The sequence below is a fragment of the Methanolinea mesophila genome (genome assembly GCF_017873855.1).
In the GTDB taxonomy this organism is placed as follows: domain Archaea; phylum Halobacteriota; class Methanomicrobia; order Methanomicrobiales; family Methanospirillaceae; genus Methanolinea_B; species Methanolinea_B mesophila.
In genome coordinates this window covers 170,739-282,103 of the sequence record NZ_JAGGKR010000002.1, presented here as the reverse complement: position 1 = coordinate 282,103, position 111,365 = coordinate 170,739, and the positions used below count along the sequence as shown (strand labels likewise).

Sequence of the window (111,365 nt, the reverse complement as noted above, 5' to 3'; positions counted from 1 at the left end):
GATGGATCAGTGTCGGTATTGTCGGTACATGAATCGGAGTTCCCAAAGGGGTGATCGACCGATGGATCAGTGTCGGTATTGTCGGTACATGAATCGGAGTTCCTACGGGGGTGATCGACGGATGGATCAGTGTCGGTATTGTCGGTACAGGAATCGGAGTTCCTACGGGTGTGATCGACGGATGTGGCAGCGTCGGTCTGGGAACAATTGTCCGGCAGGGGATTGGGTCGGATGAGAGCAGGGTTGCGTTGAGGTTTACGGTATGCCGGTACCGGATATGGACCGCCCGGGTCCAGTCCCGATAACCGTCCATCCTGATTGTGACAAGGTGAATTCCTGCAGGAAGTCCGGGCAGAGTGCAGGGAGTTCTCCCGAGCATTGCCCCGTCCACGTACACGTCTGCGCCGGACGGGATTGACATTACGATGAGCCCCGCTGCAATAACCCCGGATTCACCAGTCGGGGTTGATGGTACAGGTGAAAACGAAAATCCAGGGAGCAGGGTGAGTGGCGGTAGCTCAGGAGGTGATGCGGCACCGGGCATTATGCACGCGCCGCTGATCGAGATGACGAACAGGATGAATAAGAGAAACCTCATATTACCCTCTTTGCTGATGTACTCTCCGACCCGGGCAAAGCCGGTTCCGGCAGCATATCAGGGGAATATTCGATTCTTTCACATTTTAATCCTTGTATCTCCATCAAAATTCCTTCTCGCATGAGTTCCTCCTTCTTTGTTCCGGAGTTGCCCCGGCATTACAGTGTTAATCTCTTATATCGTATCCTCGCCGATACAGTGCTACCAACAATGGACGTCTGCAAAGAGGACAATAAGGAAGAATTTCTCGCCCGGTTCGCCGGTGATATACTCGCCCGGGAACAGGCGTGGGAAGAGCGCCTCGTGCAAACCCGGCCGGGTCCGGTCGATAAGGGAATATTCATCGCGGCGCTTGCGGGTATCCTCTTCTTTGCACTCGTATTCCCCGGTTATCCTTTTCTCTGGATCGCGGCCTCGCTGTTCACCATCATGTTCTATCCTCTCACCATCGTCCTCCCCTCGGCAATCAGGCTCGCGACGGCGGGTTCCGGGACGACGGTCCGCGAGTATGTACGGATGCTGAGGCGGGTCGGGATCATACGCCACCGGGACAATTTCGTCTTCGTCCTCTGGAATGCGTTCTTCATCAACAGCCAGCCTCTCGCAGTCCCCATTATCCTGCTCTGTGTCAGCGACCTTGTCACGGCCTTGCTTTTGCTGGTCTTCGAGATTCACCCCTTCCGCATAATCCTGATCATTGTCGGCCAGTCCGTGGTAATCGTCATATACTACCTTTCGATCCTGTACCTGAAGCCGTACAGCGACGTATTCCTCGAACGCGTGAGATCGATGCGGAAGCACTTCCACCAGCGAGGGTACCGGGTCTTTCTCCTCGTCGCCGCCACCGGTGTCCTGGGCTTTATTCTTACCATGAGCGCCTTCCTGACCTTCCTGTTCCCCGGGATCACCGTCTGGGAGATTATGAATGAAGGAAGACTGGACCTGCTCAAAGATTTCGGCCGTCTTATCCTCGTAATTCTCGTCCAGTACGTCATAGTCCGCTTCATGCACGGAATTTTCAGCCGGGGGCTTATTGTACGGATAAACAGGGGGATCTCCCGTTACATCACCACCGAGGTGCTGCCCGCCCTTGATCACGGCCCTGCCGGCCTGGCCGGCAGGGAGGGTGACCCGTATACGTGTGAGGATTACCGGGAGATCGCTACCCGCCTCATCGAAGCGAAGATGTACAAGACCGGATCCGCCTCGATCTTCGGCTATTTCATCATCTATTTCATCCAGCCCGACCTTTCGCTGATCCTAGAGAAAGAAACGCTGGATTCTCTGCGCGGGCATATGGAGATCCGGACCTGAAGGGGTGTCGTTTCCTTCCTTTCGAAAATGGTGCCGGACTGGTGTCAAGACTGCAGTAAGAATGGGGGGGGATTTTTCCGGCTGCGTCGCCGGCTCGAAAAAATTAGTAAGGTACCGGGCTCATCGTCATCGTGGAGACCGCTGCAATCACGAATGCCGCCACGATAAGCGCGATAATTATGACGATTATTACGATCGGAATTATCACTGCTGCGACGGCCCTGCCGGTCGAGATCTCATGGAGTTCGCGGATACCGATGATCTCGAGGATGAGAGTCCAGATTGAACCGATGATGCTTACAAGCGGGATCCAGGAAAGAAGGAAGCTGGGAGTTGCCGCGTACATCATTGCCTTGACAGTCTGGATATAGCCTTTCCTCCCTCCGAAGAGCCAGACGAAAATGTGCACCCACGCACCGCCGATGAAGGGGCCGATAATATATGCGACTATCAGGAATACGAATATGAACAGGGGAAACAGCCCTGCGAACCCGGGCAGCGATGCGAGGGGGCTCAGGCTCGCCACTGCGGTATAGACGATTGTTACGAGAATCGCGCTGATGATGGCGAGGACGATGTAGTACGCAAACGTCGTTCCCAGGGAATCCTCCCTGGACATCTGGAAGGTCTCCACCGGTTTTAAGAGAAACCCTTTTAATTTCTCCACGAAGTTATCAAGCATAACATTTCACCTGCAGTGATTCGAATTAATGCTTTCTCTTTGATAGTCCGGAACGCTCTTACCCGGAACATGAAGAGCACATATCCGGGTTCCTGGCATAATTCGGCCCTATGTGTCCAGGGTAAACAGGACCTTTCCCGGATGCAGGGGTTCGCCGCGAACAATCCGCCGCCATGATTTATAGTTCCCCGGGGTAAAGAGAGGAGCATGGACTTCCCGGTCATCGTCGAGATCATCAATGCGTTCGCGCTCGCGTTCACCGTCATCGGTTCTGCACTGGTCATCTACGGAGGCGTGCTCGCGATTGTTGAACTCGTCCTCTTCGGGCTCCACCGGAAACAGACCAGTAAAAGCAAGATCAAGAGAAAATTTACGGGGTTCATAATATTCGGGCTGGAATTCTTCATCGCCGGGGACGTTCTTACCACGGTCCTCAACCCCACGGTCGAGGACCTCTCCCTCCTCGGTGCAGTGGTCGTGATCAGGGTCATCCTCGCCTACTTCCTGGAGAAAGAGGCGAAGGAATACGATATCGATTCGTGACCGATTACGGGAATACCAGTACACCCGACCCTCGCGGAAGATCCGGCAACCAGGAAGGAGCGGCACTTCTGACCGGCCCATCCCACCGAAATCATTATTGATTTCTTCGCAGATAGGAGCACCTGCCTCATTTCGGCTGGCCGAGCGTCACTCCACGGAATCCCTCGCGTCGGCCCGGAACAGTATCGAATCGGAAGGTGTCATCATCCGGAAGAGAGAATATTGCAGATTTTTATTCCGCGGCATGTATACGGCAGCCGTGCGGGGATCCTTCCCGGCCGGGACAGGATACCGCACCCGGTCCTCTTCACGGGATGACGATTTGGTCTTTGACCATTCCACGGGGCGTCCATGTCCCGGACATCCGGATATCGTACCTGTACTGCGAACGTCCGGAGCCGGGCCCTCACGGCCCGGGCCGGGGAGGGGATAGCACGGACCCCCGCACGCTACGGCACATCCTTCGGATCGAGGGGCTGCTTCCCTTCACCGGCTGCGCCGTTCTGCTCGGATTCGTGGTGACGTTATGGGAGGCAGGGTTCTCGGAGGCCCGGTGGGGGCTCTTCGTGCTCGCGATAGCGGGGGCGTTCCTGGTCCACATCGATGCCCACATCTGGAACGACATCATGGACCAGGAGATCGACCGTCGGGAGAAGAGCGAGGAGACCGGCCGGGACCGGCCCTTGCTCAACGGGTGGGCAACGGTGAGCGATTATCGGAAGATGTCCGCGGTCATCACCGTCCTGGTGGTGATCATCGCCGCGTACCTCACTACTCAGCGAATCTACATCCCGTTGCTGTTCGTTCTCGGCTTCTTCTTCGACTACGGGTATAACCATCCAAGGATCGCGCTCGGTCATAAGCCGTTCACCGAGTGGTACATCTTTCCCTGGCTGGTGGTGGGAGTGACCGTGACCCTCGTGTATGCGGCGACAGGGATCTTCTCCCTGCTGGCCTTCATCCTGTCCCTGCTCCACGGACTCACCGTGACATGCTTCGGGGTGTCGATGATGCGCAGGGACGCTCCTTCAGACCGCATGGGAGGAAAATGCACCTCCTCGGTGCAGTATCCCGGCCTCCCGCACTCGACCATCTACGGGATCATTACGCTGCTCGTCGCGATCTTCATGCTCTACCCCCTGACCCTGATCCTGGGCAGTGTCGAACTCGCCTACGCCCTTATCCTCGTTACCTCCATCATAGCAGGGGTCAACACGGTGCTCGGGGCACGGATCGACCAGCTCTGCACCCGTGCCATGTATTCCATGTTTCCCGATTTCGAAAAGAAGGCCAACAAACTAATGTTGCAGCAGGTCGGAGCATCGATGGTGCATGCGATCGCAATCAGTATCATCCTGGTCGTGTTCGGGGGGATACTATGAACGGTGACAGACGCATCGCCATCGCGGGGGGCGGAATCGCGGGGGGCTACCTGTCCCAGCTCCTGGCGCAGAAGGGGATCACCCCCGAAGTCTTCGACGGTATGGACCACGCCACCCGGTGCGGGTACCGCTCGTGCGGGTGGGGCGCCCCGGAGCGGATCGGGGCCTATCTCACCGACGTCGGCCTCGACCTTTCGGACTACCTCGTCGAGCCGATGACCTCCATGAACTTCGACGGCCTGGTGGCGACCACGCCGCTCTGGACCATCGACAAACCGGGGCTGATCCGGGACCTCACGGAGGGGAGCAGCCTGCATCGCCAGAACCTGACACGGGAGGCGGCGGATGAGTACGACCTGGTGGTGGATGCGACCGGGATCGCCCGGGCACTCCTCCCCCCCTGCAGGTCCGACCTGACGCTCCCCACCGTCCAGCACCGGGTTATCGTGCAACCGCTCGACGGAGAACGGCTTTTACCCGGGGTCCACGGGAACCAGATCCCCGGTCTCGGGTATCTCTGGATCTTCCCTCTCGCCGGGGACGAATACCACATCGGCATCGGCGGCATCGGGCTGGCCAGCCACGACAGCCTCATGGACCGGTTTTACCGGGACTCCGCGGACCGGTTCTCCTTCACCCGGGTCTGCGGCTGCAGGGGGGTCGTGCGGGTTGCCTCCCCTTACTACGCGATGCCGTTCTATTCCCGGGACCTCCGTGAGGACGGAACCTCCCGCCTGACCATGGGCGTCGGCGAGTCGATCGGAACCGTGTCGCCGTTCACCGGTGAAGGCATCGTCTACTCGCTCGAATGCGCGAGGATCTTTGCAGACTCGATGGAGGACCCCGAGGCATACACACGGACCGTGCTCGCCCGGTTCTCGTGGATGAAGAAGGAGCGGGAGACGCTCGACTACCTGCTCGCCCAGGGGAAGAACGGCGGACCGAGGATGCGGGACCGGTGGAGGTTCTTCCAAAACGCCCACCGCTCTGGCATCGGGCTCCCCGTCCTGGAGGCGTTCAAGCGGATGGGGAGCCTCTCCCGGTGGGTGGAGGGGTCAGACGGGTGAAGGGATCAATATCGCGAAATTATTGCATTCTGCGGAGTATCTTCATTTTCTCCGGGATAAAACGCTGAAATTGCTCCGATGACCGCACTAATTCACCCGAGTCCGCCAAAACCGTGGATTGACACAGCGGCCGGCTTTCCCTGAAATGACCATTTTTTGCCTTGCAGGAGATATCCCTGTAGGTGAGGCTATCCCTGTTGCAGGGTCTTCTCCGTCACCCATGAAAATTAAGAGGCGATCCGGTACCTACAGACCGTCCCCGCATCGTCTTCCATACAAATGTTCTCTGTTGAACACGCGGTAAAAAAGGACGTATGAATAAGAATTTGCTGATGAGCCCGGACCTCCCGCGTAATACATGAACGGGTACTGTAATTCCGCCCCGAAGGGGAAGTCATCGTAGACATCGAATACGAAAGTACCGTAATTATCGTTTCTGCCCACCGGGTCCAGTTCCCATAACTGGATCCAGACGGGACCCGTCACGGTGATGGATTGATCGTTCAAGAAATGAACCCGGCCCTTTTTGAAATTATCGGGCCCCCAGGCCCTCTGCCCGTTCACATTAATGCAGATCTCCTCCTCGATCTCTGCAGATGTCCAGTTACAAATGAGGGAATCAAGCTTGAGGCAGTACCTGTCGAGCTGGTCGTGCGCATCATTCGTAACGTCGTAGAAGATCCGATAGGTCCGGACCCGGTGACCAACAAGGTCCGGGGTCAACGGCAGAGGTTCGGCGAACGAACCCCGCCGGTGACTGCCGGTTATATGGAGCGAACCGATGGCGTCGTCTGCTCTTCCCCTTCCAAGATGGGGGGTATCGGATTCGCGGAGATGAATGTCGACATACTCTGATGGCCCGAGATCAAAGACTTCGTTCAGGCCGAGTGTCTCGCCGTCCCGCATGTGATGCGGCCCCCAGACCCTCTCGGCGCCTCCCGAATCGTTCATGAGGATGTACGGCTCCTCGGTCAATTCACTGCCTGTCCTCTCGCAGGAGATGTATTTCAGGGTTATTCGCATGGATTGTCGTCCCCCCCCGACGCTGTCACCCGTGCTCCGGGAGATATGACGTATCAGGACCGCCTGTTTAATAAATTATCCCGCATCGACATGCACACTAAATACCTTCACGGGATATAACAACGGGAGAGATACCCATGGAATTCTCCGACCTCGTCACCATTACACAGGGATCGCTTCCCCTCATGAACCCGGTATCGCCTGAAAAGGTAATTGCCGTCGGGAGAGCCGCAGGCCTTTCTTCTTCGGACCTGGTGATCGAATGCGGGTGCGGAAACGGCACCCTGCTCTCGCTCTGGGGCGAAAAGTTCGGGATATCAGGGACCGGGATCGAAGTCAGGAGACAGGCCTGCGAACAGGCCGAAAAGACGATCAGGGACAAGGGACTTGCGGACCGGATCACCATCCGGTGCGACGATGCGGCAACGTTCGTCCCGGAATCTCCTGCCGATTGCGCGGTAGCTCTCGGGGCATCCTTTATCTGGGGAGGCTTTGCCGACGCGCTCGATGCGTTGCGGGGTATGGTGCACAAAAAAGGCAAGGTGGTGATTGGTGACCGCTACTGGCGAAGTGACCGTGTCCCTCCCGATTTTGCTCGGGAATGGCCGGATGTCTGCACCGGATACGAACAGATCCGCCTTGCACGGGAGGCCGGGTTTGATTGCACCTATCTCGTCAGGGCATCTGAAGAAGACTGGGACCGGTATGAAACGGGGATCTGGCAGGCCTGTGCCGGATGGATTGAAAAAAACCCGGAGCATCCTGACAGGGAAGAGGTGCTTGAATACCTCCACCATATCCAGGACGAGTACGCGGGATACGGGCAGGAACATATCGGATGGATAATGTACCTTCTCGAACCGGCCATTGAAGTGTAGGGAATAATTCTATTGTCCCCAACTTTTTACCGGGTAACTTTTCCAGAGTATTTATATAGTCAATACTCATATGTTGACGTATGCTTCTGCCCACCGGGGATAAACAATTTGCGTTATGGGTGATGCGGCGCAACGGCACTGCCAATATCACTATCGCACATTTACTGGGCATCTCACGCCAGGCGGTCTCACGCGGACTCCAGCACATGGACGAAAAGGTGGGCACTGCGCTTCGGGATATGGCAATTGCCAACCAGATCCTTATTGAAAAAATCAATGCAGAGCAAGGAATTCTGCTTGGAAGGTCAATCCCTTTCAATACGGCAGCGATAATCTTCGTCTCCTCAAAACATGGAGTCCAGGTATGGTACGAGCATGACGGTGATTGTGGTTCGTGCGAGCGTTATAACGAATGCATCGAGCTCGTGTGGGACTATGCATCTGAGCTGGGCATCAAAATCAAGGAAACCGCCGATCCGACGGCGATGGCTGAAGAACTTTTTGCACGAGTGAAGGAGATCATGAAATGACACGCGTATCCGAACTTATTTACGGATGGCTGGGCTGGTGCCCGAATACACGGATTGTAAAGACCTCACAGCGGGGAATAGAGTCTTCTCCACTCGAGAATCCAATTGTACTACCGGGATCCGGACGAATCAGGAAGGGAAAAGACCTTGCGAGAGAGAGCGTAAACATTCTCGTGCATAACAGACGACTGCTCTGGTTTTCATTCCTGATATTATTGACATTTATCTTTACCATCGTAACAAATTCGTATATCCGGTTTATTTCCGGAACAAACGCGTTTCCCGGCTTCGACGTACCCTATTCCACGACAATCCTGCTTGCAAGAGGATCATTGGAATGGGTTACCCTCACATTTACGACGACGTTTATTGAATATTTCGTGTTTTTTTATCTGTCAGCCGGCTTGATCGTGTGCATCTCACAGATTCCCTCCGGGAATTCAATTTCAATCCGGGGAGGATTGTCCCGGGCATGGTGTTATAAGCGACCCATTGCCGGCTGGACCCTTATCGGAGCGCTTCTTTGGATCACTATTGCCTACTTCACTTACGGATTCTACCTGATTACGGTATTTGCTCTTCCTGCAATGGTTCTTGATAACAAAGATCTGATTGCCGCGATCCGGGAATCGGTTTTCATTTTTCGAAGAATGTGGGTAGAAACCTATGTCCTTTTCGGCCTTATCCTTCTGATTACGATTGGATTCCTGCTTGTCACGCTCTTTTCCATAGGCCAGGTCGGGTTCGCGTATGGTCTCATAATTGGCGACAGTATTGTCGGTATTATAGCGAGTCTGGTGATGTCGGTTCTCATGGCCATTGGTGCGGTCGTCATAGGTATTGCCATATTTATCCTCTATAAGCATGATAGAAACGGGGAGTTCCTCTTAATCCCTAAAACACGTATGAGCAGATAATTCTTTAAAATAATACGGAATTCGGACGAATCAACGCTATGGAAGTGAGCAATTCAAGAAGAAGAGAGAACAATTCATCATTCCGGGAAGATTGTATCGCACTGCCTTGACCATTATCACCGACCTGGAGCGGTATTTTCCGGCTTATACAAATTCCCGTATTTCTTTTCAGGCCTGAGAATACGGTTTCAACCTTGCTCCGTGGATAATATACCTCCTAATTGAATGAATGAGCCGGTTTTTCCGTCGACCTCCTTCCTTCGCGAGGATCTTGGGGATTTCGTTTCGGCCGCATGGGGTGTCCCGGGCGGAATATCTCGCTCTAGGTTTAATCCCGGATGATGAATGATTACGGATTATTCCCGGTATCGGATCGGCCCTTTCGCCGCTTCTCCCTGTTTTCCCTGAACCGCTCCTTCGCCCGCCCGATCCGGTCCCGCAGCCACGACTCGTCGAACTCCGAGTCGTAGATGAAGGAGATCTCGTTCGCCACCTGCCAGTCGGCAGTGGTATCGACGGGTACGACACGGGTGAAGAGCGGGGATCCGGGGAGGGGGAACGGGACGTTGATGGAGATCTCGTCGAGGGGGAGCGTGGCGGCGAGGGCGAGCGTCTGGTCCACCGATTCTTCTGTCTCCCCGGGGTATCCCACGATGAAGAACCCTGCGGTCCCGATACCCGCTTCGCAGAAGAGCCGGACCGCACGGATACCGTCCGCGACCTTTATCCGTTTTCCCATCAGCCCGAGGGTCGCGTCGTTCCCCGACTCGAGCCCCAGGTGGACCCGGACGCACCCTGCATCCTTCATCAGTCCGACGATCTCCTCGTCGAGCCGGTCAACCCGGGAGAGGCAGGTCCAGGTGAACGAAAACCCTCCGGCGATCTTCCTCCTGCAGAACTCCTCCAGGTACGAGGTGTCGAGGGTGAAAGAGTCATCGGCAATCCAGATCCGGTCGTACCCATAGGAGAGGATATCGCGGATCTCCCGGAATACCTGGACAAGGGAGGGCCTGCGGTACTCGTTCCCCCAGACCGGCTTCGAACAGAAATCGCAGGAGTAGGGGCACCCCCGGGTGATCATTATGCTCGTCATCCTGCACCCCGCCGCATCCTGCCAGAACTCCTGGTAGCGGCGGTGGTCAAAGACGCTCCGGTCGGGGAGCGGGAGCCGTTCGATCTCCTCCGCGGGCAGGTGGACGGGCGGGACCCGGACCGGTGCATCGCCCAGCCGGGTGGAGAGCCCCGGATATGTGGAGAGATCGAGACGGGAGAGGTCGTCCGGCCGGCACCCCGACCTGCAGTAGTCGGCACAGAACCGGGCGACCGTGCGATCCCCCTCGCCGCAGAAGACGATGTCGAACGGCTCGCCGAACCGTTCGGGATAGAGCGTGGCCAGGGGCCCCCCGGCGATGAAAAGGGTTCCGGGAAGTAGGGCCCGGAGCTGTCCGAGGAGATTCAGCGCATTCCGGCCCATGGTGATCATCAGGTAGATGCTTACCACGGCCGGCCGCAGTTTTGTAACGTTCCGGACTACCTCGGCGGGAGCAAGGAATGTCCCGTCATGGACCGATACCGAAAGGCCGCGTTCCTTCATCTGGGCCGAGAGGTAGGCCACCGAGAGCGGGGGAAACAGTTTTTCCTCCTCGACGGGGTCCTTCTCACGGAAAAAAGGGTAGATGAGTGCAATGCGGTCAGGCATCAGTCTCTCCCCCTCCGCTTCCGGCGGCCGGCGGGCAGCCGCTGTGAGGCCTGCACCCTGATCGTTCCCCATCGAAACCGCGAAAGTCCGAATATCCGGAATAGAAACTCCCGGTAATGGGCCGCTCCTCCACTTCCACTTCTGCACGGGGTCCGCAACCTGATCCGGACCTCCTCGAACCAGGGTGAAACCAATGCCGCGTTCCGGCCTTTTTGAACCTGCACCGGGCTTTTATTCTCATTGGAATGCGAACGAAAGACACTCGTCTCGCCTCGTTCACCTCACGCCCGGGATTCGACCGTGAAAACAGCGCGAAGTGCTCTCCGGGTGTACACCTCAACGATTCCATGTGGGTATACCCGGGGTAACCCCCGCAGGAACACTCACACCTTCTCATTTTGCGGCACCTCCGTCGCCGGGATCCACTGAGAACGGGATACTGTAGGAGCAGGAGACGGGCTCCTGTGCGTCGCCCGGCGTGCCGAGTTCGATCCCGAACCCTGCCCAACAGAGCTCCTTCGTGTGTTCCCGCCCCCAGAAAACCTTCCCCGGGATCCGTTCTCCGGGAGCGACGGAGGAGATGCCAAACCGTATCCCCCGGACCGGGTCGTAGAGATCGTGTCCCGGTACGTGTTCCTGCCAGCCGGTAGGAGGAGGAGTAGGGTTCCCGTCGTGAAACCCGCGAGTGAACGAATCAGCGGCCAGCTCGTTTAAAAGGAAGATCCGGGTGATGCCGGGCTCACGCGGAGTGATCGTGCAGGACACTTCGATCGTATCCCCTTCTCTCCGGTACATGAACCGAGCTTCCGCTATCGGAGGGACGGGTTCGAACGACGGGGTAATTCCGAGTGCAGTCCTGACCGGGGAACTTACCGCGAGGAGGGGCTGGAGGAACGGCATTTTCATGTAGATATCCGAGACCAGGTCGAGGACCCGGGTGAGCGGGACCGTGGGAATTCCCTTCCGTTCCCAGGACATACGAGAATCGACCTGGAAGATCTTCCTGACGAGATGAGGACTGAATACCATCGTACTACAGTTTTTCGCGAAAAAGAACCCCTCCCGGCATTCCAGGGCAACCGCACCGATCCCCATCCCTTCACCGCTGACGTTCGACCCGCGGATAAGGACGAGCATGCCCCGTGCGAGTCCCCGGGACACTCCCTCGCCGAGATACCCGGGACAGGGTGAAAATTCGAGTACGGGGATGATAATCCTCCTCAGCGGACATCATTGGCGCACGAAAGGTATAGAGTCTCGGGTCCATGGACATGCCCGTGGCGTGGGGTGCCGGAGAGAGCAGGGCATCGAAGAACGGAGCCCCGAACCACACGATTGACCCCTCCGGGTAGTTTAAAGAGTAGCGAATGAAGGATTCGCCCGGCTTCGTGAAAAAAAGGTTAATACCCGCTCCCGCTGCTGCTGCCTGAGTCGCTGGTATCGACGGTCGGCCGGGTGGTAAGAGTGGTAGTCGGAACGGTGATCGGGACGGGCACTGCGCCGGTGATGTTTGCCACGTACCACAGGTCATTGAACCCCTCACCGTTCACCTCTCCCGGGGACTTGTCCCCGGTATAGGTATAGAGGGGGCGGCCCATGTACGCGAGCTGCTGCTTCCCGTCCGCTCTCGTCACGGCGGTAAAGTCGGAGCTCTTCAGGATCGAGGGGATGACGAGCGGGTCGGCATAGAACGGCGGCCACAGCATAATACAGGTGCTCGTGCACACACTCTTCCCCGGCGTGTCGCTCGCAAAGAAGTAGAGCGTGTGCCCGGTATCGTCCGCAAGGAAGAGCCCGAGGTCCCCCTGGCTCGCGATCGTCACCGAGTCGTCCGGTTTCACGACGAACCAGACCTTGCCCACCCCTTCCCCGAAGGTATCTCCAGGGACGGTGTCATTCCGGAAGTAGTAAAGCGGCCATCCCTTGTACGCCGTCTGTTTCGACCCGTCCGCCCGGGTTATTGTCGTGAAATCGGAGGATGAGAGTGGCGGGGAGACCATCACGTCGCCCGCAGAGAAGACCGGCCATATCTCGGCACATCCTCCGGTGCAGGTGCTCGCACCGCTCCCCGGTATATCCTTCGAATAATAGTAGAGGGTCATGCCCCGGGTGTCCGTCAGAATATTCCCGAGCGGATTGTTCACAAGTCGTATTGTGTCCGCCGGCGGCACCGGTGTCGTCGGGACCGCCGTGGTCGGGACGGAAGTCGGCGGAACAGTAGTCGGCGACGGGGTCTCCTGCCCTGCCGGGGGCTGGGTGCAGCCCGCGACAAGCACGAAGGTGACGAGCACTGCCGCAAAGATTACAAGAGCGAATGGACGCATGGATAACTCCTCACGTACGCGTGCATCCCCGTCCGGAATATATAAAGTTATCCGTCCTCCGGTACACAGCCCGAAGCCCTTCGGTATCCTGATCCCCGATTTGGTTCCCGGTACCATCAAGCCCGAACAATAATTTCATAATCCTTTTACCGTGAGGAACACACCGGATTCGTATGAATACGCGGACTCTTCTCTTCGTTCTTGTGCTGTTCCTTGCGGGGGGAATACTTACCGCCGGGTGCATCCAGAACCCCGGGCCGGAATCCCCCGGTCCGTCGACGACACCGTCTTTGACGCCGGCACCTGCGGACGGTTCCGGAGTCACGGTCACGCTCGCTACTCCTGAAAAAATGACCACCTCGGCCGACCTGATCGCCTTCGTCGAACGTGCGGCTGAATACGCCCGGACCAACGGGAGAGAGAATGCTCTCGCGGAGTTCGTCAACCCGAACGGGTCGTTTGCCCTCGGGGATATCGCCGTCTTCGCGTACAGGTACGACGGGACCGTGCTCGCTGATCCGTCATCGCCCGGTCTCGCAGGGACGAACATCCTGGACCGGACGGATTCGTTCGGGATATCGTACGTAAAGAACATGGCGGAGACCGCACGGTTCGGGAAAGGGATTGTCAGTTATACGTCCCCGCGCCCGGGATACGGATCCACGCCGGAGCCGGTACTCGCGGTGGTTGAGGACGTGAACGGGGCGTACTACGTAGGGGCCCGGATGTACGCGTCCGAAGGGAATGTCTACCCCTCGGCGGTGCTGAACGCGAGTGCCGAAAGTCCCGGCGTGGACGGCCTGGTGTCCTATGTAAAGGAAGCGGTCGCTTATGCCCGGGAGAACGGGAGAGACAACGCCCTCGCCGAGTTCAACAACCCGGGGGGCCGTTTCATCCGGGGTGAACTTGTCATAATGGCCCTTGACTTTAACGGCACGAGCCTGGCCAGCCCGCCGTATGCATCCGAATTGGCGGAGAACCGGATCAACCTGATCAATTACCAGGACCCGAACGGGGTCGCGACAATCCGGGGGATGCGCGACCTCTCGCGGGGAGAGGGAGGGTTCCTTTACTCGGTCGCGAAGGTCACCGTGGACAATAGCACGGTCTATTTCCCGAAGATCAATTATGTCGAACCGGTCGACGAGAACTGGTGGCTCTTCTCCGCGATCGTCGACCCCGCCTATTCGGGCGTGGCTGCCGGGGACCTCTCCGGCGTCCAGGTCCGGACCCATTCCAGGATGGAACTTTACGACCTGGTGAACCGGGTCGTCGATTATGCAAAGGCGAACGGGAAGGAAAAGACCCTCGCAGTGATCGACGACCCGAAAGGACAGTTCGTGAACGGGGACCTCTTTCCCTGGGCGGAATCGGCCGACGGGGTCCTCCTCGCCGACCCGTTCCTTAAATCGGATATCGGGCAGAGTATGATCGATTATACCGATGTGTACGGGATGAAGACCACCCGGGTGGGGATCGATGCAATGCAGAACGGGAGCGGATTTTCCCTGGCATTATTCCCGGACACCTCGGTGAACGGGACCGCCCAGATCCCGAAACTGATCTACATGAAGCCGGTCGACGACTCGTGGTGGATCGGGAGCGGGATATACGGCGTGGTCGTTGAATAATCTCTATTTTTTTCTGAGAGCCGGCACGACCATATCCCCTGCGGAATAACGATTAACTCTTCCCACGGGTCGGGTAAACCCAAAGGCTGATATCCAATGGGAATCGAGGAACATCGTTATGGGAGAGCTGAAACGGACCCTCGGGGTCTGGCAGGCGGCTGCGGTCAGTATCGGTGCAATCATCGGGGCGGGGATCTTCGTCCTTATCGGGGTCGCATCGGGGCTTGCCGGCCCGGCGGTTATCCTGTCATTTGTTATCGCGGGGCTTGCCGCCCTTTTTACCGCGCTGAGTGCCGCCGAACTCTCCTCGTTCATCACCGAGTCCGGAGGTTCGTACATCTACACACACCATGCATTCGGAAGGTTCTGGGGTTTTGTTGTCGGGTGGGTGCAGACGGCGGACTACGTGATCGGAGCCAGTGCGGTCTCCATCGGATTTGCCGGGTACTTGATCTACATCCTGGGCATTCCCCCGACAACGGTCGCACTCGTCATCATCGGCTTCCTTTTACCCCTGATCCTGGGTGTAATAAATCTCCGGGGAATGCGCGAGGCGGCGGGGATGAACTCGGTCATGGTGTTTTTAAAGATTATCGCGCTGATAATCTTCGTGGGGATCGGTGCCTGGTTCATCTTCATGAACGGGCCATCGGGGACGTATACACCGTTCTTCCCCAACGGGTTTTCCGGGATGCTCCACGGGGCGGCCATCATATTTTTCGCCTTCGTGGGGTTCAACACCGTCACGGTGATCGCCGAGGAGGTGAAAGACCCGGTTAAGAATGTCCCCCGGGCGCTCCTCATCGCATTTGTGGTCTGTGCCGCGCTCTACATCGGCGTATCCACCGTGGCCATCGGGCTTGTCGACTGGTCCGTGCTCGCCACATCCGATGCACCTCTCGAGACGGCGCTGCGGGTGGCGACACAGAATCCCTTTGTTCTCGCGTACGTCTCGATTGCCGCCCTGTTCGCCACCGCTTCCGTGGTCATGTCGAGCATCTTCGGGGGATCGAGGGCGCTCTTCGCCATGGCCAGACAGAAACTCCTTCCCGACCAGATCACCAGGATCTCGAAGAACGGGGTCCCTTACATCTCCGTTATCATCGTATCGGTGGTCATGGCAGCGATCGTCCTCGTATCCGGGGCAAATCTTGCCACCCTCGCGCAGGTCTTTAATTTCGGGACGCTTCTTACCTTCTTCTTCATCAATCTCTCTCTCGTGAAGCTCAGATGGGACGACCCGGGGGCTGTCCGAGGGTTCAAAGTACCTGCCTACCCGCTGACGCCAGTGCTCGGGATAATTTCGTGTGCCCTCCTCCTCGCCTATCTGAGCCGTTACGCCCTCATCTTCGGGGTGATCTGGATCGGTATCGGGATCCTGATCTTCGAGGGGAACTTGAGGGAATTCAAGAAAAAAGTGGTGGCAGAGTTCAAGAAGGAATTACACTCCGAAAAGCGGCCGGAACGCAAGCCTTGACCTGTCCTATTCCACTATATTCACTCTATGGGGACCCGGCCGGATTGGTTCGTTCGTGGTCCGGCCGGACGTCTGGTAGCACGCGAGTCCGGCTTCGCGAACGTAAGGCACATCTCCCGCTATATCCGGAGAGATGAACACTGGTTTCCACGAACCGTTCCTTCAGACTCCTTTTATCACCATCAGGGTGATATCGTCGAACTGGGGCTCGCCGCGGGAGAACTTCTCCACTGATGCAAGGATCTTTGAAAGAATCTCCGTGGAGCTCAGGCGGGCATTCTCCCGGATGAGATCCTTCAGCCGTCCATCGCCGAACATCTCGAGACCCGGGTTGATCGATTCTGTAATGCCGTCGGTATAGAGCACCACCACATCACCGGTGCCGATCTCGATAGTGCGGGAGGAGTAGTTCTGGTGTTCCGCAGCCCCCATGACGATCCCGGTCGGCATGAGCATTTCCAGCGATCCGTCGCCGTTCCGGTACACCAGCGGGGGATTATGCCCCGCATTGACGTACTCAAGTGTCCGGTCCTTCTCCGAGAGCGTTCCGTAAAAGAGGGTGACAAACATCCCGCCTTTCGAATCCTTCGATATTACGTCGTTTGCATCCCGGATCACCCTGGCAGGGTCGCGGTTCCAGAGGGCGATTACCCGGACGACAATCCTTGAGAGCGCCATGAACAGGGCTGCCGGTACACCCTTTCCGGCAACATCGGCGATCATGATGCCAAGTGTCCCTTTCTCGAGCGGGATGATTTCGAACGGGATGACGTCGAAGAAATCGCCCCCGACTTCCCTGGCCATCACGCTTCGCGCCGCGATGTCGAACCCCTTTACCTGGGGAATGACCTCCGGAAGGAAACTCTGCTGGATCTCCGCAGCAATGCGGAGTTCTGCATTCGATCGTGCGAGACGTTCCTCCATCGCCCTCCGGTCGGTGATGTCCCGGATGGTCTCAATCGCGCCGGTGATGTTCCCCTGCGGGTCGTAGAGCGGGCTTGCTTTCGCCCAGAAGTAAGCTCCCCGGCCCTGGAACGCCGGGATGTGGATGTCGACCACCAGCGTGTCTCCGATCCGCTGGATCGAGTGGTACCGCTTCTCGATCTCGCGGTCCGGGAGGAATACCAGGTTCGCGAGCATCGGTTTTCTCTCACCGTAGAACGGGATCGCGTATTCGAAGTCTCCTTTCCCGAGCACCTCTTCGGCACTGACCCCGGTCATCTCCGCCATCGCACGGTTCCAGGCGATCGCCTTTCCCTCACGGTCGATGACAAACGTCGCGTCAGGCAGGAAATCGATGATCTCCGCGAGGCGCTTCCGGGTCTCCTCCATATCCTGCTCGGCACGTTTCCGGTCGGTGATGTCCCGGATGGTCTCAATCGCGCCGGTGATGTTCCCTTGCGGGTCGTAGAGCGGACTCGCTTTCGCCCAGAAGTAGGCGCCGCGGCCCTGGAACGCCGGGATGTGGATGTCGACCACCAGCGTGTCTCCGATCCGCTGGATCGAATGATACCGCTTCTCGATCTCGCTGTCGGGGAGGAATACCAGGTTCGCGAGCATCGGTTTTCTCTCACCGTAGAACGGGATCGCGTATTCGAAGTCTCCTTTCCCGAGCACCTCTTCGGCACTGACCCCGGTCATCTCCGCCATCGCACGGTTCCAGGCGATCACCTTTCCCTCACGGTCGATGACAAACGTCGCGTCAGGCAGGAAATCGATGATCTCCGCGAGGCGCTTCCGGGTCTCCTCCATATCCTGCTCGGCACGTTTCCGGTCGGTGATGTCCCGGATGGTCTCAATCGCGCCGGTGATGTTCCCTTGCGGGTCGTAGAGCGGGCTTGCTTTCGCCCAGAAGTAGGCGCCGCGGCCCTGGAATGTCGGGATATAGATATCAACCACGAGCGTGTCCCCGGTCCGCTGGACCGTGTGGTACCGGTTCCCGATCTCGCTGTCGGGGAGGAATACCAGGTTCGCAAGCATTGGTTTTCTCTCGCCGTAGAACGGGATCGCGTACTCGAAGTCCCCTTTCCCGAGCACCTCTTCGGCACTGACCCCGGTCATCTCCGCCATCGCACGGTTCCAGGCGATCACCTTTCCCTCACGGTCGATGACAAACGTCGCGTCGGGCAGGAAATCGATGATCATCTCGAGGTATTCTCGTTCTTGTCCGGCCATTCTTCTGCCTGATGAGAGAGTCCACTACGTCCGTTATGAATGTTCTGAAGTGTCAGGAGGGAACATCCGGTCACCGGTCCGGGGTCTCGGGTAACTTATAGGGAGGTGGTGGAGGATCAGGGGCCTCCGGAAATTGATCTCTGTTCAGAGGCTCCGGATCACCATGAGCGTGATGTCGTCCGACTGGGGCTGGCTGCCCGCATGTGCCTTCACTGCGGAGAGGATATCCCGGATGATGTCGGAGGCAGGCAGATCGTGGGATCCAAGGACGACCTCGCGGAGCCTGGGCACCCCGAACATCTCAAGCGTCGGGTTCTCCGCCTCGGTAATCCCGTCCGTGTAAAGGACGAGAAGGTCGCCGGGAGCCAGGTGTACGAAGTCCTGGAAATACTCGGCATCGTCCATGAGCCCGGCCGCAATCCCGGTAGCCCTGAGTTCGGAGAACATGCCGTCCGCGGCGTGATAGTGGAGCGGAGGATTATGGCCGGCATTCACGAAGGTAAAGGTCCGGGTTTCCGAGTCCAGCAATCCGTAGAGCATCGTTACGAACATGCCCGATTTCGAGTCGTTGCAGATGATCGCGTTCGCGTCCCGGACCGCCTCCGCAGGACTATCCGGGTATCGCATCGCATTGACCCGGACCACGATCCTTGAGAGCGCCATGAACAGGGCCGCGGGGATCCCTTTCCCAGAAACATCGGCGATCATGACCCCGAGCCTCCCTGCGCCGAGCGGGATCACCTCGAACGGGATCACGTCGTAGAAATCCCCTCCGACCTCCTTTGCCATTACGCTCTTCGCGGCGATATCGTAACCTTCGATCTGGGTGACGGTCTTTGGAAGGAAACTCTGCTGGATCTCGGCGGCGATGGCGAGTTCGGTGTTCTTCCGCTCCATCTCCCGAAGGAGGACGTCGTGTTCAGCCTGGGTCTTCCGCTCTTTCTGGAGGTTTCCGATGATGAACGCGAACACCGCCATCCCCGCGGCATTCGCGAGGATCATGGGGAGGGCCACGGTCGAGACCACGGCCACTGCCTCGTCGAACGGGCGGGCGATGGCAAGGGTGAGGAGCATGTGCAACCCCTCCATCAGGACGGCGAAGAGCACCGCGATGGTAAACCCGGCAAACTTCCTCCCGACAGCGAGCCAGATGAGCCCCCCGATGAAACCGGCAAGCACGGTTGAGAGCGAACAGGAATACATCGTGAACCCCCCGAGGCTCATCCGGTATGCGGCCCCGATCAGTCCGGCGCCCACCCCTACCACCGGACCCCCGAGCAGGCCGGCGAGCATCGGCCCGAGGTCGCGGACATTGACGATGGCCCCCATGACCTCGACCCCGCTAAGGGTGCCGTAGACGGACAACGCCCCGAAGACGAGGATAAGGATGAGCTGGACCTTTATCGTCAGGCGCCCTTCAAGGACTTCGGGAAAGAATTTGCTCCGGGTGAGCAGATAGGCGACGACGATGATGACGCACATCATCTGGAGGAGGACCAGAAGGGATGACAGGATGGGGAACTCCATGGCTACGCACTCGTATTATAAAAAATGCACCCGGATCGCAGATAAAGGACCGGGTTTTACGCATTTGGGATCTCTTCGCGTATGACGGAATACCCACCGCATCGGGGAGTCCCGCGTCGGACGTGTGATCAGGCCGGTGACATACGCAGGGGGGGGCCCGGGTATCTCTGGTCTCCGATACCTTGCCCGGTCCCCCCGCGAACAACTCGGAATGCATAACATTGACCCTTGCAAAAATATAGAGGAGGTTTATCTCATGAAGAAATTTGTTGCCGTTACCGGCATTCTTGTCATTTGCCTTGCAGCCATGCTCGTGGCCGGGTGTACCCAGGCCCCCACGCAACCTGCCACTCCGACCGCGACTCCGACCGAAACGAGCACACCCGTGGCTACCACCGCGGTTCCCGAAACGACCGCCCCGACGGTCGAGACCCCAATGGTCTACAACGAGTCCGCCGACGGAAGCACTATCACTGTGCCTGTCGACGGGAAGTTCGTGGTCGTGCTCGCAGAGAACCCCACCACCGGGTATTCCTGGAACGTGACGGTCACCAGCGGGCTCGAGATCACGAACGACACGTACATCGCACCCGAGACAGGCCTTGTAGGAGCCGGCGGGAGCCATCAGTGGGATGTGAAGGCCATCGCCTCCGGGCAGCAGGAGTTCTCAGGCGTGTATATGCAGCCGTGGATGAACGCGACCGGGAACGAGACCACTTTTACCCTCATGGTCACCGTACCCTGATCACCCTCTATTTTTTGTTCGTCGAACGGGAATGATCTCTTCGACATTTCATGCCCGGACGCTCTCATATGTCCCGATGTCGAACCGGATCAGGTCCTTTGAGTACATGCGGAATGCCCGAACTCCCGTGGAGCGAGAAATTCCGGCAGTTTACTGCATGTCGCCGGACCCATCATGTCAGGAGGTTGCGGGAACACGAATTCCATTCCGATGCCGTTCTTCACCCGGCTGATGCTCCCAGGTTCACGAAAGATCCCGTCAGGAAAGAGGTATCTTACTCCTATTTCGGACCTTCCGTTCCCGGTATCTTTTAGGGGGGATGAAAAACGTTATACGGACTGAAGATAATTGGCAGGCATGAGACTCACACCGATGTATGTTCTTCTGGCGGTCCTGATGGTTGGACTGCTGTTTGCAGCAGGGTGTACGACAACAACGCCCCCGACAACCCCGACACCTACCGCCACGTCTACCCCTTCCGCAACCTCCACCCCGTCTGAGACCGTCACGGTGGCAACGACCATTCCTCCGACCACCGGGACCGCGACCATGACCATGACAATCCCCCCGACCACCGCGACGGCGGTGCCGACCACGACCGCTGCTCCGACAGGCGGTTCGGTGACCATTGATCTGATCGCCAAGAATATTGCGTTTAATACGTCAACTATCACCGTCCCGGCCTGTTCAGCAGTAACGGTGATCTTTGATAACCAGGATTCAGGTGTTCCCCATAACTTTGCGGTCTACACGAACTCGGAGGCTTTAACCCCTATCTTCAAGGGCGAGATCATCACCGGGCAAAAAACCATCACTTATACCTTCACGGCTCCCTGTACCCCGGGCGACTACTGGTTCCGCTGCGATGTGCACCCAAGCATTATGTTCGGTACCTTTAAAGTGACCTGATCACACCCCTTCTCATTTTAAAAGCCCTTGAACATTCTTTCGATCAGTCAAACAGAGTATAATCCTCTCCCAGATGGAATACCGATCTTCATGGAATTTTTCATTCCGCTCTGCGCCGTCATCATGATCATGTCCCGGCACTGAAGAGGCAGGAAAAGTTTTATCATATCTGATGAGAGGAGGGATGACTGACGATCTTACGTTCTTCAAATAACTTCGCGAAAAAATAAGCTATTTGAGGGTTATTTTCGGGATCGAAGAGGTATATGAATGAAACCCATTTGGAAAATTACCATTCTCATAGCGGTGGTCGCGGCCTGCATCGCAATTGCCGGATGCACGACCACCAATTCACCGGGATCTGGAACCCCGACCGCGACTCCCACGGTGGGATCCGGGGGTCAGGGTGCGGACTGGCCGATGACGAACTATGATCCGACGATGTCGCGGAGCAGCCCCCAGACGATAATCGGAAAGAATAATGTCGCAAACCTGCAGGTGAAATGGATCCTCAACACCAATTACCCGATTGAAGCCCCTGCACTCATCGTCGGTGACACTGCCTATGTCACCAACAACGCCCTCCAGGTCATCGCCGTAGATCTCACGACCGGGCTTTCAAAGTGGAAGTTCGATCCGGAAGTCTATTACACCGGAACACTTCTTCCGCGGGCGTCATCCACTCACGGGATGACCTACGAGAACGGGATCATCTATACTCCGACCGGGCCGAACGGGACCATCGTCGCCCTGAACGCCCAGACCGGGCAGAAATTATGGGAATCCGACCCGATAGGCACCGGGCCCGCATTCCGGGAGCCAGCTCCACCGCTGATATGGAATAACATCATCATGGCAGGCTCGGCTCTCGGCGATGAACCGCCGTTCGGCGTTGCGCAGAAGGGTTCGGTGACCGGGATCGACAAGACTACCGGAAAGACCCTCTGGACCACCCCGCTTGCCGTCGGAGAATGGGTTACCACGTATCCTCAGGCGAGCCAGAACGGAGGAGCGACCTCATGGACCGGCGGGGCCGTAGACACGGAATTGGGCATTGCCTACCTTCCGGTCGGGAACCCTTCGCCTGACTTCTTTACGGTAACCCGATCACCCGGGCCGAACAAGTACTCGAACAGTGTAGTTGCGGTGAGATTCAGCGACGGGAAAGTCCTGTGGGATACTCCGTTCGTCGCGGAAAATTCGGTGCTGAACATCAGCACGTCGGCACTCCCGGACGCACACGACTATGACTGTTCCTGGGGGACCAACCTGGTGACCGTCGACATGGGCAAAGGACCGCAGAAAGTAGTGATCGGGCATTCGAAGAGAGGCGATGTCATGGCTATGGATGCTGCGACCGGAACTCCGCTCTGGTGGACAAACGTCGTCTTTACCCAGAATGTCGATCAGAACCCGACGGCAACCGGAACCGATACCGTCTGGCCGGGGCCGGGTGCCGGATGCGAGGCGTTCACTGCCACCGATGGGAAGTACGTATACGTCGCCGGCAGTAGCACACCGGTCAGGTTCTACAGCCAGCAGCCAGGCTTCCTCAGTGGTACAGGCGCACTCTCCGAGGGTGGCGCCATTCCGGTGTTCGATGCGATCGACAACGGATATGGAAACGGGACTGTCACTGCCCTCGACCTGAAGACCGGGAAGGTGGTCTGGCAGTACCGGTCGCCGAACCCCACATTTGTCTCCCCCCTGGTGTCGAACGGCGTGGTGTATTCCGGGCGGCTGACCGATACCGGCGAGCCCTTCCCCTATAGCGACTTCGGCGGGCCGAGGTCCACGCCGCAGGTGGTCTCCGGCATCCTGATTGCTTTCGACTCCGACACCGGCAAGATCCTCTGGCAGTACAACCTCGGCGCCCAGGCAAGTATCGGAGGGCCTTCAATCGGAAACGGTTACCTTCTGGTCGGGACCGGAGGAATCCAGGCACCGAACAGCGGGGGATACCTCATCGCCTTCGGGCTGCCGTAACCAGAAATCATATTCTTTTTCTTCGGGATCGTAATATTTCCCTTATGAAGAACGCCGGAAACGTTCGGGAAGAATAACGGGGATGTTCCTGTCCAAAACCGCAGACCTTCATTTATTCACAATTCCGCGAGGCTAAACGATATTACCGTTTAAACCAATTTACCCGCGGCATCTTCAGGCGAATTCTTGTCCGGCCCGATGCAAAAGTGTCCCGTGACCACGTGACGGTTCATATCTCGGCCCGGCTCTCCGGGAATGTCCCGCAGGTTGTTCCTGATGAAGAAGTAATGATATGACGACGGCGAAGGAAGGTGAAGTATGGATTTCTTCAACCAGGCATACAAGGGGAGACCGCCCTGGGACATAGGCCGCCCCCAGAAAGAGTTTGTTGATCTGGTCAGGGACGGGGAGATCACGGGGTCTGTCCTGGACATCGGGTGCGGGACCGGGGAACACGCCCTCTTCTTTGCAGCCAAAGGACACGAAGTCTGGGGGGTCGACTCCGCACCCCTGGCCATCGGGAAGGCGAAGGAAAAGGCGGCAGAGCGGGGACTCTCCGTGCATTTTCTGGTCCATAACGCACTTGAGCTCGCCTCACTCGGCAGACGGTTCGATACCGCCACGGACTCGGGGCTCTTTCACACCCTCTCCGACGAGGACCGGCCGGTATTCGCGGAGAACCTCGCCGCCGTCCTTGTCCCGGGCGGGAAGTATTTCATGCTCTGCTTCTCAGACTTCGAACCCCCCGGGTACGGGCCGAGGAGGGTCTCTCAGGGAGAGATACGGGAGACCTTCAGGGACGGATGGACCGTCAATTACATCCGGCCGGCGACCTTCGAGAGCCGCACCCGCGAACAGGGGCCGAAGGCATGGCTGTCGTCGATCACCCGGTTGCGGGGGACGGGAGAGGAATGAGCCGCCCGGGATGAAGAGTACTCGAAAGAACCGGGATAATCACGAGGCCATCGTGAGCGCAATCCGGAAATACCGTGTCTATCCTTCTGCTCCGAAGACTTTTTTTCCCCTCTCCGTATAGTCGACCAGTCCGAGCTGCCGGAGGAACTCCGTAGAGTCGTCGACCTCTCTCCCTTCCGCGAGCCTGCCGTTCTCCAGCCGCCAGATAAACACCATCTCCATGGCAAGTTTCCTTCCGGTCGGGGGGATGGGGACCCCGGAGAGGCTCCACGCTCCCGTGTGGGTCCCGGTGGCAGTGACCCGGACCCATACCGTGTCTCCTTCTGCGATCATCTCTTCGATATGCTCGTGCCAGTCGGGAAAAGCCCCGAATGCGAGGGAGAAGAGTTGCCTGAACGGTTCGCGGCCGACCTGGTTGTGGGTGTGGTCGGCATAGTCCGGTACTACCAGGTCGTCGAACACAGACAGGTCACGGGCATTGTAAGCTTCGATGAACCTGCGGACGACCGCCTTGTTCTCTTCCGGCGACATAGGGCTTCATCCCTCCCTTGCAGTGCGTGCTATATAGCAATTGCCATAGTTCTCCGGGATCGGTCGTTGGAACGGGGTCGCACCAACGTCCCCGGGAGAATCCGGATACCATTATTCCTTACCCACCGGCTCTATCCGAGGGTCCGATATCATTCTTTCATATCCAGGGTTCGATCCGGGAGAGTCCGGATATTACTGTTCCTTCTCCACCAGTTCGATGTGATAGAGCGTCGGCCAGAGCTTGCCGGTCACGAATAGGCGGTCGCCTGCAGAATCGTACGCGATCCCGTTCGGGCAGTCCTCGTTGATGAACCTGACTGAAGTATTTCCGTACAAGGGAACGATCTCGGTCCAGCCGACCTGCTTCTTCTCATCGGGGGTGAGGATCCCGGAAAGATCGATCCATCCCGAAACCTGGCCGGTCTCGGGCGAGATTATGGCGATCGCATACGAGGGCCAGACGTTTGCATAGACTTCTCCCCTGACATATTCCAGCTCGTTGAGGTTTTTCACCGGGACCCCGTGATCTGTCACGGTGACGTTCCTGACGGGTTCGAACGTCATCGGGTCGAGGAAGTAGATGGTTGACGAACCGTCACTCATGATCAGGCGGGTGCCGTCGAAGGTGATCCCCCAACCTTTCGTGGAATACGGAAAAGTCCCGAGCGGGGTGAGGGTGGAGGCTTCATAGAGAATGCCGAACCCGGAAGTCTCGGTCTCCTGGGCGATGCGGTCCCCGTACACAGTGGCCCCTTCGCCGAACCAGGCGTCCTGCAGGCGAAGTGCCTTTATGACCCCGCCCGTGGTCAGGTTGACCAGCCGTATCGTCGAATTCCCCTGGAGGCCCGTGCTCTCCACGAGCATCCCCTCATAATAGGCCAGTCCCTCGGTAAACGCGAACCGGTCGTGGGGATAGGTGGCGAGCACGCGATAGGAATACACATGGGGAGCCTGCACAGGAACGCCGGAGTCCTGTGACGGAGGGTCCAGATGCCCGGGGTGGAGGAGGACCGTAATAACAAGCAGGAAAAGAAGCAGAATCACGACCGCTGGAAGGGCATATCGCATTTCACTACGGTACTCCTGCCGAGGCTTTACACATTGCGGATTAATCCGAAAAGGACCCCCCCCGGCCCCGGGGTCCTGCTGCCAGGGGGAGATACTAGAGGGGAGGGAAGGTGATTTTAGTCGTTCCCTGACGAGGGAGAAGATCCCCTACAGGGACGGGTAACGAATGACCCTGGAGGGATGAGGAACCGATCCCATTAACATTCACCCGCGTAACGTATTCGACATGACGCTCGCGGACCGGGTCGACGAAGGGATCACCGAACGCCAGTGGCAGCTCGCGATCGTCCTATCGAGTGCCGTGGTCCTCGTCCTCACGCTGTATTTCCTGATCGAGGGGATCAGCACCGTGTTCATGCACCTCTACTACTTCCCCATCATCCTCCTCGCGTATCACTACCGGGAGAAGGGAGTGCTGTACTCGGCCGGGCTCAGCGCCCTCTACCTGCTCATGGTCTTTTACTTCGATTACGCGGACAGCATCGAGATCATCAGCGCATTTTTACGGGTCATCGCGTTCATCGGGGTCGCGGTGGTGGTCGCCTTCCTCTCGACCGGCCTCCAGAAGAAACAGCTCGAATACCAGAGCGTAAGCGAGTTCAACTCCTACATCATCTCGAACGCGAACGTCTGGCTCACCGTCCTCGATGGCACCGGAAAAATATTCGTGTGGAACAAGGCCGCCGAGGAGATCAGCGGCTACTCCGCATCCGAGGTGGTGGGGAAGAACACCATCTGGAGGATGCTCTATCCTGACCGGGACTACCGCAGGACCGTCACCGCCACGATAACCCGCATAATCGGAGAGGAAAAGGTATTCCAGAACTTTGATACGACGATCAGGACCAGGGATGGTGAGAAAAAATCGATATCCTGGAACACCAGGGCTTTTCCAGACGACCACGGGGTTCTTGACCGGTACGTTGCCATTGGAATCGACATTACCGAGAGGAAACTCGCCGAGGAGCGGAACACCGCGGAGCAGGAGCTCGCCACCTCGGTGGCCGAGGGGAAGCCGCTCGACAGGATCCTCTCCCTTGGCCTCGACCTGGCGCTCACCCTCGCGGATATGGACTCGGGCGGGGTCTATATCGCAGATCCCGGGACGCACGAGCTCGAACTCGTATGTTCGACCGGCATATCGGAGGAATTTGCCCGCAGGGTGGGTTCCATCGGGTTGGATACGGAGAAGGGGAACGTCGTACTCAGGGGCGAACCGGTCTACTCTCAGTTCGGAACCGGCGACCTTGCACGGGGGGAAGCCGAGGAACGAGAAAGACTCCGGGCGATCGCCATAATCCCCATATCCCGTAACAGGGAGGTGATCGCCTGCCTCATCCTCGGGTCCCATACGCGGGACGCGGTCCCGGAACGGAGGAGAGGGCCGGTGGAGATCATCGCGTCCTACTTGGGAAACCTCATCATCAGGGTGAGAGCAGAGGAAGCCCTTCGTGAAAGTGAGAAGAGGTACCGCACGCTCTTCGAACGGGCGGCTGACTGCATCTATATCTTTGAGGCGGAAGGGAAGGACCGTGGGAGGATCGTCGATGCCAACATGGCCGCCGCGAAGATGCACGGGTATACCCGGGAAGAACTCCTCCGGATGAAGATCACCGACCTCGACGTTGAGGAGTCCCAGGCCTCCGCACCCGAACGGTTCGCACGGGCGTTGAAAGGGGAATGGCTCACCGGTGAAGTGATGCACCGGCGAAAAGACGGATCCGTCTTCCCCATGGAGATCAATGGCGGACTCCTCGACCTGGGCACGAAACGGTACATCGTTGCGATCGACAGGGACATCACGGAGAGGAAACAGGCGGAGAAGGTCCTCGCCGAGAGCGAAGAGCGGTTCAGGGGCGTGGCGGAGCGGAGTTCGGACGTTATCATCCTCGCAGACATGACCCGGAACGCGACCTACGTGTCCCCGTCCGTGACCAGGATCCTCGGTTACCGCCCGGAAGAAGTAGTCGACCGGCCACCGGAAGATTTTGTCCTCCCCGAAGACCTTGCCCGGGTCATGGAGATCCACCGGAAGATCGCCAGGGGCCTCCAGGGAGAGACTGAAGTCAGGTTCAGGAAAAAGGACGGGAGCTACGCCTTCCTCGGGATTACTGCATCTCCCATCATAAAGGATGGCGAGGTCGCGGGGGTACAGTTGATCGGGAGGGACGTCACGGAGACAAAACAGGTCGATCTTGAGAGAAAGGAGGCCATCGACCGGATAACCCGGAATATGGAGCAGTTTGCGGTTCTTAACGACCAGATCAGGAACCCTCTTTCCGCGATACTCGGATACGCATCCCTCGAAGAGGGCCCGGTCTTCGAGAAGATCGTCAGTCTTTGCTATGAAATAAACAACATTATCACCCGGCTGGACCAGGGATATATCGAGTCCGAGAAAGTACGCGATTTCTTACGGAAACACTACGAGATCGCGGTAAACGGAGATTGAACACACCCTTCGGCACCGGTTCCTTCGATGGACATCTGTGTCAGATTCATCGATAAAGGCGGATCACGCACTTCTCTGAATACTTCCTTGGCGTATCTAATGCGGGAATCAAAGGATTTTAATCGGTCAGGGGTGAATGAGGAGGTTCACGCGAGAACATCCGGATATCTGCGACTCATGATACCGAAATCCTTGCCGCACCAAAATCCCCTATAGAGAAGATATCCATACAAATAACCCGTCCGAATGGGGTTTTATAAATGAGAACAAGGCGAATTCCCTCCGCCTCTTGTATTAACCGGGACAATTATAATAATTTAAATATTATTTAATTCTTAGTCCCACCGTGGAATTCCCATGAAATTTTCGCCGTTAATTGTATCCATATTCATTCTTGCTATCGTAATCACACCTGTTCTCGCCGTCAGTGCGAGCGATCTTATCGCGAAACATCAGACCGGTTCGTCTTTTGCGATCACCATCCCGACCCGGTTCTTCACTGTGAGCCCTACGGAGGTCCCGACACCGCTCGTTACAGGTACCCTGACTGCAGTTCCCTCACCCCGGATCACTCTAACCCCTTATCCGACCCGGAATGTTTCGTCTCTCTTCGACCTCTTCCAGGGCAGGAGTATATTTACCATTCCCACCATTGGTCCCAGGCCGACACCGTCTCCAGGCATTCCCCATGACAGGACACTCACGTGTCCACCTGATAAACCGGTGGGTGAACTGCATCATTGCCTCTGTACATGCGTGTGTTTTGTAGGAGAGGACTGCAGCTGGTGTGTCGATCCCGAAACCGGGTATACCTATCCGTTCGGGGTAGACGATGCGGGAAGAGAGTTTATCATCAAACCGGGCTGTAACGCAAAATGGGCCGATGAATGAAACTCCTCGGCATCATTCACATTTTTTTCAATCTCGGAACACACGGAATCACCTGTCATCTTTGCTGAAAAATCTGATATGAGACGTGCGTGAGGTCGTCCGTCGAGGTACGATTCGAATATGTCTATCGTGCGTCACATTTCGGGGGATCAGGACGCATCACCTCAAGGACTGCACGATCTCTTCGGGAACGATAAGGTCGAAGAGCCCGTGAATCCCGGCCCGGGCGGCGTCAAACCAGTTCACCACACTCTCGCCGGAAACAAACCCGGACGGTCTCTCAATGCTCATGGTGAATATCAGGGTCCACCCCGGGGTTCCGGGTCTGTTATCCATGGAAAACACCGACCCTTCCGTGTCCGGGATCTTCGTACCGATGAGCATGATTTCACTCTTTGCAGTATCGACGAAACAGTTGAATCTCCCGGAGAGGACACGTCCGATGTCTTCGATTCCGGGGAGTTCCATCCCGTCGACCACTGGTATCAGGTCGGTATACTGAAGCGTGCACCCGGTGATCCGGGAAATCTCTCCTGCCCCGTCGATCATATCCGTGATCCGGCCCCTGATGTGCGGCCAGCCCGGATAGGGCCGCGGGACTGTCAGGGTCAGAGGTTCGGCATCGGATCCGCGGGTACAGAGACAGAAGACTTCCTGGACCGGTGACCGGGAAAAGGAATGTGCCGGCGGATTATCCATGAAAAGAACTCTTTCAGATGAGGTATTATTCTATTGTTCTGCCTCTTCCTTGGATCGACGATGCGGCAGATCCGGTGAAGAGGTAAAGGAAGGACGATTTAGCCGGCGGATGGCGCCGGAAGTGCGGGATTCCATGCCGTAATCGGAAATCCTGTCCTTGTTTTTTTTGCATATACCGGTGGTCTCATCTTTGCCTGGTTCCTCGATCGTGCCTTTGTTTTCACGATGCCGGAGGCCGCATCCTTAGCCGGCCCTGTTTCTTTTTTCCCTTTGGCGGGGGTCATTTCATTTACTAGTCCCCGGGTCGCGTTTTTTCATATGCGGGAGATCACATCTTCGACTGGTCCCTGGGTCGTGCCGTGCCTCGGACCGAGGGTCCCTTTGCCCCGAGACCGAGCATCGGGTCATGCTTCTTCTTTTTCCTGACATCGCCGGGTTCGACGTCCGGCTTCTTTGCGAGAAAACATTCGACCGGGTCCTTTCCTCCAGGGCAGGTCCTCTCCCGGAATTCGGTGCACTCTTCGCACACCGGGACCTGTGTGGGAAGCAGCGCCGGGAAGTGGTCTTTCCAGAGCTCCGGGTCGATTTTTCCCTGCTCCAGGAAACGCTGGATATGGCGTGCCGTGTAGTGCATACATACTACATTGGGGGTTTTTCCGTTATGAGATTTAGTGACGGATCCGTGAATGACAGGAACGTCTCACTGCCGGCGGGTAAGGAGTTACACGGAAGGCGGCGCGTATCCTTCTCGAAAAAAGGATATTGCCAAACCCGAAAGCTCGAGGAATGGATCTGAAAAATGCAATAGAATACTGAATCCGTGGATACAAAAGATGAAGCAAAACAAATCCGGTTCTCGTTATCAAAAAGGAATGGAATCGTTACCATTCCATGGATACGCCCCGGCCGGGATTCGAACCCGGGTCAAAAGCTCCGGAGGCTTCTAGGATATCCACTACCCTACCGGGACAAGGCGTGCCTGCATCGCAGGTACCACATAGATAACGCCGGGATTGCTAAAAAAAGTTTGGAAGGATCCCGTTCAAATCGCGAATTTACGGAGGAATTCCGTGAACGCCGCACTTCCTCCGCAGGGGAATTCGTGTGAAATCCACTTCTTCAGGTCAATAAAACCGGGTCTTCCGGTTCATGATCAGCATGGGGAGCAGGCTCCCGAAGACGATCGCCACGGAGATGAAGAGCGTGAGCAGCCCGTTGGATATCATGGAGGCGACGGTGAAGAACGGTACGGAGGTCCCCAGGCGTATGATCGAGGCCATGTCCTGCAGGGTGAGGATGTAGTAATATCCCGGGATGAACTGGACCGATGCCGCGACGAGCGGGATGACCACGGGCAGTTTGATCCGTGTGCAGATGAGGATTGCCAGGATCGTGAGGACCAGCGTGCCGAAGAAGACCCCCGCATACCCGGACCCTCCCTGTTCCACCAAGACGGTGCGGGTCAATCGTCCGACACCTCCGCAGAGCAGGCAGATCAGGAACGCCTGCCGGGGTGCTCTCATGAGCACGCAGAAACTGAGCGCGGCGAGCGCTCCGAGCAGCGTGTATATTATCAGGTCGAGTTCCGGCCGGAAGTGGAAACCCGGACTACCCGCCGGCGGGGAATAGAGCAGGAGCACGACGAGCAGGCCGACCGACATGATGGCGAGCACGGCGAAGAACACCATCAGCCGGGGGATCCCGATGTGCATGTGGTTTCGCATGATCTCCCAGCCGGCGTTGATCAGCTGGAAACCCGGGATAAGGAAGATGCAGGGGATAATGAGCGATACGAGCGGCGTTCCCGTGGGGATGACCTGCGAGAGCAGTGCCGCGGAGATCGTCGCGACGAGGGTGGCGGTGAGGACCCCGATATAGTAGTTGAACTCGTATCTCACCACCAGTTCGCGGGTCAGCCCGGCGAGGAGTGCCGCGATGCTGATGATCACCAGCGCCCAGGCATCGGCCCGGTTGAAATAGCCGAAAATCGCGGTGAAGACGACGAGGGCGATCATCGGGAGAAGGAAGGAACGGACCTCCCGTTGCCCGAGGTCCCGGAGATCCCCTGTAACCCGGTCCGGGTCCACCCTGGAAGGAAGGGAATGCAGGTATTCGCTTATTCCGAAAAGGGCCTGGCCGTTCATTCGCGTCGGGAGCGGGAACTGCCGCATGCCGACCCGCTGCTCCCCTTCCCGTTCGAGAGAGATCACCAGGGCCTCGAACCCAAGGAGGACGTGCATCCGGCCACCCCGGAGCTTCTCGTTCAGGACGGTGAGCGAATCGAGGATCCTCTGTCCCGGCGACCCGGCGGAGAAGAGCGTGGTGCCCAGGTCCAGTTCAGCGGTGAGTATCTCTTCCAGAGATGCACGGTTATCCGATGCGGTTCCCGTCACTTCTCTCACCGGGCCAGCCCGGTCCGTTTCATCCATGCGTTCTCACATCCTTGTCCGGTGCGGCAGCAATACACCGGGACCTTCTCTGGATCAGGAGTTCCTTCTTATTGCATTTTCGGAGGGAACTTGTCCGATGATAAAGTCCTTTTACATCGGTTCGTGCGCTGCAGTATAATATTGTTGCAAAACTGATGTTCGCGAGGGGATCGGACAGGGATCTCCCGCACACTTACGGGGAAAACCCGATCAGGACGATCCCCGTTTCAGCGGGTTTCATCGCCGCCGACGAGGCAAACGATCGGGAATGAGAAAAAAATTGACCCGGCTTCACGCCTTTTTCAGCTGGTAGGTGTGCCAGATCTTGCAGGCGCCCTCGTGGCTCACCATGCAGGGCCCGACCGGCGTCCTGGGGGTGCAGACCTTCCCGAAGAGCTTGCAGTCGTCGGGCTGGGCGATGCCCCTGAGCACCTTGTCGCAGATGCATGCGGTATGCTTGTCGACGTGTTTAAACTCGATACCGAACTTGATCTGGGCGTCGTACATTGAAAACTCGGGCCGGAGTTTCAACCCTGATCCTGGTATGACCGGGAAGCCCCGCCACTCAACGTCGCTCGGTTCGAAGACCTGGTACATAAGGTCCATCGCTTTCCGGTTTCCTTCCCGGCAGACCGCCCGGGGATAGGCGTTATCGATCCGGTGGGCGCCTTCCCGGACCTGCTGCACCAGCATCAGGAGCCCAAGGAGGATATCGTCCGGTTCGAAACCGGCAACCACCTGGGGGACCGGGAACTGCTCGTAGTCCGCGTACCCGGTCACGGTGCAGACGTGTCCGGGGAGCATGAACCCGTGCAGGGAGGCCTCGCCCTGTTCGAGGAGCCACTTCATCGCCGGGGGGACCAGCCGGTGGCAGGAGAGAATGGAAAAGTTGTCCGGCGGCCTGGTGAGGAGGGTCGCCGCGACGGTGGGAGCGGTGGTTTCAAACCCCACCGAGACGAAGACTACCTCTTTCTCCGTGGAACGGGCGATGTCCACCGCCTTGTGCACGCCCTGGACGACCCGGACGTCCCCGCCGCTCGACTCGAGGGAACCCCTGCTTCCCGGAACCCTGAGCAGGTCGCCGTAGGTCGCGACGATGCAGTCACGGTCTACCAGTTCGAGGGCGGCATCGATCTCCCCCTGGGGGGTGATGCAGACCGGGCATCCGGGACCCATCACGATCTTCAGCTGTTCGGGGAGCACGCTGCGGATCCCGTGCCGGGCGATGGCGGCCTCGTGGGTCCCGCAGATATGCATGAAGGTCATGTCCCTGTCAACGAGATCATGAATCTTTCGGGCGATCTCCTTTCCTACTGCCATTTATGAAGTTATTATTAACCCGGTTCAATGATAATTATAGTGATATGGCAACCACTACGGTATTCGGCCTTTCCGGGGACCTGGCCGCCCTGGTGGTCTTCATCGTCGGCCTCGTGACCGCGTTCATCGTGTACGGCATCGTCCGATGGCTGAGGAAAAAAGCCGAAGAGACCGAGAATGTCCTGGACGACATCATAGTGGCGGCGTTCGGGACCCCGGTAGTAATCGCGATAATCGTGGTCACGGTATACTTTGCCCTCCAGGTGGCGGACCTGCCACCGTCATGGCAGTTCGTGCTCGACAGCAAGTACCTGAATGTCGTCTGGATCATACTCGGCGGATGGATCGTGGCCACATTTCTCCACAATGCCCTCGTGGCCTACGGGCACCGCCTCACCTCCCTGACCGAGAGCGATATCGACGACCGGATGGTGGCATTCGCGGAGATTGCCGCGAAATACATCGTCTGGTTCATCGTGTTCCTGCTGATCCTGAGCGTGCTCGAGATCGACATCACCCCCCTGCTCGCCGGTGCCGGGATCATCACCCTCGCGATCGCGTTCGCCGCCCAGGATATCTTCGCCAACTTCATGGGTGGTGCGGTCATCGCGATGGATAAGCCGTTCAAGGTGAACGACCGGGTCAAGATCGACGAGTATTTCGGGGACGTGACCTGTGTCGGGACCCGGAGCACCCGGATCAAGACCCTCGACAACCAGATCGTCATCGTCCCCAACAAGAAGATGCTGGACAGTTACGTGGTCAACTATGCCCAGCCCGACTCGAAGATGAAGGTCCGCATCCCCATCGGGGTCGCATACGGGACCGATGTGATCCGGGTAAAGGAGATCCTGCTTGAGATCGCACGCGAGCAGGCGGAGAAGATCCCGTATATTCTCACCGACCCGGCACCGCTGGTATATTTCCTGGAGTTCGGGGCTTCCAGCCTTAACTTCCAGCTCGTGCTCTGGTCCAATGATTTCTCCCTCACCTGGGAGGTACAGGACGCGATCAATGTTCGAATCGCGCAACGGTTCGCTGAGGAAGGAATCGAGGTCCCGTTCCCCCAGATGGACGTGCACCTGAAGAGAGAATAATCCATTTTTCGGGTTATTCTGTCACTATCGTTTCACATACGCCGTCACTTCAGGGAGAAGACCGGTACTCGAACGGACGGTCACTCCGGACCCGCAGGATTTCTCACGGCGAAAGAGAAAAATCCGATTATGCATTGGATGTTCCGGACCCTGAGGCAGGCTCCCGGCAGTCGCTTTATTTCCCGATCGGATCATCCCGGATCACAATATTTTTCCCTGCACGTCCCCACGATCGCTTATGTTCGGGGTCTCCACCTTCTGTCTCCATAACCAGCCCCTCTCCGCCGCCCTCCATGAACTGGGAAAGATAACCCGGTACGTGGAGATCATGGACGAGGGGCTCCACTTCCTCGAGGACTCCTCTCCCCTGGCCTCCCATTCCCTCCATTATACCCTCCATGCCCCTTCACGGGGTGTGAACATCGCGAGCCTGCTCGAACCGATCCGGAGGGCGAGCGTCGAGGTGACCGGGCAGTGCTTCGAGGTCGCAGCCGACGTGGGTGCGTCGGTCATCGTCCATCCCGGTTATTTCGCCTGGGAAGAGGAGCGGCCGCGGGCCGAACTTCAGCTGAAGAGGTCCATCCACGACCTCACCCGGATGGCCGACGACCTCGGGATACAGTTCTTCCTTGAAAACATGGGGAACTGGAACTATTTCTTCCTAAAGACTCCCGATGAGATGCCCCTGCTCGACGGCACCGGGTTTGCCCTCGATGTCGGCCACGCACACCTCAACCACTGCCTCCCGGCATTCCTGGAGTACCCTATCCGCCATATCCACCTCCACGACAACGACGGGAAGGAAGACACCCATATGCCCGTCGGGGCGGGGACGATCGATTTCCTTCCGGTCATGAAGGCCGTGGAACGGGAAAAGATCATCCCGGTGATCGAGGTCGATACCCTGGAGGGGGTCCGGATGAGCATCAGTGCGCTCGACCGGCTCTCCCGCGTCTGAGCGCGGGACCGCCCGCGGGCTTATAAGGCTATCCCCTGTTTCGCTCAGGGAGGACAAAATTTCCCGGGCTGTTTCCGTAATCTTTTAAACCGAATACCTCTAACTGTAGTGGTGCACTTGTGCCTATGTGACACAGCCCGGCAGTGTGCCTCCTTGGTAAGGAGGAAGCCGCGAGTTCAAATCTCGCCATAGGCTCTTTTCACATTTTCTTACATTCTCCAGACACTTTTCCTCGCGCTGGTTTCAGGACTGACGATTCGAGTAACGATGCTCATTACCCTGAATAATTTATCACCAAACAGGATTTGGACATGCCCTGTCTTCTTCCAGGAGAAATTTCACGTTTATCGCTTCCGATACGCGATATCGCGGGAGAATGGAAGAAGCGGCATTGCAAAAAATGGGATCCTCTGGAAGTGGCAGCAGTCAATCCCCGGGAAACATCACCGGGAAATGATATCATCGAAAAATGCCTTTCCGCTTAATTCGGAATATCGTAAGCGGACACCCGGCAGATGACCCCCGTTCTTTTCTCAGTTCCTGTCGGGGATCGTGAAGAAGAAGGTGCTCCCGTCTCCGGGTTCTGATTCCACCCAGATACTGCCGCCGTGTCGTTCTCTGATCCGCTTGCAGATGGCAAGTCCGATACCGGTACCGGGATATTCACTCCCCGGATGCAACCGCTGGAAGATCTCGAAGATCCTCCCTTGGTATTCCGGGTCGATCCCGATCCCGTTGTCGCGGACCGAAAAGATCCATTCCCCCTCTCCGCGGGTGCCGTCGATGGTCACGACCGGCACTGCGTCCTCCCGGAATTTGATGGCGTTGGAGATAAGGTTCTGGAACACGAGCGCGAGCTGTCCGCGGTCTACGGGGATTATGGGAAGGTGACCTGCCTCGATAACGGCATTATTTCACGACTGTCGCGGTTCCACCTTCGAATGCCTCCCCGGGATCCCAGACGTTATCCGGCAGTTTCACCCGCGACAGCATGACTCCGGTGTCAGGCGCAGGTATTCAGGTTACTCTGCAGAAATCCGGTAGTTTCAGGTTGAAATCCACTCGCGATAAGCGTTGTGTTTACGATTTGCTGGTTGAATGCACAGGTTCTTCCCAAAAACCCGGATGGCGTAAAACCAGGTCTTGGGATCGCCTGATTGCTCAGGCAGGGATCCCGGAGAACTACAAGCTGGTTATTCCTGGCAGGATGTCGGACAGGATTCTCCTGACTCAGGGAACCAGCGTTTCTTAAGGTAGAGCGCGACGTCGACCAGGCTGATCAGTACCGGGACTTCGATAAGGGGGCCGATGACCGTAGCAAACGCCACCATTGAACCGATCCCGAAGACCGCGATCGCAACGGCGATGGCGAGCTCGAAATTATTCGATGCCGCAGTGAACGAGAGGGTCGCCGACCGCGGATAATCGATCTTCATCTTCCACGCGAGCCAGAAACTTGCAAAGAACATGATCAGGAAGTAGAATGCGAGAGGTATCGCCACCCGTACCACATCGAACGGCAGCGCGATGATGTACTCTCCCTTGAGGGAGAACATCACAATGATGGTGAAGAGCAGGGCAATCAGGGTGATAGGCGAGATTTTCGGGATGAACGTCTGCTCGTACCATTGTTTCGACCTCCTCCGGATGAGCACGAAGCGGGTGACCACCCCCGCGATAAAGGGGATCCCGAGGTAAATGAAGACGCTCACCGCAATCTCTGCGATACCGACCGGGACCGCCGCACCCGATGCGATCCCGAGAACTACCGGGAGATAGGTGATGAAGAACCATGCGTAGACCGCGTAGAAGAAGACCTGGAAGATCGAGTTGAGCCCCACGATCGCCGCACAATATTCGCAGTGCCCGCCGGCGAGGTCGTTCCAGACGATGACCATCGCGATGCAGCGGGCGATTCCGACCAGGATCAGGCCGTACATGAGCATGGGCTGGTCCCGGAGGAAGAGCACCGCGAGAAGAAACATCAGGACCGGCCCGACGACCCAGTTCAGGAACAGGGAAAGCCCGAGGACCTTCCTGTCCCGGAAAACATTGCCGAGTTCCTCGTACCGGACCTTCGCGAGCGGGGGATACATCATGAGGATGAGCCCGAGTGCGATCGGGATCGAGGTCGTTCCTATCGAGAGCCCGGTGATGACCCCGGTCACCGCCGGGGCGAAGTAGCCGATGGCCACCCCGACGGCCATTGCGAGGAATATCCACAGAGTGAGGTACCGGTCCAGGAGCGAGAGCCGCCGGGTCGCCTCCACGAAGGTCAACCCCCCCGGAAGCGCCGTTCGGGACCCGTTCCTGACTGTTGCACAGCGTTCATTTCTTACGGCCGCCCCCGGCCCATAGTCTCCAGCAGACCGCTCACCACGACCTCGATCTCAGCATAGCTGACCTCTGCCATGCCGTTTTTCTCAATCCCCAGATCGGTGATGATAACCTCCGTGCCTTCCGAGACACCTGCCGCACGGAGTTTCTTCGTAGCGCAGCAATCACCGCACCCGTTGAGGATGATCAGATGTTCCGCTTCGGTGGCCTCCGCCGCGAGCTCCTCGGGAGGCCGTGCCGCCCGGACCCAGGTAACCCGCCCCGGCCTTCTCATGAGCAGCGCCTGCGCCGCCTGGGAACTGAGTTTCCCCGTGTTGGAGACCCCCGAACAGGTAAGGAGGGTGACGTGCGGGTTCCCGTCGCTCATTTCATCTTTCCTGCGTCGCCGAAGTACCCGTCTATCCAGGAGGTGATCCGGTCCCTGACCTCGCGGAATGCCGCGACGCGCTCCTCCGGGGTGCCTTTCGTTCCTGTGGGGTCGGGAAACTCCGCGTGGATGTTCTCGTTCGCCCAGGGGAAGAACGGGCACGCGGCACGGGCGGAATCACAGACTGCCACGGCGACGTCCATCTCCACGCCGTTGAACTCGCTCAAATTTTTCGACTTCTGTCCCGAAATGTCTATACCGATCTCCTTCATCACCTCGACCGCCATCGGGTCCAGCGGGCCGGGCTCGGTCCCCCCGGAGAACGGTTCGTACCGGTCTCCGTACCGGGCCCTGAGGTACCCTTCGGCCATCTGGGAGCGGGCCTTGTTGTGGGTGCAGATAAAAAGGATCTTCTTCTTCATGACGTACACCGTGTCGTGATTATCCTTTGAGTTTCTGGTAGAGTCCCGGAAGACGCTTCCGGTACATCCCGGTGATCGCCGGCTCGTCCTCCGCGAGAGGCCGGACAGGGACAAGGTCCATGACCTCCTCCGGAGAGAGGCCGGGGGAGGTCATCGCCGCGATCGCACCGGCAGCCATCTTTTCCACCGCCTCGGCGGCCTTCTCCGGGGCGAGCCCGAAGGAGCCGGCGACCTTCTCCAGTTCGTAGAGCTGGAACCAGAGATAGGTCGGTCCCATTGCGGTGATCACCGCGTACGCTTCCAGATCTTGTTCCGGTACTTCGGGAAACCCGCCGAGCGGGGCGAAGAGCGCCCGGAGCCGGGCCCTGCCCTCGTCCGGGAGTCCCGGGGAGAAGCTGACCGGGTTGTACCCCGTTCCGATTATCGAGGGGGCATTGGGGATGACCCTCGCGATACGGGAAAACCCTCCGAGGGTCCCGGAAATGTGCCTCGTGGTGATCTTCGGGACGAGCGAGACCACGATCGCGTCTTCCCTGAGATGCGTCCCCAGCGAAGCGAGCACTTCTCCCACGGCGGGCGGATGCACCGCGAGCACAACAATATCCGCCCGTGCGACGGACGAGCCGCCTGGCGGTAACGGGCTGATTTGCGGGTACTTCGCAACGAGCGTGCGAAGCGTCTCCTCCGAGGTGTCACAGACGGCTACATCCATTTGAGAGAGAAGTCCTGTCTTGTCCCATCCCCCGAGGATGATGCGGACGACCCTGCCGCCGCCGATAAACACGATGCGCAATCTTTTCATGCAATCCATACCCCTGATTTCTGTTTCAATTTTTATTGAAACGTGGTGGCGGTAACTATATCAGTCTTTCTATTTCATATTATTTTGAAACAAATGCCTGCACGCAAATCTGCACCGAAGGGCTGTGAATCCTGTGCGATCCGGGTAGACATTCCCGAAGAAGTCCGGGCAGAGCTGGACCAGATCGGCGGGGTGGAAGGATTATGTTCCCAGGTCCTCCCGGAGGACCGGTTGAAATTCCTGACCGGGATGTTCCATGCCCTCTCCGACCCCGTGCGCCTGAAGATCCTCCTCCTTCTCCGGGTCCAGCCCCTCTGCGTGTGTGTCATCAAGCAGTGTGTCGGAATTGCAGACTCAAAACTGTCATATCACCTGAATATCCTGAAAGAAACCGGTCTCATCGAGGGGAGACCGGAGAAGAACTGGATTATCTACCGGCTTACCGATACCGGTGCACGATACCTGGAGAGTCTCATGAAATGAACAAAATGAATCCGGAAAGAAAACGACCCGGGGTGTTTGCGACACTCTCCGGGAAGACCCTCCCGGTCCTCTGCGTCATGGTTGCCCTGGTGGTCGCGACACTCTTCATCGCAGGGTGCGTATCGGATGCCCCCGGCAGTGATATCGGCCCGAATCCGGGCTTGAATGTTTCCTCTATCGAATCTTCCGGAGGGTCAGGCTCCGACCTTCCCGTTCGGGCGGACCGGGTAGAAGTCTATCACTTCCACCGGACCCAGCAGTGTTATAGCTGCACCACCGTGGGGGCCTATGCCGAAGAGACCGTAAAGACCAGGTTTGCAGGAGAACTGGAATCCGGGAAGATCGTGTTCGGGCACATCAATATCGAATTGCCCGGGAACCGGGACCTGGTCGAGCGATACGGCCCCACCGGTCCGTCGCTCTGGATCGGCGTCTACGATGAAAACGGATTTCATAAAGAAGAGGATACCCGGGTCTGGTACAAAATCGGGAATAAAGACGATTATATCGGCTATCTAAGCGGGATTATCGCCAAGAGACAACACGGGGACTTCTCCTGAAATGGACTTCATGAATTTCATGGAGACCATGGGAACGAGTGGCATTCCCCTCGTTGCGGCGTTCTTCATAGGGCTGATGATGGCAATCAGTCCCTGTCCGCTGGGAACCAACATAGTGGCGATCGCCTACGTGTCGAAGAACATCGGCGACCCCCGGCGCACCATTCTCGCAGGGCTCCTCTATAGCCTCGGGAGGGTTGCCGGTTACGTGGCCATCGCCGCGGTCATCGTGCTGTTCGGGCTGAATATCCAGGGCATCGCCCTTTTCCTGCAGAAGTACGGGGAACTTCTCCTGGGACCGCTGCTCATCGTCATCGGGATCCTCATGCTGGACATCATTCCCTTCCCGGTCATTGTACGGAAGCGTTCGGGAGAGGGCATGATGAGCAGGGTCGCCGCCCGGTTCTCATCGCGGGGGATCCCCGGGGCGTTTCTTCTCGGGCTGCTGTTTTCACTGAGTTTCTGCCCGTTCAGCGCGGTGCTGTTCTTTGGCATGCTCATCCCGCTCGCACTGAGCACCGGTGACGCCCTCCTGGTCCCGACTGCATTCGCGATCGCGACCGCCCTGCCTGTTATCGCGTTCTCGGTGCTGCTCGCTACGAGCGCGTCCCGTGTGGGGACGGTCATGAAGAAACTCACGAATGTCGAGTTCTGGATCCAGCGGGGGGTGGCCCTCGCATTCATAATCGCGGGAATATACTCTACCTTTCTTACGTACTATTATGCTTAAAACCGGAAGGTCTGACCCGGTCTTCTCACCCCTTGTCGACTGCGGGGTCCTCTTCGGCGCGAAGGTGGCGTTTGTCCTCGCGGCCCGTTACGATACAGATGAGAAACCTGGTGAAAGGCTTAAAAAAGGAATAAACGCGGTGAAAAAATCAGTGAACGGTCACACCGGTCCGGCCGGGCTCGACCCGTCCGCCGGGACTGCTACGAGCGTGTCGATCTTCATCCGGTCGGCCCGTTTGAGTACCATGTTGATCGCCGCTTTCTCGTCCGGGGCCTCGAAGAGTACCACGGTATCGTATTTCCCAAGCGTCCAGTAAATCCCCCGGTAGGTGATCTGACCCTTCGTATCCTCCTCGATGTCCTTCAGGTTCTGCTCGACGACGTCCTTCGTAAGTTTTTTCGAGAATTTTACCAGTGCGATAAACAGCATCGTTCACCTCGTCCTGTTCCACAAACAGGATTCTGTTCACCAGTTGTCTACTCTCGCATATATTGAGTTCCTATTGTGCCTCGAAACCCCCAAATATGTAAAAATACTAAAACTAATAGTAAAGTATATTTAACATAATGTTAAATCATATCGGCATATGCACGCCGTCGCAGTGAAGAGACCACCCGGGAATCAACGGGGGCCGTTTTGTATTCCGGCATCCCCCGCCCTTATCCCTCCCGTTCCTGCTCTCTGCCGCGGGGATACCGCTGTGAACTGCAGGGATGGCGAGAGGGAAACAATCCGGGTGAATCATGTGATTGTACCTGGTTTGTCACAAAGAGTCCCGGCCCGAGCATGGTCCGGTTCACTCAGGTATGGATTCATGAAGACGACCCCTTCGCCAGGGAGAACACGGGGATCCAAGTCTTCCCCCGGACATCCCATGGACTGCCGCCCAGTCTCCTGGCCGGCAGGGTTACCCGCGGAAGGGTCCGGGCAGGCGACCAGTGAGGTCACAGGAGGTCGGATACCTTGCAGGAAGTAGTCGCACACACCGGTAACCGGCCCGTCAATGAACGACTGGTCTCTGACCCCGGATTCACACCGGCTCTGCAGATCCAGGACTGCCTCGGGGAATTCGAACGCATCTCCCTCGGGGAGCTCGACGCGACCAGAGCGCTCCTCCTGACCAGGATGGAACGCAAGCACCTGATGTCCGTTTCACAATGCGGTGCGCTGCTTCGCAGGATACGAGGATCCTACAGGGTCCTGGAGGTCCAGGACACGAGGGTCAGCAGATATGAGACCCTGTATTTCGATAACGCATCGTTTGTCACGTATATCCAGCACCACAACGGGAAAGGAAACCGGTACAAGCTCCGGTTCCGCCATTACGAATCGTCCGGGGACACTTATCTGGAAGTGAAGAAGAAGAGCAACAGGGGCTCCACAGAAAAGACCCGTATCAGGACCGGCTGGCCGGTATCAGGATTCCTGCCCGAACACCTGGATTTCCTGAAATCTGCGTTTCCCTATGACTGCAGGGAATTCCGCCCGGTTCTCCTCACCGAGTACGACCGGTTCACCCTGGTTTCGAAGACCTCGCCCGAACGCATCACGTTCGATACCGGCGTGTCCTTCTGGGACGGCCGGAGAACAATCTCGTATCCTGACCTTGTCATATGCGAGGTAAAATTTGAGAAGGGAACGAGGAACTCCCCGGCACTCTCGGAACTGCACGACATGGGTATCAGGAAACAGGGGTTTTCGAAGTACTGTATCGGAGCATCGCTCCTCTATGACCGCCTGAAGCATAACCGGTTCAAACCGACACTGCTCTCCCTTTCAAGGTTCGCCCCGGCAGGAGGGGTGTCATGTTAAGCGACCCGATGTCACTGTTCCTGGCAGGGTTCGGATTCGCATTCAACTTCGTATCTGCCTTCATCATCGTCCGGCTCGTGTACTACACCCGCGGCCGGAGCAATAACTACGTCTTTACCTTTCTCGCCTTCAACACGGTCATCTATTTCATAATGGGGCTGTTTACCAGCATCGAACTTTCCATCGGGACGGGATTCGGCCTTTTCGCGCTGTTCTCCATCCTCCGCTACCGGACAGAAACAGTCCCGATCCGGGAGATGACGTATCTCTTCGTGATGGCGGCATTGCCCATCCTGAACTCGGTGCTCTGGGGGTTGGGAGAATACGACCGGCTGCTGATAGTCGACGTCATCATCATCCTGACCATCTGGATACTCGACCGGGCCTGGGGATTCAACCGTGAACACTTCCAGATGAATGTGAAGTACGAGAAGATCGACCTGATAAAGCGGGAGAACCGCGAGGAGATGCTCCGGGACCTCACCGAGAGGACAGGTCTCATCGTCCACGATTACGAGGTCCTGAAGATCAACTTCCTGCGGGACGTCGCCGAGATTAGGATCACCTATTCCAATCCAAAATAATATTTTTCACGTCACGCATCACGGCCGGATATCTTCAAAGACTATGAAGGCCCCGGGAATTTTTCCACATACTCCTCCCTGGCGTAGATTTATCCCGCATCCTGTCGAGACTGCATCGGGGAAGATCCATGACGGCGAGAATCCTGGTCGCATACGCGACGAAAAAGGGCTCAACGGCGGAGATTGCCGGGGCGATCGGAAAAGAACTTCAATCCCTTGGTCACGAAGTCACCGTGAAGGAGATGAAAGAGGTGATGGCGCTCGAGAAATACGACGGGATTGTGCTTGGGGCGCCGGTCTACATGGGTAAGATGATCGGGATCGGGAAGTTCGTAAAGAGGTTTCGCGAGAGACTTGCGGCAAAACCGGTGGCAGTTTTCGCGGTCGGGACCGCCCCGGTCTCTCACGATCAGAAACAGATCGACGACGAGACGAGGCTGCCCTCGGCGTCGGTCGCACCACAACAGCCCGCATCAACAGCCCTCTTCGCCGGCGTTGTCGATCCCGAGAAGTTCGGGTTTTTCATGAGGAAGATGGTCGGGGCGGAGAAATCCATGGTCGGCGATTTCCGCGACTGGGAAGCCATCGCGGCATGGGCCAGGGACCTGCCGGGAAAAATGGGGTTGTAAGGTCAGGGAACGTCCCGGGAGACGGGTCCTCCTGCACCTTTCACATCGAGGTACAGCCATACCATCCGGTCCAGGAACCACATCTTCCCGAGGTACACTACCGCTGCACCAAAGAGTGTCGGCCATATCTCGAGTGCGCAGATACCCCAGATAACGAACACAAACCCAATCCCCGAGACCGCGGAGAGTATATTCGGCACTCTTCGGTGATATTCCGGTACGGGGTCCGTATCCCTCTTTGCCCAGACCCTTTCGCCGAGCACCGCTCGCGACGCCCAGTTTTCGGTCGATTCCGGTTTTGAGAAGAGTCTCGGGTTGATCCAGGTCCAGAGCAGCGCCCCGGCGACCGGGATAAGTGCCCACCACCCCAGCCAGACCCGGCTCCAGATCGCGAGTATCAGGAGCGGCAACACCGTGTTCCGGGTCCATACACTCCACGGGTTCGTATGCCTTGCCCATGCCTCTTCGTCCATCCGGAATAATGAGGAAATGTTCTGCTCCAGAGTCACGTGCATGAAAATGGGAGGAAGTGACATTTACCTGTTGCGGGCATTTTCCCGGCAGCGGAGCAGCACTTCAGTGTATCCCTGAAAGGGAGGCGACTTCATCCACTCCTGCCGGTTACGACGTAAAATAGATCTACGTTAACCCCAGTGCAGCCGATATCTCTGAAAGGGCCTCCTTTTCAGGGTCGCTGACCGCCACACCGTGCTCCTTCGAAGCCTCGGCAACCTTTTGGCCGACGGCGATGACCCATTTTTTATAGGCCACGGCTTCTTCGGCAGGGACCTTTGAGAGGGCATTGGCGACAGATTTACATTCGGCAACGACTTTCGTCCTGTACCCGGCCATGTCCTTCCTCCAGATATGCTGCTCCTCCTGGATCAACTCCTTCTGTTTCGGCTGGGCATCGGCATTGACCAGCCCCGCAAGGACGCTGCCGGACGCGGGCGCAAGAGCCTGCGGGGCCTCTATCGTTGCTTTCACCTCGCTCCAGACCCCCATGACGTTCGGGGCTGATGCAATGATCGCGGTCGAAACCGCATAGGGGAGCGCAACCAGCAGGTGCCATTCATCGGCGGTAAAGTCTGCCTTCGTAACCATGTGGTCAATGGTAGAAGAGAACAGATTAATAGTTTTTGGGTCTCAGGGTGCCGGAACCTTTTCCCCCCGGATCACGAGCGTGTACCCGAGGCCCGGACGGTTCGTGTGCATCCGGGATCACCACCTGTATTTTTTGAATTCGCGGCCGGAACGAGGGATCGACGGTTTGTTCATCCGGGAAAAGGGAGGCACAGGTCTTCAGATATCATTACCAAATCTGGCGGCATAGCATAACCTTGAAGGGAGATGACCGAAAAGATCCGCGAGATAAAACAACAGGAACTTGGAGAACTCCTGTCGCTCTACCGGTACCTGAACCCCGATGATCCCGAATTACACCCCGATACACGTATTACCGGGATATGGGACCGGATCATGGCAGACCCGGGTCAGCACTACCTCGTGGCCGAGGTCGACGGAACCATCGTCGCGTCCTGCGTGCTGGTGATCGTTTTGAACCTGACCCGGGATGCGACTCCGTATGCCCTGATAGAGAACGTCGTCACCCGCCCGGAGTACCGGAGGAGGGGGATTGGGACCAGGTTGTTGCAGAGGGGCCTGGACATCGCCCGGCAACAGGGGTGCTATAAAGTCATGCTGCTCTCCGGCAGGAAGGATGCGATCCCCTTCTACGAACATGCAGGATTCGAGCGGGAATCAAAGACCGGGTTCATCGCACGGTTCGACGGAAGGTAACCTTTTTCGGCGTCCTTCCCGGAATTTCATGGACTGAAACGATTGCCGAAAAATTATAAAAAGCAAGGTTTTTATTACACCCCATAAAATTCAAGCTATGGAAACGGGGGGAGAAACGTCTGCAGCCATACTGAAAGCCCTCAAGTTCAGCCCAAGGGGGCTTTCCATCACAGATATCGCGAAGAAGACCGGAAAGGACCGGAACTCGGTGGCGAAACTTCTCGAAGTGCTCAGGGCCGAGGGCAAGATCGAGGTCAGGACGATCGGGTCGGCCAGGGTATACTCGCTCTCCCAGCGCGTCCCGCTTTCTGCGTTTCTCTGTTTTACGAGGAATAACATCCTGATCGTCGACCGCGGCCTGAACATCGTCCAGGCAAACGACAAGTATCTCGCCATGGCGGGCTTTACCAAGGACGAATTGATCGGGAGGAACATCCTCGACCTGAACCTGCCCGTCGTGTCTACACCGGAGGCGTTGAAGATCATCGGGGCGACGGGGAAAGAACAGGTCACCGGGGATATCCGTTCCCTTGTCGGGTCGGACGAGTCGTTCTTCAGGATGGAGGTGATCCCCACCACCTTCGAGGCCGGTGAGACCGGGTTCACGCTCGTGTTTGAGGACATCACCGAACAAAAATCGAGCCAGAAGAACATGGAGTTCCTGGCCCGGACCGCGATGGAACTGGTCGATATGTCACCGGAGGCGGATATTTACCAGTATATCGCGGACCGTATCTCCGAACTCCTGCCCGGCGCGAATGGTTTCGTGGACTCCTATGATCAGGAGAACCGGATGTTCGTAATGAGAGCGATTTTTTGTCCGGCCTTCCGCGAAGGGCTGTACCGGATGATCGGGCGGGACGTGGTGGGAATGTCCTTCCGGGTCGACGATCTCTCCGGCGCCCCCCATCATGACACGGTCAGCACGGTATTCCTGATGCAGGAGCATAATTTCGGCCAGGGGAGAAGCCCGGAGGACTGGTCCTTCTACGACCTTTGCTTCAGGCAGATCCCGAAAGAGGTATGCCATGAGATCGTCGGACGGTTCAACATCGGGAAAGTGATCGGGATCAGTATTACCTGGAAGGACCACCTCTTCGGGGTGGCGGGAATCTTTCTCCCTCCCGGACATGAGCTCAACGATCCCATGGCAGTCGAATCTTTCGTGCGCCAGGCTTCTATCGCCATCTCAAGAAGGATGACCGAGGAACGGCTCTCGCAGAGCGAGGAGAACTTCAGGGAACTGATCCTCCAGGCAGATCGCCCGACGGCGATCATCGGGCCCGAAGGCAGGATCTCACTGATCAACCCGGCATTCACCGAGTTTTCCGGATACACTCTCGTGGATCTTCCGACCCTGGAAGATCTATGCCGGAAGGTGTTCACCGACCCGGGGGTCGGTGGAGCAGCGATCTCCTTCTTACACCATCCCGGGAATGAACCGCCGCCTCCCGGGATCTACCCTTTCCGATCTCGCCAGGGGGCCGAGCTCCACGTTGTCCTGAAACCGGTTATCCTCGCCGACGGAACGACGGTTCTTTCGTGCGATGTAATCCCCTAGGGTATTAACCGGACTGCGTTCTTCCATCCGGTGTACCTGCGTAGAGAGGATTATTTCGCCCTGCATTCGGGAGAAAACGGAAACGTCCTGTTTTCACGGAATAAGTCGTATAACTCACCTGATCATGAACCCTGACTGCGATGAACCTCGTGAATAAAGGCAAACACTATAGTCCGTAATATAATATAATCCATATATGGATCCGGGGGAAGAGACATCTGCGGCCTTGCTGAAAGCCCTCAAGTTCAGCCCCCGGGGGCTTTCCATCACGGATATCGCGAAGAAGACCGGGAGAGACCGGAACTCGGTTGCGAAATATCTCGATGTGCTCCGGGCCGAGGGGAAGGTCGAGGTCCGAACGATCGGGTCGGCCCGTGTCTACTCGCTCGCCCACCGGGTTCCGCTCTCTGCATTTCTCTGTTTTACGAGGAATGACATCCTGATCGTCGACCGCGAGCTCAACATCGTCCAGGCAAACGACAAGTACCTCTCCCTCGCGGGATATGCCAAGGAGGAACTGATCGGGAGAAACCTCCTCGACCTGAACCTGCCCGTCGTGTCGACACCCGAGGCTGTCGCAATCCTCGGGTCGGTCGGGAAAGAACAAATTGTCACCGAGATTCACTCCACGACGGGCAGGCAGGAATTATTCTACAGGATGGAAGTAATCCCGACGACTTTTGAAGCGGGTGAAACCGGACTTACCATAATTCTTGAAGATATCACCGAGAAAAACCGGCACCTGAAAAATATGGAGTTTCTCGCAAGAACCGCGATGGAACTGGTCGATATCTCCCCCGACACCGATATATTCGAATATATCGAGGAACGGATAACCGAACTCCTGCCGGAACATCCCAGGTGTTTTATCGAATCGTTCGACGAAACGCGGGGAGTATTTGTAATGCGCGCAATAGTCAGTCAGGAATTCCGTCAGGACGCAACTACCATAAACGAAGGAAAAGACCTCATCGGGATTACGATTGACCTGCATAATTTTTTCTCCCGGGCGCCCTTCTTCGAAAGCCCGTCGACGATGAAAGAGTTTCGCGAGTTGCGGTTCCGTCCTTTTTTCGAAGACGAAACGGTCTCTTTCTACGATGCCTGTGCCCATATCTTCCCAAAGGATGTCTGTGACAGGTTTCTTCGCCGGTATGGGATAGGGAAGATGGCGCTGATAGGGCTGACCTGGCAGAATCAGCTCTTCGGAGTGGTCGGGATCTGCCTCTCTCCCGATGAAGTCCTGGAAAACAGGCAGGCGATCGAGTCCTTCCTGCGACAGGTCTCGATTGCCTTTTCACGGCGAATGACCGAAGAACGGCTTTCACGAAGCGAGAAGAGATTCGAGGATTTGATCACGCTCTCCGATCATGCGTTGTTCATGACCGACCAGGCAGGAAAGATCAGGCTGGTGAACCGCCGCTTCACGGAGATACTCGGGTATTCCCGGGAGGATATCCCGAACCTGGGTGCATGGTGCGAAAAAGCCTTCCGGGATCCTGTATCCCGCGAGGAATTTATGTCTATGGTGACAGGACACCCGAGACCCGGAGACGTCCGGAACGGTCCACTCACCGTCAGGTGCGGGAATGGTACCGGAAAAAATATCCTGTTCCATACCACCGTCCTCCCGGATGGTTCGCGGGTGATCCGTTGTGACGAATGTCCTCCGGACGCCCCCCAATCCCCCCGGGACCCGGGCCCATGATGAATTAGGCCCTGATAGTTGATGAGAGGGTCTCGCTGGAATACGGGCCCCTGAATCGTCTAAAAGGAGGCAGCAGGACCGGGGTTATCGCGTATCTCATCTCTTCATTCTTCGCCCGAAAGGGCATACAAAGAGGCACATCCCGCACACCGCCGACCCGGTCCGGATCTCCTCTTCCTTGAAATACCGTTCGCAGGCCCTGGCATCGTACCTGGATTCCCTGGGTTCGCGTTCATCGAACGGTATCCCGGTGAATGCCCGGGCGGGGCAGGCGTTGACGCATTCCCGGCACTCCCCGCACCGGCCCTCAATCGCCCTGCCGGTCGGCGCGAGGGGCGCATCGGTAAGCACCGACACCCATCGCACTCTGGGGCCGTGTTCGGGTGTAATCAGGAGACAACTCCTTCCGATCCAACCGAGGCCGGCAAGGCGGGCAGCGAGCTTGTGAGAGACCGGCCCGCAGATCTTCGCATCGTCGGTCCTCTTGGACGCTCCTACCGGCAGTGCACGGTATCCCGATCGCTGGAGAGTATTCGCAACCTGCAATGCTATCAGGTCGAGGGCTGTATTCACCACGTCGTACGCGTGGTGCCGGTAGAGGACTCCTCCCCCGTCCTTCTCCCGGGTGGGAAGGAGATCGACGAGCGTATCGAGAAGGACGATCCCGATGGAGATCGCTACAGGGTAGTCCGCAATTTCCTGCCCGCCCTGTGCCAGGACGAATTCACGGGCGGATCCGAGGTCGGCGACACCGAAGTAGTCAGCTCCGAGCGATTCTGCAAGGTGTTTCAGCGTGGCAGCGGTCTCCATGAAGTATCCCTGTACTCCTCCGTATGATGCCGAAGCAATTAAGGTGGAGTGAATGTATCCGGCACCGCATGTACCTCATTCGGCCGCGATTCCACGTTGCTTTTTCACGGATCGACACTCCGGACGCATTCGGGCCAAGAGCCTGCCTGTACTCAAGGTCCGATAGAAAAGCCGGGGGTGCCCCTACTTCCTGCAGATCGTGTGATATTCTCTTCAGTCTGTTCCGGTTTCATCCTCGAACCGGTAGTAATAGCAGACGCCCCATTCCTTCTTCTCTCCGGGTTTCAACCCGGCGAGCATCTGCTCCGCATGCTCTGCGCAGACCGTGCTCGCACAGCAGCCCAGGCATTGTATTCCGATCGCCTCTTTCCCGCACACATCGCATGTTCGTTTCATCGCAGGTTCCCGGAGTGTCTGTACACTTCCTTCTTTCCCGTAGGGCCCCCCACGTTATCACCTTTGGTCTTCAGGCGTATACTCCTGTTCCGGATGCCCGGGAGTACGGCAATTTCCCGTTGCAGATCGTAAAGAACAACATACCGGACTGTGACGGAGTTGTATGAATATCCGGGCGGCCTTTCTGTTCATGACACTGCTTGTCGTTCTCGCCGGTGCGGGCTGCCTGCAGGAGTCAAAGGTTCCGGAGGCGCCCCCGACGACGCCTGGAGCGAACAGCCCGGTGGCAACGACTCACCAGGTGGCGATGGTCCTGCTTCTCGACAACGTGACCGGGGAGACCATGCAGGCCCTGTCCGGGATCGACCTGGCGACCTCCCGTGCCGCGACAGCCCTGGGGAAGACCGGTCTTTCCGGCCCTGGTGCAGAGGCCGTGCTTGCTGCGGCGGCAATGTCGGATCCGGCAGTGCTGACCGTAATTACGATAACCCCGGACGGGACCGTTGCGGCAGCAGAACCCTGGGACGCAAAGGTGCTCGTCGGGCAGAATATCGGAGACCAGGATGTCGTGCGAAAGGTGCTCGGGACCCAAAAACCCCTGATGAGCGATCTCTTCCCCCTCGCCCAGGGCGGAGAGGCGGTGGCGATCGAGTACCCGGTATTTTCCGCCGATGGACGGTGTATCGGAGCGGTCAGTACCACGTTCTCACCCTACGAACTTTTCGCGCCGATTGCTGAGCATGCGACTGCAGGGACCCCGTATTCCTTCATGGTAGCACAGCCCGGCGGCCGGATCCTCTATGATCCCGACCCGCAGGAGGTCGGAAAAGAGACATTCAACGAGACCCTCTACGCGGAATACCCCGGCGTACTAACATTCGCCAGGGAATATGCAGCGAACCGATCAGGATACGCCACCTACTCTTTTTATGCTACCGGCTTTGGGGCGGTGGTGGAAAAGGAGGCGTTCTGGACGACCGCCGGGTTGCACGGCGCCGAATGGAGAATTATCGTTATCGGCGAGGTATAATCCCGCGCACGAAACACGAACAGAGTAATTCCCGCGGCACATTGATGAAGGGACCGCCGGGAATACATCGCAATTGTCCGTGCTATATGATAAATTCGATATAATAATTTATATTATATATAATAGATATATTTTTAAGGGCGAGGATCCCGGATCCCCCGGAGATGCGACATGTTTGACGTAAGGGCAGGAATCACCTGGATCGCGGTATTCATTGTCCTCGGGATAGTTGCATTACTCCTCGGAGGGGCCACGGGCCTGGTTGGCGCTTTGGTCGCGTTCGGACTCGCATTCTTCACCGGATTTTCCTGTATCCTTATAGTTCTGGGAGAGATCCGGGATGTTCTCGCCGGGACCTCCCCGCGTTCCGATCCCGGGGATACTGAAATGCACTGAGAGAAAGGATTCATTCGTCGCCCGGTTTCCGGTACATTCCTGCAGGCACCTCGATCTCGAACCGGGCACCCTTTCCCGGGACACCGGTCTCCCGGATCGACATCCCGGCGATGTTCAGGATCTCCCGGGAGAGGAAAAGCCCGAGACCGTTGTGCCTGCCAAAACCCTTCTCGAAAATATGTTTTTTCTCTTTTTCAGGTATACCCTCGCCGTCGTCTTCGCACACGAGTACGAGATCCCCGTTCAACGGATGTGAGGAGACAAGGATCTTCGTCAGACCCGCCCCCCCGTGCTTCACGGAATTGTCAAACAGGTTGAAGATCACTTTTTCGAAGAGTGGATCGGCATAGATCTCGTAGTCGTCGCCGGTCATCGCGATGGGGATGCCCATGGACGCGACCTTCGACCGGGCCTCCTCCACCGCCCCGGACACGCGAAGCCATCCCGGCGTGTTTCTCCCCAGGTTCTGGAATTCCCTGGTGAGGGCGATCTGGCTCTCGATCGTTATCGCGGTCTTCTTGCCGGCGTCAAGATATTCCGCGAGGTCTGCGGGGTCGTCGAACGATGCGCCCGCGAGTTCGAGATATGCTTTCAGGACCTGGACCTGGTTGAGGATGTCGTGCCGGGTGATATCTGAGAGAAGGGATAATTTATGGCCGATGGCCCCGATCCTCTCCTCTTCCCTCTTCCTCTCGGTAATATCGCGGATCGACTCAATAGCGCCGATCACCTGCCCGTCGTTATTCAACAGGGGGGATGCCTTACCCCAGAGGATCGCGGTCTTTCCCTGGGGCCTGGCGAAGATCGTCTCGGCCATGTACGTCTGCCCTTCCCGGAGGATCTGCTGGTACTTCCCCAGGATTTCCTCATCTTCGTGTAGGACGAGATCGATGAGGATCGGACGACGTTCACCATAGAATGGGACGGAATGGGCATGGTTTCCCCTCCCGATGAGGTCCTCCGCCCGGGTGCCGGTCAGGATTTCGAGCGCCCGGTTCCAGGCGATCACCACCCCGTCCCGGTCGATCACCAGGGTCGGGTCAGGCAGGTGACTGATAATCTCCCGCTGGATCATCTCGGAATTTCGAAGCGCCTCTTCGACCTGTTTCTGGGCCGTGATGTCCCGTCCTACCGACTGGTACTCCACGACCTTCCCGTCCCCGTCGAAGATGGCCCGGTCCGACCATCGCTGCCACTGCACCGTCCCGTCGGGTAAAATAACCCGGTGCGATATCGCCGCAACCGGATTTTCCGGTGTGAGCGACCGGAGGTGCTCCCGGATCGGCATACCTTCCCCGGCGGGTATCCCGGGGATGAACCGGTGACCTATCACCTCCTCACGACTCTTGCCGAAACACCTGCAATACGCCTCGTTGACGAAGACGTGCGTCCCGTCGGGCAGGAACCGGCAGATGAACTCCGTCTGGTCCTCCACCACGTTCCGGTACCGCTGCTCGCTCTCACGCAACGCTTCTTCGACCTGTTTCTGCGCCGTGATGTCCCGTCCTACCGACTGGTACTCCACGACCCTCCCGTCCCCGTCGAAGATGGCCCGGTCCGACCACCGCTGCCACTGCACCGTCCCATCGGGTAAAATAACCCGGTGCGATATCGTCCCGACCGGATTTTCAGGCGTGAGCGACCGGAGGTGCTCCCGGATCGGCATACCTTCCCCGGCGGGTATCCCGGGGATGAACCGGTGACCTATCACCTCCTCACGACTCTTGCCGAAACACCTGCAATACGCCTCGTTGACGAAGACGTGCGTCCCGTCGGGCAGGAACCGGCAGATGAACTCCGTCTGGTCCTCCACCACGTTCCGGTACCGCTGCTCGCTCTCACGCAGCGCCTCCTCTGCGATGATACGAACAATCGAGTTTCCCACCTGGGACACGATCATCTCGAGGACCTTCCGGGTCTCGGGGAGGACGGACTCCGCCGTGTGCGACGATACATTGAAACAGCCGATCGTCCTTCGTTCGTGCAGGATCGGGATTATCGCCATACACTTCAGCCCCTCGGACTCCTGTGCACTCCCGGGGTCCGGATCGAGCATGGAGAAATCAAGGTATACGGGTTTTTTCCGGAACACAACCCGTGTGGGACGGGAGAATGCCGGGATGTGGGAGGAATCGGCGAGGAGCCGTTCAGACAAACCCCTCGAGGCGACCAGGTCGAGATCTCCGGTGTGTCCGTCGACAAGGTATATCGCCCCGCTGTCGAGTCCCGAGAGGTCAATCACGGCCTCCAGGCAGAGGGAGAGCGCCTCCTTGCGTGTGGCGGTCGACGCAATTATCAGGGTAAGATCCTGGATTGCGGCGACCAGGGCCTCTGCCCTCCTTTTCCCGACAGCCTGCTGGATCTTGTGCCCAAGCTCGGCATAGAGGGCGTTCGCATGAGCTCCCTTCTGGAGATAGAAATCCGCACCGTTATTTATTGCCTCGATCACCACCTCTTCGCGACCCTTCCCGGTAAAGAGGATGAACGGGATAGAGCCAAATTCAGACCGCACCCTTTTCAGGAGATCTATCCCCGAGCATTCCGGCATCTGGTAATCCGAAACGATCGCGTCGTACGACGCGGAACGCATCTTTTTTATCGCGGACCGTGCGGATTCTGCCGTATAAACCCTGAAATTCTCATTTTTTTCAAGGTAAAGTTTCCCAAGGTCGCAGAGCGCCGGGTCGTCGTCAACGAACAGGACTGAAATCATCGTTTATCCGCACCGGAACGGGATTTTTTTGGTTAGAATCTAAATATAATACGTGAAGGATAAATGCACCGGTTTGATTTCATGCAGGCGATCTCACTGGAATGAAGAACCTATGGCCGGGAGAGGGCCGGTTTGATCATGACTATATACTCCCGGACCGATGTTCCTGTTCTGAACCAGCAGGAATGAAGGATATGATAACGCAGGATATTGTCAGGAAACTCTGGGACGAGGCCGGAAACGGCAACATCGCGATATGGGCGGACGACACGATGACCGTGGTGCCGATGAATTACACCGGTGAGACCGGCGGTACGAAGCCCCTGGTCATCCTCAAACCCATCGCCCTGGTGAACAAGTATGATTTCCTGGACTTCGCACTAAAGGACGAGGTCCTGCTCGGAACGATCGAGGAATCAATCCGGTCGGCAGGCGGTACGGTGACCCGGGGATCGTAGAGGCAGGAAATTTCAGGCTGTCCGCGGGGAAATTCCGGGTCGGGAAACCCTCCCCCGCGGGAGAGAACTACCCACTATACGCAAGTCCGGACTATTCAATGAAGGATATGCCAGCAGATCGGATCACCATCGGGAGATTCTCCCGCCTGACGTACCTCTCTCAAAAAGCGCTCCGACTCTACGATACGAAGGGGATCCTCGTCCCGAAGGTAAAAGACCGGATCACCGGTTATCGCTACTATTCAATCGGCCAGATCGATTGCGCATTAAAGATCAGAACGCTGTGCAGCCTTGGATTCGGGCTCTCGGATATTTCGGCAGTCCTGTCTGCACTCGAGTCCGGTGATGAAGAGACCGTTCTGAGAATGCTCAATCTGCGTCATCGGGAGACCCTGGCGGAGATCCGGCGGCTGGAAAAGATCCAGTCCCTCCTGCTTGAAAAGAGGGATTTTTCGGAGTTGTTTGCCATGAATGTTTCAGAGCCAGTCATAAAAGATGTTCCTGCATTGCGGGTGATATCGGGGCGGAAGACCGGGACCTACGAAGGGGTGTGCTCCGAGGTCGGTTCGGCACTGTTCGCCATCATATTCAGCCCGCTCAATCAGAGGAACGGGGTAACCATCACCGGGCCCTGCATATCCCTGTGTTACGACGGGGAGTACAGAGAGACCGATGCCGACATCGAGATGGCGGTCCCCGTCCAGGGACCGGTTGTCTCGGATAAGCCCACCTATACCGTGAGGACGCTCCCGGCCGAAAAAGTTGTCTCGGTCGTGTATAAGGGACCCTACGAGCACGACGGGTTCTCGGTCGCATTTGAGAACGCGTTCCGTTTCGCGAACGAACACGGACTGGAGATCAAAGGTCCGGACCGGCAGGTCTACCTTAACGATCCCGATGCGACGCCCGCAGAAGAACTTTTAACGGAGATCCAGATCCCGATTGTGGAGTAGGACCTCCTTTTTTCCGGTAATCCGGATTTTCCGGGAGAAGGCCGGTCTCTTCCGCCCGGCGAAGGGTTCCCCGTCGTTCATGCGACATTGTGTACGGCAGGCTTTAACCGGGTACGATGCGATACCTGCCTTTTGGCACGAAGATCTCAAAGTTCACCCCTTCTCCCGGTTCCCCGGTCTCCCGGATGGTCATATCGGTGATAGAGAGGATCTCCCGGGATAAAAAGAGGCCCAGGCCGGTATGTTTCCCAAACCCTCTCTGGAAGAGCTTTTTCTTATCTTCCGCGGAGATACCGGTCCCGTTGTCCCGGTAAGAAAGTACCAGCCCCCCGGGATTCTCCGTAAAGGAGAACCGGATATTCGTCACGTGACCTCCGTGACGGAGGGAGTTTTCGACCAGGTTATAGAACACCTTTTCAATGAGCGGGTCCGCGAAGATTTCAAGCCCCGGCAGGTCGTTCTCAAGGACTATTCCCCCAATCTCGATCTGGGACTCGACCTTCTTTACTAACGTACCCGCGTCCTGCCACAAAGGCTCTTCCACCCCGATGTCCTGGTAGAACCGGGTGAACTCGATCTGACGCTGGATCGCGTCGACCGCCTCGTTCATTTTTACCTGGTACCCGCGGAGCTCGGGACTCTCCACCAGGTCTTCGGACAGTTCGAGGTACCCGCGGATCGCCATGATCAGGTTCAGGATATCGTGACGGGTGATGGATGAGAGCATGTTGAGTTTTTTGTTCACCTGGTGCAAGGCCTGTTCGGCATTTTTGCGCTGGGTAATGTCGAGCACCGAGACGAGCACCCTGGAGAGGGTCTCCTCGTGGCCCGGAACGACCGTCACCCTCATGATACCGACTTTTGCCTCTCCCCGGAGGGTCCGGAGGGGAACTTCACCTTCGAACTCGCGTTTGCCCATCCAGAGCGCTGAGATTTCTTCGCGGAAGGCGTCGTGAGATTCCCGGGGGAAGATCGCGGGGAGGTTCTCCCCGAACTCATCGAAGGATGCCGTCCCGAAGAGTGTCATTGCCGCCCGGTTGATACGGAGCACGTTCACCTTTCCCGCACATTTCGCGACCTCTTCCGGGTGGTCCTTCAGGTACGCTGAAATATCCGGAGTCCCACCCTGCACTTTCCCTTTCAGCCATGCCTTTACCGGCGAGAAATCATCCTCCCAGAGCGGGATCGGGGATTCCTCGAAAAGGGTCCGGTATCTGTTCTCACTCTCCCGCAATGCGTCCTCGGCCACCTTCCTGTCGGTAACATCGTCGTAAATTGCGATTATCTCACCGGAGGGGAGTCTGTACACGTAATTTTCACGCCACCCGGTAATCCTCTTGTCCTGATAATGGGACTGGGGGAAATGTTCCGGCTCCCCGCTGCGCCAGACCTTTCGAAGGACCTCCAGAAGTCCGAATTCCATTACGCCGGGGAATGTCTCGGTGATACGCTTTCCAATCACCTCCTGTTTCGAAATCTTCTCGATGATCTCGGCACCGTGGTTGAAATCCACGATCTCGAAATCGGCCCCGTCATCCACCGCGCGATAGACCACGACACCGCTGCTCATGGAATTGAACAATTCCCTGAACCGGTCCTCGCTTTCGCGAAGCGCTTCCTCTGCCTCCTTGCGATCGGTAATGTCGAGATAGGTCCCCAGCACGCCGATGATCTCCCCCCGGGCGTCCCTCAACGGGACCTTGCTCGACAGGAGATAGATAACCGCTCCCGAAGGGGTCGTCTGCGGCTCTTCGAAGAGCAGTTTTGACTTACCGCTTTCGATCACCGCACGGTCGTCGGCCCGGTAGAGTTCTGCCTGTTCGCTCCAGCCCATCTCGAAATCGGTCTTCCCGATGAGGTCATCCGGTTTTTCGAACCCGGCGTCGCGGGCGAAAGGTTCATTGCAGCCCAGATACACGAGATTTCTATCCTTCCAGAAGACCCGGGCGGGGATGGTATTGAGGACGGCCTCGAGGATCTGGCGCGACTCGCGAAGTGCCTTTTCCATCGATTTGCGCTCGCTGATATCGAGAAAAGTCCCGATAAGACCGCCGAGCGAGCCGTCGGCATTGAAGAACGGCGCCTTGTAGAAGACGACGTCATGCCGGGTCCCGTCGGCAAACATTACCCGGGCCTCGTAGACCTGCCGGGTGCGGCTCGCGAACAACCGCTGATCCGATTCGTTGTAAGTATCCGCAAGATCTTTCGGCTGGATGTCGTATGCGGTCTTTCCCTTCAGTTGGCTGCATTGTATCCCGATATATTCCTCGAACGGCGGGTTGCACCCGAGGTATCTCCCGTTCATATCCTTATAAAAGAGCGGGACCGGGAGGGTATCCATAAGCGTGGCAAGGAACCGGGTATGCTCCTCCATCTCCCGGGCCGCAACCTTTCTCTCGGTGATATCGCGGGCGATGGCGACGATGAACGACTGCTCCCGGATCGTCACGACTCGGGCGCTGATCTCGACCGGGAGAAGCGACCCGTCTTTCCTGGCCAGTTCACTCTCGAAGGTGATGTATCCGGTCGCGAGTAATTCGGATATTGCGTGAGGCAGTTTTTCCTGTAACCGGGAAGACACAATCCTCGCAACAGGGCCCGGCACGAATTCATCTTTCGTGTAGCCGAGCTCACGGAGTGCCACTTCATTCGCATCGATGATATTGCCGAGCACTCCCTTCACGGGAACTTCGGCAAAAAGGATTGCGTCGTTGGAATGCTCGAAGATCATCCTGAATTTTTCCTCGCGTTCCCTGATCTCCTCTTCTGCAAGCCTTCGTTCGGTGATATCCCTTACGATGCCGAGGGCCTCGTTCCCGGAAAGTGCCACAATCCGTGCTTCGAAATTACGGGTACCCCACGGGAGGACCAGCGGGTACTCGAACCGCTGGAGCTCTTTCGTGTCGAGTGCAAGTCCGATATAGCGAAGGATAATACGCGTTGTCTCTTCCCCGAACCCCGAGTCGCGGACATTCGTCCCGATGATCCGGTCCGGGGGGACCGCAAGTTCGGAGACATCGGGGGTATTGAAATCGAGGTACGTGCCGTTGCGGGTGACGACAAACATCATGTCCGGGAGGGCTTCGAGCAGTTTCGCACTCCGGTATTCACTCGCCTTCAGTGCGTCTTCCGCACGCTTTCGTTCGGTAATATCGGTCGCGATCTCCATTCGCACCAGGCGGCCGTCCATCCACTGGATCGCCGAGTCCCTGCACTCGTACCAGCGCCCGTTCACCGTATTCTGGAATTCCCATACCAGGGTGCCGGCCGGTTTCCCCCGGGCGTCAAGAAGCTGGTCATTTGTGCAGAACGGGCAGGGCCCGTTCTGGCCCGCCTGGATCGTCCGCCAGCAGACTTTTCCCTCGATATCGCCCCACACATCCCTGCCGTATTTGTTGAGAAAGAGGACTTCGTACGTCTCCATATCCGCGACGTACACGAGTGCATCGATACTGTCCATAACCGTCTTGAACCGTCCGATAGAGCGTCTCATCTCCTCCTCGGCCCGTTTCCGTCGGGTGATATCTTCAAAGACCGCGACGAAATGGTCCTTCCCCGGACTGTACACCGAGATGTGCAGCCATTTATCGAAGGGGGTGAAATATGTCTCGAACTGTTCGGGTGATCCCGTTCTCACAACCCTGCCGTAGATTTCGAACAGCTCGGGAGACGACTCCCGGATACCGGGGATCGCATCTGTGACCTTCTTTCCGGTGATCTCCTTCAACCCGGTGATCTCCTCGAATGCAGGGTTTACATCGAGGTAGATCCAGTCTTCGGGCAGGCCCTGCGCATCAAAAAGCATCCTGCAGTAGGCAAATCCTTCAAGCATCGAATTGAAGAGCGTACGGTACCGTTCTTCACTTTCCCGGAGAGCTTCTCCTGCCGGGGTCGTCCGGGGGGTATCCTTCACAATGTAACCTTCCCGGAAGCGGACTTCCTTTGTAGAAATTCCTTATAGGGTATATTAATACATCGTCGCTATCGTGTTCGGATGACGAAGTGAGTGCGGAGGAATACCTTCCGGCCACCCAAGCCCGGAAAAGTATGTCTCCAGGCCTCACGGATACCTGGAAGAGGCCATATCCGTTCCGGTTTCCCCGCCATCACGTAAAGGGCCAGAAAGGACATAGCCGACTGAAACCCCGGGATCCGAATCGTTTGAAGCCGGTATCGAAATCGGGACACTATAGGAGGAGTCTTTCGGACTCTCCCATCGCTTGCGGGGGGCTCTTCCTGCCATCCGTCCCGCACTCCTCCGCCGGGATTTCTCCCCGGCGGAGACTTTGTACCTGCATCTACAAAACCAGGGATTCTGCCGGGATCTCCGGCCTGCATCTTACAAGGCTGCGGGGCTACGGCGATCCGGCCTGACCTGAACGGCTCATTGCAGAAAGAATACGCTCTTTCAGGAATCGTGCACTCTCGTTCTCCGGGTCGAGAAGGATCGCCCTGTCCACACATGCGGAAGCTTCCGTATAGTATCCCAGGTTGAAGAGTGCGACGCTCTTTGCCATCCAGGCTTCGGAAAAGTCCGGATCGAGCGCAATTGCCCGGTCGTAATACGGGATGGCCTCGGCGAACCGGTTGTCCCGGGAGGCGGTCGTCAGCCCCTGGATAAGCAGCTCCCGTGCCTCCGGCGAGTCCGTCGAGATCTCATCGCTCGGGACGGCCATCGCGATGACCTGGTTTCCGCTGTTCCATGCCGGTGAATCCGGTGGCGGGGGGAGGGGGGCCACTGCCGCTTCGCTGACGAGCACTATCCCGACCACCAGGACCGCGAGCAGGAATCCTGCTGCGAGAGGCGGGGCGAGCGCCGCACCGCGAAAGTCCTCCCTGAGGAATATCGCGATACACGCGATGGTGAAGAGGATCTCGGCTATCAGGAGGAGGGTGATCAGTCCGGCAGGATGCCCGGACGTAACGCCGGTGACCGCCCAGGTCGTGACAATGAGAAATATCCCGGCCCCGATGCCCGCGGCAAGAATCTTCTCCTTCGTGCGAACTTCCACTCTCTCACCTCTGATAACAGCATGAGCTATGCAGGATTAAACTTTTCTTTCGGGAAGGATGGCCTCTCCCTCGACTGAAATTTCTTCCGGGGGAAAACCCCTTTATTTTACTTTTCGACGAGATCCGTACAATCCCGGAATCACCAAATCGGATAATATGTTGGGAGGGAAGAGCGCACTATGGCGGGCTCCGGAGGTCCCCGGACAAGGGGGTTCACGAAGGGAAACACTTATGCCGCCTTTTTACATAAATCGCACAGGAATGGATTCAGCAAAACCGGACGGGTGTTTCAGGTGTCCTCACTGCGGAAATAAGAGCCCGGCGTTCCATCCGCTCTGCCCCGAGTGCGGCCGGCCATTTATGCGGGACTATGTCGATGTCCGGGTCCACCCCAGGGACCCGGACCCGACGGGCGTAGTGACCAGTAGGTTCTGGGCAAGGGTGTTCGTAGTGATCGTCGCGGTCTGGGCACTCGTAATGCTGTGCATGTGGATCTACGCAGTGTTTTGAAGATCCCGGAGATAGATTTAGGAAACCTCCGTGACCGCGGTGGCCATCGCCCCGGGTCGGCGGGCGAACGGATTCCGCTCCGTTCATTCCCCAAAATGAGATTGGAAACAGGGATCACAGGCATTGTCAGTTTATCCGGGGAATACCAACGTCCTTTTCCGGCCCGTGATCCCGGGGTGTCTCCTGCCCGTTCACGCGACCTCATATTCATCATCCGCCGGTTTAAAATAATCACGATGAAACTTACTCCGATACAGGTCATCGCGATGCTGGCGGTCATTGCCGGGGTTTGCGTCTGTGGCTGTACGACCCGGGACACCGTGGTGCCCGATGAGGAACGGGCCTCCGTGCTTGTGTATGCGGACCCTGTTGCAGACGGCCTGCTGCAGGGGTTCAACGAAGACAATTATACGAAGTACTCCGCTGATTTCGGTCCGGAAATGAAAGCAGCCCTGGATGAGGCGGCATTTAAGCAGAACCGCGATTTCGTCGTATCCAGGATCGGGCTCTACGTGTCCAGGGGAAGTCCGGTTGTTACCGAGAGTGGCGGGTACATCGCGGTGAACTATCCGGCGAAGTTCGAGCGCGAGGACGGAGTGAATGTCCGGCTGGTCTTTCGGAAGGACGATGAGTCCCACCGGCTGAGTGGCCTCTGGTTCCAGTCGCAGAAACTGAGCGGTTGACGTTTCTCATCGTTGGGGAAACCGGCCAGGTCTCGGGACGACGGAACCTGCGGGAGACCTCACCGCACAATCATTTATTTCTGTTCCGTTTCAATTAGCGGCTGAGGTTCACGCATGTCCGCCCGGATACTTGTCGCATATGTGTCGCCGAAAGGTTCGACCGCCGAGATCGCAGAGGCTATTGGAAAAGAACTGAAATCGGCCGGATACAGTATCGATATAGCAGAAATGAAGGCCGTCTCCTCCGTGGAAGGATACAATGCGGTCGTCATGGGGGCTCCGCTCTACATGGGAAAAGTCGTGGGAGATATGGCGAAATTCATCAGGAAACACCTCGATGACCTGGAGAAGATACCGGTCGCCGCATTTACCGTGGGAATGTCCCCGGTGGATAAGAATCCCGCATCGATGGAGAAGGCGACGGAGATCTTCCATCGCGCCCTGGACCCGTTGAAGCCGGCGGCAGAGACCATCTTTGCCGGAAAAGTCGACCCGGAGAAACTTTCCTTCATGCAGAGGTGGATGATCGGAAAGGCACAGGCTCCGGTCGGCGACTTCCGTGACTGGGACGCGATCGCGACCTGGGCAAAGGAACTGCCCGGGAAGCTGGGAATATAAATCGGGGCATAGTGCCGGAAACCCGATGGATCGCCCGCGAGGATGAAGGCTGTCCTCCATTATTTTTCTTCTGACCACCTTTTAGACGTTTGTGGTCTCGTCCCGTACTACCCGTTTTATGAACATCTCCTGCCGTGAAGTGAAAGGGCCTGGCGTATCTCCCGAAAGAGTCCGTGATAGTGTTCTCGGACGGTGGAACGTGCCGAAATTATTGTCCGGTCCCTGGAAGGTGATGGGGAACAGTCGTTTCAAACCCGGATGTTTTTTTACTCACGCACCAAGACAGGATTGCATGCACGAGCTCGCCGGGGTCTGGACCGACCGGAGGGGAATTGCATTCATTGCAGTGACTGCCGTCCTTTACGCGATGCTCCTGATCCCGTTCAACCAGGCGTCCCTGGTCGTCGCGGGGATCTCCATCCGGCCGGCAGCGGCACTCCCGGTGGTCTTCGGAATTCTCTGGGGTCCTGCGGCCGCGTGGGGCATCGGGATCGGGAACGTCGCCGGGGATCTCTTCGGTTCCTGGTCCCCGCTCTCTATCTTCGGCTTTCTCATCAACTTCATCTATCCGTACCTCTCTTACCTCCTCTGGCACCGGCTGATGCAACGTCGCACGATACGGATGAGCCCGTATGCCCTCGGGATGTACTGGATCGTCGCCTTCGTGGCCACCCTTATCTGCATGGCACTCCTCGCCACCGCAGGGACACTCTTCTTCGGCCGGCCATTCGTGAGCAAGTTCGTCAGTTACTTCGGGAACAATATCTTCTGGACGATGACCGCCGGTGCGGTAATCTTCGGGCTGGCGCTCGGACCCGCGATAAGAAAAGGATTCGTATACGGCAGGGAATGGACGAAGAATCACGTCATTCCCCGGTAAATGAGAGGTCTCGGGGAGCGATCCTCCCGAGTCCTCTTTAAAAGAGTTTTTTTACCAGGAGCCCAGGATGGCGAGGGTCCAAAATCCTCTTTTATTTTCCGGGATGACAGATTGCACGGCACTTCACCGACCACGGGTACGCGGTTCATCCCGAGCGATACTCGGTTCCGCAGAGAGCCTGGCGAAGTGGAGGTCCGGGGTGCAATCCAGTGCGGGATACTGACACGGGCGCCGGTTGATGACCCGGGAATGTTCATGGGGCAGCGGGGACACGATTTATCCCTGCGGAAACCCTTCTGACGTATGATCCATCCATGCGGACCATATATACTGAACTACAGGTCATCGCATCCCCGGAACATGTCTGGAAGGCAGTTGTGGCCTCCCCGGCCATTCCCGTCGAGATCCGGGACGCCATACATGACCGGAGGACAGGGGTGAGTATGCGTGTACCCATGAGTGCCGGTGGCAGAGGTGCTACCCTCACGGTAACGCTCCTTGCGGTCGTTCCATTCCGGGAAATCCGGTGGAAAGGGTATCTCTGGATCCCCGGGCTTTTTGACGGCGAGCATAGTTTCGAAATCAGGGAGGATTCAGAGGGAAAAACGCTGCTCGTCCAGAGCGAGAGATTCACCGGGCTTCTTCTCCCCTTCCTTTCCGGGACAATTAAAGCCACGAAGCAGGAATTTGAAACGATGAATTCCGGGATCAGGGACCAGGCAGAGCGAGTCACTGGTTGAAACAACTTTTTTTGAAGATGCAGGCCGGGTTGTTCCCGCCGCTATCATGAATAACCGCACGTGTATTCCGGGTTCCCGGCAGCCTTATGATGACTGCCAATCCGTTCGCAGTCAAGGCAACCTTAAACCGGGCTGAAGTGAAATCTTGTCCTGAACGAACATGAACGCCAGATTATCGATTCTCATCGCTGCCGCGGTGCTCCTCGTCGTCCTCGCGGCGACCGGGGCCGTATCGGCGGCCGATACCAGCATCGAGCATACCATCACCGCTTCCGGAACCGGCTCCGTAATGGGGACCCCCGACCGGGCCCAGATCTCGCTCGCCGTCGAGACAGAGAACCCCGACGTGCGGGTGGCCCAGGCCGCGAATGCCGCACGGATGTCGACGGTAATGGATGCCCTTATTGCAGCCGGTATCCCGAAGGACGCACTCAAGACAACCGGATATAACATCTACCCGGTATACGATGACTCCAAGCTCCTCTACGGGCAGAAGATCACGGCATACCGCGTGACCAACACCCTGACCGTCACGCTCCACGATGTGAGCCGGACGGGAGAGGTGATCGATATCGGGATCGCGAACGGGATCAACCAGGCGAATTCCATCCGGTTCTTCCTCTCCGACGAACAGAACCAGGTGCTGCGGACAGAGGCGCTGAAAGAAGCCACGGACAGGGCGGCAGCCGATGCCCGGACGGTCGCGTCCGCGCTGGGGGTCAGCATCTCCTCGGTGAAGTCCGTCGATATCGGCGGAGGGTACTCCCCCGTGATATACCAGAACTATGCGGTGAGCGAGAAATCGGCCGGTGGGTCGTCGACACCGATCGAAGCCGGAGACGTTACCGTGACGGCGACGGTCACCGTGACCTACCTTATCGGCTGATTCAGGAGATATCTTATTTTTCTCGAGGTTTGTATCACCTGACCTCCACCAGCCCCCTCTCTTCGTTACGACGAAGACCGGCATCCACTCATTCCGGGAAATTGCCATTGGCGAAAAGGGAATTCCCCGGAGAAGTATGGTGTAGCTGACCGGGCTTCCTCACGCGGTTAGCACATGGATCTGCCGGACGCTGGCGCATACCGAAAGGGTGCCCCATATCTGTTCTCATTCCTCCTGTCGCCTATTAAATCCATAAAAAAATTTGTGCCAGATATACTGGCATTTTCTGCCGGGAAAAGGGGTGTACCCCGGCAGTCCCGGGTCTTTTTGTTGCAGGTGAACTTCAGCAGTTCTGCACGGGGATCACGCTGTTCCCTTTGTGCAGGAACACGGTCCGGGGAAGCTCGATCCCGAGCGCCTCCCGGAGGACCTCGTCGACGTTCTCCACCGTGACGAACATGAGTTCCTCGCGGACATCTTCGGGGACGTCCTGCAGGTCGCGCTCGTTCTCCTTCGGCAGGATGACCTTCCTGATCCCCGCCCGGTGGGCGGCGAGGACCTTCTCCTTGATCCCGCCTACCGGGAGCACCGCTCCGGAGAGGGTGATCTCTCCGGTCATGGCAAGGAGCGGGTCGACGGTCTTCCCGGTGATCAGCGAGGCCAGCGCCGAGAAGAGGGTCACTCCCGCGGAGGGCCCGTCCTTCGGGGTCGCTCCCGAAGGGACGTGGATGTGGATGTCGCTCTTGATGAAGTCGAACCCGTTCTCGGTGTTGGCGAGCCGGGACCGGAGGAGGGAGAGCGATATCGTCGCCGACTCCTTCATCACGTCCCCGAGCTGCCCGGTGAGGGTGAGCTTCCCGGTGCCTGGCATGAACGTACCCTCGATGAAGAGGATCTCCCCGCCGACCGGGGTCCAGGCGAGACCGGTCACGACCCCCGGCACTGGTTCCTTTCGCGCCATCTCCTTCCGGACAGGCTCTTTTCCGAGGATTTCGGGCAGCATTTCCACCGTCACCACGAACGGGAGCTCCGCCTTACCGGAGACGATCTTCTCGGAGAGGTACCGGGCGGTCTTGGCGAGCTGCTTCTTGAGCCACCTGACCCCTGCCTCACGGGTGTAGCTGTCGATGATTACCTTCAGTGCCTCGTCCTCTATCACCAGCTGACCAGGCTCAAGGCCGTGCTCCTTGAGCGTCTCGGGCAGGAGGTGGTCCTTCGCGATGGCGAACTTCTCGTTCTTGGTGTAGCCCGAGATCTCGATCAGCTCCATCCGGTCGAGGAGCGGTGCGGGGATCGTGGCGAGCGTGTTCGCCGTGGCGATGAACAACACGTCGGAGAGATCGTAGGCGACTTCCAGGTAGTGGTCCGAGAAGGTGCTGTTCTGCTCGGGGTCGAGTACCTCGAGGAGCGCCGCCGCCGGGTCTCCCGCGTAGGACACCGCGAGTTTGTCCACCTCGTCGAGAATGAAGACCGGGTTCTTCGTGCCCGCTTTCTTCATCCCCTGGATAATCCTCCCGGGCAGGGCCCCGACGTAGGTCCTCCGGTGGCCCCGGATCTCGGCCTCGTCCCTGACTCCGCCGAGGCTGATCCGGACGTACTCCCGGCCCAGCGCCTCCGCGATGCTCCGGCCGAGGCTCGTCTTCCCGGTTCCGGGCGGGCCGGCGAAGAGGAGGATTGAGCCCTGCTTCTCCTGCTTGAGTTTCATGACCGCGAGGTGCTGGATGATCCGTTCCTTGACCTTTTCCAGGCCGTTGTGGTGCCGGTCCAGCACCTGTCGGGCCTCGTCGATGTCGATACTCTTCTTCTCTCCGGTCACCCAGGGAAGTTCGAGCATGAGGTCCAGGTAGTTCCTGATAACGGCGCTCTCGTGGTTGTGGCTCCCCCCGGTCTCGAGCTTGCGCACCTCGGCGAGTGCTTTTTTACGCACCTCTTCGGGCATATCCGATTCCTCGACGCGCTTCCTGTACCCGCCGTCTGCGGAGGATCCGTCGCCTTCGTTGAGCTCTTCCTGGATCACCCTGAGCTGCTCGCGAAGCATCGCCTCCCGGTTCGACCTGCTCACCCGCTCGTTGACCTTCTGCGCCATCTCGAGCCTGAGGTTGATATCCTCCCGGGCCGTGACGAGCATCTCCAGGAACCGGATGTACCGCTGCCGGACCGAGACCGTCTCGAGGAGCGCCTGCTTTTCGGCGACCTCGACCGGCAGGAAGGGCATCACGAACGCCATGATCTGGTCGACGGACTCCATCCGCTCGAGCGGCCGGACGAACTGCTCGGACCCCGGGAACCGTTTCCCGATCTCCAGCACGGTCGCCCTGACATCCCCGAGGATCTGTGCCCGCATCTCTTCTCCGAGGTCATGGGTATCGGGAAGCGCCTTCAACTCCGCATAGAGATGCCCGGCTTTTTCATGCATGAACACGGCCTTCACCCGCTGCACCGCCTGGGCGCAGACGAGGTACCCGTCGTCGGAGGGCTGTACCCGGGTGACGTGGAGAAGGCTCCCGATAGTGTAGAGCGACGCGGCGGTCACTTCGGAAGGGGAGGTCTCCTCCTTCACCGCGAGCCCGACCGCGGTCGCTGCCCCGGCAACCTTCATCCGGGCGAGCAGGAGTTCTCCTGTGGACTGGTCGACGTGGAATTTCGTCCGGCTCTCCGGAAATACGACGATCTCGAAGAGCGGTACGACCAGGGTGTCCTGTGTGGTTTCGTTGTGTGCTGATAGCATCTGTTGCCTCTGAATTTAGTTCGAATTTACCTAACCAAAGTGCCCGGGAAAAAAATTACCCGACCTTTTCGAGCAGCCTTGCGAGGAGTACCTTCTCCCGTTCGTCGAGAGACTCCATCATCTGCTCGATCACCATCCGGAGCGCATACCGTTCCGCCTGGGCGATCCTCCGCCCTTTCTCGGTCAGGCTGATGTAAAGCACCCGCCCGTCGTCGGGAGAGGGTTCCCGGTACACGCAGTCCATCCGGACGAACTTGTTGATCATCTCGCTTACGGTCGGTTTCGAGTTCCTGGTGATCTCTGCGAGCCTGCTGAAGGTGACTCTCCCTTGTTCATCGATCGTCTTCAGGTAGGAGATCTGGGTGACCGTCATATCAGACAGCCCGCATTCGGAGAAGATTTTGCAGGAGCATTCGTTCCTGGCCCGAAGAAGGCGTTCAAATATCTCGAACAGCTGCTCGTCCTGTGGTCTCATACTCCGATCTCTAGTTAGTTAGGTATTACCTAATGATAAAGGTACGGGTGGTGCATCACCCAAAAACGACATCCTCATCTCCCGGTCCGCCAGATATGAAAAGATATGGATGCCGGCCGGGTGAAAAAACCAGAAAAGGGCTACACGCTCCTCATCATCTCTATCTCGCTCGCAACGTTCATGTCGGCCCTCGACGGGACCGTCGTCAATATCGCACTGCCTACGATATCTGAAGCATTCAACGTCTCCACGAGCACCGTCAGCTGGGTATCGACCGTCTACCTGCTGGTGATGGCCGGGTGCGTCCTGATCTTCGGCAAGGTCTCGGATAACATCGGGTTCAAGAAAGTATTCCTTTCGGGATTCCTTATCTTCACCATCGGGTCGTTCTCCTGCGGGTTCCTCCCGGATTTCATCGCATCTTTTCCTGCACTCATCGGTTCGCGGGCGTTCCAGGCGCTGGGTGGCGCCATGATCACCGCCATCGGACCCGCCATGGTTACCGCATTCATACCCATGGAACAGAAAGGCAAGGCGATGGGCGTAGTGCTGACCTTCGCCGCCCTCGGCACGGCGATAGGGCCGACCATCGGAGGTATGCTCACCCAGTACCTCTCCTGGAACTGGATCTTCTTCATCAACGTCCCCGTCGGGATCGTTGCGATACTTCTCGGTGCGAAGGTAATCCCGCACCAGGATAGACGGGAAGGGACCGCCAGGCTGGATCGGGCGGGAGCGGCCCTTATCTTCGTCGGTCTTGCCTCTCTCCTCTTCGCCCTTTCCGAAGGGCAGACCCTCGGATGGACTTCGCCGACCGTAATCGGGACTCTTATCCTCGCAGTGCTCACCCTCGGCGGGTTCGTGTGGTGCGAACTCCGGTCCCCGGACCCGCTGCTCGAGCTCCGCCTGTTCAGGAGCAGGAATTTCCTGATGACCAACCTGATGGTAATCCTGCTGTTCTTCAGCTTCGCCGGCATCAGCTACCTGCTCCCGTTCTACCTCGAATACGTGCAGGGATACAACCCCTCGAGCGCCGGGCTTATCCTGACCTCCCTCTCGGGGGCGATGATGGTCGGCGGGCTCCTCGCCGGGGTCCTCTATAACCGGGCGGGGGGCAGGCCGCTCTGCATCGCGGCCGGAATTGCGGTCGTCGCCGGGTACTTCCTGCTGACCCTGATCAGGATGGGCACCCCGACCGGGTTCGTGGTCCTCTGCCTTGTCCTCATCGGCTTCGGGCTCGGCCTCATGCTCACCCCGGCATCCAACATGATCATGAACTCGGTCGGAAAGAGGTACCAGGGAATGGTCTCCAGCCTGACCAGTCTCGAGCGGTTCGCACCGATGACGATGGGTATCGCCATAATCAACCTGGTGTTTATTCACGGGATCATCGCGGTCGCCAGCCACAGCCGGATCACGACTGACTCCCCGGCATACGTGAGGACCGAGGTGCTCGTCGCGGGGTTCGACCTTGCGTTCCTCTTCGCGTTCCTGGTCGGGATCGTGATCCTTGTCCTCGCGATACTCGCCAGGCAGGAGACGCATCCCGATTACCAGGCGGGTGTCGAAGAAACGGCAGCAGCGCTTATTCCCTGACCAGGGTCAGGCCGGGAAATATGCCGGGGGAGTGCGGAAGAGGAGGAAGAGGAGGAAGAGCGTGGATGTGGCAGGGAATTCTCCCTGAAATTCGATGTCCGGGGCCGGATATCGCGGAAAAGAGAAACGATCCGATCCCGCAGGATCCGGACCCTGTATTGGGGATGGAGCCGCAGATCACCCCTGCTCCGGTTTCCAGAGGCCGATCGCGTTGCCCTCGGTGTCCTGGATGACCGCGACGAGGCCCACGTTCCTGATCCCGCTCTTCGGCATCATGATCTTCCCGCCGAGTTTCTCCACCTTCGCGAGGAGCGGGTCTATATCCCCGACCTTCACGAAGTTCATGATCGGGGAGGGCCCCATCCGCTTGTAGATCCCGCCCATGTTCATGGTCCCTTCCTCGGGCTCGCCGGTGACGACATTCTGCCACTCGAGCGACGTATCTTCGAGTGTGGTATCCGGCTCGATCGCCCAGCCGAGGAGCGTCCTGTAGAACTTCCTGGCCCTGGCCACGTCGTCGGCCGGGATCTGGAAATACGCGATGTTTGGCATGGTCCCGTAAACGCATTCTCTCCTGATATACCTTTCCGGAAATCCGGGAAACCAGATCCACACCATGAACGGGCAGAAAAGAGTATTTCTGGAAGCAGACCAATGAAGAAATATATGGTGTGGAGGGAAGTGAGGGAACGGGTTCCGGTTCGGGAGGAATCCGGACCTGTTTCCGGTGAACGGTGATTGGTATGGAAAGGAAAGGCATTTTTATGTTCATATTGATGATCATCGGTCTTGCGGCCGTGATCTATGGGGTCGTCACCTTTCAGTGGCTCCTTATGCTGATAGTCGTTGCAATTATCGTCATCATCCTGATTGTTACGGACGTGATGAGCAGGGGGTCTGCGGGGAAGGTCCGACCGCGGAGTCCCGAAGAGATCCGTATGCACCAGTACGAGGAGTCTATTAATTCGATCAGCAGGGAGATCCGGAAGATCTAAATCCCGTTTCCTTCCCCGGTGCCTGCAAACGGGGGCCGGGGCCACTTCGCCCTACTTCATTTCAACCAGTTTCGCGAGCCGGTCGAGGGTCTCGACTCCCCCCTCCCTCATCCCGGACTCGAGCATCCCGTCCCGGTCCGCGACCGACTCGAAGACCGACCTCGAGGTCAGCTTCGTCCTCCCGCCGTCCAGCTCCTCGAGGGTCTCGATCCCCAGCAGGACGTGGCCGGGCATCCCCTCGTACTCGAACGTCTCCACGATCCTCCCCGGGGTGACGTCATGGTATACTCCGTGGAACCAGGACTCGTTCCCCTCCGCGTCCCGGTTCAGGTACCTCCACATACCGCCAGGCTTCACCTCCATTTTTTCCACCTCGATAGTGTACCGCGCCGGCGCCCACCACTGCGTGATGAGGTCCGGGTCCGTTATCGCCCTGAATACCCGCTCCCGGGGGGCATCGAAGACCCGGGTCATATAGGCGTCCTGCCTTCCCGGTATCGCCACGAGCAGGGTCTTTCCGGTCCGGGACACGGCCTCGTCGAGCAGCCGGTCCAGCTTGTCGAAGGACCCGTTCCATCCCGCCCGGGCGGATTCGACGGAATCTCCGGGAGGGATCCCGGTGTGGACCAGGGTGAACTTCGTCTTCCCCCCGTCATGCTCCTCGAGGGTGACCGTCACCAGCAGTTCCTTCGGCCAGATCCCGGTCATCCCGTAGTGCGCCGCGGGGAGGATGTTGCCCATCTCGTCGGAGAAACTGTCGGTGGCAACAATCCGTTCGAGCGGGACGATCTCGCGGTACTCCCCCGTGCTCCAGAAGTCCTCGCACTCCGGTGACCGCATGCAATAGAGGTACTTCCCGCCGACCCGGAAGTCGATCCGGGCGACCGGGGAGGTGAACCCCTCGGGCCCCCACCACCTCATGACGAACTCGGGCTCGGTCCAGACCATCCAGACCAGATCGCGGGGCGCATTGAAGATACGCGTGATGGTAAGGTCTTTATCGCGGGATTTTTCTTTGGCCGGAGGCGATTGTGCCATGTGAGCATGGGTGACGCTGATTGGTAATAGAGGTTTTGGGAATGGGCCGGGCACCCGAAAGAGGTGCAGTATTCACGACTTGATCGTGTACACGATCTTCCCGTCCCGGAAGAGAGTGATGAGCCCCCCGCTCTGGGAGACGACCACCCCTATCGACCTGGTGACCCGCGTGATCCCCGCGACCGACGAATGACGCGATCCCAGCCCGCCGGGAAGGTTCACCTGGCTCACGTCCACGGTGATATACCGGCCGGCGGCCTCCACCACTCCGGAACCGGTGACGATGAACGCACCGTCGAGCTGGGCGAACTCCTTGATATGTCCCCTGATGCCCACGTCGGTGATCCGGCGCTCGGCCTCGTTGTGGCCGTGGAACGGGTTCAAGACAAACTGTCGTGAATGGTCCAGCACGTTCCCGGTGTCGCCGACCACGAACGAGGTCCCCACCGCCTTGCCCTCCCGTCCTTCCCGGGAGATCTCCACCGCCGTCCGGACGACTGCGTCGAGGACCTCGGGCGATACGTCGGTCCCGGTGCACAGGGTCTCCAGCACCTCGAGAGAGGGGATGTTCTTGGGGAGAGGCCCAGTCCGCGGGGTGAACCCCCCGTGGTTCTCCGGCATTGCGGGCGGTCCCCTTCTCCTGTGCAGGATCTGCTGGAAGATCGCCCCGACCACGACGACCACGATGGCGGTGACCAGGATTATCACGAATATCGGCTGGTCCGTCGGCGGCGGGGACCCGGGGGTCGGCCCGGGCGACCCGGTCGTCTGGTTCCGGATCTCGAGGGTGATCCTCTTGGTGGTCGAGAGCCCGTCCGACTGGGTCCCGGTGATGGCGATGGTGTAGGTCCCCGGGGTGGAGTACCGGTAGGTCACCGGGAGGTCGGGAGAGGTCGTCGTATTCCCGTCATTCCAGTCGACGTTCACTATCGTGATGACCGTCCCCGGGGAACCCGGGTTAAGGTTCCCGTTCACGGTGACGTTCATCCCGTCGACCACCGGCTCGAGGAGGGTCAGGACCGGCGGGCTCACCGGGATCCCGGGACCAGGTCCCTCCGTAGTCTGTGTCGGGGTGACCGTCGCCGTACCTGAGACCGTGGCGACGGGGGTGGTTGCCGGGACGACAGGCTGCGCTATGGTGACCGTGACATTCCTCGCGGTCTCCTGCCCGTCGGACTGGAGCGCGGTGATCGTGAGGGTATATACCCCGGCACCGGAGTAAAAGTGCGAGTACGGGAACCCGTGGTATTCCGGCGTCTGGCTGTCGCCCCAGTCCCACCGGATATTCTCGATGGTCACGTTTCCGGAGCCCGGGGCCGCGACCCCGTACATCGTGCAGGTAAGGTTGTCCACGACTGGAACACCGAGCACGAGGTAGGGCGGCGGGTCGGGATATACCGCGGGAGTCTCGGTCGGGGGAGGTATGGCCGTTGTCGCAACGGTTGTCACTTCACCGGTTGGCGTAGTGTTCGTAACGTTCTCTGCGAGCACGATACCCGGCAGTACGAGAAGGATGACGCATAGTGCGGTGAGCAGCAGCCGTAACCCGGATGCTGGCGTTCTTTCCCGGCTCATGGATGACCAGATCGTTTGAATGAACAGAATATCGTGATGATCGTTCATAAATATGGACGTTCCCGCTTTCTGGACCGGGAGGTGATGCCAGGTCGGATCGGTCTTACCGGAGACCACGGGTGGCCGGACGAGGGCCTGGGGGTACAGTCTCGGGGATTGTCGTTCCTCGCCCCGATCCGTGTAAATCCGGAATCTGCATATGGTGAAATGATAACCATGGACCGGGGGCCAGGAATCCGGTGACGGAGGAAAACAATCATTTCGCCACCTCCGCAAATCTCGTCGTCCGGCTCTTTGACTCCCTGCAAGCGTGACGGCGATGTCGCTATCTGGCGGAAGAACATATCTTCTGAACAGATAGTCCCATGCCGGATTGCACCATAGAACGACTGACGGAACGCACCTTTCCGGATTTCCTGTTCCTGCTCGAACGGCTCGCCGAGTACGAACACCTCGACCCGCCCGACGAGGAGGGGCGAGTCAGACTTGCAGCGGACGCATTCGGTGATTCTCCGCGATTCGAAGGCTACTTGTGCAGGTTTAATGGACAACCCGTCGGGTATGTCACGTTCTACTTCACGTACTCCACGTTCCTCGCCCGCCCCACCCTGTTCCTCGAGGACCTCTTCGTTCTCGAACATTACAGAGGTAGGGGTCTCGGGGGACGGCTCTTCGAGTTCTGCCGGAGCGAGGCGCGAAATCGTGGGTGCGGGAGGATGGACTGGATGGTGCTCACCTGGAACGAGCCGTCCATCCGTTTTTACGAGAAGATCGGCGCATCAAGGCTGGACTGGTATACTTACCGGCTCGATCGCGAAAAATTATGAGAGGGGAGGACCTCGGGTCAGATTCTTTTTTCAGGATTAGGAAGTCGTTGAAGCACGCCGGGTCTCGAGGAATCATTGGGCGGGAGATCCCAAATCGTCCGCCTGGATCCTAAAAAATAGAGATTACCCGGATTTCAGCCCCTTTTCAGCGTGTCGATGGCGGCATTGTAGTTCTCGCCGCTCAGGAGATAAATCAGTTCGATCTGGTCAGGTGCGGTAATGGTACCATAGGTATAGCCGTTATTCTCTTCGGCAATGTACACTGTTTTCCCGTCGGGACCGATCGCCCCTGCAAACGTCTCGCTCTCGGTGGCGCCTTCAGGATCGGTGAAATAGAACGATCCCCAGAAAATCCGGTCCTTCTGACCCGTAACGCTCATAACCATGCTATACCCGGCCCCATCGGAATATCCCGCGCTTTTTGTATAGTCCACCCAGGTCCCGGACCAGTTCCCCAGGAGATCGGGTGTAACCGCGGGAGTCGTAGCGGCGTTACCCTGCGGGACCGTAGTGCACCCGCAGATAAGCACTGCTGCAAAGAGGATAAGAATTCCTGCATACACAATCGCTTTCATACCGTTCAGAATCGCGAGCAACCGGATAAATAGGTATCGTTTATTACCCGAATGGCCGAGCCTGGCGGATCCGGGGAATAATCTCTCCATTACGGAGGAGATATCAGAAATAATGGAGAGTATTCAGTTTTTCTGCATTCGATCCTCAAATCCGATACGAAAAAAATATCCGCTCCCGTAAACATGACACTACAATGGCGGGGGGGGCACACGTACTGTGGGTAGAGGACGAGCCCGGCCTTCTGGAGACTGGAAAGACCTTTCTCGAACAGGAGGGCGGGTTCCGGGTCGACGCCGTGCGTTCGGCTCATGAGGCCCTGGAACTCCTGGCGGGCTCAAGGTACGATGTCATCGTCTCTGACTACCGGATGCCGCAGTTGGATGGCATCGAGTTCCTCAGGACCGTCAGGGGTGAGGGAAATACCATCCCGTTCATCCTCTCCTGCGAACCGGGACACGAGGACGTGGTCATCGAGGCGCTGAACAACGGGGCAACCTTTTTTCTCCGTAAAACCCGTGATCCGCAGGTTTTCTATGATGAACTCTCGCACGCCATCCGGCAGGTCGTCCTGAAAAGACAACCCATGATGACACTCGCCGGGCAGGAACAGCGGCACCAGGACCTGCGAAACACCCGCGACCTCATTCTGGGCATTGCACCCGACGGTCGAATCCTTTTCGCGAACAGCAAATGGCTCGATACGCTCGGGTACCGCGAGTCCGGGATCGCAGGACTCACCTTGTCCGGAGTCGCTCATGAAGAAGGACCCGCGAGACTGGAAGACATACTCCGGAGAGTATTGTCCGGCGAGAACGCAGGGATCATCGACGTGGTGTTCATGAGCCGCGGAGGGGCGAGGGTCTACACCGAAGGGATGCTGGACCTGAGAGTGGAGGGTGGAGCGCAGTACGTCAGGGGTATCTTCAGGGACGTGACCGGACGAAAGACCGCCGAAGCCGAATTGCGGGAATCCGAGAACAAATTCGCCACGGTGTTCCGGAACAGCCCGGTCGCGCTCACGATCGTGTCCGCGGTAGACGGCACGTTCATCGATATCAACGATACCTTCGTCCGGAACACCGGATATTCCCGTGAAGAGGTGATAGGAAACACCGCGGACCACCTGGGAATCTTCGCAATCCGGAACCAGCGGAAACAGATGCTCGCCACACTCCGTGAAGAGAGGGGGGTGCAGGGGATGGAGGTCTCGTTCCGGACGAAATCGGGAGAGATCCGGAGATGCCTGTTCTCGTCGAGGTACATAAGGATGGGGGCCCGGCCTCACATCCTTTCCATGATCGAGGACATTACCGAGCGAAAGGCCGCCGAAGAAGCTCTGAAAGAGCGGGAAGAAAAATTCCGGACTATTTTCGAATACAGCCCGTATCCCATCGCGATCAACAGCCTCCCGGATGGAAAATTTATCGCGGTAAACGCGGCGTTCGAGAAAAGCAGTGGGTATTCCGAGTCCGAAGTGATCGGCAGGGGGCCCGTGGAATTGAAACTGCTCTCGTTTAAGGATTTCGGCAGGCTCGCATCACACCTGCTGGTCTCCGGGAAACTCCGGAACATTCCCCTGACCCTTACCGGGAAAAACGGTGATCAGGTGTTCGTATCGTTCTTCACCATTCCCGTCGCGATCAACAACCGGCCGGCTATCATGACGATGGCGGCGGAGACCACCAGCCTTAAAAAAGCCGAGAAAGAGCTGCTGCGTATCAACGAGGAGCTTCGCGGGAGCGAGGAAAAATTCCGGGCCATCTTCGAGAACAGCGCACCGGGCATGTCCCTCGTGCAGCCCGATCTCCGGTTCGTGGCCGTCAACCCTTCATGGGCATCCATGTTCGGCTACACCCAGGAGGAATTCGGTGAAATGACCGTCGGCGATATCATGTATCCCACTGATATCGCCCCGGACACCGAGGGGATCCGGCTGCTCGGGGCCGGTGAACACCCATACTTCAAAGCGGAAAAACGGTACGTCAGGAAGGACGGGGGCATGATTTGGGGCGCCCTTACCGTCACTGCGATACGAGGTCAGGACGGGACCCTTCGTCACTATTTCGCCCAGATCGAAGATATTACCCGGAAAAAGCTCGTCCAGGACTCGCTCAAAGAGAACGAAGAGCGGTACCGATCGTTTATGGAGAAGTTCCGGGGGATCGCCTACCTTACCCGTCCGGACTGGCGTCCGGTGTTCATCCACGGTGCCGTAGAGGAGATCACAGGATATTCGCCGGAGGATTTCGAACGCGGAGCACTGCGCTGGGATCATCTTATCCATCCCGAGGATATTGCCGGATTACGGAAACGCGGCGATACGGAACTGTTCACGACCCCCGGACATTTCGTCAGGGCGGAATACCGCATCTTCAGAAAAGACGGGGAGATCCGATGGGTCTCGGATCTCATCCAGAACATGGAAGACGAAAGAGGAGATCTCCTCCTCTCGGGCGTCCTTACGGATATCACGGAACAGAAAAGGATGGAAGAGGCGCTCCGGGAGAGCGAAGCGCGGTACCGCGGGCTTCTCGAGGGGTCTCCCGATCTCATCTTCATAATCGACCGGGACGACCGGGTCGCATTCGTGAACGAAGCCGCTGCGAAATTCCTGGGGCTGCCCGCAGAGGAGATTACCGGGCGGAGCAGAGACAGCCTGTTTCCCCCGGAGATCGCAGAACGCCAGAAAGAGGCGGTAGCGAAGGTCTTCGAGACCGGGGAACACTTCAGAAGCACCGGGATGTTCGATTACGGAGAGCACCGCCGCTGGTTCGATCACTATCTCGTCCCTCTCTGCGACCATTCAGGCAACGTGACCCAGGTATTCGGGATCTCCCGCGATATGACCAGCCAGAAGGAGGTGGAAGAGGAACTCCGGCAGGCGAACAGGAAGTCAAACCTCCTCTCCCGCATCACCAGGCACGATATCACCAACCAGCTCCAAATCCTCGACGGATACGCCGTTCTCCTTCAGGAGATGATCTCCGATCCCACGCGTGCGGCGTATCTCACCCACCTGATGAAAGCAAGCGGCCAGATCGGGGACATGATCGCAATCGCCAGGGAATACGAACTGATAGGCGTTCATGCACCGGTCTGGCACAATGTCAGGGAAGTGGTGAGCACCGCCTGGCAGGGGGTCATCCGTGAGTTGGTCGAACTCAAAAACGACATTCCCGGGGACCTCGAGGTATATGCCGATCCGCTTCTCGGAAGGGTGCTCGGAAACCTGATGGACAATGCCCTTCGTCATGGAGGAACGATCACCGCCATCATATTCTCTTTCGAGGATGGCGGAGACCACGGAATAATCGTCTGCCAGGACGATGGCACCGGTGTGCCCGGCTCCGAGAAAGAACGGATATTCGAGGCAGGAGTCGGCGCACATTCCGGATTCGGGCTGACCATATCACGGGAGATCCTCGGGATCACCGATATCACCATCCGGGAGACGGGAAATGCGGGGTCGGGGGCCCGGTTCGAACTTACCGTCCCGGTCGGAGGGTACCGGCGTAGATCAGGATAACCGTCTGAAGTGCGTTCCGGTAATTGAAGAGATGCACCGCCCATGAATTCGGGCGGTCAGCGTCCGATCCGACTCTTTTTGCCTGATTCGAAAGGACTTATCCCGGCTGACCGTATCCACGGATATTCCGGATACTTCTGAAAAAAGCGTTTTCCTGTCTCTCCGCGGACAATCGTCAGAGGGCCAGCATGATCACCAGCATGACCCCGGTGATCGCAGTGAGGATGATCGCTACAACTGCAGATTTCTTGATAACTTCACCGATGATCCCCGGCTGGTCGATCACCGCAGCGGCGTTCATGATCTTCGCCGGAGCGATGGAGGACGCGATCCCGCCTGCAACCGCATGGGCCGCGTAGACCTTGATGAAGTCGAGGGAAAGGACGTCTGACGAGCTCTTCAGAATCCCGTAGAACATCACGTTCGAAGAGGTCTCGCTCCCTGAAACGAACGATCCGAAGAGGCCCAGCAGGGGACTCACCAGGGGGAACGCGGCACCGAGGATCCCCGCCAGGGTGAGCCCGATCACCACGTTCATGTTGGTGGTCATCGCCCCGGGGGCGAACCCTACGGCCCCCTGGATCACCGACTGCCCGGACCAGTCCATCACGTAGGCGATGGCAAAGAAGATGGCGGCCGCGAGGGTGGGGCTCCAGGCCCGTTTCAGCCAGAGCGTCACTATCTTCTTCCCGTCCTCTTTCCGTTTGATCAGGAACGGAGCGGCAACGAGGGTGCTGATCAATACCCAGAAATAGGCCTGGTTGAGGAGCTTGATGTCCACCGACTTGTTCGCGACGATAGGGATCTTCTGCAGGTCACCGAGGATGTTGTAGAGCCCGGTCTGCACCGCGGGGATGCTGATGATCACGATGAAGACGACCAGAAGGATCCAGGGCAGCGCAGCCTTCCAGAGCGGCAGCGAACCGGCCGGGATCTCCCGTTTTACCAGCAGGGGCTTGCCCTGGAGTTTCCGGTGCGCGAGCAGGACGAGGATGGTGACCAGGCCTGAGAAGACTCCCACAAGGCCGATAGCCGATGCAGGCAGGATGTTGACAAAGAAGATACAGGAGAGGCCGAGCGAGAGACCAGCAAGTATTGCAGGGAACAGGCCTTTCTTCAGTCCGTTAATCCCGTCCGCGAGCCAGAGCATCCCAAGGGCGAATCCTGTGCTGACCACCGGGAGGAAAAGGGCGATGGTGCTCCCGAGGATGGTCACGTCGAGCCCGAATATCGCCGCCGGGAGGGTGATGGGGACCGCGAGCAGGGAGAACGATGTAAGCGGGTCGTAGCCCAGGCAGGGGAGGGCGACCGAGGCAAGGGGGGAGAACCCGAGTGCGAGCATGATGGGCGGAAGCATGGTTACCGGCGTGGCCCCGATGGAGACCAGGAACGAGCCGAGCCCCACGTTGAGGAGCATGATCTGGTCGTACCGCTCGGCGGCGATCTCCTTGATGTACTCGGTGATGCTCCGGATGGCGCCCCCGATATCCATCATGGTCACCTGGAGAATGGTGAACAGCACCATCAGCGAGATCCCGAACGAGGCGATGATCCCGTCAAGCGATGCATAGAGTGCGATGGAAAGTGATGTATTGAAGAACGTTACCGCGATCAGCACGGTGAGAGCCCACCCGATGAACGCCATCAGGGTGCCCGACCTGCGGAAGAACACCAGGCCGACGAAGATCACCATGATCGGGAGGATCGCGAGGATAAAGAGGATAGTCTGGTCCATTGATGATTCCGCCCTGCAGGCAAAAAGGTTGGGTCCGGAAGCTCTTAACGGGATGCGTTTTGATCCCCGGTCGGGGCCGGATCAGGGAAAGGAGTCTCTGGCAGAGCGCTGCAGGGACCGACGGACTGCCCGGGATTCCGGGGGCCCTGATGCCCGCCCCGTGACGACAACTATTTTCCCCTTTCAGCGATACGACTGACTGCAGAGTATGGACCATCCGAAACGGCGCGATTACCGGCGGTCGCTGAAGATCGCCCTGGCAGTGACCTTCGTCTTCCTTCTCGTGGAGATCGCGGGGGGGTTCGTCTCCGGCTCTCTTGCCCTCCTCTCCGACGCCGGGCATATGTTCTCGGACGTGCTCTCCCTCCTCCTCTCGCTCGCGGCGGTCACCATCGCCACGCAGCTCCCCACCACGTCAAGGACTTACGGGTATCACCGGGTAGAGATATTCGTGGCGTTCATCAACTCGCTGGTCCTGATCGGGGTCTCCGCCGGGATCGTGTGGGAGGCGTACCTCCGGTTCCAGAACCCGGTACCGATCGAGGGAGGGCTGATGTTCGCCATCGCGTTCGTCGGGCTGGTGGCGAACGGCGCCATCGTGTGGCTCCTCCACGGGAGCAGGGACCTGAATATCCGGAGCGCCTTCCTCCACGTGATCGGGGACACCGTCTCGTCGGTCGCCGTGATGGTCGCCGCGGCATGGATCGCCCTGACCGGGCAGGTGATCGTGGACCCGCTCCTATCGGGGATAATCGCGGTGATCATCGTAATCTCCGCGGTGAGAATACTCCGTGAGACCGTTGTCATCCTCCTCCAGTTCACCCCCCGGGACGTGGACTTCGATGCCGTGGTCCGGGACATGACCTCTGTAGAAGGGGTGGAGAACGTGCACCACGTGCACCTTTGGAGCCTCTGCTCCGGCATCAACGTGCTCGACTCGCATATCTACTCATGTGAGCGTGATGTAGCGAAGATCGAGGGGATGAAGCAGGAGATCAAGGCGCGACTGAAGAAGTACAATATCCTCCACTCCACACTCGAATTCGAGTGTGAACAGTGCAGGGAGTGCGCCCTCGTCGAGGGGGTTCTGGAACATCCGGAATAGAAGACCCGGGATCAGGGGAACTATCCGGAATTTTCGGACCTGGATTTCGAAAGGTACGAGGTCGGGGACGCTATCGCTTCAGCCCGGCCCCCTTCATTTTTTCCGAACCCACACTCCTCTACCTGATACCGGTGTCAATGGAGATGTCCAGGGTCTCCCGCGCTCCGGGGTGGATCGTCACAGTCGCTGGGACATCGGCACTCCGATCAATACCCGGCCGGTTTATGTCCACCCGGTAGGTCCCCGCAGGAAGCACCACCTCGTAGTGACCGGTAGGACCTATCTGCACGGTCCGGCTCCCTCCGGGCTGGTCCAGGGGCGTGACCACGACCTTCCTGGCTTCGTATGCCCGGGCGAGCACGTCGGGAGAGACATTGCAGGGTTCAACAGGACAGAGCGGGCCGATGCTGACATTTCCCTCGAGAATTCCGGTTCCTCCGGCAGGGTACATCCCTGGGACAAGCATGAACACCAGTACGACCAGCGCAAATATCACAATGACCAGGAACAGGAGGCTCTTCTTCCACCGCCCGGCCGGCTCCTGCGATCGCTCTTCCGTCATCATCACCCGGTTCCGGATCACGGTTCAGCGTTACGGGTATATTAATCCCCATACACGACGTCCCCGATATTGTGGATGGATTCGAGGTGTTTCCTTCGGACTGCACGGAAGGAACGGAACCCGTGGCCGAATTTTTATCATAAAACAATACTCCGCCCCTCTCCCGGAATATTCACTCCTCGTCACTTCTTCCCCCGAGTCCGGGTCGGTTTTTAGGCATCCTTCAAGGGTGAGGCACCGTCCCCACGGTGGAATCAGCGAGCCTCCAGGGATGGTGTTTCGAAGGTCGCCGGCCGAAAAATCTCTATAGGAGTACGGGGCATCCTCTCCCAGAGGAGGATACGAAGCGATGAAGACCACCATCGGAATTGTAGGGAGTCCCCGTAAAGGGGGGAATACGGACATCCTGGTCAGGCAGGTCCTTGCCGGAGCTGCGGCAGAGGGGGACGAGACCAAGATCTTCTACCTTGAAGACCTGGAATACCAGGGGTGCCAGGGGTGCAGGTATTGCAAGATGAACGAGGGGTGCAGGGTCGATGACGATATGACACTGCTCTACCAGGAACTTATCGCCGCGAACGGCATCGTTCTCGGAACCCCGGTCTACTTTGGTCAGATGAGCGGGCAGACCAAGCTCTTCCTCGACCGGTGGTACGCACTGATGAACCCGGACTTTTCGTCCCGCCTGCCCGCGGGAAAGAAGATGGTCCTTGTCGTGGCCCAGGGCGATGCGAACCCGAAGATGTACGAGTCCATGATCAACCACCTGGAAGACACCATGGGGTTCTTCGGGATCGCCATGGTCGAGACCATCGTCGCCGCAGGGGTGATGAGCCTCGGCGATGCAGCCAAAGACCCCGCAATGATTAAAAAGGCAGAAAAAGCCGGCAAGAAACTTGGAAAAGCGCTCACGGCAAAATGAAATCGCATGGCCCCGCGGAGGGCTATCGGCCCTCCCGGGAGAGAATGCGGGGTAAGATACGCAGATCTCCTGAATCCTCCGGGGTGTAAATTCCAGGAACGCCGTACCTTATTGTCCTCCCGCCACCATACTTCCCCGGAGTGAGTGCCATGGACAACGCAGCGCTGCTGATCATCGATATGCAGAACGACTTCATCAGGGACGGTGCCCCCCTGCAGGTGCCCGGAGCAGGAGCAATCATCCCCAATATCCGGATACTCCTGGAGCTGTTCCGCCGCCACCGGCTCCCGGTCTTCCACGTGCTACGGGTCCACCGTGCGGACGGGAGCGACGTGGAGATCTCCCGCAGGGAGCTATTTGCGCGGCGGCCGTTTGCCGTCGACGGAACCCGCGGTGCGCGGGTGATCGACGAGCTTGCCCCCGAAGCGGGGGAATATATCATAAAGAAAGTCCGGATGAGCGCATTCTTCGATACCGACCTGGACCTCCTGCTCCGTTCGATGGGGGTCGGGCGCGTGGTGGTCGCCGGCATCCAGACGCCGAACTGCATCCGGACTACGGTATTCGATGCCTTCGCATACAATTACCGGACATATCTGGTTGAGGATGCGGTAGGAGCCGCGAACGAGGATGTCCACAGGTCGAACTGCAGGGACATGGCAAATATAGGGACGGTTATGGTACACACTGCGGATGTAGAGAAGATCCTGCAGTCCTGACCGTCGGATCCTTTCCTCCCGGCCGGGCCGGACCCGCCCTAACGGTTCGTTTCCCGGCGAAGACGGAACCGGATGATTCGCGGACGACCCGCCTGCGAGGTCTGGCGAGAGGTCCCCTAAACCCCATAAAAAAGCCATCCTACGACGGTATTTCCGGGGACTTAAAAAAAAGCGGAGTCACCGTTTCCCCGGCATCATCTTCCTTGACTTCGAGGAGAGATAGTCCAGGGTCTGGGGACTCAGGGCAAAGACAACGGGGATCAGCGCGAAGACTGCCACCCCGGGAAATATGCCGAACGCAGCAAGTATCGTTCCGAGGAAGGCGATCCCGGTCACCATCTCGCCCCGCTTCATCTCGAATCCTACAAGGGTCTTATCGACCGACGGGTCCATCATCCGGGGATTCCTGGTCACGTGATGCCATTCTGCGAGCACGATGAACGCGATCACCAGCACGTTCGCCCCGAAGATCACCTCGGCCAACCACTCGCTGAAATAGGTGTCGGCAAGGTTGGATGTAAACGGCATCAGGCCCACGAAGAGGAGCCAGATCACGTTGAGCCAGAGCATGAACGAGTCCACGGACCTGATAAAGTGGAACATCTGGTGATGGAGCACCCAGAACACCGCGAGTGCCAGGAACGCGAGCACATAGAGGATAATGTCAGGGTAGAGCGAGGCGAGAAGGTCCCGGAGCGGCGGGGGGCTTCCTGCCTGGGGGACTTCGATGCTTAATACAAGCAGGGTCATCGCAATGGCGAATATCCCGTCGGTCAGGGTTTCGACCCGGGCCTTGGAAAGCCCCGAGGGGTGGATCTCTCCGTGAGGAGTCTCTTCCTCCATGGAATAGGATGGAAAGACCTTGCTCATTAAGGCATTGGAGACAGGCGGATCGCAGAACCCTGCCCAATCCCGTGGGTCGGACCCGGAGGAAAAGGCGAAAAGATTCTTAGCTGTCCGCAGTCTTCCCTTTACTATCTGCCACCTTCCTGGCAGTCACTTGCCTGCTTGATCTTCTTGATTCGAAACAGCCGGGTATACTCTTCCCGTTCGAGTTCGTCCCGGAACAGCTCCCCCCGGTGCCGGGCGTCATAGAGACTGGGTATCAGGCGGTATTCCAGGCTGTTCACGACCAGCCGGGTGCGGTCGATCTCCCGGAGGAGGAGCTTGACCCGGCTCTCGGTTCCGGCGGTCCTGATCACCTCATCGAGGAGTTGTTCGAACGCTCCCGAGGTCTGGTCTACAAGAGACGTGGTGCCGAGAATCCCGTATCCTCTCCGGACCGCATTTTTATGCACGTCTTTTCCGGCAATCCAGGGGAGGTGCACCCCGAGCAGGTTCTCGGTGGTGACCGAGAACTGCGGTTCACCCTCCACCGCGTAGGCGGCAAGGGAGAGCTCGTGTTCACCCTCGATCATTATCGCTTCGACCAGGATATCCTGGCTTTCAAGATAGCGGAGTGCGAGCGCCTTCCGCTCCCCGGCAAGGACCCTGACCTGCTTCTGGGCCTCGATGATAAGCCCTTCCAGTTTCAGCTTCAGGATATGGTGGACACGCTCGAAGAGGAGGATCTTCTGTTTGATCCTGATGAGTTCCATCCGTGTCGGGGGAGGGGTATAGCTCGTCATACGATCAGGTACTTCGCGATTCGTTCCGGGGCAAGGGCGAGTTTTTTTCCCCTCCCGATCGCCCTCAGGTTTGCCACTTCGGCCTGGGTGCGCTCAAGGTAGGTGAGGACGGGGAGCACCGAGAAGGGGTGCCTGCGGGCGAGCCCGTCGATCTTTTTCAGGCGGGAACGGGTGATGGAGAGTGCGACCGCGGGGACCTGGACCTGGTGGTGCTCCCACCTTTTCCAGATGAAATCCAGCGCATCCTGCCGGGTTTCCACACTCTCGGGAGCGCTCTGCTTCAATGCCTCGAAAATGATGTGGAATACTCCCAGTTTCCCGAAGAGCGCCTCGAAATGTTCGCGGTCATCGGTGAACGAGAGCACCCGCAAATGCCCGGGAGGGATCGCCCCTCCGGGGATAATGTAGGAGAGGACGTCGCATTCCTCCTCGCAACTGTGGATCCGGAAGAGGTTCCGGATATTGAGGATGTCGATCTCCAGGCGTACATACTGCCTGAAGATGTCTCCTCCCGGCAGACCGGAGCCCGCAACCTCGAGGAGCCCGGTGTAGAACCCTTTGTACAGTTCGTTCTCCAGGTGCGCGAACATCCCCTTCTCCCGTTCCGGGTCGTAGAGCCTCGCAAGCAGGGGGTAGAGGTCCCACCCTTTCAGGGCGGAGACCACTTCGTCTGGGGTCCGGAGCACCGCGAGCGAGTCGAGGTATCTCGCTTCCATCTCCCCGGCGGGGATAAGAATCCGCTCAATCCTCGCAGGGTCCATCCCCTGCGCCTTTCCCCGGAGGATCATCATCACGTTCACGATATCGTACTTCTTCAGATAGTGGAGGGTGAAGTGACGAAGGTTCCCGCTCGTGAGGTCGAGGACGTCCTGGAAGCTCCGGGAGAGGTGCAGGTCCAGTGCCGCCTCGAGCCGGTCATCCGGGGGGAGACGTGCGGGTATTGCGGAGAACTCGGCCTTGTACCGGTCTTCCCCCAGGTAACGGACAAATTCGAAGATGTCCATGTGCAGCATCCGGTGGTAGTCGGGTAATTTGTAGCGTGATGATTTTCTTATCTGGAGGCGGGTGCATGCATAGACATAAGCGGAAGGGCCGACAGAAAGGGAGGGATACGATCGCGGCATGCAGTTCGGTCCGTTTTTAGGGGATGTGGTCACGGAACAGAATATACTTGTGGGTTTGGGGCCCGGGGCAACAGCAGGGAGAAGGCAGAGACCGGGGCATGGTAAAACCTTGCCTGCATCTCCCGGGAACGAAACCGGCACCCGCGTTTCGCTGCATTTTTCTCTCTCCGGGGCGATGAACTCCATGGTGGAACATGGATACGTTAACCGGGTTCTTCGACCAGGATCTCTATGCCAGGTTCAACGGGATCACGCTGGTTGAGACCGGGCAGGGAACCGCAAAAGTCAGCATGCAGATCCGGGACCAGCACAGGAACAGCCACGGTACGGTGCACGGCGGGGCCATCTTCACCCTCGCGGATACCGCCTTTGCCCTCGCTTCCAACTCGGAGGGAATACCCGCGGCGGCGATCAATGCGTCGATCACCTATATGAAAGCGGCCCGGGAGGGTCATCTCCATGCCACGGCGGAGGAGTTTGCCCAGAACCCGAAACTCGCCACCTACACGGTGACCGTCACCGACGATGCCGGGGACCGGATCGCCCTCTTCCAGGGCATGGTCTACCGGAAAAGAGCTGCCAGGTGATCTCCACACCCTCACTCCCGACATTGAATCCTCGCAAATTCGGGAAACACGAAAGATCCGGCGGTGTGGCCGGGACCGGTTTGATCACGGCCGCCAACGAGTGGCAAACCGATTTCCTCTCCACCCCATCCCGCCCCGACCGGTCACCGGGGTATGAACGGGGGCGGATTCCTGTGCCGGATCTACGATACAAGGTCACAGAGGCGGGAGAGATCCATGGAAGAAGGCTATCGGATCAAAATGCGGAGACATACCGATGATGAACCTTGAAATTTTCGATGCAATGGATGCGGACGACAAGAGGAATTACCTTGAATTCCTCCTCTGGCACTACCGGGTGGTGGACGCCTTCTGGTTCATCTACGTTGCCGAGGAGTACGGGCAACCGGTTGCAGAGGTTATCAACGAGCAGGTCTGGGGGAGGGTCGCCGGGATGGCGGCGAAGGATATCATCCGGAGGTTCGATATCCGGGAGAAAGGCCTCACCGGGCTGGTCCGGGCCCTTCGCCATTTTCCATGGGCGATAATCGTCGACTATCTTATCGAGGAGCGCGAGGATGAGGTGGTGATCTCGGTCCCCTCCTGCCCCACCCAGGAGGCAAGGCGAAAGAGGGGACTGGAAGAGTACGTATGCCGCGAGATGCACAGGGCGGAGTTCACCGCCTTCGCCCGCGAGGTGGACGAGAGGATCCGGGTGGAATGCCTCTTTGCCCCGCCGGACCCCCACCCTCCTGATATGTTCTGCAAGTGGCGGTTTTACCTTGAAGAGCCCTGACGGCCGGGTGCTTCCCTCGAATGGATACCGGGTGGTGAGGGAAAAACCCGATACCTGTTTCGGGTTCTCCACAACACCACCCTCCTGAACTTCGATTATTCTTTTTTTCACACGTCTCGTGACGAAACCGGACTCTATGACCGTGCGACCGGATGTCCATAGCAATTGTTCCCCGGAAAAGACCCGGCTCCGGGGGTCGTAGAGAGTCACCCCGGGGTATCGAACCCATAAGATACCTCATTCCCGCAGGGCCGTTATTCAGGCAGGCCTCGTGTTACGTATCTCGTTATAGAGCAGGACAAGGGAGAGGCTGATCAGGTTTAGTGTCGTGGCACCGTACCAGAAATACGATTCCACCGGGGTGAGGAGCCCTATCCACCCCGACCAGAGCATGAAACTGATAATGGAAAACGACACCAGGGTATCAACCGCGAGGAACACCAGAGGCATTCCCGCAGCCCGGCCCGCCTGTGCAATGGTGCAGTACTCGAAATTCGCGGGCCGGTGCGCGAGGTCGAGCACGACCCGTCCCAGGTTCATGAGGAGGTCGATCCCGGCCCAGACGATCACAACGCCCCCGAGGACAAGCAGCGAGGGGTATGCCGCCTGGGTGACCCTGAGCAGGCTCACTCCGAAGAGCAGTTTGTAGACACAGAAAGGGATTCCGATGGTGAGGGAGAGGAAGAACGGCCTCCGGAAGAACCGCTGGATACTGTCCGATTCACGTTCGTACCTGCATACCAGGGTCATATCGTCTGTCGTCATGGAGACACCTGCCCCTGCCTCCCGGAGAGCGCTGCCGCAGCGAGCGCAGCGGTCGAGAAGGCGGCCTGGAGATTGTACCCGCCCGTATCCCCGTCGATGTCAAGCGCCTCCCCGATGATGGAGAGTCCGGGTACAGGCCGCGACCCCATGGTCCGGGGGTCGATCGCCTCCAGCGCAGCACCTCCGCGGGTGACCATCGCCTGGTCGAAACCCGCGAGATCGCGGACGGAGAACGGGAAGCCCGTGATCATGTCCATAAGGTCGTTCCGCTCCTTCCTGGTAACGTGGGCACAGGTCCGGTCGGGCGGGATCCCGGCCAGATCCGGAAGCCTCCGGGCAAACCGTTCCGGGAGGTTCATCTCACGGAGAACGTTCCTTACCTGTCGGGATCCGTCTTTCCCCAATACTCCGATGAGAAACTCCTCCACGGCCTCCCGGGATCGTCCGGGCAGGAAGGAGACCCGCAGCTGGTCCCCCGGCCGGAGGTACCGGGAGAGGTCGAGGATCCCCGGCCCCGACAGCCCCTCGTGGGTGAAGAGGAGGTCCCCGGTCCGGTCCGTGAGTTTCCGGCCGGAACGAAAAACCGCGATACCCACTCCGCCGAAGGAGATACCCGCCAGGTCTGCAAACGGGTACCTTTCGACCACCACCGGAACAAGCGCGGGACCGATCTCTGTCACCGGATGCCCGAGAGCCCTCATCATATCGTACCCGTCGCCCGTCGACCCGGTCGACGGATACGAGGCCCCGCCGGTCGCGAGTACCAGGTGATCAGCGGAGTACACCCTGGGATCGTCTCCTCCCTTTTCCGGAGAGACGGAAGCGGCTCCATCCCGGAGGAACCCCGCCGTGCTCCCTGGTGTCCCGGGGGTTCTTCCCTGCTCTGCGACGTTATTCCGCCAGTCTCCCTGCAAACCTGTTCGTCCCGACCTGCGACCCGGATCTTCACAAATTGTAGTGCTATTCCTGCCTCCGCGGCCGGGTTGCTGCGTGGAGACGAGGAATTTCCCTTCTTTGCGGGTCACCCCGCACACGCGTTCTCCACACCGGAGATCTACTCCCGCCCGGCCGCACTCCGCAAGCAACGTCGCGAGCACGTCGGATGCCTTCATTGACCGGGGAAAGATCTTCCCACCCGGAAGCGTGACCATGGGAAGCCCCCGGGACTCGAAAAATGTGACAAGGTCGCGGTTGGTAAAATTTTTCAGGGCGGGCCTGATAAATTTCCCGTGGTCCCCGTAACGGATGAAAAAATCGGAGATGTCCCCTTCGTGCGTAAGGTTGCACTGGCCCGAACCGGTGATCAGGAGCTTTCGCCCGCAGGAGGGCATCTTCTCCAGGAGAACGACCGATCTTCCGCCGAGACCACACGAGATCGCACAAAAAAGGCCTGCGGGGCCTCCCCCGATCACCAGGACTCCGGTCTCCCGAACGTGCTCCATGCTCACTACCAATGGCCCTTCTGACGTTTTATCTGTTCCGAGCCCCAGAACCCGTAAATACCTGGGTCAGGGACCGGTCTCTCTGAAAGAACTCTGCCGTATCGTTCCTTTTATATCCCACACTCCCTGCTCTCCCGTTTGCCGGGATTCATGGGAGAACGCCTGGAAATATGCACCTCTTTAAATTTTGATTCCAGGCCGTTGCATCCACCAAAGGCTATATCGAACCCTGGTGCAAACAGAGCTTCGATGACTGAATCGCCCGATCTCTGCCGGGACTGTGGCGGGAACTGCTGCCGCCACCCGAATATGACCAAAGAGGAGTACCAGCGGATGGTCGACAAACTCGGGTTCGAAAAGGTACGGGCGGCCAAACCGAAACGGGTCGGGGCATGGCTGATGTTCGTGGAGAACTGCCCCGGAAAACTTTCCGACGGCTGTGTACTCCCCTATGCGGAACGCCCCCTCGGCTGCCGGATCTACCCGTTCGTCGCGATTCCTGCTTTGGGAGGGAGCGTGCTCGGCCACGAGCTTCTCCTCGACCTCCGACATTGCCCCCACTGGAAGGTGTTCGGCGAAAAGTACGAGGAGGCGAAGGCAGAGTTCATGCAGGAGAAGAAGAAGGAGACCCTTCCCGAGATCAAGTCGCAGCAGGGGTTCTTCAAGGGTTCGCGACGGAAGAAATGAGCCGGATCCAGGAGGTCACACCCTTGAACGGAGAACCGGACGACGAGCCCTGCGAACTCTGCGGGCTGTGCTGCAAGATCCTCGGGGACGGCATCGCCCCCACGGATACGAACCTCCTTCGCTGGATGGAGGACGGCAGGACCGACATTCTCCGCCATTTCACCGCGTTCCTGGAGGACGGCAGGCGTGTCCGGTGCAGTGAACTTATCCCTTCGGACCTGGGCGGGATGATCTTCGCCGAACTTCGTGACCCCGGGACCGGGGAGCTGGTGACTTCGTGCCCGTTCCTGCGCCGCACGGGAAGGAGGAGATACATCTGCTCCATCCACACCACAAAACCGGAGATGTGCATCAATTACCAGCCATGGATCTTCGGGGAGACCTATTTTAACCGGTGCAAAGCACTCGACAAGTCGCGACCCGGGAGCTGGGCGGGACACTCCCGGAAAAACCCGGAATAAACCGGGGTCCCGGACCATAATCCGTACCCCGGCTTCATTCCCGGGGGGTGACGTCCGGGAGCACACCGATGGCCGGAACTTCTATCAGGGTGCATCGCGACCCTAGTCGCAGGGATCGCACATGAAATTACCCGGTTGGCTCCTTACAATCCTCGGGGAAAAAACTCCTTCCCGGAAAGAAGTGCCTCTTCATAAGTCCGAAAAGGAGATCGAGGAGGAGGAGGAGGAAGACGAGATCGAGGAGCTCGTTGCACTGGATATCATCTGAAGACGCGGATTACCTCCACCGGTGCCGTTCCGGCATAGCCCATCCGGTCACCCCGGTGACGTTCCTCTCTTACGACATTGACGGTATCGGGGCCTCCCCCAGGCATTGCGGCACCGGTGGAATTCCGGAAAGATACGCATACTTAGTTGCGGGTTTCCGGGGCAGGTGCCGGTCCGGGGACCTCCCGCTCCCGGGCTGATCTTCACGATCGACAGTTATCCCAGTATCGCGTGATATTCCCGGATCTTCTTTTTGTGGTACCTGATTCGTTCCTCGATACCGGTAATCTCGTCAATTACCGGGGTATCCGGTTCTGCCGGGAGGAAAGAGGGGAGATTCATGACGTTCAGTGCATTCATCACGTGGGTCATCGACACGCAGGTCCTCATGGACACCGCGTAATCCCTGGCCTTTTCAGGGGGGATGCCGAGGTTCCTGAACTTTTCCATGTTCGTCCTTATAAGAGTGCAGCGGTTCCAGAGGGAATCGAGCTCCCTTTCGAGGTTCGATTTTGTCACGGGCTTCATGATATAGCCGTCGAAGAGATCACCGCACTGCAGGATTTCCCGGGGCTGGGGCGACCTGGCGGTGAGCATGAGCACCGGCGTAAGGAGACACTCTTTTTTCTTCCTGATCTGTCTAAGGGTCTCCCATCCGTCCACCGGGACCATCATGACGTCGAGGAGGATCGCATCGGGAACCTTCTCGTCGATCCGCTCCAGGCATTCACGGCTCCCGTTGGCTGCGAGGGGCATGTATCCCAGCATGGAGAGCATGCGGCAGTAAAGGGAGACGAGTTCGGCACCGTCGTCTACCAGGAGCACGGTCTTCATCAGGTGCACCATGTGTTCCATTCATGAAAAGACTATCGGTAACTGAACGAGCTTCACAAAAATGACCCCGGCGGATGCGTCAAAACCGGAAATATCGGCATCGCCCGGGGTGAAAAACATCGTCCAATCTATTATTCTACTCGAGGGTGCCTTTCGTGCGGGCTCGTATGCCGGACACGACATGCCGCTCGTTCCTTATAGGGCGGAGGATCACTGTGTGTGTGGAGAACCCGAGGAAAAAAGGGTTACAATGAAGGTAAAACCCCCGGCCCTCCGGTCAGCTTCGAGTTGTACCCCACCAGCTTCCGGAAGAGGGTGATCTCGCCTGATGCGGTGGAATCTTCCGAATATGTCAGATCTTCCGCTTTAGGGTCGAATGAGATACGGTCTTCCTGATTAAGCGGTGCTGCCCCGTCCACACCGAATAAGCCACGTCCTTCCTGGATATGGACATTGATAAAGGCATCTGCTGATCCCATTGCCGGAACGTCACCGAAGCCCGTAAGCGTGACCCGGTAGTTCGACTCGACACCGTTGTCAGAGACCGGACGATCCCAGCCGGGCGCCTGGTTCCCCACCGGTGCAAGGGCCGTGACAAACCGGGTGTCCGCAGCGGTCGAGAGTGATCCAAGGGTGAGGTCGACCGAACTTCCCTCCTGCACGATGTTGCAGAAGGCAGGGAGTAACAGGGTCTGTTCCGCTGCAAAGGGACAGATAAAGGTCTCGAGACTGAAGAACGGCGTTCCGGCACCATCGAGCACCTGCTCCTCCGCAGAGGTCATCCGCCCGGTATCGAGCCCCACGAACTCGACCACTTTCTCCATGTTCACATTCGACTGTTCCGGGACCTTCCCCTGGGTATCGACGGATCCCTGCTTCGCATAGGTTACAAGTCCCTGGTCAGCGATAGTGTCTTCGTTATAGGCCATGGAATATACTGCGACCACTTCAGGAAAGAGCGGCGGAATATCAGTCAGTCCGCCGATGAAACCGTTATTGGTGATCTGCCATGCCAGGCTGTCCCTCTCGGTCGCGGTCCCCACGGCCTGCATGATCGTGGAGGTGATAAAACCCTGGGTCTCTTCCGTCTGGGGCACTGCACTGTCCGCGAGGGCGAGGCCTGTAAGGAGAGATAATGCCGCAATGATAAGAATATAGTGAAACTTCATAGTTCCCTCTCATTTTTTCCGGTGCCGGGCCGGTAAAGGGACTTTGGCGATCTAATAGATAAATATACTTGCATAAATCCTGGATATCCTCACGGATTCCAATTCTTTTAGCTGAATGCTATCGTAATACAGGTGCGAAACCAGAGACAGGGAATATGCTGGAGCTTAGGTTCCCGAAATGAATGAGGTTCTCACAGCCGGTATCAATTCAGGGAAACAGCAGGAACCCGGTTCCGGATATGTCCAATCGCAGGGGAAAACCGGGACAGTTGCGCTATTTTCGCTTCCAAAAAAATGTTTAAAAAGGCCCCCTCAGCGGGATTGCAATGAGCCCTTCCGATCCCGCTCCTCCTGTAAGTTTCGAGTTGTAACTCATCGACTTCTGGAAGAGGGTGATCTCCCCTGACGCGGTGGAATCTTCCGAATAGGTCAGATCTTCAGCCTTGGGATCAAAGAAGTGGAAGCCATTTTGTTCAAGTTCGTTTCCTAAACCGGCACCATCGAAAACGAAGCCGAGGCCCCTTCCTTCCTGGACGTGAACATTGATGTACGCGTCAGCGGATCCCATCGCAGGGATGTCACCGAAACCGGTAAGTTTCACCTGGTAGTCGGATTCCACGCCGTTATCCGAGACGGGGAGATCCCAGCCCGGCAGCTCGATAAGATCGAGTCCGGCATGGCTTGCCAGGGGCGTAACGAACCGCGTATCTGCGAGAGTCGAGAGTGAGCCTATCGTAAGGTCCACCGAACTTCCCTCCTGCACGATGTTGCAAAATGCTGGGAGTAACAGGGTCTGTTCCGCCGCAAAGGGACAGATAAAGGTCTCGGGAGTGAAGAAGGGCGTTCCTGCCCCGTCGAGCGTCTGCTCCTCAGCGGAGATCATCCGGCCGGTATCGAGCCCTACGAACTCGACCACCTTCTCCATGTCGAGGTTCCACTGCCCCAGAGCCTGCCCCTGGGTGTCCACCGACCCTTCCTTGGCGTAGGTGACCAGACCCTGGTCCGCGATGGTGTCCTCGCTATAGGCCAGGGAATAAATCGCCGCATCGTATGCGAACAGCGGCGGGTTGAGTCCGCCGAAGAAGTCATTCACCCCGTCATTGGTGATCTGCCATGACAGGCTGTCGGTCTCGGTCGCGGTCCCCACGGCCTGCATGATCGTGGACGTGAGGAAGCCCTGGGTCTCTTCCGTTTGGGGAACGGCGCTGTCTGCCAATGCCATTCCGGTAAAAATGCTTAATGAGAGTACAATGATGAGAAGTGATACTTTCATGAATTCCCCCTATATTAGCTTTTGCCGGCAAAATGCCGGTAAAGGGACTTGAAAAAAGTAGTATTTATAGTTAACCCGGGGTGGCGGTTACGGTTCTGTGGGAGATGAAACGCAAGCACATGCGCATCGTGCAGGGGGTCATGGGAAAAAAGCCCTGACCCGCCCGTCCACTCATGAGGACCCGGGACGATTTTTCAGGGTGTCACCACTCATCCCTCCCGCCATTCTTCTCGATCCTGATCTTCTTGTATGACGGGGGGTAGAAGATGATCCCTTCGTCCCGGAGAGGGTCACGGATCACAATGGCATCACCTTCCCGCTCTGCCGTCGTGAAATACGAATAATAGCGGAGTCTTTTAACCTCGGGGTCCCCGGAGGACAGGGCGACATCGCGGGAGGGCACGTCCCGGGATTTTACAAATTCCTTTTCCCCGCAGGTTCCTCGGAGGAGTGAAATGCACCGGAATATGAAGGCTTCATCAGTCTCCCGGATCTCGTACCACACGAGGGGATTGAACGTAGGGATACTTTCTCCCTCCAGGTGAAACGCCATGGCGATTTTAAGCACCGAAAAAAACGCTACCACGAGGATGAAGAGCGCAGACCAGACCGGGAGAGCGGAGAGGGGGGCCACCCCGAGTATGAGGAGGATAAGGTAGACCCAGCTCACTACCATCATCACCGGGCTTGGGCCGGCAAACACTCCCAGGGTATATTTCCGGTCGGTCACCGGATAGAAGACCGGGATTCCCGGGTATGCCAGAAGATCGAGTGCCACGTGAGTGAAACTCCCCAGGAATACCGCCGCGAAAGCAGCAGGCGGGATTTCGGACAGGATCAGTGCAGGGATCATCCCGGTTGACGCGGTGAGGCAAATCCCCGCGGAGGTCGCCCCGCCGGTTACCAGTGCCCCGGCGAGAGAGTGGGTGAACCCTCCGTGGGTGAATACGTAGAGGGAGGGGAAATGGTCCGATATCCTGGAATAGAGGATGTCCGAATCCATCAGCACTGCCCCCATCACTCCGAAGAGGATAAGTTCCGGGTGCCCGAGATACGCGAGGACCGCAGCAACAAAGAATGCATGGGTTACGCTGTCCACAGGCAGGATTCATCCTTCTTCGCATAAAATCCTGCGGATGTGTGACGCCCGAAAGGCGTACCAGCTCATCGGGGGTGTTGAGATGGCCGCCACCTGCCAAGAGGATACGAATAACAGGATCCGGGATCTTCGCTGAGATTATCCTGATATACCCCCCGTTCACTTGATCGTCGCGATTGTCATCCCTCAATGCTGTTGCTGAGGCCGGTGGAGAATATCGCGGGCTACCGGAAACAGGAATGCCGGATCCTCCTGCCTGTCCGGTCTTTACGCGACCACGTGGCCGTCCGGGGATAGAATTCCTCCCGGTAGTATCGCTATCCCGCATTGGTCGACGGTATCAGCGGTAAACCCGGGAAAGAGTAAAAGTAATCTGCTGCATTCACTGTAATTTCGCTGCACCGGAGCGATAAAGCCCGGGAGGAACCCTGATCTCGAAACGTGCCCCTTTTCCAAAGGTTCCGGTCTCCTTGATGGTAATCCCCGTGATGGCGAGGATCTCCTGGGTAAGGAAAAGCCCAAACCCCGTGTTCTTCCCAAAACCCCTGGAAAATATCTTCTCCTTTTCGTCCCGGGGGATCCCGGTCCCGTTGTCCTCGAACACCAGCTTCAGTCCCCGCTCGTCCTGCATGGCGGTCAGCCATACGCCGGTGACTTTTCCCCCGTGGCGAACCGAATTGTCGAGGAGGTTGTGGAATACATTTTCAAGGAGAGGGTCTGCATAGATCTCAAAGTCCCCGGCATCCACATGAGCCTCCACTCCGGCGATCCCGGCTCCCTCCAGCGCCGTGAGGGCAGTCCGGCTCACCGGCTGCCAGACCGGAGAATGAATGCCGATATCCTGGTACGTCCTCGCAAAATCGATCTGCCGGCGGATGATGCCCGCGACCTGGGTAGCCTTGTCAACAGTTTTCTTCAGCTCCGGCTCCTTTTCGTCTTCGGCAAGGAGTTCGAGGTACATCGTGAGGGCGGTCAGCGTGTTCAGGATGTCGTGGCGGGTCACGCTGTTCAGGAGGTGGAGTTTCTCGTTCACCCTGCGGAGGGCCTCTTCTGCATGTTTTCGTTCCGTGATATCCCTCGCGATACCAAGGATCAGTTCACGCCCCCGGAACATTACCGGGTAGGTGTGCATCTCCACCACCACCCGGCTCCCGTCCCTCCGTACCAGGGTGAGTTCGCCGGGCCCCTGGGACTGCCCTCCGGTATTCGGGGTGAACAGGCTGATGGCCCGGGTGATCTCTTCCGGGGTGATCACCCCTACCGTCAGGAAATTCTTCCCGATCAATTCCTCCCTCCGATAGCCCATGATCTGCTCGGCGGCCCGGTTTACGTCGACGAAGACCCCGGCGGGGTCGTTGAGGAAGAACCCGTCCGGGGCATATTCGAAGATGATTTTCAGTCGCTCCTCGGAACTCCGCATCTCCTCCGTGGCCCGCTCGCGCTCGGTCACGTCCTCGCCCACAAAGGTGACCCCTTCTATCTCGCCTTCCCGGGAACGGTTTGCGATTGAGGAGAGCAGAACATGGCGGACCTCTCCGTCCCGGGTGATCACCGGGGTGAAATGCCGGTCGGACGCGACCCCTTCACGTATCCCTTTCTGGTAGCCCCTTTTCATCCGGGTCCGGTCCCGCACGGGGATGAACAGGTCGAACCAGTTCTCCCCGGTCATCTCTTCGCGGGTCCACCCGGTCAGCTCGAGGAAATGTTCATTGCAGAAAGTGATCTTCCCCTCCCGGTCGAGCTGGTAGGAGATAAGCGGGATCTGTTCGAGAGACTCCCGGAAACGCCGTTCGCTCTCCTCGAGTTCCATCCGGGAGCGGTTACGGGAGGCCGCCTCGCGGATCATGTAGAGCAGCTCGAGGAAGCTCATCCTCGGGTCCCCCCCCTTCTGGAGGTAGAAATCGGCACCCGCATTCAGGGCTTCGATCACCACGCCCTCCCTCCCTTTTCCGGTGAACACGATCACCGGGGTCATGTCCCCCCGGCCCTTCACCTCCCGCAGGAACTGGATACCGTCCATTCCCGGGAGCTCATAATCGAGGACGATCACATCATACACGTTCTCGGCCATCTTTGCCATAGCATCGATAGCGGTGAAACACGAGTCGATCCGGAGGTCTTCCCTGCTCCGCAGGAACCGGCACGCGAGATCGAGCAGTGCGGGGTCATCGTCCACCATGAGCACGGAAATTATAGCGGAGGTGGTGAATTTGGACATTGACGGGCGGGGGGATGACTTTTGGGGGGTGGTGTCCTCGATCACATTCCCCTATGTACCCCGGTATCTTATCTACCTCACCCTTCAGGGGAAGCCCTCGCGGACAGGGCTTGGGCCCCCATCTACAAGGGGAGATACTCTGCCGGACCATTGCCGGATCAAATCCCTCCCCCTGAAACTGCACCTTTTTTTCTTCAGCCGCCTCGCGGAGTTATTTCAGCCCTTGGACCGGCCCGTGCTCCGCCTCATACGCAGCAAGCGCTTTCGGGGAACCCCTGAGAAGCCGACGGGTAGTGTTATACACGCTCGGGGTATGTCCCGGGTCGGTAGAGGCCAGGAGGTCCGCGAGGATCTTTGCCACCGGGGCCAGGTACCCGGGGTCCATCCCGTCAATGGTTGAGAGCGCCTGAAGCGCCATCACCGTGCTGTACTCGTTCACCTTCGCGAGGCGGAGGAGCGATCCGGCCAGGTATTCCCTCCCCTCCGGTGTCTCGAGGGATACCTTCCGGTTCATTGCGAACCTGCCGAACAGCGCCCTCTGGTGATCCGCCTGTTCGAGCCGGAACTCGGGGAGCGCTTCAGCGGCCTTCACGATCTTCACCGCATCGGGGCTCGAGTTCCCTGCAGCCGTCGCAAGGAACACCTCGAACGAGACCGGGCTCGCGGCGGCTTCTTCGCCCGCCCTCTGTAAAAACTCCATCCGGTCCGGGGCCGAACTGTCCAGGTAGAGCCCCATTGCCATGCTCCGGTCGGTCGCACCCGCCGGGTGGTCGTACTGGTCCATGATGATCCGGCGGACCTCCGGGGTGTCAAGGGTGGCGAGCACGGCAAGAGCGACATTCTTTACCTGCCGGTCACGTATACCCCGGATCTGGCGGGAAAGATAGCGATCCCCCGGCGCGGGACGGGAGTATTCCCGGTAGATCTTTTTCATGGGGCCTTCGTACGTCTGCGCAACGGCCCGGATAATCGCCCTCCTCGCATGCCAGAGATCCCGGTAGCGGTGCGACCACCGGGGGTCCTCCACCGAGTCGAAGATTGTGAGGAACAACCCTCCCGCTTTACGCATCAGTTCGTCATCGCTGATCAGTTCGAAGAAGAGGTCGGTGAACCGCCTGTCCGGTAACGCCCCGGGTTCAGACAACATGCGGATCATCTCCTGCTCGGTGATCCGGGAAAATGCGACATACCGGTTCACGAGATCAGGATCCTTCCGTACCTGGAGGTACAGCGCGTCAATCCCGGGATCGTAATCCACGAGGCCGTAGTATGAATACCCCCGGTTCAGCGAGAGGAAGGCTGCCCGGTCGACATCTGGTATCGTCACCCGCGTCGCCCGTCCTTCGATCCGGACCGTGCGTTCCGCGATATCCTTTCCCTCCCTGTCGACGAGAGCGAAACGGAAGGGGAACGAAAATACCGTATCGTCTCCCTGGGAGGACTCCTGGGTGATCTCCATGGAAAATGTGCGGGAGTCCTCGTCATATCCCGGAATGACCGACACCCTCGGAAACCCCGTCTTCTTGAGCCAGGCTTCTGCCATCCCGGCAAACTCCTGCCCCGAAATCTCCTCCATCGCCTCCACCCACTGGGTGCGGGACGCGTTACTGTGCCGGTATCGCCGGTGATACAGGGCGAGTCCCCGGGCAAACTCCTCTTTTCCCATAAGGGTCTCGATCATGCGCACGAACTCAGGCGCCTTGACATAGGTCACACCGGTGATCAGTTCGTTCGGGTCGTTGAACCCGTCCGGCTCGATGGGCATCGCCGCCGCACCCTGGTCCAGGGCGAAGGTTCCGCCTGTCGGTGAGAGAAGGGTCAACACCGTCTGGAGCCGGACGTAGTCTTCTCCGAAGAGGAACGCGTGGTTCTTGAGCTCCATCACTACGGTAACCGCTTCGTTGAGCCATATCTCAAAGGGGCTTTTCCCCGTGACTTCGGAGCCGTTGAGGTTATGGTAGAACTCGTGCACCTTCACCGTGACCATATACTCGAACGACGAATCGGTCATCTGGGGATAGGGCATGATCCTGTTCATGGCGATAGTGGTGTTCCCCACGTTCTCCATGCCCCCGAAATCGGAGTTCTGCATACCTATCTCCCGGTAGACCGCCCCGGTATAGGCATACCCGGGGGTGATGCCTGCCGCCAGGTCCGCGAGTTCCTTCCGGATCCCCGGGAGGTCCCCGGCCTTCCCCGTCCCGTCCTTGCTCCGGTCCCGTTCAGCGCAGAGGTCCCACATCCTCATCCGTGCGGAAAGGTCCCGGTACATCTCCGGCCCGGTGAAGAGGTACACCCATATGATGGCGTCGTTCATCACGTCAAGCGCGTGTCGGGCGACAACCGGATCTGACCCGGGGGGGACGAGAAGTTCGAGGCTGAAGGTGTGCCCGTCAGGGTACTCGCACTCCCGGGAGAAGGTGGCATAGGTCCCCGCACCGACGAAGAACAGGTAGGGGGCCATGGGGGTCAGCATGTTCTCGTAGGTGACCGAATCCCTCCCGTCCCCGCCGCTCTTCCGTGGTCCCGCCTGGTCACCGTTCGAAATAAGAGTGGTATACCGGCGGTCCGCCTCGAGCGTAGTGCGATAGGTGCACTTCGCGGTCATGTCGTCGATGCAGGGCAACAGGCGCTGGAATCCCCACTGCTGGCACTGGGTGATCTGCGTGGGCGGGGCCCCGGGGGGCGTGCGGTCGTAGTAGAGACCTTCAAGTACGTTCCTGCTCGGCCGGCAGGTCGTGACCGTGTGGAGTTCGCATTCCGTGCCGGGTGGAAGAGGCCGGGCGAATTTCAGCCTGAGGATGGCCGAATCGCGGTCGTAGTTATAGGTTACCTCCCCGGAAGACGCCGCCACCTCCTCTATCTCAAGGCCCCTTGCGTTCAGGTCCAGGCTCGCAATCGGCCGGTCCAGGACACGGATCTTCATCCTGGAACCGACCCGGGTGAAGTCATCGTGGATATTGAACACCAGGTCCATGTGAAGGACCTTCACGGTCAGTTCTCCGAAATCGCCGGGATAATATTTGTAGATCCTCTCCATCACATCACGTCGCTCGCAGGAGATGGTCGTGCGGGAAAATAAGTGTTCGGAACCGGGGCAGGGAATGCCCGGACTGGAGTGCGTGACGCCTATGAGTGCATCAGGGGCATCGTTTCTTCATCCCCCGGGGAGGAAGCGTCGCCGGGGAGCACGTCCCAGCCAAGGATATGCCTCAGCCGGGGTGTGACGTCCAGGGGCTTCTTCCCCCGTCCTCTCGGCTGCACCACCAGCGTGAACGCATCTGCGAGCCTGACCCGTTCCCCTCCCTCCTCGCGGCAGATCAGGAACCCCGGGTTGAACCGCTGCAGACCACGGGCACAGGCGGTGAGGATCGCGTCCATGCTCCGAAGGTCGGTCCGTTTCAGGCTCATCATCTGCTCGAAAACCGAGACGTCCACCATGGTACTGGTCATCCAGTCTATCTCGCAGGTATATCCGAACATCCAGGCGATGTGCGAGCTCTTGATGGTCTTTACGAAGTCCTCGACGTTTGACCCGATGTTGCAGGATCCGAACACCACCCCTTCGATCTGGGAATAGTTCGCGGCGCGTTTTACCGCCCGCATAAGGGTCCCGATCTGCATACCCCGGGTGGATTTCATTCCGCCGAACATATGCGGGTACCCGTGCGCCGCCACGTAGAGGAACAGGCGGTCCTCCCTTGTATGGAGGAGGTCGTCCTCGAGTGCCCTCCGGAACCCCGTCTTTTCATAGAAGTTCGAGTAGTAGATGTTGAAGTCTCCCCGGTAATTTTCCATGCCCTCGAAAAAGGAGAGGACCGAGGGGCGCTTTGGTTTTTGTTCGGGAGTCCACCACGGCCCTTCCAGGATGAGGAGGGCCATCGGAGACCTGCTGCTCGGCATCGCGAATCACCTGGCGGGAGGGTGAAACTCCATCACCTGGGCCCGCCTTATGCTCCCGGATATGATCCGCTGGAGGTCGCGGATTGTCAGCACGTAGAGGTTTTCCCTGATCAGGGCGGTAAGGTCCTGTTTCCTGACCGAAGCGAGGGGGGAGAGCCATGCCGTGCCTTCCTTCTCGCCCAGATGGTTCACGACCTCCGCGGGGCGGTCACCGAGCAGCACCGGGAGCTCCTCGGGGGTGATGAAGAATGACGCCCCCCCGATCTCCATCGCCAGGCCTCTTCCGGAGCGCCGTGCGGTCCCTGCACGGGTATAATGAACGGATACCGACTGCCTCATGGTTCCACCTAAAACCTTGCACGATCAATAGATCCTCCCCCCTTGTATAGCTGGCGTCTGACATCATATTTCAGAGATTTTTGAGATCCGAGCGAAATTCTTCGACATAATTTCCATGCCGATCCTCCCTTGGAACCGGATTCGGGACCCCCCTTACAAGGTTTTTTCCCATCGGAATCCCTGCGGCACCCCAATCGGCCGGGGCCGGGCGGGGCGGCGGAATGTCAGCGCTCCCCCTTTTCTGCGCGCCGGATCTTAAAAATACGAATGAATTCGTGAACTTTTTAGGAAAGATTTATAAGGAGTACAGTGCAACAAGAAGATTGAAACCATCATGGTCCAGTGCCGGTATTTGCATAAATGATGCTGATACTCGAATTAATCGAAGGCTGATACTCTCAGCATCACTGATATGCCCTGCCTGGATCATGCTGGTCCTTCTTCAGTTCACGATCCTTTACTCAGGGGTATCGACTCCTCGTTCATCCTGTCGCACCCAACCGAATCCTGCAATGTTCCCATATCCTTCGTATTTCCCACGTGTTACCCCGGGTTCCGGTTACTCATCACCGTGATGCATCATCCGCCCCACATGCAGTATTCCCTTGGTCCTCCCTGTACCCCTCCTGTATATATGACCAGTAAAGGCGACGAGATCCCTCTTACCTCTGTAACGTAGAAAAACGACCTCTCTTCCGCCTTCATGATGCCGATGGCCTGCGAACTCACCCGATCGGTAACGGTTTCAGCCTATGGCAAGGTAGGCAATGAAGGAGAGGAGGAATGCGAGCAGGAGGATCGCCGCGCTGAGTGCGGGAATAAAGACCAGCATCGTGCTTACCGTGCTTGCGAGCTGGGAGATCCTCTGGGACCCGAAGACCACCACCCGTTCTCCCCACGCGGTGCTCCCCCCCGCCTCGGCAGGGGTGAGGTCTGCCAGGGCTTCCCGTACGGCCTGGTCCACGAAGGGGATGATCTTCTCCGCCGGCACGTGCAGGCCGACCGGGTTCTTCCCGGTCACCGTGTTGACCACGTGGGAATCCGTGGTCATCAGCTCGGCTTCGTCGACGAACGTGAGCACCCTGTCCCGGATTACTTCCCGGACGCCCTCGTGCATGTTGTTCCCGTCGAACAGAACGTACGCGGTGGTCTGGTCGTCTACCCGGACGACCAGCGCCTGGATCCCCAGGTCACCGAACCCCTCATCCCGGGTGAACGGAACGGCGACATGTGATATCCCCACCCGGAGAGGATACCGGGGAAGGTGAGGGGTCTCGTCGAAGGCAAGGTTGCAGGCCCGGAAGTATTCGTTCGCCACCAGGCTCGCCGGTGTGACATAGGAGATATCCCCCGTGAGGCAGTTATGGGCGTCGACAAACCCTACGTTGGGGAATGCCCTGTGCCCCTCGGACATGATCGCCATCCCGATGTTGAAGTCGAGGTCCTCGGTCCGCTCGGGAGACCGCGTGCCGACCAGGAGGAGGGTATCCCCGAACACCTGGGCCAGGACCTTCACGGACCCCACCTGGTAGCGTGTCGACAGGCTGCCGGTTCCCGAATAGGTCACGTTACGGGCTGACTCGCGGACGGGTGTGATGAGTTTGATGATCTCGTCTTCGGAGACCAGGTTGAAGTCGTGGGTGGCCGCCCCGTGGCTCACCATCACCATGTCGTCAAAGGCATTCTGGAAAAAGCGGGGCAGGTTCCCCCCGCCGATCTCTCCGATGGGGCCCGGGTGGACATTGGGGACGGTGAAAAGCAGCCCCCGTTTATCCTTTCTCCGGAAAAAGATACTGACCTCCGGTACGAAGACTTCCTCCCCCATTTCGCGGAAGAAGTCTTCCATGGTCTTTGAGCCGTCCGTCAGGTGGGCGATGAAGGTGTTCACGAAGTTCAGCATCCTGATGTTGAACGCCTTCCGGAACGGCCGTTCCATCAGCCAGATGAGGATGATGAAACCTCCCCCGAACACGACGTGGAGTACCAGTGCGAGGAGCACGAACGACGGGGCGAACAGGAACCAGCCCATCGCCACCCCTGCAAGGCTCTGGGTTGCCGCAGGGATGATCATCCGGTGGACCCTGTAGTCGGAGATGGCGACCAGCACGAAGATCCGTATGCCGAATACAAACCCCAGGCCTGCCGCGTAAAAAAGGGGAAGCATCGAGACCGAGAAGACCAGCCCGGAGATGGTGATGATCACCCCGAATACTGTACACGCCGTCGCAAGCAGGGCTGACCGGTTCCATGTCATCTGCTTTCCAAGGAGGTCGATCAGGGGCTTTGTAAGGAGGAAGCCTGCAACTGCGGGCACCGTGAACCCCAGTGTGCCGAGAAACTGGACCTGCTGCCCGAGCCTCAGGCTGGCGCCGTCGATGACAAGCCCGAGAACTACCACGATGAACAGGGACATTGGCCAGGACGGAGCTGAGAAGAGGTATTTTGTCAGCCGCTCGATCCTCTCGTCGCTTGCTTTTACCGCCATGCGATCCCTCCCCGGCCATGAAAGGATCCGGCCTGAAATACTGCCGCCGGGAAGCCCCCGTGCATTTCCGGAGGTAACGAAGCGTTCGTGGGGACTGCCCGGCTCATATGACTACCTATGGATAACGTCAGTAATCAAATCTCCCAAAATAGTTCTCGTATCGTACCTTCATGTCCTCCCAGCGGGGGAGATTGGTCTGGCAGCCGATCTTCTCGACCACGAACGAGGCCGTCACCGTTCCTACCCGGGCGCACTCGACGGGGGGGAGCCCCCTCTGGTATGCCGAGAGGAATCCCGCCCGGTAGGAGTCGCCCGCACCGGTGGGGTCTGCGCAGGTGACCGGGATCGCAGGGACGAAATGCGACTCCCCCTCGTGATGGAGCGTGCTCCCCCGGGAACTCATGGTAAAGAGCGCCATAGGGACCATCCCGATAAGGGCGTCCCGTGAGAGGTCCATGGTCCTGCACATTCCTTCCACCTCGTGCTCGTTCGCAAACAGGAGTGAAGTATGGCGAATGATGGAATACAGGTCGGACGCGGTATAACGGTGCAGGTCCTGTCCCGGGTCGAACGAAGTAAACCCGCTCTTTTCCGCAACCCGCACGTTGAACCCCGGGTCGGCGGTGGCGAGATGGACGAAGGGGAAGGAGGGGGCAGGAGACCCTGCGAACTGCCGTGAGGCGCCCCATTCGAAGAACGTGATCTGGTCCCCTGAGGGGTCGGTGAACATGAACGCGGTCGGGGTGTTCGCACCAGGATCCACGAAGAACTGCTGGCCGATGCCGAGATCTTTCATCCAGCGGTCATACTCGCTCCCCTCGAAATCGGGACCGACCGCGCTCACCAGGGTGCAGGACTCACCCAGGGTCGCGATACCGGCAGCAATATTCGCCGCACCCCCCCCGAAGTACACTTTCCGGTCAAGGATGGTGGTGGAACCGTTGGGCGGCGGAAAAGAGACCACCCGGGAGATATGATCGATCGCGGTATGCCCCACGACCGCGATCATAACTCCTGCACATCCTTGACTTCGAGGGGTACGTCCCGCAACGCCTTCCCGATCACCGATTTTGCAATCCGGGCGGCGTGCTCCTTCGAATCGGCGCGGAAGACCTTCATCTCGAGCGAGAGCCCGATGAGCGCAGTCTTCGCCACGATTATGGCACTGTTCAGTTCACCCTCGCAGAAGGGGCAGGCCAGCATCCCGGCCTCCACCTCCACGTATTTTGCCGAGGGGTTCAGGCGTTTTCCGGCCTCGGAGATGGCGATGCTGATCGCATCCTCCAGGGACTTCGCGTCCTTTATAATCCAGGCCGATTCGAGAGTAACGAGGTAGTCCGGCATCTGCTTCTCCTAACGTTTCACCAGCGGTCCTCATGAATGTGCTCCGCGGGAGACATTCTCCCGGTATGCACCGTGGGCGGGATCCCCTTCCCGACGCAGAGTATCGCGACCGGGCGGACATGCACGGGGAGGCGGAGCAGCTGTTTGACCTCTTCTTCTTCGAACGCTCCCACCCAGCAGGTCACAAGGCCCGCCGCATGAGCGGCGAGCATCATGTAGGTGCAGGCGATAGTGGCGTCCTGTATCGCGTAGAGGATCCCGCGTTCCCCGTACCGGGACATGGAACGGACGTAATTTGCGGTCACCACCAGAAGCGCGGCCGCAGCCCTGACATGCGGCTGTTCCAGGGCCGCGGCGGATAACCGCTCTTTTTGCTGCTCGTCGGTGACCAGCACCACGTCCCAGGCCTGCATGTTCCCCGCGCTCGGTGCGGTGGATGCGCAGTCCATGAGGTACTCGACCTCTTCGGGGGTGAGTTCCTGCCCCGTATAGCTGCGCACCGACGACCTGGTGGAGACGAACCCGAAGAAATCAGAGGAGTTAATGCTGCTCGAGGACGGTCCACGCTTCCTGGGCCGCGGTGGTGACTGCGCTTATCGCTTCTCCCAGCTTGAGGGCGGCATTTCCCAGGTTCATGCTCTCTACATTGCTGATGGCCTCGCTGGTAAGGTCGGCCGCCTTCCGGAACTCACCCCTCCCGGTGCTCTTCTGGGCGAATTCCGTCTCGCTGCGGACGATCTCCATCAGCATCACGAGCATTCGTTTTCCCCCTTCGCGTTCCGGTTCGGGGAACCCTGCGAGTGCCGTCGCAAGCTGGGAGCAGATGATGAGCTCGCTCTTCGCACGCTCTCCGAACTGGTAGCTGGTGATTGCGGTCTTTTTATCCATACTCACACTGGCAACCTGACGGTTAAAAAATACTTCGCGTTGAAGCGGGAAAAAGAGATATTACGGTATTTACCGGTTTAACGGCCGGATTTAGCCTTCGCACCCATCATGGACGCCTTCGAGCGCCGCATGGCACGCCGGACCATGGGGTTTGCGGAGGGGCCGGGTTCTCCTCTGCCCCGTCCGCCGCGGCCTCCGCGTGCACCGCCACGGCCGCCGCGTGAACCGCCTCTGCCGCCACGGCCGCCCTGGTCTCCCATCGACTGCTCGAGTTTACGGAGCGAGGCTCCCGCTTTGAAACGCTGGTTCGGGCCCGGCTTTTTTGTCTCGCCTTCTGCTTTGGGGACCAGTCGGATCTGTCCTTTCACACCCTTGACCTGGGTCCACTGTACTGTTCCTGTTTTACCCATATCGATAACTCCTGAATAAATTGGGGAGGGAGTCTCATAAATGTTCGTATAATTCCCGATTTCTATGGAAAAAAGGCTCTTCCCGGTTCCAGGGCGGGGCTCTATCCGGCACGGTAAAAGACAGCGCCTGGAGGATGTCCCGTGCAGATCCCACGGCATGCCCGGAACTACCGACACGTCACTCATCGGGTGCGAATAACCCTCTGTTCAGGACGGTCCGTAAGGATGAAACGGAAAGGTGACGCCCCGGACATACCCCTGCACCAGCGATCGGAATTGCATATTGTACGCTCCGTGATATAGCACTCGTCTGTCCGGCCGGGAGGGAATTACTCAAGTTTTGTGCCTGGTCCGAAAGCTTTTCTGCTGATTAAATTAATTCCTGCCCCAAAATTTGAATTCCTGCATATTCTCAACGGTAATATTCAGGTGAGGAGGTGAAGGAAATCGTTATTCTTCCTTTAATGCCGCCTGGATCTCCTTCTTTAATACCCCGGCGATCACCTTGCCGTCAGCCGCCCCCCGGAGTTCCTCCATCACCACACCCATGAGGGGTCCGAGCGACGCCATGCCCTTGCTCTTCACGAAATCCTTTCTCTCGTTCACGATTTTCGAAACGATCTCCTCGATATCCGAGGTCGAGACCGAGGGCTTCGACCGGGCTATCGCCTCGTTCACCGGGACCCCCTCAAGTTCGAGCATGAAGACCTGGGGAATTGCTTCCTTGGCGATAGTCCCGTTCTGGGTAGCTTCGAGGACCGGTATGAGAACGGCGGGGTCGAGCAGCCCGGAGGTGTCTTTTCCGGTCTCCTTGCCGACCTCCTTCGCGGTGGCGAAGATAGTGCGGTGGGCGAGGCTGGGCGGGATGCCATGGTCCAGGGCCGCCTGGAAGAGGGGGAGGTACTCCGAATACGCCACCTGCCGGGCGATGCCGGGATCCATCCCGAATTCCGTGACGAACCGTTCGGCCCGGATGGTGAGGAGTTCGGGGACCGTTACCGCATCCCAGTCTTCCGTTCCTATCCTGACGGGAAGCACGTCGGTTTCAGGGTACATGCGGGCCGCTCCCGGAAGCGGGCGCATGTACGCCGTGGAGCCCCCTTCCAGCATCTTCCGGGTCTCCTCCGGAACACCTTCCAGCGCAAGGTTCGCGCGGTATATCACCTGGTCTGCGGCACACACCGCCCGGTCTGCGCCCGCAGCCACGAGGATGATGCATTCATCGCTCGCAGCCCCGAGGTTCCGCCGGAGCGCCTCCACCTCTTCCGCGGTCACCCCATACGCGGGAAGCTCATCGGTGTGGAAGATCCCCCCCACCCCACATTTTTTTGCATAGTCCGAGATCTCGCTGCCGAGCCTTCTTCCCGGCTGGATCTCCCTCCCCACCAGGCCCCCGAACCCGGGAAGCCTGACGGCAAGGATCTTTTTGGCCTTCTTCAGGATGGACGAAGCCGTGCCGGCGAAGACCGTGGTGACGTCGACCGGGACCGGGTCGACCCGGGCCCGACGGGACCGGAGCTCCTCCCTGATCCAGACCAGGTTCTGCTGCCGGTCCACCTCCCTCCTCACCACCTCGGCGATCAGGTCCAGTTCCTGCACCCCCTTGATCTCCACCCTGGCGCCTTCCCGGATGGAGATGTTGACGTCCTGGCGGATCGTGCCCAGGCCGCGCTTGACCCTCCCGGTCGAGCGGAGGACCATGCCCAGGTATTCCGCCACCTGGTAGACTTCCTCGGGGGTGTGCATGCAGGGCGAGGTAGTGATCTCCACCAGGGGGATTCCCAGCCGGTCGAGGGAGAAGATGTCCCCCTCCACCCGCTGGGCCGCTTCCTCCTCGAGACAGATGGTATCGATCGCCCCGCCGTTGGGAAGCGTCCCGTTCATGGCAACCAGCGCGGTGCGCTGGAACCCGCTGGTGTTTGACCCGTCGATGACCAGCTTCCTCATGGTGTGCACCTGCTCGATGGGGGTCATCCCCAGGGTCTTCGCGATAGAGAGGCAGATCCCCAGCGCCTCACGGTTCAGGGGGCCGGGAGGCTCCTCATCGTATTCGACCAGGCAGCAGGTGTCGTAGGCGTAATAGCAGAACCTGCGGAGGACCATCATCTCTTCCTTCGCGGCCCGGTCGATCTCCCCCATCTCGCTCTCAGTCGCCCGGAGGTACCGGGCGAATTCACCCGAGCGCTCGTCGAACTTCCGGAGTACGGTGGGGCACCCGCAGAACAATTTCTCCCGGGAATTCAGCTGCTGGTGGATCTCGATCCCGGCCTTCAGGCCGACGGACTCATAGTCGGTCACGATACCGACCTCCCGGACAGTTCTCCCCGCAAATCCTTCTGCATCAGGGCCCCGGCGCGCTCCCGGTCGCGCTCGTTCGCAAGCACCCACATCATCTTGACCAGGGCCGTTTCGGGGAGCATATCCTCTCCCTCGATGACCCCGGCCTTCAGCAGGTCCCGCCCGGTATCGTAGACCCGGTCGCAGACCCGCCCGAAGAGGCACTGGGTGGTCATGACCACCGTCGTCCCCCCGTCGATCAGATCGCGGAGTCCCTGGATCAGCCCGGTGCTCGTGTGTCCGAGACCGGTGCCGGCGATCACCAGTCCCTCCATCCCGGAAAATGCTTCCAGGACTCCGGCGGGCATCCCGGGATAGAAATACAGCAGCCCGCAGCGCGGTTCCAGCGCATCGAGGAGGACAGGCTCCGTATCACAGCGGCGGACCGCGTCCTCTGCGAGGGTGATCCCGAGCGAGGGATACTCCACCCGGCCGATCGGGGGGAGCCCCAGGCTCCTGAACGCGTCCCTCCGGGAGGAGTGCATCTTCCTGACCCTCGTGCCCCGGTGTATGACACAGAAGTCGTCGCTGGAACTCTCGTGCATCACTACCGCGACCTCTCCGAGCGGGCTCACCGCGGCGCTCGCGCTGCACAGGGCGTTCATCACGTTATCGCTGCTCGGCCGGTCCGCCGACCGCTGCGACCCTACGAAGATCACGGGGACAGGGGTGTCCAGCATGAACGACAGGGCTGCGGCGCTATATGCCATGGTATCGGTCCCGTGGGTGACGATCACGCCTTTCGCTCCGCCACGGATCTCCTCGTACACCGAGCGGGCGAGCTCCTGCCAGATCTGCGGGGTCATGTTCTCCGAAAGGATGGTATAGAGTACGCGGGTGGAGAAGTTCCCGATCTTCTCCAGACCGGGAATCGCCCTGAGGATATCGTCGGCATCGAACTGGCTGGTCACGGCACCGGTACGGTAGTCGATCCTGCTCGCGATCGTCCCCCCGGTGGAAACGATGGAGAGCGGGGGAAGCGACGGGTCCTGGGCCACTGCAGGCCCCTTTACAGGGGCGGCCGGAAGGTGTTCCACCAGGGTACAGGCCGGGAACGGGACGCCCATGTTGTACCCGCTGTCGAGTTTTATCACCGCCATACCATCCCGTTCGGTGATGTAGGTCCCTGCGAGTGACTTTCCCGCGAACATGCACCGCACCCGGTCGCCGGAGGAGAACTCCCCGGTCACTGGACCAGCCCCCTGGCGTCCCGGATTAGCCGGGACAGGGCGCCGGATACGGCCGCCATCCGCTCATCGAGGGAGTCCTGGTCCTTTTGCAGGTGCTCCTTCCGCTCCTGGCA

General features: G+C 58.3%; 106 protein-coding genes and 2 tRNA genes (1 of these 108 only partly in view). 50 read left to right on the top strand and 58 right to left on the bottom strand.

Features of this window, described 5'->3' with window-relative positions; genetic code table 11:
* A partial coding sequence (locus J2741_RS12825) for a PEGA domain-containing protein (protein WP_209676354.1) occupies nucleotides 1–421 on the bottom strand: 421 nt, incomplete at its 3' end.
* A gap of 4 nt (nucleotides 422–425) precedes the next feature.
* Between J2741_RS12825 and J2741_RS12820 the strand changes: the two genes are divergently transcribed.
* Together J2741_RS12820 and J2741_RS12815 are read left to right on the top strand one after the other, a co-directional pair.
* Nucleotides 426–722, top strand: coding sequence for a hypothetical protein (locus J2741_RS12820; protein ID WP_209676350.1), 297 nt, complete (start codon nucleotides 426–428; stop codon nucleotides 720–722).
* Between the two features lie 86 nt (nucleotides 723–808).
* The gene (locus tag J2741_RS12815) at nucleotides 809–1,912 is read left to right on the top strand and encodes a hypothetical protein (RefSeq protein ID WP_209676347.1); all 1,104 of its coding nucleotides are present in this window, start codon (nucleotides 809–811) and stop codon (nucleotides 1,910–1,912) included.
* Nucleotides 1,913–2,015: 103 nt separating this feature from the next.
* Here the strand turns inward: J2741_RS12815 and J2741_RS12810 are convergent, their stop codons facing one another.
* Nucleotides 2,016–2,594 carry a YIP1 family protein gene (locus J2741_RS12810; protein WP_209676344.1) on the bottom strand — a complete coding sequence of 193 codons (579 nt, stop codon included), beginning with the start codon at nucleotides 2,592–2,594 and terminating at the stop codon, nucleotides 2,016–2,018.
* A gap of 207 nt (nucleotides 2,595–2,801) precedes the next feature.
* On the opposite strand from J2741_RS12810, the gene J2741_RS12805 reads away from it, so the two are divergent.
* The 3 genes from J2741_RS12805 (at nucleotide 2,802) to J2741_RS12795 (ending at nucleotide 5,586) form a co-directional block, all read left to right on the top strand.
* Complete coding sequence (locus J2741_RS12805; RefSeq protein WP_209676341.1) at nucleotides 2,802–3,137, top strand: DUF1622 domain-containing protein; 336 nt, start codon at nucleotides 2,802–2,804, stop codon at nucleotides 3,135–3,137.
* A 329-nt stretch (nucleotides 3,138–3,466) separates the two neighbouring features.
* On the top strand, nucleotides 3,467–4,519 hold the full coding sequence (locus J2741_RS12800; protein WP_209676338.1) for a prenyltransferase: 1,053 nt from the start codon (nucleotides 3,467–3,469) through the stop codon (nucleotides 4,517–4,519).
* Nucleotides 4,516–5,586 (top strand): NAD(P)/FAD-dependent oxidoreductase, encoded by a 1,071-nt coding sequence (locus J2741_RS12795; protein ID WP_209676336.1) that lies wholly within the window; start codon nucleotides 4,516–4,518, stop codon nucleotides 5,584–5,586. Before J2741_RS12800 ends, J2741_RS12795 begins: the two co-directional genes overlap by 4 nt.
* A 246-nt stretch (nucleotides 5,587–5,832) precedes the next feature.
* On the opposite strand, the gene J2741_RS12790 is transcribed toward J2741_RS12795, so the two are convergent.
* Nucleotides 5,833–6,609, bottom strand: a complete 777-nt coding sequence (locus tag J2741_RS12790) for a hypothetical protein (RefSeq protein ID WP_209676333.1) — start codon at nucleotides 6,607–6,609, stop codon at nucleotides 5,833–5,835.
* Between the two features lie 137 nt (nucleotides 6,610–6,746).
* Between J2741_RS12790 and J2741_RS12785 the strand changes: the two genes are divergently transcribed.
* The 3 genes from J2741_RS12785 (at nucleotide 6,747) to J2741_RS12775 (ending at nucleotide 8,934) form a co-directional block, all read left to right on the top strand.
* Entirely contained in the window at nucleotides 6,747–7,487 is a 741-nt protein-coding gene (locus tag J2741_RS12785; RefSeq protein ID WP_209676330.1) for an SAM-dependent methyltransferase, read from the top strand.
* Between the two features lie 80 nt (nucleotides 7,488–7,567).
* Nucleotides 7,568–8,017, top strand: a complete 450-nt coding sequence (locus J2741_RS12780; RefSeq protein WP_209676326.1) for a hypothetical protein — start codon at nucleotides 7,568–7,570, stop codon at nucleotides 8,015–8,017.
* Nucleotides 8,014–8,934 carry a hypothetical protein gene (locus J2741_RS12775; RefSeq protein WP_209676322.1) on the top strand — a complete coding sequence of 307 codons (921 nt, stop codon included), beginning with the start codon at nucleotides 8,014–8,016 and terminating at the stop codon, nucleotides 8,932–8,934. The genes J2741_RS12780 and J2741_RS12775 overlap by 4 nt, the downstream gene beginning before the upstream one ends.
* A 349-nt stretch (nucleotides 8,935–9,283) precedes the next feature.
* On the opposite strand, the gene J2741_RS12770 is transcribed toward J2741_RS12775, so the two are convergent.
* The 3 genes from J2741_RS12770 to J2741_RS12760 all read right to left on the bottom strand — a co-directional run bounded on the left by J2741_RS12770 (nucleotide 9,284) and on the right by J2741_RS12760 (nucleotide 12,957).
* A complete protein-coding gene (locus tag J2741_RS12770; protein ID WP_209676319.1) occupies nucleotides 9,284–10,633 on the bottom strand; it encodes a B12-binding domain-containing radical SAM protein in 1,350 nt (449 codons plus the stop codon).
* 393 nt (nucleotides 10,634–11,026) lie between these two features.
* Complete coding sequence (locus tag J2741_RS12765) at nucleotides 11,027–11,770, bottom strand: hypothetical protein (protein ID WP_209676316.1); 744 nt, start codon at nucleotides 11,768–11,770, stop codon at nucleotides 11,027–11,029.
* A gap of 263 nt (nucleotides 11,771–12,033) precedes the next feature.
* Nucleotides 12,034–12,957 carry a hypothetical protein gene (locus J2741_RS12760; protein ID WP_209676313.1) on the bottom strand — a complete coding sequence of 308 codons (924 nt, stop codon included), beginning with the start codon at nucleotides 12,955–12,957 and terminating at the stop codon, nucleotides 12,034–12,036.
* A gap of 173 nt (nucleotides 12,958–13,130) precedes the next feature.
* Here J2741_RS12760 and J2741_RS12755 point away from each other — a divergent pair, with 173 nt between their 5' ends.
* Nucleotides 13,131–14,588, top strand: coding sequence for a cache domain-containing protein (locus J2741_RS12755; protein WP_209676311.1), 1,458 nt, complete (start codon nucleotides 13,131–13,133; stop codon nucleotides 14,586–14,588).
* A 118-nt stretch (nucleotides 14,589–14,706) separates the two neighbouring features.
* Entirely contained in the window at nucleotides 14,707–16,065 is a 1,359-nt protein-coding gene (locus J2741_RS12750) for an APC family permease (protein ID WP_209676308.1), read from the top strand.
* Nucleotides 16,066–16,227: 162 nt separating this feature from the next.
* On the opposite strand, the gene J2741_RS12745 is transcribed toward J2741_RS12750, so the two are convergent.
* Both J2741_RS12745 and J2741_RS12740 read right to left on the bottom strand, forming a co-directional pair.
* Nucleotides 16,228–18,240: a SpoIIE family protein phosphatase gene (locus J2741_RS12745; RefSeq protein ID WP_209676305.1), complete on the bottom strand. Its 2,013-nt coding sequence runs from the start codon at nucleotides 18,238–18,240 to the stop codon at nucleotides 16,228–16,230.
* Between the two features lie 144 nt (nucleotides 18,241–18,384).
* Nucleotides 18,385–19,767: a PP2C family protein-serine/threonine phosphatase gene (locus J2741_RS12740; RefSeq protein ID WP_209676302.1), complete on the bottom strand. Its 1,383-nt coding sequence runs from the start codon at nucleotides 19,765–19,767 to the stop codon at nucleotides 18,385–18,387.
* 256 nt (nucleotides 19,768–20,023) lie between these two features.
* On the opposite strand from J2741_RS12740, the gene J2741_RS12735 reads away from it, so the two are divergent.
* From J2741_RS12735 to J2741_RS12720, 4 genes are all read left to right on the top strand, one after another.
* The gene (locus J2741_RS12735) at nucleotides 20,024–20,512 is read left to right on the top strand and encodes a protease inhibitor I42 family protein (RefSeq protein ID WP_245249815.1); all 489 of its coding nucleotides are present in this window, start codon (nucleotides 20,024–20,026) and stop codon (nucleotides 20,510–20,512) included.
* A gap of 357 nt (nucleotides 20,513–20,869) precedes the next feature.
* On the top strand, nucleotides 20,870–21,421 hold the full coding sequence (locus J2741_RS12730; protein WP_245249814.1) for a cupredoxin domain-containing protein: 552 nt from the start codon (nucleotides 20,870–20,872) through the stop codon (nucleotides 21,419–21,421).
* Between the two features lie 270 nt (nucleotides 21,422–21,691).
* Complete coding sequence (locus J2741_RS12725) at nucleotides 21,692–23,407, top strand: outer membrane protein assembly factor BamB family protein (protein WP_209676299.1); 1,716 nt, start codon at nucleotides 21,692–21,694, stop codon at nucleotides 23,405–23,407.
* A gap of 318 nt (nucleotides 23,408–23,725) precedes the next feature.
* Nucleotides 23,726–24,322, top strand: a complete 597-nt coding sequence (locus J2741_RS12720) for a class I SAM-dependent methyltransferase (RefSeq protein WP_209676296.1) — start codon at nucleotides 23,726–23,728, stop codon at nucleotides 24,320–24,322.
* A 78-nt stretch (nucleotides 24,323–24,400) separates the two neighbouring features.
* On the opposite strand, the gene J2741_RS12715 is transcribed toward J2741_RS12720, so the two are convergent.
* Together J2741_RS12715 and J2741_RS12710 are read right to left on the bottom strand one after the other, a co-directional pair.
* On the bottom strand, nucleotides 24,401–24,853 hold the full coding sequence (locus J2741_RS12715) for an ester cyclase (protein ID WP_209676294.1): 453 nt from the start codon (nucleotides 24,851–24,853) through the stop codon (nucleotides 24,401–24,403).
* 192 nt (nucleotides 24,854–25,045) lie between these two features.
* Entirely contained in the window at nucleotides 25,046–25,897 is an 852-nt protein-coding gene (locus tag J2741_RS12710) for a glutaminyl-peptide cyclotransferase (RefSeq protein WP_209676291.1), read from the bottom strand.
* 250 nt (nucleotides 25,898–26,147) lie between these two features.
* Between J2741_RS12710 and J2741_RS12705 the strand changes: the two genes are divergently transcribed.
* Entirely contained in the window at nucleotides 26,148–28,373 is a 2,226-nt protein-coding gene (locus J2741_RS12705; protein WP_209676288.1) for a PAS domain S-box protein, read from the top strand.
* A gap of 357 nt (nucleotides 28,374–28,730) precedes the next feature.
* A complete protein-coding gene (locus tag J2741_RS12700; protein ID WP_209676286.1) occupies nucleotides 28,731–29,264 on the top strand; it encodes a hypothetical protein in 534 nt (177 codons plus the stop codon).
* Between the two features lie 159 nt (nucleotides 29,265–29,423).
* Here the strand turns inward: J2741_RS12700 and J2741_RS12695 are convergent, their stop codons facing one another.
* The 5 genes from J2741_RS12695 to hypD form a co-directional block, all read right to left on the bottom strand.
* On the bottom strand, nucleotides 29,424–29,963 hold the full coding sequence (locus tag J2741_RS12695; protein ID WP_209676284.1) for a hypothetical protein: 540 nt from the start codon (nucleotides 29,961–29,963) through the stop codon (nucleotides 29,424–29,426).
* A 328-nt stretch (nucleotides 29,964–30,291) separates the two neighbouring features.
* A complete protein-coding gene (locus J2741_RS12690; RefSeq protein WP_209676281.1) occupies nucleotides 30,292–30,597 on the bottom strand; it encodes a hypothetical protein in 306 nt (101 codons plus the stop codon).
* Between the two features lie 264 nt (nucleotides 30,598–30,861).
* Nucleotides 30,862–30,933, bottom strand: a tRNA-Arg gene (locus J2741_RS12685).
* Nucleotides 30,934–31,087: 154 nt separating this feature from the next.
* Nucleotides 31,088–32,392 carry a threonine/serine exporter family protein gene (locus J2741_RS12680; protein ID WP_209676278.1) on the bottom strand — a complete coding sequence of 435 codons (1,305 nt, stop codon included), beginning with the start codon at nucleotides 32,390–32,392 and terminating at the stop codon, nucleotides 31,088–31,090.
* Nucleotides 32,393–32,683: 291 nt separating this feature from the next.
* A complete protein-coding gene (hypD, locus tag J2741_RS12675; RefSeq protein WP_209676275.1) occupies nucleotides 32,684–33,712 on the bottom strand; it encodes a hydrogenase formation protein HypD in 1,029 nt (342 codons plus the stop codon).
* A gap of 44 nt (nucleotides 33,713–33,756) precedes the next feature.
* On the opposite strand from hypD, the gene J2741_RS12670 reads away from it, so the two are divergent.
* The 3 genes from J2741_RS12670 (at nucleotide 33,757) to J2741_RS12660 (ending at nucleotide 35,962) form a co-directional block, all read left to right on the top strand.
* Nucleotides 33,757–34,809 carry a mechanosensitive ion channel family protein gene (locus J2741_RS12670; protein WP_209676272.1) on the top strand — a complete coding sequence of 351 codons (1,053 nt, stop codon included), beginning with the start codon at nucleotides 33,757–33,759 and terminating at the stop codon, nucleotides 34,807–34,809.
* Between the two features lie 238 nt (nucleotides 34,810–35,047).
* Nucleotides 35,048–35,767, top strand: a complete 720-nt coding sequence (locus J2741_RS12665; RefSeq protein WP_209676258.1) for a sugar phosphate isomerase/epimerase family protein — start codon at nucleotides 35,048–35,050, stop codon at nucleotides 35,765–35,767.
* A gap of 121 nt (nucleotides 35,768–35,888) precedes the next feature.
* Nucleotides 35,889–35,962 (top strand) — tRNA-Thr (locus J2741_RS12660).
* A 338-nt stretch (nucleotides 35,963–36,300) separates the two neighbouring features.
* Here J2741_RS12660 and J2741_RS12655 read toward each other — a convergent pair.
* The 5 genes from J2741_RS12655 to J2741_RS12635 form a co-directional block, all read right to left on the bottom strand.
* Nucleotides 36,301–36,645, bottom strand: a complete 345-nt coding sequence (locus J2741_RS12655) for a sensor histidine kinase (protein WP_342452281.1) — start codon at nucleotides 36,643–36,645, stop codon at nucleotides 36,301–36,303.
* Nucleotides 36,646–36,960: 315 nt separating this feature from the next.
* Nucleotides 36,961–38,037, bottom strand: coding sequence for an ACR3 family arsenite efflux transporter (gene arsB, locus J2741_RS12650; RefSeq protein WP_209676252.1), 1,077 nt, complete (start codon nucleotides 38,035–38,037; stop codon nucleotides 36,961–36,963).
* A gap of 65 nt (nucleotides 38,038–38,102) precedes the next feature.
* A complete protein-coding gene (locus J2741_RS12645; RefSeq protein WP_209676250.1) occupies nucleotides 38,103–38,471 on the bottom strand; it encodes a putative zinc-binding protein in 369 nt (122 codons plus the stop codon).
* Nucleotides 38,468–38,893 (bottom strand): arsenate reductase ArsC, encoded by a 426-nt coding sequence (locus tag J2741_RS12640; protein WP_209676247.1) that lies wholly within the window; start codon nucleotides 38,891–38,893, stop codon nucleotides 38,468–38,470. Before J2741_RS12640 ends, J2741_RS12645 begins: the two co-directional genes overlap by 4 nt.
* A 19-nt stretch (nucleotides 38,894–38,912) precedes the next feature.
* Complete coding sequence (locus tag J2741_RS12635; RefSeq protein WP_209676244.1) at nucleotides 38,913–39,695, bottom strand: pyrroline-5-carboxylate reductase family protein; 783 nt, start codon at nucleotides 39,693–39,695, stop codon at nucleotides 38,913–38,915.
* Between the two features lie 93 nt (nucleotides 39,696–39,788).
* Between J2741_RS12635 and J2741_RS12630 the strand changes: the two genes are divergently transcribed.
* From J2741_RS12630 to J2741_RS12620, 3 genes are read left to right on the top strand one after another with little or no spacing between them, the layout of a single operon-like run.
* On the top strand, nucleotides 39,789–40,178 hold the full coding sequence (locus J2741_RS12630) for an ArsR/SmtB family transcription factor (RefSeq protein WP_209676241.1): 390 nt from the start codon (nucleotides 39,789–39,791) through the stop codon (nucleotides 40,176–40,178).
* A gap of 5 nt (nucleotides 40,179–40,183) precedes the next feature.
* Nucleotides 40,184–40,738, top strand: a complete 555-nt coding sequence (locus J2741_RS12625; protein WP_209676238.1) for a nitrophenyl compound nitroreductase subunit ArsF family protein — start codon at nucleotides 40,184–40,186, stop codon at nucleotides 40,736–40,738.
* A 1-nt stretch (nucleotide 40,739) separates the two neighbouring features.
* Complete coding sequence (locus J2741_RS12620) at nucleotides 40,740–41,468, top strand: aromatic aminobenezylarsenical efflux permease ArsG family transporter (RefSeq protein WP_209676235.1); 729 nt, start codon at nucleotides 40,740–40,742, stop codon at nucleotides 41,466–41,468.
* Between the two features lie 159 nt (nucleotides 41,469–41,627).
* On the opposite strand, the gene J2741_RS12615 is transcribed toward J2741_RS12620, so the two are convergent.
* Nucleotides 41,628–41,897, bottom strand: coding sequence for a GYD domain-containing protein (locus tag J2741_RS12615; RefSeq protein WP_209676232.1), 270 nt, complete (start codon nucleotides 41,895–41,897; stop codon nucleotides 41,628–41,630).
* 534 nt (nucleotides 41,898–42,431) lie between these two features.
* Between J2741_RS12615 and J2741_RS12610 the strand changes: the two genes are divergently transcribed.
* The 3 genes from J2741_RS12610 to J2741_RS12600 all read left to right on the top strand — a co-directional run bounded on the left by J2741_RS12610 (nucleotide 42,432) and on the right by J2741_RS12600 (nucleotide 44,493).
* Nucleotides 42,432–43,280, top strand: coding sequence for a polyphosphate polymerase domain-containing protein (locus tag J2741_RS12610; RefSeq protein WP_209676229.1), 849 nt, complete (start codon nucleotides 42,432–42,434; stop codon nucleotides 43,278–43,280).
* The gene (locus J2741_RS12605) at nucleotides 43,274–43,864 is read left to right on the top strand and encodes a DUF4956 domain-containing protein (RefSeq protein WP_209676226.1); all 591 of its coding nucleotides are present in this window, start codon (nucleotides 43,274–43,276) and stop codon (nucleotides 43,862–43,864) included. The genes J2741_RS12610 and J2741_RS12605 overlap by 7 nt, the downstream gene beginning before the upstream one ends.
* A 128-nt stretch (nucleotides 43,865–43,992) precedes the next feature.
* Complete coding sequence (locus tag J2741_RS12600) at nucleotides 43,993–44,493, top strand: flavodoxin domain-containing protein (RefSeq protein ID WP_209676221.1); 501 nt, start codon at nucleotides 43,993–43,995, stop codon at nucleotides 44,491–44,493.
* A gap of 2 nt (nucleotides 44,494–44,495) precedes the next feature.
* Here the strand turns inward: J2741_RS12600 and J2741_RS12595 are convergent, their stop codons facing one another.
* Nucleotides 44,496–45,008: a DUF6653 family protein gene (locus J2741_RS12595; protein WP_342452278.1), complete on the bottom strand. Its 513-nt coding sequence runs from the start codon at nucleotides 45,006–45,008 to the stop codon at nucleotides 44,496–44,498.
* A 124-nt stretch (nucleotides 45,009–45,132) separates the two neighbouring features.
* A complete protein-coding gene (locus J2741_RS12590) occupies nucleotides 45,133–45,597 on the bottom strand; it encodes a hypothetical protein (protein ID WP_209676215.1) in 465 nt (154 codons plus the stop codon).
* Between the two features lie 246 nt (nucleotides 45,598–45,843).
* Here J2741_RS12590 and J2741_RS12585 point away from each other — a divergent pair, with 246 nt between their 5' ends.
* The 3 genes from J2741_RS12585 (at nucleotide 45,844) to J2741_RS12575 (ending at nucleotide 49,562) form a co-directional block, all read left to right on the top strand.
* The gene (locus tag J2741_RS12585; protein WP_209676212.1) at nucleotides 45,844–46,293 is read left to right on the top strand and encodes a GNAT family N-acetyltransferase; all 450 of its coding nucleotides are present in this window, start codon (nucleotides 45,844–45,846) and stop codon (nucleotides 46,291–46,293) included.
* Nucleotides 46,294–46,390: 97 nt separating this feature from the next.
* Nucleotides 46,391–47,854: a PAS domain S-box protein gene (locus J2741_RS12580; RefSeq protein WP_209676208.1), complete on the top strand. Its 1,464-nt coding sequence runs from the start codon at nucleotides 46,391–46,393 to the stop codon at nucleotides 47,852–47,854.
* A 196-nt stretch (nucleotides 47,855–48,050) separates the two neighbouring features.
* A complete protein-coding gene (locus J2741_RS12575; protein ID WP_209676206.1) occupies nucleotides 48,051–49,562 on the top strand; it encodes a PAS domain S-box protein in 1,512 nt (503 codons plus the stop codon).
* A 96-nt stretch (nucleotides 49,563–49,658) separates the two neighbouring features.
* On the opposite strand, the gene J2741_RS12570 is transcribed toward J2741_RS12575, so the two are convergent.
* Together J2741_RS12570 and J2741_RS12565 are read right to left on the bottom strand one after the other, a co-directional pair.
* Complete coding sequence (locus tag J2741_RS12570) at nucleotides 49,659–50,372, bottom strand: 4Fe-4S double cluster binding domain-containing protein (RefSeq protein ID WP_209676203.1); 714 nt, start codon at nucleotides 50,370–50,372, stop codon at nucleotides 49,659–49,661.
* Nucleotides 50,373–50,585: 213 nt separating this feature from the next.
* Nucleotides 50,586–50,768: a hypothetical protein gene (locus tag J2741_RS12565; protein WP_209676200.1), complete on the bottom strand. Its 183-nt coding sequence runs from the start codon at nucleotides 50,766–50,768 to the stop codon at nucleotides 50,586–50,588.
* Nucleotides 50,769–50,931: 163 nt separating this feature from the next.
* Between J2741_RS12565 and J2741_RS12560 the strand changes: the two genes are divergently transcribed.
* Together J2741_RS12560 and J2741_RS12555 are read left to right on the top strand one after the other, a co-directional pair.
* Nucleotides 50,932–51,798, top strand: a complete 867-nt coding sequence (locus tag J2741_RS12560) for a cache domain-containing protein (RefSeq protein WP_209676197.1) — start codon at nucleotides 50,932–50,934, stop codon at nucleotides 51,796–51,798.
* A 171-nt stretch (nucleotides 51,799–51,969) separates the two neighbouring features.
* Nucleotides 51,970–52,194, top strand: coding sequence for a hypothetical protein (locus J2741_RS12555; RefSeq protein WP_209676195.1), 225 nt, complete (start codon nucleotides 51,970–51,972; stop codon nucleotides 52,192–52,194).
* 10 nt (nucleotides 52,195–52,204) lie between these two features.
* Here J2741_RS12555 and J2741_RS12550 read toward each other — a convergent pair whose 3' ends face one another.
* Complete coding sequence (locus J2741_RS12550) at nucleotides 52,205–54,907, bottom strand: PAS domain S-box protein (RefSeq protein WP_209676194.1); 2,703 nt, start codon at nucleotides 54,905–54,907, stop codon at nucleotides 52,205–52,207.
* Between the two features lie 194 nt (nucleotides 54,908–55,101).
* On the opposite strand from J2741_RS12550, the gene J2741_RS12545 reads away from it, so the two are divergent.
* Entirely contained in the window at nucleotides 55,102–55,365 is a 264-nt protein-coding gene (locus J2741_RS12545; RefSeq protein ID WP_209676193.1) for a hypothetical protein, read from the top strand.
* A 98-nt stretch (nucleotides 55,366–55,463) separates the two neighbouring features.
* The gene (locus J2741_RS12540; RefSeq protein ID WP_209676192.1) at nucleotides 55,464–56,318 is read left to right on the top strand and encodes a MerR family transcriptional regulator; all 855 of its coding nucleotides are present in this window, start codon (nucleotides 55,464–55,466) and stop codon (nucleotides 56,316–56,318) included.
* Between the two features lie 103 nt (nucleotides 56,319–56,421).
* Here J2741_RS12540 and J2741_RS12535 read toward each other — a convergent pair whose 3' ends face one another.
* Together J2741_RS12535 and J2741_RS13120 are read right to left on the bottom strand one after the other, a co-directional pair.
* Entirely contained in the window at nucleotides 56,422–60,231 is a 3,810-nt protein-coding gene (locus J2741_RS12535; protein ID WP_209676191.1) for a PAS domain-containing protein, read from the bottom strand.
* Nucleotides 60,232–60,673: 442 nt separating this feature from the next.
* Nucleotides 60,674–61,330 carry a tetratricopeptide repeat protein gene (locus J2741_RS13120; protein WP_209676190.1) on the bottom strand — a complete coding sequence of 219 codons (657 nt, stop codon included), beginning with the start codon at nucleotides 61,328–61,330 and terminating at the stop codon, nucleotides 60,674–60,676.
* Nucleotides 61,331–61,592: 262 nt separating this feature from the next.
* On the opposite strand from J2741_RS13120, the gene J2741_RS12525 reads away from it, so the two are divergent.
* From J2741_RS12525 to J2741_RS12500, 6 genes are all read left to right on the top strand, one after another.
* Nucleotides 61,593–61,841, top strand: coding sequence for a hypothetical protein (locus J2741_RS12525; RefSeq protein ID WP_209676189.1), 249 nt, complete (start codon nucleotides 61,593–61,595; stop codon nucleotides 61,839–61,841).
* Between the two features lie 236 nt (nucleotides 61,842–62,077).
* A complete protein-coding gene (locus J2741_RS12520) occupies nucleotides 62,078–62,524 on the top strand; it encodes a DUF3887 domain-containing protein (protein WP_209676188.1) in 447 nt (148 codons plus the stop codon).
* A 114-nt stretch (nucleotides 62,525–62,638) separates the two neighbouring features.
* Nucleotides 62,639–63,142 carry a flavodoxin domain-containing protein gene (locus J2741_RS12515; RefSeq protein WP_209676187.1) on the top strand — a complete coding sequence of 168 codons (504 nt, stop codon included), beginning with the start codon at nucleotides 62,639–62,641 and terminating at the stop codon, nucleotides 63,140–63,142.
* A 292-nt stretch (nucleotides 63,143–63,434) separates the two neighbouring features.
* Nucleotides 63,435–64,022 (top strand): QueT transporter family protein, encoded by a 588-nt coding sequence (locus J2741_RS12510; protein ID WP_209676184.1) that lies wholly within the window; start codon nucleotides 63,435–63,437, stop codon nucleotides 64,020–64,022.
* A 314-nt stretch (nucleotides 64,023–64,336) separates the two neighbouring features.
* The gene (locus J2741_RS12505; protein WP_209676181.1) at nucleotides 64,337–64,762 is read left to right on the top strand and encodes an SRPBCC domain-containing protein; all 426 of its coding nucleotides are present in this window, start codon (nucleotides 64,337–64,339) and stop codon (nucleotides 64,760–64,762) included.
* A 160-nt stretch (nucleotides 64,763–64,922) separates the two neighbouring features.
* On the top strand, nucleotides 64,923–65,648 hold the full coding sequence (locus J2741_RS12500; RefSeq protein WP_209676178.1) for an SIMPL domain-containing protein: 726 nt from the start codon (nucleotides 64,923–64,925) through the stop codon (nucleotides 65,646–65,648).
* A 343-nt stretch (nucleotides 65,649–65,991) separates the two neighbouring features.
* Here J2741_RS12500 and lon read toward each other — a convergent pair whose 3' ends face one another.
* Nucleotides 65,992–68,376 carry an endopeptidase La gene (lon, locus tag J2741_RS12495; RefSeq protein WP_209676167.1) on the bottom strand — a complete coding sequence of 795 codons (2,385 nt, stop codon included), beginning with the start codon at nucleotides 68,374–68,376 and terminating at the stop codon, nucleotides 65,992–65,994.
* 55 nt (nucleotides 68,377–68,431) lie between these two features.
* Nucleotides 68,432–68,851 (bottom strand): MarR family winged helix-turn-helix transcriptional regulator, encoded by a 420-nt coding sequence (locus tag J2741_RS12490; RefSeq protein ID WP_209676162.1) that lies wholly within the window; start codon nucleotides 68,849–68,851, stop codon nucleotides 68,432–68,434.
* Nucleotides 68,852–68,956: 105 nt separating this feature from the next.
* On the opposite strand from J2741_RS12490, the gene J2741_RS12485 reads away from it, so the two are divergent.
* Entirely contained in the window at nucleotides 68,957–70,447 is a 1,491-nt protein-coding gene (locus tag J2741_RS12485; protein WP_209676159.1) for an MFS transporter, read from the top strand.
* A 177-nt stretch (nucleotides 70,448–70,624) separates the two neighbouring features.
* Here the strand turns inward: J2741_RS12485 and J2741_RS12480 are convergent, their stop codons facing one another.
* Complete coding sequence (locus tag J2741_RS12480; RefSeq protein WP_209676156.1) at nucleotides 70,625–70,999, bottom strand: VOC family protein; 375 nt, start codon at nucleotides 70,997–70,999, stop codon at nucleotides 70,625–70,627.
* 224 nt (nucleotides 71,000–71,223) lie between these two features.
* Between J2741_RS12480 and J2741_RS12475 the strand changes: the two genes are divergently transcribed.
* Nucleotides 71,224–71,442, top strand: a complete 219-nt coding sequence (locus tag J2741_RS12475; protein ID WP_209676152.1) for a hypothetical protein — start codon at nucleotides 71,224–71,226, stop codon at nucleotides 71,440–71,442.
* A 51-nt stretch (nucleotides 71,443–71,493) separates the two neighbouring features.
* On the opposite strand, the gene J2741_RS12470 is transcribed toward J2741_RS12475, so the two are convergent.
* Both J2741_RS12470 and J2741_RS12465 read right to left on the bottom strand, forming a co-directional pair.
* Nucleotides 71,494–72,480, bottom strand: coding sequence for an SRPBCC domain-containing protein (locus J2741_RS12470; RefSeq protein WP_209676126.1), 987 nt, complete (start codon nucleotides 72,478–72,480; stop codon nucleotides 71,494–71,496).
* Between the two features lie 72 nt (nucleotides 72,481–72,552).
* Nucleotides 72,553–74,055 (bottom strand): diadenylate cyclase, encoded by a 1,503-nt coding sequence (locus J2741_RS12465; protein WP_245249810.1) that lies wholly within the window; start codon nucleotides 74,053–74,055, stop codon nucleotides 72,553–72,555.
* Between the two features lie 365 nt (nucleotides 74,056–74,420).
* Between J2741_RS12465 and J2741_RS12460 the strand changes: the two genes are divergently transcribed.
* The gene (locus tag J2741_RS12460; protein ID WP_209676061.1) at nucleotides 74,421–74,882 is read left to right on the top strand and encodes a GNAT family N-acetyltransferase; all 462 of its coding nucleotides are present in this window, start codon (nucleotides 74,421–74,423) and stop codon (nucleotides 74,880–74,882) included.
* Nucleotides 74,883–75,016: 134 nt separating this feature from the next.
* On the opposite strand, the gene J2741_RS12455 is transcribed toward J2741_RS12460, so the two are convergent.
* Nucleotides 75,017–75,457 carry a hypothetical protein gene (locus tag J2741_RS12455; protein WP_209676059.1) on the bottom strand — a complete coding sequence of 147 codons (441 nt, stop codon included), beginning with the start codon at nucleotides 75,455–75,457 and terminating at the stop codon, nucleotides 75,017–75,019.
* A gap of 194 nt (nucleotides 75,458–75,651) precedes the next feature.
* Here J2741_RS12455 and J2741_RS12450 point away from each other — a divergent pair, with 194 nt between their 5' ends.
* Nucleotides 75,652–78,984: a PAS domain S-box protein gene (locus tag J2741_RS12450; RefSeq protein ID WP_209676057.1), complete on the top strand. Its 3,333-nt coding sequence runs from the start codon at nucleotides 75,652–75,654 to the stop codon at nucleotides 78,982–78,984.
* Nucleotides 78,985–79,159: 175 nt separating this feature from the next.
* On the opposite strand, the gene J2741_RS12445 is transcribed toward J2741_RS12450, so the two are convergent.
* The gene (locus J2741_RS12445) at nucleotides 79,160–80,719 is read right to left on the bottom strand and encodes an L-lactate permease (protein WP_209676055.1); all 1,560 of its coding nucleotides are present in this window, start codon (nucleotides 80,717–80,719) and stop codon (nucleotides 79,160–79,162) included.
* Between the two features lie 208 nt (nucleotides 80,720–80,927).
* Here J2741_RS12445 and J2741_RS12440 point away from each other — a divergent pair, with 208 nt between their 5' ends.
* The gene (locus J2741_RS12440; protein ID WP_209676053.1) at nucleotides 80,928–81,824 is read left to right on the top strand and encodes a cation diffusion facilitator family transporter; all 897 of its coding nucleotides are present in this window, start codon (nucleotides 80,928–80,930) and stop codon (nucleotides 81,822–81,824) included.
* A 118-nt stretch (nucleotides 81,825–81,942) separates the two neighbouring features.
* On the opposite strand, the gene J2741_RS12435 is transcribed toward J2741_RS12440, so the two are convergent.
* Nucleotides 81,943–82,389: a hypothetical protein gene (locus J2741_RS12435; protein WP_209676051.1), complete on the bottom strand. Its 447-nt coding sequence runs from the start codon at nucleotides 82,387–82,389 to the stop codon at nucleotides 81,943–81,945.
* A gap of 346 nt (nucleotides 82,390–82,735) precedes the next feature.
* Here J2741_RS12435 and J2741_RS12430 point away from each other — a divergent pair, with 346 nt between their 5' ends.
* Both J2741_RS12430 and J2741_RS12425 read left to right on the top strand, forming a co-directional pair.
* Nucleotides 82,736–83,308: a flavodoxin family protein gene (locus tag J2741_RS12430; RefSeq protein WP_209676049.1), complete on the top strand. Its 573-nt coding sequence runs from the start codon at nucleotides 82,736–82,738 to the stop codon at nucleotides 83,306–83,308.
* Between the two features lie 149 nt (nucleotides 83,309–83,457).
* Complete coding sequence (locus tag J2741_RS12425; RefSeq protein WP_209676398.1) at nucleotides 83,458–84,027, top strand: cysteine hydrolase family protein; 570 nt, start codon at nucleotides 83,458–83,460, stop codon at nucleotides 84,025–84,027.
* Between the two features lie 177 nt (nucleotides 84,028–84,204).
* On the opposite strand, the gene J2741_RS12420 is transcribed toward J2741_RS12425, so the two are convergent.
* The 3 genes from J2741_RS12420 to J2741_RS12410 all read right to left on the bottom strand — a co-directional run bounded on the left by J2741_RS12420 (nucleotide 84,205) and on the right by J2741_RS12410 (nucleotide 86,779).
* A complete protein-coding gene (locus tag J2741_RS12420; protein WP_209676047.1) occupies nucleotides 84,205–84,870 on the bottom strand; it encodes a TMEM175 family protein in 666 nt (221 codons plus the stop codon).
* A 131-nt stretch (nucleotides 84,871–85,001) separates the two neighbouring features.
* Nucleotides 85,002–85,655, bottom strand: a complete 654-nt coding sequence (locus J2741_RS12415) for a V-type ATP synthase subunit D (protein ID WP_209676045.1) — start codon at nucleotides 85,653–85,655, stop codon at nucleotides 85,002–85,004.
* Nucleotides 85,652–86,779: a V-type ATPase subunit gene (locus J2741_RS12410; protein WP_209676043.1), complete on the bottom strand. Its 1,128-nt coding sequence runs from the start codon at nucleotides 86,777–86,779 to the stop codon at nucleotides 85,652–85,654. The genes J2741_RS12415 and J2741_RS12410 overlap by 4 nt, the downstream gene beginning before the upstream one ends.
* A 194-nt stretch (nucleotides 86,780–86,973) precedes the next feature.
* Between J2741_RS12410 and J2741_RS12405 the strand changes: the two genes are divergently transcribed.
* Entirely contained in the window at nucleotides 86,974–87,366 is a 393-nt protein-coding gene (locus J2741_RS12405; protein ID WP_209676034.1) for a PaaI family thioesterase, read from the top strand.
* A gap of 256 nt (nucleotides 87,367–87,622) precedes the next feature.
* Nucleotides 87,623–88,141 carry a DUF6125 family protein gene (locus tag J2741_RS12400; protein WP_245249806.1) on the top strand — a complete coding sequence of 173 codons (519 nt, stop codon included), beginning with the start codon at nucleotides 87,623–87,625 and terminating at the stop codon, nucleotides 88,139–88,141.
* A 258-nt stretch (nucleotides 88,142–88,399) separates the two neighbouring features.
* On the opposite strand, the gene J2741_RS12395 is transcribed toward J2741_RS12400, so the two are convergent.
* Nucleotides 88,400–88,906, bottom strand: a complete 507-nt coding sequence (locus J2741_RS12395; protein ID WP_245249804.1) for a hypothetical protein — start codon at nucleotides 88,904–88,906, stop codon at nucleotides 88,400–88,402.
* Complete coding sequence (locus J2741_RS12390) at nucleotides 88,903–90,348, bottom strand: BaiN/RdsA family NAD(P)/FAD-dependent oxidoreductase (RefSeq protein ID WP_245249802.1); 1,446 nt, start codon at nucleotides 90,346–90,348, stop codon at nucleotides 88,903–88,905. Before J2741_RS12390 ends, J2741_RS12395 begins: the two co-directional genes overlap by 4 nt.
* Nucleotides 90,349–90,597: 249 nt before the next feature.
* Here J2741_RS12390 and J2741_RS12380 point away from each other — a divergent pair, with 249 nt between their 5' ends.
* From J2741_RS12380 to J2741_RS12370, 3 genes are all read left to right on the top strand, one after another.
* Nucleotides 90,598–91,035 carry a YkgJ family cysteine cluster protein gene (locus tag J2741_RS12380; protein ID WP_209676032.1) on the top strand — a complete coding sequence of 146 codons (438 nt, stop codon included), beginning with the start codon at nucleotides 90,598–90,600 and terminating at the stop codon, nucleotides 91,033–91,035.
* Entirely contained in the window at nucleotides 91,032–91,496 is a 465-nt protein-coding gene (locus tag J2741_RS12375) for a YkgJ family cysteine cluster protein (protein WP_209676031.1), read from the top strand. Before J2741_RS12380 ends, J2741_RS12375 begins: the two co-directional genes overlap by 4 nt.
* Nucleotides 91,497–91,617: 121 nt before the next feature.
* Complete coding sequence (locus J2741_RS12370; RefSeq protein WP_209676029.1) at nucleotides 91,618–91,764, top strand: hypothetical protein; 147 nt, start codon at nucleotides 91,618–91,620, stop codon at nucleotides 91,762–91,764.
* A gap of 215 nt (nucleotides 91,765–91,979) precedes the next feature.
* Here the strand turns inward: J2741_RS12370 and J2741_RS12365 are convergent, their stop codons facing one another.
* The 17 genes from J2741_RS12365 to argH all read right to left on the bottom strand — a co-directional run.
* Entirely contained in the window at nucleotides 91,980–92,618 is a 639-nt protein-coding gene (locus J2741_RS12365) for a response regulator (protein ID WP_209676027.1), read from the bottom strand.
* A 224-nt stretch (nucleotides 92,619–92,842) separates the two neighbouring features.
* Nucleotides 92,843–93,766 (bottom strand): hypothetical protein, encoded by a 924-nt coding sequence (locus tag J2741_RS12360; RefSeq protein WP_209676026.1) that lies wholly within the window; start codon nucleotides 93,764–93,766, stop codon nucleotides 92,843–92,845.
* Nucleotides 93,767–94,064: 298 nt separating this feature from the next.
* Complete coding sequence (locus tag J2741_RS12355; protein ID WP_209676024.1) at nucleotides 94,065–95,039, bottom strand: hypothetical protein; 975 nt, start codon at nucleotides 95,037–95,039, stop codon at nucleotides 94,065–94,067.
* Nucleotides 95,040–95,241: 202 nt separating this feature from the next.
* Nucleotides 95,242–96,138, bottom strand: coding sequence for a metal-dependent hydrolase (locus tag J2741_RS12350; RefSeq protein WP_209676022.1), 897 nt, complete (start codon nucleotides 96,136–96,138; stop codon nucleotides 95,242–95,244).
* A 382-nt stretch (nucleotides 96,139–96,520) separates the two neighbouring features.
* Entirely contained in the window at nucleotides 96,521–98,317 is a 1,797-nt protein-coding gene (locus tag J2741_RS12345; protein ID WP_209676020.1) for a PAS domain S-box protein, read from the bottom strand.
* 250 nt (nucleotides 98,318–98,567) lie between these two features.
* Entirely contained in the window at nucleotides 98,568–101,396 is a 2,829-nt protein-coding gene (locus J2741_RS12340) for a M1 family metallopeptidase (protein WP_209676018.1), read from the bottom strand.
* Between the two features lie 89 nt (nucleotides 101,397–101,485).
* Nucleotides 101,486–102,259, bottom strand: a complete 774-nt coding sequence (locus J2741_RS12335; RefSeq protein ID WP_209676016.1) for a hypothetical protein — start codon at nucleotides 102,257–102,259, stop codon at nucleotides 101,486–101,488.
* A gap of 6 nt (nucleotides 102,260–102,265) precedes the next feature.
* A complete protein-coding gene (locus J2741_RS12330) occupies nucleotides 102,266–102,598 on the bottom strand; it encodes a hypothetical protein (RefSeq protein WP_209676014.1) in 333 nt (110 codons plus the stop codon).
* A 745-nt stretch (nucleotides 102,599–103,343) separates the two neighbouring features.
* Nucleotides 103,344–105,083, bottom strand: a complete 1,740-nt coding sequence (locus J2741_RS12325) for a DUF2070 family protein (RefSeq protein ID WP_209676013.1) — start codon at nucleotides 105,081–105,083, stop codon at nucleotides 103,344–103,346.
* Between the two features lie 127 nt (nucleotides 105,084–105,210).
* The gene (locus J2741_RS12320) at nucleotides 105,211–106,092 is read right to left on the bottom strand and encodes a carbohydrate kinase family protein (protein ID WP_209676011.1); all 882 of its coding nucleotides are present in this window, start codon (nucleotides 106,090–106,092) and stop codon (nucleotides 105,211–105,213) included.
* Entirely contained in the window at nucleotides 106,089–106,427 is a 339-nt protein-coding gene (locus tag J2741_RS12315; protein WP_209676009.1) for a DUF555 domain-containing protein, read from the bottom strand. The genes J2741_RS12320 and J2741_RS12315 overlap by 4 nt, the downstream gene beginning before the upstream one ends.
* 17 nt (nucleotides 106,428–106,444) lie before the next feature.
* The gene (locus J2741_RS12310; protein WP_209676385.1) at nucleotides 106,445–106,972 is read right to left on the bottom strand and encodes a nitroreductase family protein; all 528 of its coding nucleotides are present in this window, start codon (nucleotides 106,970–106,972) and stop codon (nucleotides 106,445–106,447) included.
* Nucleotides 106,968–107,315 carry a hypothetical protein gene (locus J2741_RS12305; RefSeq protein WP_209676007.1) on the bottom strand — a complete coding sequence of 116 codons (348 nt, stop codon included), beginning with the start codon at nucleotides 107,313–107,315 and terminating at the stop codon, nucleotides 106,968–106,970. Before J2741_RS12305 ends, J2741_RS12310 begins: the two co-directional genes overlap by 5 nt.
* A gap of 77 nt (nucleotides 107,316–107,392) precedes the next feature.
* Entirely contained in the window at nucleotides 107,393–107,725 is a 333-nt protein-coding gene (locus J2741_RS12300) for a DUF5350 domain-containing protein (RefSeq protein ID WP_209676005.1), read from the bottom strand.
* 450 nt (nucleotides 107,726–108,175) lie between these two features.
* On the bottom strand, nucleotides 108,176–110,026 hold the full coding sequence (gene gatE / locus J2741_RS12295; protein ID WP_209676382.1) for a Glu-tRNA(Gln) amidotransferase subunit GatE: 1,851 nt from the start codon (nucleotides 110,024–110,026) through the stop codon (nucleotides 108,176–108,178).
* On the bottom strand, nucleotides 110,020–111,213 hold the full coding sequence (gene gatD / locus J2741_RS12290) for a Glu-tRNA(Gln) amidotransferase subunit GatD (protein ID WP_245249818.1): 1,194 nt from the start codon (nucleotides 111,211–111,213) through the stop codon (nucleotides 110,020–110,022). Before gatD ends, gatE begins: the two co-directional genes overlap by 7 nt.
* A gap of 35 nt (nucleotides 111,214–111,248) precedes the next feature.
* A protein-coding gene (gene argH, locus J2741_RS12285; RefSeq protein ID WP_209676379.1) for an argininosuccinate lyase crosses the window boundary here: on the bottom strand, nucleotides 111,249–111,365 show its end. Its footprint extends 1,362 nt past the window's final position; only the last 117 of its 1,479 coding nucleotides appear in the window; the start codon falls outside the window, past its right edge; it ends in the stop codon at nucleotides 111,249–111,251.

Bases quoted from the DNA above. Each gene is read 5' to 3' on its own strand.
- J2741_RS12820 (WP_209676350.1), top strand. From the start codon at position 426: ATGAGCCCCGCTGCAATAACCCCGGATTCACCAGTCGGGGTTGATGGT.
- J2741_RS12815 (WP_209676347.1), top strand. From the start codon at position 809: ATGGACGTCTGCAAAGAGGACAATAAGGAAGAATTTCTCGCCCGGTTC.
- J2741_RS12810 (WP_209676344.1), bottom strand. From the start codon at position 2,594: ATGCTTGATAACTTCGTGGAGAAATTAAAAGGGTTTCTCTTAAAACCG.
- J2741_RS12805 (WP_209676341.1), top strand. From the start codon at position 2,802: ATGGACTTCCCGGTCATCGTCGAGATCATCAATGCGTTCGCGCTCGCG.
- J2741_RS12795 (WP_209676336.1), top strand. From the start codon at position 4,516: ATGAACGGTGACAGACGCATCGCCATCGCGGGGGGCGGAATCGCGGGG.
- J2741_RS12790 (WP_209676333.1), bottom strand. From the start codon at position 6,609: ATGCGAATAACCCTGAAATACATCTCCTGCGAGAGGACAGGCAGTGAA.
- J2741_RS12785 (WP_209676330.1), top strand. From the start codon at position 6,747: ATGGAATTCTCCGACCTCGTCACCATTACACAGGGATCGCTTCCCCTC.
- J2741_RS12780 (WP_209676326.1), top strand. From the start codon at position 7,568: ATGCTTCTGCCCACCGGGGATAAACAATTTGCGTTATGGGTGATGCGG.
- J2741_RS12775 (WP_209676322.1), top strand. From the start codon at position 8,014: ATGACACGCGTATCCGAACTTATTTACGGATGGCTGGGCTGGTGCCCG.
- J2741_RS12770 (WP_209676319.1), bottom strand. From the start codon at position 10,633: ATGCCTGACCGCATTGCACTCATCTACCCTTTTTTCCGTGAGAAGGAC.
- J2741_RS12765 (WP_209676316.1), bottom strand. From the start codon at position 11,770: ATGCTCGTCCTTATCCGCGGGTCGAACGTCAGCGGTGAAGGGATGGGG.
- J2741_RS12760 (WP_209676313.1), bottom strand. From the start codon at position 12,957: ATGCGTCCATTCGCTCTTGTAATCTTTGCGGCAGTGCTCGTCACCTTC.
- J2741_RS12755 (WP_209676311.1), top strand. From the start codon at position 13,131: ATGAATACGCGGACTCTTCTCTTCGTTCTTGTGCTGTTCCTTGCGGGG.
- J2741_RS12750 (WP_209676308.1), top strand. From the start codon at position 14,707: ATGGGAGAGCTGAAACGGACCCTCGGGGTCTGGCAGGCGGCTGCGGTC.
- J2741_RS12745 (WP_209676305.1), bottom strand. From the start codon at position 18,240: ATGGCCGGACAAGAACGAGAATACCTCGAGATGATCATCGATTTCCTG.
- J2741_RS12740 (WP_209676302.1), bottom strand. From the start codon at position 19,767: ATGGAGTTCCCCATCCTGTCATCCCTTCTGGTCCTCCTCCAGATGATG.
- J2741_RS12735 (WP_245249815.1), top strand. From the start codon at position 20,024: ATGAAGAAATTTGTTGCCGTTACCGGCATTCTTGTCATTTGCCTTGCA.
- J2741_RS12730 (WP_245249814.1), top strand. From the start codon at position 20,870: ATGAGACTCACACCGATGTATGTTCTTCTGGCGGTCCTGATGGTTGGA.
- J2741_RS12725 (WP_209676299.1), top strand. From the start codon at position 21,692: ATGAAACCCATTTGGAAAATTACCATTCTCATAGCGGTGGTCGCGGCC.
- J2741_RS12720 (WP_209676296.1), top strand. From the start codon at position 23,726: ATGGATTTCTTCAACCAGGCATACAAGGGGAGACCGCCCTGGGACATA.
- J2741_RS12715 (WP_209676294.1), bottom strand. From the start codon at position 24,853: ATGTCGCCGGAAGAGAACAAGGCGGTCGTCCGCAGGTTCATCGAAGCT.
- J2741_RS12705 (WP_209676288.1), top strand. From the start codon at position 26,148: ATGACGCTCGCGGACCGGGTCGACGAAGGGATCACCGAACGCCAGTGG.
- J2741_RS12700 (WP_209676286.1), top strand. From the start codon at position 28,731: ATGAAATTTTCGCCGTTAATTGTATCCATATTCATTCTTGCTATCGTA.
- J2741_RS12695 (WP_209676284.1), bottom strand. From the start codon at position 29,963: ATGGATAATCCGCCGGCACATTCCTTTTCCCGGTCACCGGTCCAGGAA.
- J2741_RS12690 (WP_209676281.1), bottom strand. From the start codon at position 30,597: ATGCACTACACGGCACGCCATATCCAGCGTTTCCTGGAGCAGGGAAAA.
- J2741_RS12680 (WP_209676278.1), bottom strand. From the start codon at position 32,392: ATGGATGAAACGGACCGGGCTGGCCCGGTGAGAGAAGTGACGGGAACC.
- hypD (WP_209676275.1), bottom strand. From the start codon at position 33,712: ATGGCAGTAGGAAAGGAGATCGCCCGAAAGATTCATGATCTCGTTGAC.
- J2741_RS12670 (WP_209676272.1), top strand. From the start codon at position 33,757: ATGGCAACCACTACGGTATTCGGCCTTTCCGGGGACCTGGCCGCCCTG.
- J2741_RS12665 (WP_209676258.1), top strand. From the start codon at position 35,048: ATGTTCGGGGTCTCCACCTTCTGTCTCCATAACCAGCCCCTCTCCGCC.
- J2741_RS12645 (WP_209676250.1), bottom strand. From the start codon at position 38,471: ATGAGCGACGGGAACCCGCACGTCACCCTCCTTACCTGTTCGGGGGTC.
- J2741_RS12640 (WP_209676247.1), bottom strand. From the start codon at position 38,893: ATGAAGAAGAAGATCCTTTTTATCTGCACCCACAACAAGGCCCGCTCC.
- J2741_RS12635 (WP_209676244.1), bottom strand. From the start codon at position 39,695: ATGAAAAGATTGCGCATCGTGTTTATCGGCGGCGGCAGGGTCGTCCGC.
- J2741_RS12630 (WP_209676241.1), top strand. From the start codon at position 39,789: ATGCCTGCACGCAAATCTGCACCGAAGGGCTGTGAATCCTGTGCGATC.
- J2741_RS12625 (WP_209676238.1), top strand. From the start codon at position 40,184: ATGAATCCGGAAAGAAAACGACCCGGGGTGTTTGCGACACTCTCCGGG.
- J2741_RS12620 (WP_209676235.1), top strand. From the start codon at position 40,740: ATGGACTTCATGAATTTCATGGAGACCATGGGAACGAGTGGCATTCCC.
- J2741_RS12615 (WP_209676232.1), bottom strand. From the start codon at position 41,897: ATGCTGTTTATCGCACTGGTAAAATTCTCGAAAAAACTTACGAAGGAC.
- J2741_RS12605 (WP_209676226.1), top strand. From the start codon at position 43,274: ATGTTAAGCGACCCGATGTCACTGTTCCTGGCAGGGTTCGGATTCGCA.
- J2741_RS12600 (WP_209676221.1), top strand. From the start codon at position 43,993: ATGACGGCGAGAATCCTGGTCGCATACGCGACGAAAAAGGGCTCAACG.
- J2741_RS12595 (WP_342452278.1), bottom strand. From the start codon at position 45,008: ATGCACGTGACTCTGGAGCAGAACATTTCCTCATTATTCCGGATGGAC.
- J2741_RS12590 (WP_209676215.1), bottom strand. From the start codon at position 45,597: ATGGTTACGAAGGCAGACTTTACCGCCGATGAATGGCACCTGCTGGTT.
- J2741_RS12585 (WP_209676212.1), top strand. From the start codon at position 45,844: ATGACCGAAAAGATCCGCGAGATAAAACAACAGGAACTTGGAGAACTC.
- J2741_RS12580 (WP_209676208.1), top strand. From the start codon at position 46,391: ATGGAAACGGGGGGAGAAACGTCTGCAGCCATACTGAAAGCCCTCAAG.
- J2741_RS12575 (WP_209676206.1), top strand. From the start codon at position 48,051: ATGGATCCGGGGGAAGAGACATCTGCGGCCTTGCTGAAAGCCCTCAAG.
- J2741_RS12570 (WP_209676203.1), bottom strand. From the start codon at position 50,372: ATGGAGACCGCTGCCACGCTGAAACACCTTGCAGAATCGCTCGGAGCT.
- J2741_RS12565 (WP_209676200.1), bottom strand. From the start codon at position 50,768: ATGAAACGAACATGCGATGTGTGCGGGAAAGAGGCGATCGGAATACAA.
- J2741_RS12560 (WP_209676197.1), top strand. From the start codon at position 50,932: ATGAATATCCGGGCGGCCTTTCTGTTCATGACACTGCTTGTCGTTCTC.
- J2741_RS12555 (WP_209676195.1), top strand. From the start codon at position 51,970: ATGTTTGACGTAAGGGCAGGAATCACCTGGATCGCGGTATTCATTGTC.
- J2741_RS12550 (WP_209676194.1), bottom strand. From the start codon at position 54,907: ATGATTTCAGTCCTGTTCGTTGACGACGACCCGGCGCTCTGCGACCTT.
- J2741_RS12545 (WP_209676193.1), top strand. From the start codon at position 55,102: ATGATAACGCAGGATATTGTCAGGAAACTCTGGGACGAGGCCGGAAAC.
- J2741_RS12540 (WP_209676192.1), top strand. From the start codon at position 55,464: ATGAAGGATATGCCAGCAGATCGGATCACCATCGGGAGATTCTCCCGC.
- J2741_RS12525 (WP_209676189.1), top strand. From the start codon at position 61,593: ATGGATTCAGCAAAACCGGACGGGTGTTTCAGGTGTCCTCACTGCGGA.
- J2741_RS12520 (WP_209676188.1), top strand. From the start codon at position 62,078: ATGAAACTTACTCCGATACAGGTCATCGCGATGCTGGCGGTCATTGCC.
- J2741_RS12515 (WP_209676187.1), top strand. From the start codon at position 62,639: ATGTCCGCCCGGATACTTGTCGCATATGTGTCGCCGAAAGGTTCGACC.
- J2741_RS12510 (WP_209676184.1), top strand. From the start codon at position 63,435: ATGCACGAGCTCGCCGGGGTCTGGACCGACCGGAGGGGAATTGCATTC.
- J2741_RS12505 (WP_209676181.1), top strand. From the start codon at position 64,337: ATGCGGACCATATATACTGAACTACAGGTCATCGCATCCCCGGAACAT.
- J2741_RS12500 (WP_209676178.1), top strand. From the start codon at position 64,923: ATGAACGCCAGATTATCGATTCTCATCGCTGCCGCGGTGCTCCTCGTC.
- lon (WP_209676167.1), bottom strand. From the start codon at position 68,376: ATGCTATCAGCACACAACGAAACCACACAGGACACCCTGGTCGTACCG.
- J2741_RS12490 (WP_209676162.1), bottom strand. From the start codon at position 68,851: ATGAGACCACAGGACGAGCAGCTGTTCGAGATATTTGAACGCCTTCTT.
- J2741_RS12485 (WP_209676159.1), top strand. From the start codon at position 68,957: ATGGATGCCGGCCGGGTGAAAAAACCAGAAAAGGGCTACACGCTCCTC.
- J2741_RS12480 (WP_209676156.1), bottom strand. From the start codon at position 70,999: ATGCCAAACATCGCGTATTTCCAGATCCCGGCCGACGACGTGGCCAGG.
- J2741_RS12475 (WP_209676152.1), top strand. From the start codon at position 71,224: ATGATCATCGGTCTTGCGGCCGTGATCTATGGGGTCGTCACCTTTCAG.
- J2741_RS12470 (WP_209676126.1), bottom strand. From the start codon at position 72,480: ATGGCACAATCGCCTCCGGCCAAAGAAAAATCCCGCGATAAAGACCTT.
- J2741_RS12465 (WP_245249810.1), bottom strand. From the start codon at position 74,055: ATGAGCCGGGAAAGAACGCCAGCATCCGGGTTACGGCTGCTGCTCACC.
- J2741_RS12460 (WP_209676061.1), top strand. From the start codon at position 74,421: ATGCCGGATTGCACCATAGAACGACTGACGGAACGCACCTTTCCGGAT.
- J2741_RS12455 (WP_209676059.1), bottom strand. From the start codon at position 75,457: ATGAAAGCGATTGTGTATGCAGGAATTCTTATCCTCTTTGCAGCAGTG.
- J2741_RS12450 (WP_209676057.1), top strand. From the start codon at position 75,652: ATGGCGGGGGGGGCACACGTACTGTGGGTAGAGGACGAGCCCGGCCTT.
- J2741_RS12445 (WP_209676055.1), bottom strand. From the start codon at position 80,719: ATGGACCAGACTATCCTCTTTATCCTCGCGATCCTCCCGATCATGGTG.
- J2741_RS12440 (WP_209676053.1), top strand. From the start codon at position 80,928: ATGGACCATCCGAAACGGCGCGATTACCGGCGGTCGCTGAAGATCGCC.
- J2741_RS12435 (WP_209676051.1), bottom strand. From the start codon at position 82,389: ATGATGACGGAAGAGCGATCGCAGGAGCCGGCCGGGCGGTGGAAGAAG.
- J2741_RS12430 (WP_209676049.1), top strand. From the start codon at position 82,736: ATGAAGACCACCATCGGAATTGTAGGGAGTCCCCGTAAAGGGGGGAAT.
- J2741_RS12425 (WP_209676398.1), top strand. From the start codon at position 83,458: ATGGACAACGCAGCGCTGCTGATCATCGATATGCAGAACGACTTCATC.
- J2741_RS12420 (WP_209676047.1), bottom strand. From the start codon at position 84,870: ATGGAGGAAGAGACTCCTCACGGAGAGATCCACCCCTCGGGGCTTTCC.
- J2741_RS12415 (WP_209676045.1), bottom strand. From the start codon at position 85,655: ATGACGAGCTATACCCCTCCCCCGACACGGATGGAACTCATCAGGATC.
- J2741_RS12410 (WP_209676043.1), bottom strand. From the start codon at position 86,779: ATGCCGCGATCGTATCCCTCCCTTTCTGTCGGCCCTTCCGCTTATGTC.
- J2741_RS12405 (WP_209676034.1), top strand. From the start codon at position 86,974: ATGGATACGTTAACCGGGTTCTTCGACCAGGATCTCTATGCCAGGTTC.
- J2741_RS12400 (WP_245249806.1), top strand. From the start codon at position 87,623: ATGATGAACCTTGAAATTTTCGATGCAATGGATGCGGACGACAAGAGG.
- J2741_RS12395 (WP_245249804.1), bottom strand. From the start codon at position 88,906: ATGACGACAGACGATATGACCCTGGTATGCAGGTACGAACGTGAATCG.
- J2741_RS12390 (WP_245249802.1), bottom strand. From the start codon at position 90,348: ATGGAGCACGTTCGGGAGACCGGAGTCCTGGTGATCGGGGGAGGCCCC.
- J2741_RS12380 (WP_209676032.1), top strand. From the start codon at position 90,598: ATGACTGAATCGCCCGATCTCTGCCGGGACTGTGGCGGGAACTGCTGC.
- J2741_RS12375 (WP_209676031.1), top strand. From the start codon at position 91,032: ATGAGCCGGATCCAGGAGGTCACACCCTTGAACGGAGAACCGGACGAC.
- J2741_RS12370 (WP_209676029.1), top strand. From the start codon at position 91,618: ATGAAATTACCCGGTTGGCTCCTTACAATCCTCGGGGAAAAAACTCCT.
- J2741_RS12365 (WP_209676027.1), bottom strand. From the start codon at position 92,618: ATGGAACACATGGTGCACCTGATGAAGACCGTGCTCCTGGTAGACGAC.
- J2741_RS12360 (WP_209676026.1), bottom strand. From the start codon at position 93,766: ATGAAGTTTCACTATATTCTTATCATTGCGGCATTATCTCTCCTTACA.
- J2741_RS12355 (WP_209676024.1), bottom strand. From the start codon at position 95,039: ATGAAAGTATCACTTCTCATCATTGTACTCTCATTAAGCATTTTTACC.
- J2741_RS12345 (WP_209676020.1), bottom strand. From the start codon at position 98,317: ATGGTGGACGATGACCCCGCACTGCTCGATCTCGCGTGCCGGTTCCTG.
- J2741_RS12340 (WP_209676018.1), bottom strand. From the start codon at position 101,396: ATGGAGAGGATCTACAAATATTATCCCGGCGATTTCGGAGAACTGACC.
- J2741_RS12335 (WP_209676016.1), bottom strand. From the start codon at position 102,259: ATGCCGAGCAGCAGGTCTCCGATGGCCCTCCTCATCCTGGAAGGGCCG.
- J2741_RS12330 (WP_209676014.1), bottom strand. From the start codon at position 102,598: ATGAGGCAGTCGGTATCCGTTCATTATACCCGTGCAGGGACCGCACGG.
- J2741_RS12325 (WP_209676013.1), bottom strand. From the start codon at position 105,083: ATGGCGGTAAAAGCAAGCGACGAGAGGATCGAGCGGCTGACAAAATAC.
- J2741_RS12320 (WP_209676011.1), bottom strand. From the start codon at position 106,092: ATGATCGCGGTCGTGGGGCATACCGCGATCGATCATATCTCCCGGGTG.
- J2741_RS12315 (WP_209676009.1), bottom strand. From the start codon at position 106,427: ATGCCGGACTACCTCGTTACTCTCGAATCGGCCTGGATTATAAAGGAC.
- J2741_RS12305 (WP_209676007.1), bottom strand. From the start codon at position 107,315: ATGGATAAAAAGACCGCAATCACCAGCTACCAGTTCGGAGAGCGTGCG.
- J2741_RS12300 (WP_209676005.1), bottom strand. From the start codon at position 107,725: ATGGGTAAAACAGGAACAGTACAGTGGACCCAGGTCAAGGGTGTGAAA.
- gatD (WP_245249818.1), bottom strand. From the start codon at position 111,213: ATGTTCGCGGGAAAGTCACTCGCAGGGACCTACATCACCGAACGGGAT.